General features: G+C 64.7%; 108 protein-coding genes, 2 tRNA genes and 1 pseudogene (2 of these 111 only partly in view). 66 read left to right on the top strand and 45 right to left on the bottom strand.

Features of this window, described 5'->3' with window-relative positions:
* Positions 1-588, top strand: partial view of an SIS domain-containing protein gene (locus BHE75_RS13055; protein ID WP_070934140.1) — the 3' portion only. The gene continues 444 nt to the left of window position 1, outside the view; only the last 588 of its 1032 coding nucleotides appear in the window; its start codon lies beyond the left edge, outside the window; it ends in the stop codon at positions 586-588.
* The gene (gene nagA, locus BHE75_RS13050; protein WP_070934139.1) at positions 588-1730 is read left to right on the top strand and encodes an N-acetylglucosamine-6-phosphate deacetylase; all 1143 of its coding nucleotides are present in this window, start codon (positions 588-590) and stop codon (positions 1728-1730) included. Before BHE75_RS13055 ends, nagA begins: the two co-directional genes overlap by 1 nt.
* A gap of 38 nt (positions 1731-1768) precedes the next feature.
* On the opposite strand, the gene BHE75_RS13045 is transcribed toward nagA, so the two are convergent.
* Both BHE75_RS13045 and BHE75_RS13040 read right to left on the bottom strand, forming a co-directional pair.
* On the bottom strand, positions 1769-2287 hold the full coding sequence (locus BHE75_RS13045) for a VOC family protein (RefSeq protein ID WP_070934138.1): 519 nt from the start codon (positions 2285-2287) through the stop codon (positions 1769-1771).
* Positions 2284-3777, bottom strand: coding sequence for an FAD-binding protein (locus BHE75_RS13040; protein WP_070934137.1), 1494 nt, complete (start codon positions 3775-3777; stop codon positions 2284-2286). Before BHE75_RS13040 ends, BHE75_RS13045 begins: the two co-directional genes overlap by 4 nt.
* Before the next feature lie 85 nt (positions 3778-3862).
* On the opposite strand from BHE75_RS13040, the gene BHE75_RS13035 reads away from it, so the two are divergent.
* The 9 genes from BHE75_RS13035 to BHE75_RS12995 all read left to right on the top strand — a co-directional run bounded on the left by BHE75_RS13035 (position 3863) and on the right by BHE75_RS12995 (position 12659).
* On the top strand, positions 3863-4492 hold the full coding sequence (locus tag BHE75_RS13035) for a TetR/AcrR family transcriptional regulator (RefSeq protein ID WP_070934136.1): 630 nt from the start codon (positions 3863-3865) through the stop codon (positions 4490-4492).
* Positions 4493-4555: 63 nt separating this feature from the next.
* Complete coding sequence (locus BHE75_RS13030) at positions 4556-5149, top strand: LemA family protein (protein WP_070934135.1); 594 nt, start codon at positions 4556-4558, stop codon at positions 5147-5149.
* Positions 5146-5943 (top strand): TPM domain-containing protein, encoded by a 798-nt coding sequence (locus BHE75_RS24100; RefSeq protein ID WP_139181721.1) that lies wholly within the window; start codon positions 5146-5148, stop codon positions 5941-5943. Before BHE75_RS13030 ends, BHE75_RS24100 begins: the two co-directional genes overlap by 4 nt.
* Entirely contained in the window at positions 5943-6617 is a 675-nt protein-coding gene (locus BHE75_RS13020) for a TPM domain-containing protein (RefSeq protein WP_084653205.1), read from the top strand. The genes BHE75_RS24100 and BHE75_RS13020 overlap by 1 nt, the downstream gene beginning before the upstream one ends.
* Before the next feature lie 106 nt (positions 6618-6723).
* Positions 6724-8019 carry a cytochrome c gene (locus BHE75_RS13015; RefSeq protein ID WP_015457213.1) on the top strand — a complete coding sequence of 432 codons (1296 nt, stop codon included), beginning with the start codon at positions 6724-6726 and terminating at the stop codon, positions 8017-8019.
* 5 nt (positions 8020-8024) lie between these two features.
* The gene (locus BHE75_RS13010; protein ID WP_015457212.1) at positions 8025-8516 is read left to right on the top strand and encodes a (2Fe-2S)-binding protein; all 492 of its coding nucleotides are present in this window, start codon (positions 8025-8027) and stop codon (positions 8514-8516) included.
* Positions 8513-10849 carry a xanthine dehydrogenase family protein molybdopterin-binding subunit gene (locus tag BHE75_RS13005; protein ID WP_070934133.1) on the top strand — a complete coding sequence of 779 codons (2337 nt, stop codon included), beginning with the start codon at positions 8513-8515 and terminating at the stop codon, positions 10847-10849. The genes BHE75_RS13010 and BHE75_RS13005 overlap by 4 nt, the downstream gene beginning before the upstream one ends.
* Before the next feature lie 221 nt (positions 10850-11070).
* Positions 11071-12222 (top strand): epoxide hydrolase family protein, encoded by a 1152-nt coding sequence (locus BHE75_RS13000; protein WP_070935854.1) that lies wholly within the window; start codon positions 11071-11073, stop codon positions 12220-12222.
* 32 nt (positions 12223-12254) lie between these two features.
* Complete coding sequence (locus BHE75_RS12995) at positions 12255-12659, top strand: RidA family protein (protein ID WP_015457209.1); 405 nt, start codon at positions 12255-12257, stop codon at positions 12657-12659.
* A gap of 34 nt (positions 12660-12693) precedes the next feature.
* Here BHE75_RS12995 and pncB read toward each other — a convergent pair whose 3' ends face one another.
* Complete coding sequence (pncB, locus tag BHE75_RS12990; RefSeq protein ID WP_070934132.1) at positions 12694-13998, bottom strand: nicotinate phosphoribosyltransferase; 1305 nt, start codon at positions 13996-13998, stop codon at positions 12694-12696.
* Between the two features lie 76 nt (positions 13999-14074).
* On the opposite strand from pncB, the gene BHE75_RS12985 reads away from it, so the two are divergent.
* Complete coding sequence (locus tag BHE75_RS12985) at positions 14075-15010, top strand: aldo/keto reductase (RefSeq protein ID WP_070934131.1); 936 nt, start codon at positions 14075-14077, stop codon at positions 15008-15010.
* 7 nt (positions 15011-15017) lie between these two features.
* Entirely contained in the window at positions 15018-16628 is a 1611-nt protein-coding gene (locus BHE75_RS12980; RefSeq protein WP_070934130.1) for a GMC family oxidoreductase, read from the top strand.
* On the opposite strand, the gene BHE75_RS12975 is transcribed toward BHE75_RS12980, so the two are convergent.
* On the bottom strand, positions 16561-17973 hold the full coding sequence (locus BHE75_RS12975; protein WP_254684445.1) for a methyl-accepting chemotaxis protein: 1413 nt from the start codon (positions 17971-17973) through the stop codon (positions 16561-16563). The genes BHE75_RS12980 and BHE75_RS12975 overlap by 68 nt on opposite strands.
* Before the next feature lie 371 nt (positions 17974-18344).
* On the opposite strand from BHE75_RS12975, the gene BHE75_RS12970 reads away from it, so the two are divergent.
* Positions 18345-18429: transfer RNA gene (locus tag BHE75_RS12970), tRNA-Leu, on the top strand.
* Between the two features lie 106 nt (positions 18430-18535).
* The gene (locus BHE75_RS12965; RefSeq protein WP_070934129.1) at positions 18536-19612 is read left to right on the top strand and encodes an NAD(P)-dependent alcohol dehydrogenase; all 1077 of its coding nucleotides are present in this window, start codon (positions 18536-18538) and stop codon (positions 19610-19612) included.
* Between the two features lie 20 nt (positions 19613-19632).
* Here the strand turns inward: BHE75_RS12965 and BHE75_RS12960 are convergent, their stop codons facing one another.
* Positions 19633-20067, bottom strand: coding sequence for a hotdog fold thioesterase (locus tag BHE75_RS12960; protein WP_015457203.1), 435 nt, complete (start codon positions 20065-20067; stop codon positions 19633-19635).
* Positions 20068-20109: 42 nt separating this feature from the next.
* Between BHE75_RS12960 and BHE75_RS24095 the strand changes: the two genes are divergently transcribed.
* The 4 genes from BHE75_RS24095 (at position 20110) to BHE75_RS12945 (ending at position 22247) form a co-directional block, all read left to right on the top strand.
* Positions 20110-20373 carry a hypothetical protein gene (locus BHE75_RS24095; RefSeq protein WP_139181720.1) on the top strand — a complete coding sequence of 88 codons (264 nt, stop codon included), beginning with the start codon at positions 20110-20112 and terminating at the stop codon, positions 20371-20373.
* Positions 20374-20381: 8 nt separating this feature from the next.
* Positions 20382-21239: a hypothetical protein gene (locus BHE75_RS12955; protein ID WP_070934128.1), complete on the top strand. Its 858-nt coding sequence runs from the start codon at positions 20382-20384 to the stop codon at positions 21237-21239.
* Between the two features lie 83 nt (positions 21240-21322).
* Positions 21323-21928 (top strand): VOC family protein, encoded by a 606-nt coding sequence (locus BHE75_RS12950; protein WP_070934127.1) that lies wholly within the window; start codon positions 21323-21325, stop codon positions 21926-21928.
* A gap of 1 nt (position 21929) precedes the next feature.
* On the top strand, positions 21930-22247 hold the full coding sequence (locus BHE75_RS12945; protein ID WP_070934126.1) for a putative quinol monooxygenase: 318 nt from the start codon (positions 21930-21932) through the stop codon (positions 22245-22247).
* A gap of 22 nt (positions 22248-22269) precedes the next feature.
* On the opposite strand, the gene BHE75_RS12940 is transcribed toward BHE75_RS12945, so the two are convergent.
* Positions 22270-23190 (bottom strand): LysR family transcriptional regulator, encoded by a 921-nt coding sequence (locus tag BHE75_RS12940; protein ID WP_070934125.1) that lies wholly within the window; start codon positions 23188-23190, stop codon positions 22270-22272.
* Positions 23191-23284: 94 nt separating this feature from the next.
* Here BHE75_RS12940 and BHE75_RS12935 point away from each other — a divergent pair, with 94 nt between their 5' ends.
* The 4 genes from BHE75_RS12935 to fghA are packed head-to-tail and all read left to right on the top strand — an operon-like array spanning position 23285 to position 25976.
* Positions 23285-24394: an S-(hydroxymethyl)glutathione dehydrogenase/class III alcohol dehydrogenase gene (locus BHE75_RS12935; protein WP_070934124.1), complete on the top strand. Its 1110-nt coding sequence runs from the start codon at positions 23285-23287 to the stop codon at positions 24392-24394.
* Positions 24394-24711, top strand: coding sequence for a ferredoxin (locus tag BHE75_RS12930; RefSeq protein WP_070934123.1), 318 nt, complete (start codon positions 24394-24396; stop codon positions 24709-24711). The genes BHE75_RS12935 and BHE75_RS12930 overlap by 1 nt, the downstream gene beginning before the upstream one ends.
* 22 nt (positions 24712-24733) lie before the next feature.
* On the top strand, positions 24734-25117 hold the full coding sequence (locus BHE75_RS12925; protein ID WP_070934122.1) for a VOC family protein: 384 nt from the start codon (positions 24734-24736) through the stop codon (positions 25115-25117).
* A 16-nt stretch (positions 25118-25133) separates the two neighbouring features.
* Complete coding sequence (gene fghA / locus BHE75_RS12920) at positions 25134-25976, top strand: S-formylglutathione hydrolase (RefSeq protein ID WP_070934121.1); 843 nt, start codon at positions 25134-25136, stop codon at positions 25974-25976.
* Positions 25977-26078: 102 nt separating this feature from the next.
* Here the strand turns inward: fghA and BHE75_RS12915 are convergent, their stop codons facing one another.
* The 3 genes from BHE75_RS12915 to BHE75_RS12905 all read right to left on the bottom strand — a co-directional run bounded on the left by BHE75_RS12915 (position 26079) and on the right by BHE75_RS12905 (position 29024).
* Complete coding sequence (locus BHE75_RS12915; protein WP_070934120.1) at positions 26079-27044, bottom strand: Gfo/Idh/MocA family protein; 966 nt, start codon at positions 27042-27044, stop codon at positions 26079-26081.
* 41 nt (positions 27045-27085) lie between these two features.
* Complete coding sequence (locus tag BHE75_RS12910) at positions 27086-27823, bottom strand: FadR/GntR family transcriptional regulator (RefSeq protein WP_070935852.1); 738 nt, start codon at positions 27821-27823, stop codon at positions 27086-27088.
* Positions 27824-27983: 160 nt separating this feature from the next.
* Positions 27984-29024 (bottom strand): family 43 glycosylhydrolase, encoded by a 1041-nt coding sequence (locus tag BHE75_RS12905; RefSeq protein WP_084653201.1) that lies wholly within the window; start codon positions 29022-29024, stop codon positions 27984-27986.
* A 212-nt stretch (positions 29025-29236) separates the two neighbouring features.
* Between BHE75_RS12905 and BHE75_RS12900 the strand changes: the two genes are divergently transcribed.
* From BHE75_RS12900 to BHE75_RS12885, 4 genes are read left to right on the top strand one after another with little or no spacing between them, the layout of a single operon-like run.
* A complete protein-coding gene (locus BHE75_RS12900) occupies positions 29237-30841 on the top strand; it encodes a sodium:solute symporter family transporter (RefSeq protein WP_070934119.1) in 1605 nt (534 codons plus the stop codon).
* On the top strand, positions 30814-31710 hold the full coding sequence (locus tag BHE75_RS12895) for a 2-dehydro-3-deoxygalactonokinase (RefSeq protein WP_191225194.1): 897 nt from the start codon (positions 30814-30816) through the stop codon (positions 31708-31710). The genes BHE75_RS12900 and BHE75_RS12895 overlap by 28 nt, the downstream gene beginning before the upstream one ends.
* Positions 31707-32342 (top strand): 2-dehydro-3-deoxy-6-phosphogalactonate aldolase, encoded by a 636-nt coding sequence (locus tag BHE75_RS12890; RefSeq protein ID WP_070934118.1) that lies wholly within the window; start codon positions 31707-31709, stop codon positions 32340-32342. Before BHE75_RS12895 ends, BHE75_RS12890 begins: the two co-directional genes overlap by 4 nt.
* Complete coding sequence (locus BHE75_RS12885) at positions 32339-33367, top strand: glycoside hydrolase family 43 protein (protein WP_070934117.1); 1029 nt, start codon at positions 32339-32341, stop codon at positions 33365-33367. The genes BHE75_RS12890 and BHE75_RS12885 overlap by 4 nt, the downstream gene beginning before the upstream one ends.
* 274 nt (positions 33368-33641) lie before the next feature.
* Here the strand turns inward: BHE75_RS12885 and BHE75_RS12880 are convergent, their stop codons facing one another.
* The 4 genes from BHE75_RS12880 to BHE75_RS12865 are packed head-to-tail and all read right to left on the bottom strand — an operon-like array spanning position 33642 to position 38543.
* Positions 33642-34790, bottom strand: a complete 1149-nt coding sequence (locus BHE75_RS12880; protein WP_438830591.1) for a cellulase family glycosylhydrolase — start codon at positions 34788-34790, stop codon at positions 33642-33644.
* A 14-nt stretch (positions 34791-34804) separates the two neighbouring features.
* Positions 34805-35932 (bottom strand): aldose epimerase family protein, encoded by a 1128-nt coding sequence (locus BHE75_RS12875; RefSeq protein ID WP_070934116.1) that lies wholly within the window; start codon positions 35930-35932, stop codon positions 34805-34807.
* A gap of 29 nt (positions 35933-35961) precedes the next feature.
* On the bottom strand, positions 35962-36813 hold the full coding sequence (locus BHE75_RS12870; RefSeq protein ID WP_070934115.1) for an SMP-30/gluconolactonase/LRE family protein: 852 nt from the start codon (positions 36811-36813) through the stop codon (positions 35962-35964).
* Positions 36813-38543, bottom strand: a complete 1731-nt coding sequence (locus BHE75_RS12865; protein ID WP_254684551.1) for an IlvD/Edd family dehydratase — start codon at positions 38541-38543, stop codon at positions 36813-36815. Before BHE75_RS12865 ends, BHE75_RS12870 begins: the two co-directional genes overlap by 1 nt.
* A 287-nt stretch (positions 38544-38830) precedes the next feature.
* On the opposite strand from BHE75_RS12865, the gene BHE75_RS12860 reads away from it, so the two are divergent.
* The 8 genes from BHE75_RS12860 (at position 38831) to BHE75_RS12820 (ending at position 53509) form a co-directional block, all read left to right on the top strand.
* Positions 38831-41542: a TonB-dependent receptor gene (locus BHE75_RS12860; RefSeq protein ID WP_070934114.1), complete on the top strand. Its 2712-nt coding sequence runs from the start codon at positions 38831-38833 to the stop codon at positions 41540-41542.
* A gap of 562 nt (positions 41543-42104) precedes the next feature.
* Complete coding sequence (locus tag BHE75_RS25300) at positions 42105-42656, top strand: Wadjet anti-phage system protein JetD domain-containing protein (RefSeq protein ID WP_139181719.1); 552 nt, start codon at positions 42105-42107, stop codon at positions 42654-42656.
* Between the two features lie 395 nt (positions 42657-43051).
* Complete coding sequence (locus tag BHE75_RS12845) at positions 43052-43567, top strand: RNA polymerase sigma factor (protein ID WP_070934111.1); 516 nt, start codon at positions 43052-43054, stop codon at positions 43565-43567.
* Positions 43545-44489, top strand: a complete 945-nt coding sequence (locus BHE75_RS12840) for a FecR family protein (protein ID WP_139181718.1) — start codon at positions 43545-43547, stop codon at positions 44487-44489. Before BHE75_RS12845 ends, BHE75_RS12840 begins: the two co-directional genes overlap by 23 nt.
* 122 nt (positions 44490-44611) lie before the next feature.
* Positions 44612-47806, top strand: a complete 3195-nt coding sequence (locus BHE75_RS12835) for a TonB-dependent receptor (protein WP_139181717.1) — start codon at positions 44612-44614, stop codon at positions 47804-47806.
* Positions 47807-47930: 124 nt separating this feature from the next.
* The gene (locus BHE75_RS12830) at positions 47931-50924 is read left to right on the top strand and encodes a TonB-dependent receptor domain-containing protein (RefSeq protein ID WP_070934108.1); all 2994 of its coding nucleotides are present in this window, start codon (positions 47931-47933) and stop codon (positions 50922-50924) included.
* A gap of 84 nt (positions 50925-51008) precedes the next feature.
* Positions 51009-51884 carry a glycerophosphodiester phosphodiesterase gene (locus BHE75_RS12825; protein WP_084653197.1) on the top strand — a complete coding sequence of 292 codons (876 nt, stop codon included), beginning with the start codon at positions 51009-51011 and terminating at the stop codon, positions 51882-51884.
* A 29-nt stretch (positions 51885-51913) separates the two neighbouring features.
* Positions 51914-53509, top strand: coding sequence for an alkaline phosphatase D family protein (locus tag BHE75_RS12820; RefSeq protein ID WP_217494724.1), 1596 nt, complete (start codon positions 51914-51916; stop codon positions 53507-53509).
* Positions 53510-53730: 221 nt separating this feature from the next.
* Here BHE75_RS12820 and BHE75_RS12815 read toward each other — a convergent pair whose 3' ends face one another.
* Positions 53731-54495, bottom strand: a complete 765-nt coding sequence (locus tag BHE75_RS12815) for an alpha/beta fold hydrolase (protein ID WP_084653195.1) — start codon at positions 54493-54495, stop codon at positions 53731-53733.
* Between the two features lie 86 nt (positions 54496-54581).
* Here BHE75_RS12815 and BHE75_RS12810 point away from each other — a divergent pair, with 86 nt between their 5' ends.
* Positions 54582-55610: a cupin domain-containing protein gene (locus BHE75_RS12810; protein WP_084653501.1), complete on the top strand. Its 1029-nt coding sequence runs from the start codon at positions 54582-54584 to the stop codon at positions 55608-55610.
* A 136-nt stretch (positions 55611-55746) separates the two neighbouring features.
* Here BHE75_RS12810 and hisD (BHE75_RS12805) read toward each other — a convergent pair whose 3' ends face one another.
* The gene (hisD, locus tag BHE75_RS12805; RefSeq protein ID WP_070934104.1) at positions 55747-57048 is read right to left on the bottom strand and encodes a histidinol dehydrogenase; all 1302 of its coding nucleotides are present in this window, start codon (positions 57046-57048) and stop codon (positions 55747-55749) included.
* 136 nt (positions 57049-57184) lie between these two features.
* Between hisD (BHE75_RS12805) and BHE75_RS12800 the strand changes: the two genes are divergently transcribed.
* The 3 genes from BHE75_RS12800 to BHE75_RS12790 all read left to right on the top strand — a co-directional run bounded on the left by BHE75_RS12800 (position 57185) and on the right by BHE75_RS12790 (position 62205).
* Positions 57185-58228, top strand: coding sequence for a LacI family DNA-binding transcriptional regulator (locus tag BHE75_RS12800; protein WP_191225191.1), 1044 nt, complete (start codon positions 57185-57187; stop codon positions 58226-58228).
* Positions 58229-58506: 278 nt separating this feature from the next.
* Positions 58507-60831, top strand: coding sequence for a TonB-dependent receptor (locus tag BHE75_RS12795; protein ID WP_191225190.1), 2325 nt, complete (start codon positions 58507-58509; stop codon positions 60829-60831).
* A gap of 33 nt (positions 60832-60864) precedes the next feature.
* Positions 60865-62205, top strand: a complete 1341-nt coding sequence (locus BHE75_RS12790; RefSeq protein ID WP_070934102.1) for an MFS transporter — start codon at positions 60865-60867, stop codon at positions 62203-62205.
* 56 nt (positions 62206-62261) lie between these two features.
* Here BHE75_RS12790 and BHE75_RS12785 read toward each other — a convergent pair whose 3' ends face one another.
* The 5 genes from BHE75_RS12785 to BHE75_RS12765 all read right to left on the bottom strand — a co-directional run bounded on the left by BHE75_RS12785 (position 62262) and on the right by BHE75_RS12765 (position 67356).
* Positions 62262-63155: an EamA family transporter gene (locus BHE75_RS12785; RefSeq protein WP_070934101.1), complete on the bottom strand. Its 894-nt coding sequence runs from the start codon at positions 63153-63155 to the stop codon at positions 62262-62264.
* Positions 63152-63907, bottom strand: a complete 756-nt coding sequence (locus BHE75_RS12780) for an HpcH/HpaI aldolase family protein (RefSeq protein ID WP_070934100.1) — start codon at positions 63905-63907, stop codon at positions 63152-63154. The genes BHE75_RS12785 and BHE75_RS12780 overlap by 4 nt, the downstream gene beginning before the upstream one ends.
* The gene (locus tag BHE75_RS12775; RefSeq protein WP_070934099.1) at positions 63904-64680 is read right to left on the bottom strand and encodes an SDR family NAD(P)-dependent oxidoreductase; all 777 of its coding nucleotides are present in this window, start codon (positions 64678-64680) and stop codon (positions 63904-63906) included. Before BHE75_RS12775 ends, BHE75_RS12780 begins: the two co-directional genes overlap by 4 nt.
* Before the next feature lies 1 nt (position 64681).
* Positions 64682-66019, bottom strand: a complete 1338-nt coding sequence (gene hisD, locus BHE75_RS12770) for a histidinol dehydrogenase (protein WP_070934098.1) — start codon at positions 66017-66019, stop codon at positions 64682-64684.
* A gap of 176 nt (positions 66020-66195) precedes the next feature.
* Positions 66196-67356, bottom strand: a complete 1161-nt coding sequence (locus BHE75_RS12765) for an ester cyclase (RefSeq protein ID WP_070934097.1) — start codon at positions 67354-67356, stop codon at positions 66196-66198.
* Between the two features lie 327 nt (positions 67357-67683).
* Here BHE75_RS12765 and BHE75_RS12760 point away from each other — a divergent pair, with 327 nt between their 5' ends.
* Both BHE75_RS12760 and BHE75_RS12755 read left to right on the top strand, forming a co-directional pair.
* Positions 67684-68016, top strand: a complete 333-nt coding sequence (locus BHE75_RS12760; RefSeq protein WP_070934096.1) for an ArsR/SmtB family transcription factor — start codon at positions 67684-67686, stop codon at positions 68014-68016.
* 3 nt (positions 68017-68019) lie between these two features.
* Complete coding sequence (locus BHE75_RS12755) at positions 68020-68499, top strand: SRPBCC family protein (protein ID WP_070934095.1); 480 nt, start codon at positions 68020-68022, stop codon at positions 68497-68499.
* Between the two features lie 123 nt (positions 68500-68622).
* Here BHE75_RS12755 and BHE75_RS23310 read toward each other — a convergent pair whose 3' ends face one another.
* Positions 68623-68853: a hypothetical protein gene (locus BHE75_RS23310; protein WP_084653181.1), complete on the bottom strand. Its 231-nt coding sequence runs from the start codon at positions 68851-68853 to the stop codon at positions 68623-68625.
* Here BHE75_RS23310 and BHE75_RS24515 point away from each other — a divergent pair.
* Positions 68852-69382, top strand: coding sequence for a hypothetical protein (locus BHE75_RS24515; RefSeq protein WP_084653180.1), 531 nt, complete (start codon positions 68852-68854; stop codon positions 69380-69382). The genes BHE75_RS23310 and BHE75_RS24515 overlap by 2 nt on opposite strands.
* A 149-nt stretch (positions 69383-69531) precedes the next feature.
* Positions 69532-70509 carry an AraC family transcriptional regulator gene (locus BHE75_RS12745; protein WP_070934093.1) on the top strand — a complete coding sequence of 326 codons (978 nt, stop codon included), beginning with the start codon at positions 69532-69534 and terminating at the stop codon, positions 70507-70509.
* Positions 70510-70546: 37 nt separating this feature from the next.
* Here BHE75_RS12745 and BHE75_RS12740 read toward each other — a convergent pair whose 3' ends face one another.
* From BHE75_RS12740 to BHE75_RS12700, 9 genes are all read right to left on the bottom strand, one after another.
* Positions 70547-71371, bottom strand: coding sequence for an outer membrane beta-barrel protein (locus BHE75_RS12740; RefSeq protein ID WP_070934092.1), 825 nt, complete (start codon positions 71369-71371; stop codon positions 70547-70549).
* A gap of 50 nt (positions 71372-71421) precedes the next feature.
* Positions 71422-72270 carry a hypothetical protein gene (locus BHE75_RS12735; protein ID WP_070934091.1) on the bottom strand — a complete coding sequence of 283 codons (849 nt, stop codon included), beginning with the start codon at positions 72268-72270 and terminating at the stop codon, positions 71422-71424.
* Between the two features lie 58 nt (positions 72271-72328).
* Positions 72329-73114, bottom strand: a complete 786-nt coding sequence (locus BHE75_RS12730) for a hypothetical protein (protein ID WP_070934090.1) — start codon at positions 73112-73114, stop codon at positions 72329-72331.
* Positions 73111-73551 (bottom strand): DUF1622 domain-containing protein, encoded by a 441-nt coding sequence (locus tag BHE75_RS12725; RefSeq protein ID WP_070934089.1) that lies wholly within the window; start codon positions 73549-73551, stop codon positions 73111-73113. The genes BHE75_RS12730 and BHE75_RS12725 overlap by 4 nt, the downstream gene beginning before the upstream one ends.
* Positions 73548-74477 carry a formylglycine-generating enzyme family protein gene (locus tag BHE75_RS12720; protein WP_139181840.1) on the bottom strand — a complete coding sequence of 310 codons (930 nt, stop codon included), beginning with the start codon at positions 74475-74477 and terminating at the stop codon, positions 73548-73550. Before BHE75_RS12720 ends, BHE75_RS12725 begins: the two co-directional genes overlap by 4 nt.
* Before the next feature lie 29 nt (positions 74478-74506).
* On the bottom strand, positions 74507-75367 hold the full coding sequence (locus BHE75_RS12715) for a hypothetical protein (protein ID WP_070935838.1): 861 nt from the start codon (positions 75365-75367) through the stop codon (positions 74507-74509).
* A gap of 97 nt (positions 75368-75464) precedes the next feature.
* Entirely contained in the window at positions 75465-77033 is a 1569-nt protein-coding gene (locus tag BHE75_RS12710) for an arylsulfatase (RefSeq protein WP_070934087.1), read from the bottom strand.
* Positions 77034-77098: 65 nt separating this feature from the next.
* Positions 77099-77467: a YidH family protein gene (locus BHE75_RS12705; protein ID WP_211314349.1), complete on the bottom strand. Its 369-nt coding sequence runs from the start codon at positions 77465-77467 to the stop codon at positions 77099-77101.
* A gap of 828 nt (positions 77468-78295) precedes the next feature.
* Positions 78296-78880 carry a TetR/AcrR family transcriptional regulator gene (locus BHE75_RS12700; RefSeq protein WP_070934085.1) on the bottom strand — a complete coding sequence of 195 codons (585 nt, stop codon included), beginning with the start codon at positions 78878-78880 and terminating at the stop codon, positions 78296-78298.
* A gap of 50 nt (positions 78881-78930) precedes the next feature.
* Here BHE75_RS12700 and BHE75_RS12695 point away from each other — a divergent pair, with 50 nt between their 5' ends.
* The 4 genes from BHE75_RS12695 (at position 78931) to BHE75_RS12680 (ending at position 81735) form a co-directional block, all read left to right on the top strand.
* Positions 78931-79776 (top strand): oxidoreductase, encoded by an 846-nt coding sequence (locus BHE75_RS12695; RefSeq protein WP_070934084.1) that lies wholly within the window; start codon positions 78931-78933, stop codon positions 79774-79776.
* 208 nt (positions 79777-79984) lie between these two features.
* The gene (locus tag BHE75_RS12690) at positions 79985-80488 is read left to right on the top strand and encodes a sigma-70 family RNA polymerase sigma factor (protein ID WP_070935836.1); all 504 of its coding nucleotides are present in this window, start codon (positions 79985-79987) and stop codon (positions 80486-80488) included.
* Complete coding sequence (locus BHE75_RS12685; protein WP_070934083.1) at positions 80478-81119, top strand: NrsF family protein; 642 nt, start codon at positions 80478-80480, stop codon at positions 81117-81119. Before BHE75_RS12690 ends, BHE75_RS12685 begins: the two co-directional genes overlap by 11 nt.
* A 118-nt stretch (positions 81120-81237) precedes the next feature.
* A complete protein-coding gene (locus tag BHE75_RS12680; protein WP_070934082.1) occupies positions 81238-81735 on the top strand; it encodes a hypothetical protein in 498 nt (165 codons plus the stop codon).
* Positions 81736-81950: 215 nt separating this feature from the next.
* Here BHE75_RS12680 and BHE75_RS12675 read toward each other — a convergent pair whose 3' ends face one another.
* The 3 genes from BHE75_RS12675 to BHE75_RS12665 form a co-directional block, all read right to left on the bottom strand.
* Positions 81951-82349, bottom strand: a complete 399-nt coding sequence (locus BHE75_RS12675) for a hypothetical protein (RefSeq protein ID WP_070934081.1) — start codon at positions 82347-82349, stop codon at positions 81951-81953.
* Between the two features lie 545 nt (positions 82350-82894).
* The gene (locus BHE75_RS12670; RefSeq protein ID WP_084653172.1) at positions 82895-84001 is read right to left on the bottom strand and encodes a redoxin domain-containing protein; all 1107 of its coding nucleotides are present in this window, start codon (positions 83999-84001) and stop codon (positions 82895-82897) included.
* A 134-nt stretch (positions 84002-84135) separates the two neighbouring features.
* Entirely contained in the window at positions 84136-84801 is a 666-nt protein-coding gene (locus tag BHE75_RS12665) for a TetR/AcrR family transcriptional regulator (RefSeq protein ID WP_070934079.1), read from the bottom strand.
* Between the two features lie 112 nt (positions 84802-84913).
* Between BHE75_RS12665 and BHE75_RS12660 the strand changes: the two genes are divergently transcribed.
* Complete coding sequence (locus BHE75_RS12660; protein WP_070934078.1) at positions 84914-86503, top strand: ABC-F family ATP-binding cassette domain-containing protein; 1590 nt, start codon at positions 84914-84916, stop codon at positions 86501-86503.
* Positions 86504-86536: 33 nt separating this feature from the next.
* Here the strand turns inward: BHE75_RS12660 and BHE75_RS12655 are convergent, their stop codons facing one another.
* Positions 86537-89161 carry an ATP-binding protein gene (locus BHE75_RS12655; protein ID WP_070934077.1) on the bottom strand — a complete coding sequence of 875 codons (2625 nt, stop codon included), beginning with the start codon at positions 89159-89161 and terminating at the stop codon, positions 86537-86539.
* 222 nt (positions 89162-89383) lie between these two features.
* On the opposite strand from BHE75_RS12655, the gene BHE75_RS12650 reads away from it, so the two are divergent.
* The 11 genes from BHE75_RS12650 to BHE75_RS12605 all read left to right on the top strand — a co-directional run bounded on the left by BHE75_RS12650 (position 89384) and on the right by BHE75_RS12605 (position 99032).
* Positions 89384-90583, top strand: a complete 1200-nt coding sequence (locus BHE75_RS12650) for an epoxide hydrolase family protein (protein ID WP_254684442.1) — start codon at positions 89384-89386, stop codon at positions 90581-90583.
* A gap of 32 nt (positions 90584-90615) precedes the next feature.
* Positions 90616-91029 carry an organic hydroperoxide resistance protein gene (locus BHE75_RS12645; RefSeq protein WP_070935832.1) on the top strand — a complete coding sequence of 138 codons (414 nt, stop codon included), beginning with the start codon at positions 90616-90618 and terminating at the stop codon, positions 91027-91029.
* A gap of 23 nt (positions 91030-91052) precedes the next feature.
* Positions 91053-91832, top strand: a complete 780-nt coding sequence (locus BHE75_RS12640) for an alpha/beta fold hydrolase (protein WP_070934076.1) — start codon at positions 91053-91055, stop codon at positions 91830-91832.
* Positions 91833-91872: 40 nt separating this feature from the next.
* The gene (locus tag BHE75_RS12635) at positions 91873-92736 is read left to right on the top strand and encodes an SDR family NAD(P)-dependent oxidoreductase (protein ID WP_070934075.1); all 864 of its coding nucleotides are present in this window, start codon (positions 91873-91875) and stop codon (positions 92734-92736) included.
* A 45-nt stretch (positions 92737-92781) separates the two neighbouring features.
* Positions 92782-93858: an alpha/beta fold hydrolase gene (locus tag BHE75_RS12630; RefSeq protein WP_070934074.1), complete on the top strand. Its 1077-nt coding sequence runs from the start codon at positions 92782-92784 to the stop codon at positions 93856-93858.
* A gap of 20 nt (positions 93859-93878) precedes the next feature.
* Positions 93879-94385, top strand: a complete 507-nt coding sequence (locus BHE75_RS12625; protein WP_070934073.1) for a cytochrome P460 family protein — start codon at positions 93879-93881, stop codon at positions 94383-94385.
* A gap of 459 nt (positions 94386-94844) precedes the next feature.
* Positions 94845-95168 carry a LysR family transcriptional regulator gene (locus BHE75_RS24510; RefSeq protein ID WP_084653168.1) on the top strand — a complete coding sequence of 108 codons (324 nt, stop codon included), beginning with the start codon at positions 94845-94847 and terminating at the stop codon, positions 95166-95168.
* Positions 95075-95755, top strand: a complete 681-nt coding sequence (locus BHE75_RS24505) for a LysR family transcriptional regulator substrate-binding protein (protein ID WP_254684550.1) — start codon at positions 95075-95077, stop codon at positions 95753-95755. The genes BHE75_RS24510 and BHE75_RS24505 overlap by 94 nt, the downstream gene beginning before the upstream one ends.
* 119 nt (positions 95756-95874) lie before the next feature.
* Positions 95875-97035: an NAD-dependent formate dehydrogenase gene (locus BHE75_RS12615; protein ID WP_070934072.1), complete on the top strand. Its 1161-nt coding sequence runs from the start codon at positions 95875-95877 to the stop codon at positions 97033-97035.
* A gap of 106 nt (positions 97036-97141) precedes the next feature.
* Entirely contained in the window at positions 97142-98230 is a 1089-nt protein-coding gene (locus BHE75_RS12610) for a Dyp-type peroxidase (RefSeq protein WP_084653499.1), read from the top strand.
* On the top strand, positions 98223-99032 hold the full coding sequence (locus tag BHE75_RS12605; RefSeq protein WP_070934070.1) for a family 1 encapsulin nanocompartment shell protein: 810 nt from the start codon (positions 98223-98225) through the stop codon (positions 99030-99032). Before BHE75_RS12610 ends, BHE75_RS12605 begins: the two co-directional genes overlap by 8 nt.
* A gap of 37 nt (positions 99033-99069) precedes the next feature.
* Here the strand turns inward: BHE75_RS12605 and BHE75_RS24085 are convergent.
* The 5 genes and pseudogenes from BHE75_RS24085 to BHE75_RS12585 all read right to left on the bottom strand — a co-directional run.
* A pseudogene (locus tag BHE75_RS24085) lies at positions 99070-99299 on the bottom strand (nucleotidyltransferase); the annotation flags it as partial.
* Between the two features lie 150 nt (positions 99300-99449).
* Positions 99450-99525: transfer RNA gene (locus tag BHE75_RS12600), tRNA-Ala, on the bottom strand.
* 127 nt (positions 99526-99652) lie between these two features.
* Complete coding sequence (locus BHE75_RS12595; protein WP_070934069.1) at positions 99653-100441, bottom strand: LysR family transcriptional regulator; 789 nt, start codon at positions 100439-100441, stop codon at positions 99653-99655.
* A complete protein-coding gene (gene apaG / locus BHE75_RS12590) occupies positions 100438-100842 on the bottom strand; it encodes a Co2+/Mg2+ efflux protein ApaG (RefSeq protein ID WP_015457191.1) in 405 nt (134 codons plus the stop codon). Before apaG ends, BHE75_RS12595 begins: the two co-directional genes overlap by 4 nt.
* Positions 100842-102050, bottom strand: coding sequence for a trans-sulfuration enzyme family protein (locus tag BHE75_RS12585; protein ID WP_070934068.1), 1209 nt, complete (start codon positions 102048-102050; stop codon positions 100842-100844). The genes apaG and BHE75_RS12585 overlap by 1 nt, the downstream gene beginning before the upstream one ends.
* Positions 102051-102157: 107 nt before the next feature.
* Here BHE75_RS12585 and BHE75_RS12580 point away from each other — a divergent pair, with 107 nt between their 5' ends.
* Positions 102158-102700: a glutathione peroxidase gene (locus tag BHE75_RS12580; RefSeq protein ID WP_015457189.1), complete on the top strand. Its 543-nt coding sequence runs from the start codon at positions 102158-102160 to the stop codon at positions 102698-102700.
* Positions 102701-102727: 27 nt separating this feature from the next.
* On the opposite strand, the gene leuB is transcribed toward BHE75_RS12580, so the two are convergent.
* The 3 genes from leuB to BHE75_RS12565 form a co-directional block, all read right to left on the bottom strand.
* A complete protein-coding gene (gene leuB, locus BHE75_RS12575) occupies positions 102728-103771 on the bottom strand; it encodes a 3-isopropylmalate dehydrogenase (protein ID WP_070934067.1) in 1044 nt (347 codons plus the stop codon).
* A gap of 78 nt (positions 103772-103849) precedes the next feature.
* Complete coding sequence (locus tag BHE75_RS12570; protein ID WP_015457187.1) at positions 103850-104197, bottom strand: GntR family transcriptional regulator; 348 nt, start codon at positions 104195-104197, stop codon at positions 103850-103852.
* 33 nt (positions 104198-104230) lie between these two features.
* Positions 104231-104818 (bottom strand): nitroreductase family protein, encoded by a 588-nt coding sequence (locus tag BHE75_RS12565; RefSeq protein WP_070934066.1) that lies wholly within the window; start codon positions 104816-104818, stop codon positions 104231-104233.
* 125 nt (positions 104819-104943) lie between these two features.
* Between BHE75_RS12565 and BHE75_RS12560 the strand changes: the two genes are divergently transcribed.
* The 6 genes from BHE75_RS12560 to BHE75_RS12535 all read left to right on the top strand — a co-directional run bounded on the left by BHE75_RS12560 (position 104944) and on the right by BHE75_RS12535 (position 111786).
* Positions 104944-106734: a peptide MFS transporter gene (locus tag BHE75_RS12560; protein WP_070935830.1), complete on the top strand. Its 1791-nt coding sequence runs from the start codon at positions 104944-104946 to the stop codon at positions 106732-106734.
* A 19-nt stretch (positions 106735-106753) separates the two neighbouring features.
* Positions 106754-108130: an amidohydrolase gene (locus BHE75_RS12555; protein WP_041864760.1), complete on the top strand. Its 1377-nt coding sequence runs from the start codon at positions 106754-106756 to the stop codon at positions 108128-108130.
* A 53-nt stretch (positions 108131-108183) separates the two neighbouring features.
* Positions 108184-109419 (top strand): amidohydrolase family protein, encoded by a 1236-nt coding sequence (locus BHE75_RS12550; RefSeq protein WP_438830624.1) that lies wholly within the window; start codon positions 108184-108186, stop codon positions 109417-109419.
* A 273-nt stretch (positions 109420-109692) separates the two neighbouring features.
* The gene (locus BHE75_RS12545) at positions 109693-109899 is read left to right on the top strand and encodes a hypothetical protein (RefSeq protein ID WP_254684441.1); all 207 of its coding nucleotides are present in this window, start codon (positions 109693-109695) and stop codon (positions 109897-109899) included.
* Positions 109880-111070, top strand: coding sequence for a YcaO-like family protein (locus BHE75_RS12540; protein ID WP_254684440.1), 1191 nt, complete (start codon positions 109880-109882; stop codon positions 111068-111070). Before BHE75_RS12545 ends, BHE75_RS12540 begins: the two co-directional genes overlap by 20 nt.
* Before the next feature lie 44 nt (positions 111071-111114).
* Positions 111115-111786, top strand: coding sequence for a TfuA domain-containing protein (locus tag BHE75_RS12535; protein WP_254684439.1), 672 nt, complete (start codon positions 111115-111117; stop codon positions 111784-111786).
* Here BHE75_RS12535 and BHE75_RS12530 read toward each other — a convergent pair.
* From BHE75_RS12530 to BHE75_RS12520, 3 genes are all read right to left on the bottom strand, one after another.
* Complete coding sequence (locus BHE75_RS12530) at positions 111754-113805, bottom strand: trifolitoxin synthesis, TfuA (protein ID WP_070935828.1); 2052 nt, start codon at positions 113803-113805, stop codon at positions 111754-111756. The genes BHE75_RS12535 and BHE75_RS12530 overlap by 33 nt on opposite strands.
* Before the next feature lie 261 nt (positions 113806-114066).
* The gene (locus BHE75_RS12525) at positions 114067-115200 is read right to left on the bottom strand and encodes a serine hydrolase (protein ID WP_070934063.1); all 1134 of its coding nucleotides are present in this window, start codon (positions 115198-115200) and stop codon (positions 114067-114069) included.
* A gap of 56 nt (positions 115201-115256) precedes the next feature.
* Positions 115257-115343: the end of a lipopolysaccharide biosynthesis protein gene (locus BHE75_RS12520; RefSeq protein ID WP_070934062.1), read on the bottom strand. The gene runs 1254 nt beyond the window's last position; the window shows 87 of its 1341 coding nt (coding positions 1255-1341); the start codon falls outside the window, past its right edge; its stop codon occupies positions 115257-115259.

Below are 115343 nucleotides of genomic sequence, written 5' to 3'. Positions count from 1 at the left end.
AGCGTCGCCGCCACTAAATCCTACATCGCGACGCTGGCCGCGATCGCCGATCTGGTTCGGGCCTGGACCGGCGACGCCGGCCTGGCCGCGGCGCTCGACACGCTGCCCGATCTGCTGCGCCGGGCCTGGGCGTGCGACTGGTCCCCGCTGGTCGATGCGCTGGCCGATGCGCGCGGCCTGTTCGTCGTCGGCCGGGGCATCGGCCTTGCCGTCGCGCAGGAAGCCGCGCTGAAATTCAAGGAGACCTGCGGCATCCAGGCCGAAGCCTTCAGCGCCGCCGAGCTGAAGCATGGGCCGATGGCGCTGGTCGGCCCCGGTTTCCCGCTAATCGTGTTCCGCCAGTCGGACGAAACCGGCCCCGGCGTCGATGCACTGGCGGCCGAGATGGCGGCGCGGGGCGGCCCGGTGTTCATCGCCGGCGGCGAGGCGGCGGGCGCCACGCCCCTGCCTTCGATCGAGGGCGATGCCGCGATCGAGTCGCTGCTCCATATCCAGTCCTTCTACCGCGCCGCCAACGCCCTGTCGGTCCGTCGCGGCTTCGATCCCGACAAGCCGCCCCACCTCGCCAAGGTGACGGAGACACTGTGATGACGGTCGCGCTTGTCAACGGCCGCATCCTGATCGATTCCGCCTTCGTCGGGGGGCAGGCCGTGCTGGTCGAGGCCGGGCGCATCGCCGCGATCGTCGCCGAGGGCGATGTGCCCGACGATGTGGAACGGCACGATCTTGCCGGCCAGCGGCTGGCGCCCGGCTATATCGACCTTCAGGTCAATGGCGGCGGCGGCGTGCTGTTCAACGACATGCCGACCGTGGAGGGCATCGCCGCGATCGGCGCGGCGCACCGCCGCTACGGCACCACCGGTTTCCTGCCGACGCTGATCAGCGACGATCTTTCGGTGGTCCGCGCCGGTGTCGCGGCGGTGGAGGCGGCGATCGCGGCCGGCGTGCCGGGCGTGCTGGGCATCCATATCGAAGGGCCGTTCCTGAACGTCGCCCGCAAGGGCATCCACAACCCGGCGAAGATCCGCGCGCTGGACGAGGACGGCATTGCTGCCGTCACCGGCCTTCGCCACGGGCGGACGCTGGTGACGCTGGCGCCCGAAAAGACCACGCCCGCCATCGTCCGCCGGCTGGTGGAAGCGGGCGTCGTGGTCGCGGCCGGGCATACCGCCGGCACCTACCGCCAGATCCGCGACGCGCTGGATCAGGGCATGTCCGGCTTCACCCACCTGTTCAACGCGATGTCGCCGCTTACCTCGCGTGAGCCGGGGGCGGTGGGCGCGGCGCTGGAGGACGAGGCGGCATGGTGCGGCCTGATCGTCGACGGCCGCCATGTCGATCCGGTGACGATGCGCCTCGCGCTGCGCTGCAAGCCGGCCGATCGGTTCGCGCTGGTGACGGATGCGATGCCGACTGTGGGCATGGCGGAAAAGAGCTTCGTGCTGCAGGGACACCGCATCACCGTGGTCGACGGCGTGTGCGTGAACGAGGACGGCACGCTGGCCGGATCGGACCTCGACATGGCGCGCGCCGTGCGCAACGCGGTGGCGATGTTGGATATCGGCGCGGAAACCGCGATCGGCATGGCTTCTGACACGCCGGCCCGCTTCCTGGGCGTCGCCGCGGATCGCGGGCGGATCGCTCCCGGTCTCGCCGCCGATTTCGTGCTGCTGGACGATGCGCTGAACGTCGCCGGCACATGGATTGCCGGCGCGTTCGAGGCGGCCTGAGGCGGTAATCCGGCCCGCCGGATCGCTCCGGCGGCCCTTTAGCCGATGGTGGTGATGGGGTTGCTGCCGTCCCACGCCCTCGCGGCGGCGGCACCGGCGACGATCATCTCGCGCATGCCCTGGCCCTGGATGAATTCGTAGAGCACGCCCGTTTCGCCTTCGGGTTCGAGATAGGCGACATTGGTGGCGGGATTGCTCGCCTCGAACACGGTGCTGAGCCCGTTGGCGGATGCGCGGGCGACGGCATCGTCCAGATCGTCCACCACCCAGGCGATATGGTGGATGCCGAGGATCGGGGTGCCATCGGCATTGCGATAGGGCGAGGGCGTGGCGTTGGTGGCCTGGATAAGCTCGATCTGGATATCGCCCTGATAGGACAAGGCGACATCCATGGTGACGATGCCTTCCACCCCGCGATAGCGGCCCTGAAGGCTGACATTGCGGAACACCGTCCACGGGCCGACGCCGAGCTGGGCGATCCAGCGGGCGATGCCGCGATCGAGATCGTCGACGAGATAGCCGATCTGGTCGATCGGGCCGAACAGGGCCTTGGTCATGCAGTCGCCTTTCGTGCGGGAAGGCGGGCGGCATGCGCGCCGGCGCGCCGCCCGAAGAAGGATGCTTCGCCCAGGCAGGTGCCGGAGGCATAGCCGTTGCTGTCCTGCGCGATGTTCGACGCGCAGGCGCCGGCCGCGTAGAGGCCGGGGAGGGGCGTGCCCGCTGCATCCAGCACCTCGCCATCAGCGGACACCCGCAGCCCGCCCAGCGTGAAGCCGGTATAGACGGCGCGGCCGAACGACAGGTCGAAGGCGGCATAGGGGGCTTCGTCGAGCGGCTTCAGCCATTTCGGATGCTTGTGGAAATCTGGGTCCGCACCGTCGGCGGCGTGCCGGTTATATTCAGCCATGGTGGCCTGCAGCGATCCTTCGGGCAGGGCCAGCCCGGCCTCCATCTCCGCCACGGTGGCGAAGCCGTCGATGAGGCGCTGGTTGGTGAGCGAGGCGAAATGCGGATAGCCGAAGATCGCCGCATCGACAATGAGATAGACGATGCCGTCCGGCTGGCGGGCGGAGAAGATGCCCGAGCGGCTGTGATAGGAATCCTCGGCCACGAAGCGCTGGCCGTCGCGGTTGACGAGTATGCCCTTCAGCAGGTTTTCCGGCGGATAGAAGGGTGAGGTGAGGAAGGCTTCGTCCATGTGGATGGGGGTGCCGCCGGCCGCGGCCCCCAGCCGGATCGCCAGCCCATCGTCATGCGGGCTGCCCTGCACATAAGCGGACGCCAGTATCGGCACATGCCGCGCCACCATATCGGGGTTCTGGCCGAAGCCGCCGCCGGCCAGCACCACGCCATGGCGGGCGCGGACATGCACCGGCTCGCCAAAGCGGCGGGCCTGGACGCCGACGATGCGATCGCCTTCGCGGATCAGGCCTTCCACCTTGCAATCGGCCATCACCGTGGCGCCGGCAGCTTCGGCGCGTTCGGAAAGGATGCGGAGCGCCAGCGCGCCGCCGCCTTCCTCGCCCTCGAAGGCGACCTTGTGGCCGCGCGGCGCGGGCTTCGCCATGTCGCGATAGGGCCAGACCTGCTCGTTGCCCGTCCAGATCAGGCATTCGCGGCCGGGCTGGACGACGTTCTTCTGGGGATAATAGCTGCGATCAAAGGGAACGCCCTGCGCCTCCAGCCAATCGAAATGGGCGACGCTGCCTTCGCTGTAGAGGCGGATCTTCTCCCGATCGGGATCGAGGGCGACGGCCTCCAGATAACGGGCCATTTCCACCGGATCGTCATCGAAGCCGCAGGCCTGCTGCACGGGCGTGCCGCCGCCGAGATAGAAATGCCCGGCCGCGGCGGACGTGCTGCCGGTGCAGCCGCTGGTGCGTTCGACGATGACGACTGAGGCGCCGGCGGCGCGGGCTTCCAGCGCGGCGCAGGCGCCGGCCATGCCGAATCCCATGATTACCACATCGGCCGTGGCCGACCAGTCGGATACGGTGGCGGCATCGATCAGAAGGGGCGGGTGATCGCCCTGCCGGCTGGTGCTCATTTCGTGCCTTCCCCTCTCGCCCGGATCTGGATGAATTATGGTGGACTGCTAGTATAGTCAAATTCAAGAGCCATGAAGGAGCGGTATGGACGGAGCGATCGAGGGCGCGAGGCGGCGAGGGCGGCCGGCGGGGCGGACGGCGGCGGGGGAGGCGCAGCGCCGGCGGACGCGGGCGGCGATCCTTGCGGGGGCGGGCGAGGTGTTCGCGGCCGCGCCTTATGTGCATGCGACGATCGACGACATCATCCGCGCGGCGGGCGTGAGCCGGGCGACCTTCTACACCCATTTCGAATCGAAGCTGGCGCTGGCGATCGCCATCTATGACGGGATCGCGGGTGACTGGCTGGCGCTGTTCGACGCGCTGGCGGATGCGCGGACGGCGGGCGGGCTGCGGGCGTGGCTGGACCGGCTGGCCGCGCTCTATGCCGATCATGGCTATGTGACGCCGCTGGTGGCGCAGCTCCGCCTGTTCGAGCCGAGCTTCCGCGAAAGGCTGCTGCGCGATCGGGATCGGATCATCGACAGGCTCGCCCGCGCCGGCCTGGCGGGCTTCGCGGCGGCGGAGGGGGACATGCGCGAACGGGCGCGGGCGCACCTGCTGCTCCGCCGGCTGGACGAGGTGTGCGCCGATCTTGCCACGGGCGAGGCGCTGGCGGGAATCCATGCGGAGCTGATGGTGGAGGAGCTGGAGGCGTTCATCGCGGGCCGGGCATGAGCGGATATCGGCAAGCCGCCGATCATCATGTATAGCGGGCGCTGCTTTGGGGAGAGACCGACCATGAAATTTCGCCGCACCACCCTTGCCGCGCTGGCGCCGATCGCCATCCTTTCGCTGTCCTCCTGCGGGATCAACGCCATCCCCACCGACGAGGAAGCCGCCAAGGCGCGCTGGGCCGACGTGCAGAACGAATATCAGCGCCGGGCCGATCTGATCCCCAACCTGGTGGCAACGGTGAAGGGCTATGCCGCGCAGGAAAAGGACGTGCTGACCCAGGTGACGGAGGCGCGCGCCAAGGCGACGTCGATCAACATCACCACCGACGACCTTTCCAACCCGGAGCGGCTGAAGCAGTTCGGCGACGCGCAGAACCAGCTTACCCAGGCGCTGGGGCAGCTCCGCACCGTGGTGGAAGCCTATCCCGAGTTGAAATCGAACGAGAATTTCCTGGCGCTGCAATCGCAGATCGAGGGCACGGAAAACCGCATCGGCATCGCGCGGCGCGATTATAACGCGGCGGTGCAGGCCTATAACACCCGCATCCGCACCTTCCCCGACGTGGTGGGCGCCAAGGTGATCTACGGATCGAAGCCGATGGCGACCTTCGAGGCGACGACGCCCGGATCGGACAAGGCGCCGACGGTATCCTTTTGACACGCCTGATCGCCCTGCTGTGGCTGCTGCTGGCCGCCACGGCGGCGGGCGCGCAGACCTTCCCGCCGCTGAGCGGACGGGTGGTGGACGCCGCGAACATCCTGTCGCCCGAGCAGGAAAGCGCGCTGACCGCGAAGCTGGCCGCGCTGGAACAGGGCAGCGGCCGGCAGTTCGTGGTGGCGACGGTGCCGGGCCTGCAGGGCTATACGATCGAGGATTACGGCTATCGGCTGGGGCGGAGCTGGGGGATCGGCACCGGCAAGCTGAATGACGGCCTGATCCTGCTGGTGGCGCCGAACGAGCGCAAGGTGCGGATCGAGGCGGGATATGGCCTGACCCCGATCGTGACCGACGCGCTTTCGGGCATCATCATCCGCCGCGCGATATTGCCGCGTTTCCGCGACGGCGACATGGCGGGCGGTATCGATGCCGGCGCCGATGCGCTGATCGACCTGATAAAGCTGCCCGATGCCGAGGCGGCCGCCCGCGCGCAGGAGATCGTGAAGACCGAAGCGGCGAAGGAAAGGCAGTTCGACCCGGCCGTGCTGATCCCGATCGTCATCATCGGCGGGATGATGCTGATGACGCTGCGATCGCGGCGGCGCGGCGGCGTCTATCGCCGGGGCGGCGGGCCGATCATCCTGTGGGGGCCGGGCATGGGCGGCTGGGGCGACGACGATGACGACCGCTGGGGCGGCGGCGGTGGCTGGGGAGGCGGCGGCTGGGGTGGCGGCGGCGGATTTTCCGGCGGCGGCGGCTCCTTCGGCGGCGGCGGGGCTTCGGGAAGCTGGTGATGATGCATCTGGATGCCGAGGATCATCGGCGGGTGAACGCCGCCATCGTCGCGGCGGAGGAACGCACCGACGGCGAGGTGATCGCGATCGTGGCGCGCCGGTCGGACGCCTATCATGATGCGGCGCTGCAATGGTCGCTGCTGGTGATGCTGCTGTGCTTCGCCGCCGTCGCCGCCTTCCCGCAGGCGTTTATCGGGCTGCTGGAAGCGATCACGGGCAGCTGGCACGCCGAATGGACGGTGCGCGAGCTGCTGACCATCCTGCTGGCGGTGCTGACGGCGATCTTCCTGGCGGCGCGGCTGGCGCTGAACTGGATGCCGCTCAGGCTGGCGCTGGTGCCGCGTTCCACCAGGATGCGCCGCGTTCGCCGCCGGGCGGTGACGCTGTTCAAGGTAGGGGCGGAGCGGCGCACGGCATCGCGCACGGGCGTGCTGCTATATCTTTCGCTGGACGAGCATCAGGCGGAGATCGTTTCCGATCGCGCGATCCATGCCAGCATCCCCGCCGAAGCCTGGGGCGCGGCGATGGCGCTGCTGGTGGATGCGGTGCGCGACGGCCGACCGGGCGACGGCATGGTCGAAGCAATCGGCGCGATCGGGGACCTTCTGGCCCAGCATTTCCCCTTTACCGGGCAGGACCCGAACGAGCTGCCCGATCATATCATCCATGTATAAGAGCCCGCAAAACTTCTTCTGGACGTAATGGAATAGCCGGCGGAAACTATCGACATATCGACTCGGGCGGCTTGGGAGGCGGGCTGTTCATGATCTGGGGCGTGCATTGCTGAAGCGCATCCTGATCGGGATCGCCGCCGTGCTGGCCGTGGGGCTGGTGGGTTTCGGCATATTCGCCTGGCGATCCGCTATCGCCCCGATCCAGCCGCCGCCGGCATCGGCCTTCGCCCCCGAACTGGTCGCGCGCGGGGAGATACTGGCCAGCGCCGGCTATTGCGCCACCTGCCACACCGCCAAGGGCGGGCAGGCCTATGCCGGCGGCTATCCGATGGAAACGCCGTTCGGCACGATATATTCCACCAACATCACGCCGGACCCGGAGACCGGGATCGGCGCATGGCCCGAGGCGGCGTTCCGCCGGGCGATGCACGAAGGCGTGGCGCGGGACGGATCGCACCTGTTCCCGGCTTTTCCCTTCGACCATTTCACCAAGCTGAGCGATGCGGACATATCCGCGCTCTACGCCTTCTTCATGACCCGCAAGCCCGTGGTGGCGCCGGCGCGGGACAATGGCGTGCCGTTCCCGCTCAACATCCGGGCATTGCAGGCGGGCTGGAAGCTGCTTTTCTTCAAGCCCGGCCGGTTCCAGCCGCAGGCGGCGAAGAGCGCGGAATGGAACCGGGGCGCCTATCTGGCCGAAGGGCTGAGCCATTGCGGCGCCTGCCATACGCCGCGCAACATGCTGGGCGCGGAAAGGCGCCCGCTGGTCTATGCCGGCGCCCTTATCGACAATTGGGTGGCGCCGCCGCTGAATGCCGGCAATCCATCGCCCGTGCCCTGGGACCGGGACGAGCTGATCGCCTATCTGCAGAGCGGTGTCAGCCATTATCACGGCACGGCGGTGGGGCCGATGGCGCCGGTGGTGCGGGGGCTGCAACGGCTGCCGGGCAGCGACATCAACGCGCTGGCCGTCTATTTCTCCGATCGCGACGGTATCGAGCAGCGCCAGGGGATAGCGGCGCCCGCCGTGCAGCAGGCGCTGGCGACGAGCAGCGTGGGCAGCGGGCTCACTTACGATCCGGCGGCCCGGCTCTACACGGCGGCCTGCGCGTCCTGCCATTATAACGGCGCCGACGCGGTCAATCCGCTGCGGCCGGAACTGGCGCTGAACAGCGCGGTCAGCCTCGGCGACCCGACCAACCTGATCCAGGTGATCCTGCACGGCGTGGGCGCGGATGACGGCGTGCCCGGCGTGGTGATGCCGGCCTTTTCGCGGTTCAGCGACGCGGACATCGCGCGGATCGCCGCCTATCTGCGCGCGACCCGGACGAGGAAGGGGCCGTGGCTGGACCTGGAACGCAAGGTTGCCCAGGTGCGCGCGCACGGGCCGGGGCAGGAGTAGACGGCATGACCACCCGCTTCACCATCAACGGCCGCGCGGTTTCGGTGGATGCCGACGAGGATAGCGCCCTGCTGTGGGCGATCCGCGACGATATCGGGCTGACGGGCACCAAGTTCGGCTGCGGCATCGGCATGTGCGGGGCGTGCACCGTCCATGTCGGCGGGCGGGCGACGCGATCCTGCATCACCCCGCTCGCGGCGGTGGAAGGCGCGGACATCACCACGATCGAGGGGCTGGACCCGGCCGGCGCGCATCCGGTGCAGAAGGCCTGGCGGGCGCTGCAGGTGCCGCAATGCGGATATTGCCAGCCGGGCCAGATCATGCAGGTGGCGGCGATGCTGAAGGATTTCCCCGCGCCCACCGATGCCGACATCGATGCGGTGATGGCCGGCAGCCTGTGCCGCTGCATGACCTATGTGCGCATCCGCGCCGCGATAAAGGAAGCCGCCGCGACGATGACGAAGGGGACTGCGAAGGCGAAGGGAGCGGCGGCATGAGCCGGCCGATCGCGGCGTCGGCCAAAGCCGGCGGGGCCGGGCCGGCGGCGCTGCTTTCGCGGCGCAACTTCCTGGCGCTTTCGGCCGGCGCGGGGATCAGCTTCGGCTTTGCCCGTATCGTCGATGCGGCGATGGACCCGGCCGTGCCCGGCGGGGTGCCCGCCGCGCCCCATGGCGGGCTGATCGAGCCCAATCTGTGGTTCGGGATCGACCATGACGGCATCGTCACCGTCAACATCATCCGCGCGGAGATGGGCCAGCATGTCGGCACCGCGCTGGCCCGCATCCTGGCCGACGAGCTGGAGGCGGACTGGAGCAAGGTGCGCATCGTCCATGTCGATACCGACCCCAAATGGGGGTTGATGGTGACGGGGGGAAGCTGGTCCGTCTGGCAGACCTTCCCGCTGTTCAGCCGGGCTGGGGCGGCGGGGCGGATCGCGCTGATCGAGGGCGGCGCGCGGCTGCTGGGCGTGGCGCCATCGGCCTGCGCGGCGCGCAACGGCGCGGTGGTGGCGGNCGGGCGCAGCATCGGCTTCGGCGAGATCGCCCGGCGCGGCGGGCTGACCCGCACCTTCACGCCCGAGGAGCTGGAGAAGCTGCCGATCAAGCCGGTGAAGGACCGGCGGCTGATCGGCCGGCCGACCGAGGCGGTGGACATCGCCGCCAAGATCGACGGCACCGCGCGCTACGGCATCGATGCGCGCGTGCCCAACATGGTCCATGCGCGCCCGCTGCTGCCGCCGACGCGCAACGGATCGAAGGTGGTTTCGATCGACGACGGCGATGCGCGCAAGGTGAAGGGATATATCCGCAGCATCGCGCTGGACGACCCGTCCGATACCGTGCCGGGATGGGTGATGGTGATCGCCGAGACGTTCCAGGCGGCGCTGAAGGCATCGCGCCATGTGAAGGTGCGGTGGACGCCGGGGCCGGGACATGACGTTTCCGAAAAGCAGATACAGGACCGCGGGGCGGAGCTGGCGGCGAGCGCCGAGGGCGGCGTGGACCTGAACGTCGCCGACGACGACAGCACGCCCGAATTCGACTGGGCGGCGGCAACCACGCTGGAGCGGATCTACACGACGGCGACGGTGCTGCACTTCCAGCTCGAACCCGTGAACGCGCTGGCGTTCGAGAAGGACGGGATGTTCGAAATCCATACCGGCAACCAGTGGCAGTCGCTGATCCTGCCGACGCTGGCCAAGGCGCTGGACCGGCCCGAGGCATCGATCGTGATGCGGACCTACATGCTGGGCGGCGGGTTCGGCCGGCGGCTGAACGGCGATTATGCGGTGCCGGCGGCGCTGGCGGCCAAGGCGCTGGGCCGGCCGGTGAAGATGGTGCTCACCCGCGAGGACGACGTGCGTTTCGATTCGGTGCGGTCGCCATCGGTGCAGCGGCTGCGCATGGCCTTCGACGGCAGCGGTCAGATCCAGGCGATGGAGCATCATGCCTGCGCCGGCTGGCCGACGCAGGTGATGGCGGGCGCGCTGCTGGCCAAGGGACTGCGCGGCGGCCAATATGATCCCTTCGCGATCGCCGGGGCGGACCATTGGTATGATGTCGGCCGCCAGCGGGTGCGGGCCATTCCCAACGATCTCGCCAACAGCAGCTTCCGGCCGGGATGGCTGCGATCGGTGGGGCCGGGCTGGACCAACTGGGCGCTGGAAAGCTTCATGGACGAGGCGGCGTTGCAGGCGCGCGTCGATCCGGTCGCCTTCCGGCTGAAGCTGCTGACCGGCAAGGGCCGCAACGCGGGCACGGCGCCCAGTTCCGTCGGCGGGGCGCTGCGGCAGGCGGNGGTGGTGCGCCGGGCGGCCGCGCGGGCCGGGTGGGGGCAGCCGCTCCCGCCCGACACCGGGCTGGGCCTTGCCACCAGCTTCGGCCAGGAACGCGACATGCCGACCTGGGTGGCCTGCGCCGCGCGGGTGCGGGTGGAGCGGGCCAAGGGCAAGGTGATAGTGGAGAAGCTGACGATCGTGACCGACGCCGGCACCATCGTGGACCCGGACGGCGCGCTGGCGCAGACGCAGGGGGCGGCGCTCTGGGGCCTCAGCATGGCACTGCACGAGGGCACCGAGTTCGTGAACGGCGAGGTGCGCGACCTCAACCTCGACACCTATATGCCGCTGCGCATCGGCGACGTGCCGGCGATGGACATCAGCTTCGTCGACAGCGCCGAGGCGCCGGTGGGGCTGGGTGAGCCGGCGACGACGGTGGTGGCGCCGGCGATCGGCAACGCCATCTTCCGCGCGGTGGGGGTGCGGCTGCGCCACATCCCGATCACGCCCGAGGCCGTGCGCGAGGGGCTGGCGATCGCGGCCAGGAGCTGAAACCGGCCTCCGCCAGTTCGTGCGGCATCATCAAAGCATGGCCCGGATCGTGGCTTGCCTGGAAAAGGCGGGGGCATAACCTTCGGGCGCAGGGAAGCCGTGCCTGAGGCCGCTCCGGTTCCGATCGAACCGGGACAGCCTTGGCAAAGCCCCTGTTCAACGCGATTTCCGGGCCGGCGGATGTTCCGCCTGCCCCGAAACCGGTCCTGCGGGGTGCCTTGATGAGCGTGACGCCTTTCACCATCGCCGTGCCGCAGGAAAGGCTGGACTGGANCAACCGCCGGTTGCGCGACGCGCACTGGCCGACGCCGGCCAGCGGCGATCCCTGGGCGTTCGGGACGAGCATCGGGGAGATGCGGTCGCTGGTGGATTATTGGCTGGAAAGCTACGACTGGCGCGCGCGGGAGGCGGCGCTCAATCGCTTTCCGCATTTCCGGGCGCATATCGACCTGGGCGACGCGGCCTATGACGTCCACTTCATCCATGTGCGGGGCAAGGGGCCGAACCCGACGCCGGTGATCATCACCCATGGCTGGCCGGGATCGTTCGTCGAATTCATGGAGGTGATCGAGCCGCTGACCGATCCGGCGCGCTTCGGCGGCGATCCGGCGGATGCGGTGACGGTGGTGATCCCATCGCTGATCGGATACGGATTTTCCGGCAAGCCCGATCGGCCGATCGGCCCGCGCACCATCGCCCGCGCCTTCGACAAGCTGATGCGCGAGGAACTGGGCCATGACGGCTATATCGCGCAGGGCGGGGACTGGGGATCCTCGGTTTCCGGCTGGCTGGGTTATGAAGGGCAGGGCTGCCGCGCCGTGCACCTGAACTTCACCTTCGGCTGGACCGACCCGGCGGCCATTCCCGAAACGCCCGAGGAGATCGAGGCGGCGCAACGGCTGCAGGCGATATGGCGGGGCGAGGGCGGATATATGGCGATCCAGTCCACCAAGCCGGTGACGCTGGACCATGCGATGGCCGATAGCCCGCTGGGCGTGGCGGCGTGGATATTGGAGAAGTTCCACACCTGGTCCGACCTGGTCGATGGCGATCTCTGGTCCGTCTATGCGCGCGACCGGATCATCGACAACATCATGATCTATCTGGTGACGGACACGTTCGGCACCGCATCCTGGCTTTATCGCGGCGTGTTCGACGAGCCGGTGCCGGCCGGCGCGCGCGTGACAAAGCCCGTCGCCATCGCCAATTTCCCGGGCGAGCTGGGCCAGTTTCCGCGCAGCACGGTGGAGAAAAGCTACAACGTCGTCCGCTGGACGGATGCGCCCCGCGGCGGCCATTTCGCGGCGATGGAGCAGCCGGCGCTGTTCGTGGACGACCTGCGCGCCTTCGTGCGCGAGCAGCGCGGCGCCTGACGATCCCTGCCTTCCAACGATCGGAGCCAAGCATGAGCGTTCAGCACATCAACCCGGACAGCCTGTTCAGGCTGGACGGCTTTGCCCAGATTTCCGTGCCGCCGGCGGGCAAGCGGCTGGCCTTCATCGCCGGGCAGACGGCGCTGGACAAGGATTTCAGGCTGAATGCCGATGGCTTCCACGATCAGGTGGTGGCGGCCTTCGGCAATGTCGTCCACGCGCTCGACGCGCTGGGCGCGGGCACGGCGGATATCGTGAGCATGACCTTCTACATCGTCGGGCTGACGGATGCGAAGTTCCAGGATTTCGTGAAGGCGATGAACGTGGCGCTGGACGGCGGGCCGTTCCCGGCCAACGCATCCTCCGTGATCGGCGTCGAGCGGCTGGCGCTGGCGGGATTGCAGATCGAAATGTCCACCGTGGTCGCCATCGACTGAACCCATGACAGCCGGATCGCCGCCCTTTCCACGATCAGACGGTGACGGCGGCCTCGGTGCGTCCGGCATCGCCGAAGATGCGGAGGTAGCGCGCGATCTCGGCCGGATCGCCGGTGGCCTTGGCCGGATTGTCCGACAGCTTCACCGCCGGCCGACCATCGGCATCCACCACCTTGCAGACCAGCGAGATCGGATCGAGCCCGGTGGTGGGGAAGGGCGCGCAGCCGCGGAAATCGTTGGTGAGGTTGGTGCCCCAGCCGAAGCTGAGCCGGACGCAGCCGTGGAAATGGCGATAGGTGGCCTCGATCGAATCCACATCCATGCCGTCGGAGAAGATCAGCAGCTTTTCGCGCGGATCGCGGCCCTTTTCCCGCCACCAGCGGATGATCTGCTCGCCGGCCTCGATCGGCGGCAGGCTATCGGGCCGGAAGCCGGTCCAGTCGGCCAGCCAGTCCGGCGCGCCGCGCAGGAAGGCGGCTGTGCCGAAGGCGTCGGGCAGCGCGATCAGCAGATTGCCGCCATAAAGATCGCGCCAGTCCCGAAGCACGCGATAGGGCGCGGCGGCGATGCCGGCGTCGGTGCCGGCCAGCGCCGCGAGCACCATCGGCAGCTCGTGCGCGTTGGTGCCGATCGCCTCCAGATCATTGTCCATGGCCATGAGCACGTTGGAGGTGCCGATCAGCCGATCGCCCAGCCCTTCCTTCAGCGCCTCGACGCACCAGCGCTGCCACAGGAAGCCGTGGCGCCGGCGGGTGCCGAAATCGGAAATGGCGAGATCGGGCAGCGCGGCCAGCCTTTCCACCTTGCCCCACAATTTGGCCTTGGCGCGGGCGTAGAGCACGTCGAGCGCGAAGCGGCCGCGATCCTTGAGCGCCGCGCGGGAGCGGAGTTCGTTGACGATGGCGAGCGCCGGGATTTCCCACATGCTGGTGTGCGTCCACGGGCCGGCGAAGCGCAGCTCATACTGCCCGTCCGCCTTGCGCAGATCATATTCGGGGAGCCGGAATTCGGCGAGCCAGGCGATGAAATCCGGGCTGAACATCTGGGTGCGGCCGTAGAAACTGTTGCCGGCGAGCCAGATCAGTTCCTTGGCGGTGAAACGGATGCCGCGCGCATGATCGAGCTGGGCGCGAAGCTCCCCCTCGTCGATCACGTCGGCCAGGCGCACCGCCGTGCTGCGGTTGATGAGCGCGAAGGTGGCCCGCACGTCCGGATAGAGGCGCCGGATCATCTGCAGCATCAGGAGCTTGTAGAAATCGGTATCGAGCAGGCTGCGGACGATGGGATCGAGCCGCCACCCATGGTTGTAGGTGCGGGTGGCGATATCGGTGATGGCCATGGCCGATCCTATGGCCGGGCCGCCCACGGGATCAAGACGCCGGCGCGATGCCGGCGGCGGGAGAAGGAGAAAGGCATTGGAACTGCGCAATCTGGGCAAGACCGGCATCAAGGTTTCGATCGTGGGGCTGGGCTGCAACAATTTCGGCTGGAAGGCGGACCTGGAAGGATCGCGATCGATCATCGACGCGGCGCTGGCCAACGGCATCAACTTCCTCGACACGTCCGACAGCTACGGCCCGTCCGAGGACTTCATCGGCGAGGTGCTGGGCGCGCGGCGCAAGGATATCGTGCTGGCGACCAAGTTCGGATCGCCGCTGGATGAGGAAGGCAAGAAGAAGGGCGCTTCGCGGGCCTATATCGCCCAGGCGGTGGAATCGAGCCTGAAGCGGCTGAAGACCGACTGGATCGACCTTTACCAGCTTCACTTCCCCGATCCCGAGACGCCGATCGAGGAGACGCTGCGCGCGCTGGACGATCTGGTGCGGCAGGGCAAGGTGCGGGCGATCGGCTGTTCCAACCTGACCGGCGCGATGCTGCGCGAGGCGATGACGGTCGCGGCCGACAACGGGCTGACCCCGTTCGCCACCACCCAGAACGAATATAATCTGCTGTTCCGCGGCATGGAGGCGGAGCTGGGCGACCTGATCGTCGAGCATGGGCTGGGCGTGCTGCCTTATTTCCCGCTGGCGAACGGCGTGCTGACCGGCAAATACAAGCCCGGCCAGCCGGCCCCGGCTGGCGCGCGGCTGGCGGACGCGCCGGCCTTCTTCGATCCCTATAAGGACCCGGCGAAATGGGAGCTGGCGGCGCGGCTGGAAGCGTTCGCGGTGGAGCGCGGGCATAGCCTGATCGAGCTTGCCTTTTCCTGGCTGGCGGCACAGCCGGGCGTGGCCAGCATCATCGCGGGCGCCAGCCGGCCGGAGCAGGCGGCGCAGAATGCGGGCGCGGCCGGCTGGAAGCTTTCGGCCACGGAGCTGGCCGAGATCGACTGGATGACGGCGGCCGCCTGATCGCCCGGTGCAGGCCTATGACTATGTGATCGTCGGCGGCGGTTCGGCGGGCTGCGTGCTCGCCAACCGCCTGTCCACCGATCCCGGCATCAGCGTGCTGCTGATCGAGGCGGGCGGGCGCGACCGGAGCCCGCTGATCCGCGCGCCGGGCGGGCTGCTGCCGATCATGATGCGGGGGCTCTACGTATGGCGATACATGTCCGTGCCGCAGCGGCACCTAGACGATCGCAGCCTCTATCTGCCGCGCGGGCGGGTGCTGGGGGGCGGATCGTCGATCAACGGCATGGTCTATTGCCGGGGAACGCCGGCCGATTATGACGGCTGGGCGGCGGCCGGCAATCCGGGCTGGGGCTTTGCCGACGTGCTGCCCTATTTCCGGCGGGCCGAAAGCTACGAACCCGGCGTCGACGACTATCATGGCGGGGACGGGCCGATCCGGGTGAGCCGGCCGGAGGTGAAGCATCCGCTGGCGCGCGCCTTCGTGGCGGCCGGCGTGGAGGCGGGGCATCGCTACAATCCCGACAGCAACGGGGCCTTCCGCGACGGCTTCGGTCCCACCGACGTGACGGCCGGGGGAGGGCGGCGATCGAGCAGCTCGGCCGCCTATCTGGACCCCGCGCGCGGGCGGCGGAACCTGACGATCGTCACCGGCGCGCAGGCGACGCGGTTGCTGTTCGACGATCGGCGCGCAACGGGCGTGGCCTATGTGCGCAAGGGCGCGCCTTGCGAGGCAAGGGCGGTGCGCGAGGTGATATTGAGCGCAGGCGCGATCAATTCGCCGCAACTGCTGATGCTATCCGGCATCGGCCCGGCGGCGCACCTGCGCGGGCATGGCGTGGAGGTGCTGCACGACCTGCCGGGCGTGGGCGCGAACCTGCAGGATCATCTGGCGGTGGCGGTGAAGCATCGCTGCCCGCAGCCCATATCGATGTTCAAATATTTCAGCCCATTATCGGGCGCGATGGCGCTGGGGCGATATATGCTGTTCCGGCGGGGGCCGCTGGCCGATCCGGGGATGGAGGCGGTGGCCTTCGTCCGTTCCGATCCGGCGCTGGCGGAACCCGACATCAAGTTCCATTTCGTCATGGCGCTTTATGCCAATAATGGGCGCGACCTGACGCCGGAGCATGGCTTTGCCGCGCATATCAACGTGGTGCGGCCGGAAAGCCGGGGGACGGTGCGGCTCGCCTCGACCGATCCGATGGCGCCGCCGTCGATCGACCAGAATTATCTGGCGGACCTGCGCGACCGGGCGGTGATGCGCCACGGCATCCGCATCGCCCGCGAGATATTCGCCCAGCCGGCCTTCGATCCCTATCGCGGTGCGGAGCTGGCGCCGGGGCCGGGCATCGCGGACGACGAGGCGCTCGACGCCTTCATCCGCGCGCATGCCGAGGCGGATTATCATTCGGTCGGCACCTGCCGGATGGGTGTGGACGGCAATGCGGTGGTGGACCCGGAATTGCGGGTCCATGGGGTCGGGGGGCTGCGGGTGGTGGACGCATCGGTGATGCCGCGCATCATCGGCGGCAACACCAACATGCCCGTCATCATGATCGCCGAGAAAGCGGCGGACATGATCCTGGGCCGGCGCCCGCGCATCCTGGAGGCGGCGTAGGATGGAGGCCCACGCCGCCCCTCAGGCTTCGGGCCGCCTTCAGCGCCGGCCGCAGGGCCGCGACCCGACCGGGATCGTCGCCGCCGATGCGGAACTGGCCGGCCTGATCGGCCAGGCTGCCGACCTCGCCCATCAGGTTGCGCGCGGCGGCGGAGGTCTGCTCCACCATCGCGGCATTTTGCTGGGTGGCGCGGTCCATGGTCGAGATGGCGGCGGTGATCTGTGCGATCGCGCTAGATTGCGCGCGATTTTCGTCGGCGATCCGCTCCAGCAGCGCATGCACCTCGTCGACATTGGTGGAAATGCCGTCGAGCGCGGCATCGACCTTCTGCACCGTGGCCACGGCCGTCACAATATCGGTCTGGGTGACGGTTAGCTGGTCGCGGGCGCGTTTGGCCTCCTCCTCGGCGCGCATGGCGAGTGCGCTGACCAGATCGGCGACGACGGCGAAGCCGCGGCCCGCCTCCCCGGCGCGGCCGGCCTCGACCGCCGCGTTCATGGCGAGAACGCGGGTCTGGAAGGCGATCTTGTCCAGCCCCTCGATCACGCTGTCGATGCCCTTGGCGCTTTCGCTCACCCGGCCCATGGCCTCGACCGCGTCCTCGGCGAGCGCACGGCCGTTGGAGACGACCTCGAGCGCGCCGTTGGCGCGTTCGACCGTGCCGTTCGCGGCCTCCGCCGTCGCGCGGAGCCGTTCGTCCATCTCGGTGATGGAGGCGGATGTCTGCTCCAGGCTGGCGGCGTTGCTTTCCGTGCGGCGGGCGAGGTCTTCCGATGCGTGCGCGATCTCGCTGCTGCCGGTGCGGATGGTGGCGGCGCTGGCCGTGACCGATCCGATGAGCTGGCGGAGCGAGCCGAGCGCGGCGTTGAAATTGGCGCGCAGCTCCGCATAGCTTTCCGGATAATCCTCGCGAATCTCGGCGGTAAGGTCGCCCCCGGCAAGGCGCTGGAGATTGGCGGTCATGCCGCGCACGATCTCCGCATTGCGCTGGGCTTCCTGGTTGAGCGCGATCTGCTGCCGGGCATTGTCGCGGAAGGCGAACATCGCCTTGGTCATCCGGCCCACGCAATCGCGATATTCGGTGAAGGCGATCGGGCTTTCGAGATCGCCGGTCGCCAGCGCCTCCATGCGCACGACGGTGGCGACATAGGGGGTGGAGATCGCGCGGCGGAACCACGCGCCCAGAAGGATGGCGACAACAAGAACGGCGCTGCCGACGGCAAGTGCCGTCGTGCCGCGGAAAAGCAGTGCCGCCATCGGCTGGATGGCGACGAGAAAGGACATCGTTCCGAACGCAATAAGCAACTTCAACCGGATCGGTGCGTCAGCAGTGAACCAGTTCATCCCACATTTCCTTCTCTGGTCGTTACGGACGACGCACAGGAAATCTGGCCGGACGATTAGATGGAATATTCGAACAAACTGAAATCGATACGCAATTTCCTCAATCGCCTCAGCCGCCTATAACGGTCCGTCGGACCCATTATAGAAGGGAGGCCGCGCACCGCGTGTTACGGCGCATAATTGTTTCCCGAGGGATGGGGGCAAATACGGCAGCCGATCCGGTGAGGATAAGGAAAGGCCCGGGCCAAGGTGGCATTATAAGGCCACCATTTCTTCGCTTTTTCTTTTGGCGGGCAAGATGCGCGCGATGCGCATGAAGGCGCTGGACGAGCCGCCGAGATTTTGCCATTCGGACCCCGGCCAATGCCTGTGCGGGCGTGGTGAAACTGGTAGACGCGCCGGACTCAAAATCCGGTTCCGAAAGGAGTGTCGGTTCGAGCCCGACCGCCCGCACCATCCCGTTTCCGGGGAATATTTCCGGCAAGGCCTTTCCGGGGATCGATAATCGCCATGGCGAGTTTACCGGCTGGCGCCGCCGGGGCGTCCAGCGGGAGGCGGTGGCATGGCGCAATCGATGAAGGCCGCGATTTTCGTCGAGCCGGGACGGATCATCCTCGGCGAGAAGCCGATACCGGATGTGGGGCCGCTGGATGCNCTGATCCGCATCACCACCACCACCATCTGCGGCACCGACATCCATATATTGAAGGGCGAATATAAGGTCGCGCCGGGGCTGACGATCGGCCACGAGCCGGTGGGCATCATCGAGAAGCTGGGATCGGCGGTGCAGGGCTATAGCGAGGGGCAGCGGGTGATCGCGGGCGCCATCACGCCGAGCGGCCATTCCAACGCTTCCTTGTCGGGCTGCGGCGCGCAGTGCGGAGGCCCCGGCGGGCATGGCTGGAAGGCGGCCGGAGGCTGGCGGTTCGGCAACACCATCGACGGCGCGCAGGCGGAATATCTGCTGGTGCCCGATGCGATGGCCAATCTTGCCCCGGTGCCCGACGGGCTGACCGACGAGCAGGTGCTGATGTGCCCGGACATCATGTCCACCGGCTTCAGCGGCGCGGAATCGGGCAAGGTGAAGATCGGCGACATGGTGGCGGTGTTCGCCCAGGGACCGATCGGCCTCTGCGCCACGGCCGGCGCGCGGCTGATGGGGGCGAGCCTGATAATCGCGGTGGAATCGATCCCCGCCCGCGCGGAGATCGCGCGGGCCATGGGGGCGGATCATGTGGTGGATTTCACCAAGGTCGATCCGGTATCCGAGATATTGAAGCTGACCGGCGGGCGCGGCGTGGACGTTTCGATCGAGGCGCTGGGCACGCAGACCACGTTCGAGGCGGGGCTGCGCGTGCTGCGGCCGGGCGGCACGCTATCGTCCCTGGGCGTCTATTCGGAGGATCTGCGCATCCCCGTGGATGCCTTTGCGGCGGGGCTGGGCGACAACAAGATCATCACCACGCTCTGCCCCGGCGGCAAGGAACGGATGCGCCGGCTGATCGACACGATCGGGTCGGGCCGGGTGAATACCGAGCCGCTCGTCACCCACCATTTCTCCCTCGACGATATCGAGACCGCCTACGACCTGTTCGCGCACCAGCGCGACGGCGTGCTGAAGGTCGCGATCAAGCCCTGAGAGGGGGGCAGGGCGCCGCCTTATGCCCTGGCGAGGGGAATGACCGCGAGGGTGATGCGCGACAGGCAGACGAGGCGTTCCTCGGCATCGGTGATGCGGATCGTCCAGATCTGGGTGGTGCGGCCGATCGATTCGGCGGTTGCGACCGCATGGACGAAGCCGTCCTTCACCGGGCGGATATGGTTGGCGTTGATTTCCATGCCGACCACGGCGGTGGTGGCGGGATCGACGGTGAGCACGCCCGCGACCGAGCCGAGCGTTTCGGCCAGCGCCACTGATGCGCCGCCGTGCAGCCGGCCATAAGGCTGGCGGGTGCGCTCATCCACCGGCATGCGGGCCTTGATCCAGTTGTCGCCGATATCGGTGAACTCGATGCCGAGATGGCCGGCCATGTTGTTCGTGCCCAAGGCGGTGAGCGCCTGGAGATCGATGCTTTCGTTATGCCAGATTGCCAAGGTGCGTGCCCTTCACAGGTGCGGGATTGGCTGGAGACCGGGATGCGCCGGATCGCGATGAAACGCGCCGGCCTGAGCCGTCATGATCCGGTTCCGGAAAGGTCGGGTCTGGTGGAGCTGAGGGGAATCGAACCCCTGACCTCTGCAGTGCGGTTGTGCCATCTGAGCCTTAAAAATGGCATTTTTCCGCCATTTCTCGATTTTTTGTCAAGCAAAATTTGCCAATTTTTTAATCAAATTGCGCGATTTGCGATATCAGTGCGGCAGTTCTCTCACGTTGGATCCGCGCGTGAACATGCGGGCTGAAGGCCAGGGTGCTCACGGTCGAAGTTGTCCATGGGCTTTATATGGAAGCGATGTGGCGCGGCGATCGGAAAACCCTCAAGCCACGAACATGTCTGAAAGGGCGCGCGCCGGAAACGCTGTTGGACAGCTATGAGGCGGAACGTCGCCCGATTGCGCAGCGCAATACCGACCAGAGCGTTAGGAACCTGGTGAAAATGGGCGAAATCGACGCGGCCCTGGGCTTCGAGACGCTTGCCCCGATTGCCGGAAATGCAGCTGAAGGGCCGATCGTCTCCTTTGATATCGGTACATTGGCAATCGATGGCGACACTCCCGGCGCTGTCCTCCGCAGGAAAGCGGTGCAGGACGCCATTGATAATCAGGCGGAGCATTTCGCGCAGGGTGCGGGCATCGATCTCGGCTCGTCTTATGCCGCCGGCATCGTGGTGCCCGATGGTTCCCCACCTCCGTCATCCGCGCCATGCGAATATCTGCCGGATGCACACCCCGGTGCCCGCCTGCCATTCAGTTCGGCGGATGGCCGGTTTGCGGAGTCCACGCTGGGGCTGGTCGATCCTTCAGGCATAACACTTTTTGCGCGGGATGCCCGCTGGAACGCAGCGGCAAACGCGGCCGCCGGCGAAGCCGAAGTGGCGGTCAAGGTCGTTCTGTTCGACGGCCCTTACCATAACCTGGGACCAGGCGCCGCCGAACTGTTGGGAATTACGGAAACCGGTGCGATTGCAGTGCGACCCGATGGCCATGTGCTGTGGCGCCTGTCCGAATGGCGGGCCGATGCGATCGAGCGACTGGTAGCCGCGCTTTCCCTGATCAACCGGGGTGCGGATGCCAGGGAAGCGCCGGTCGACCTGACGGCCTGCGCATGACACCGCCGGTCCGTTTCGAGCCATCAGACCACGGGAATTGCGATCGGGTCCGCTTGCGCGGGCAACAGGATGAGAGGGTATATATGACCGCACCGCCACCGGGCAGGCCAGCCGCCAACCTCATGTTCAGCCATATGGGGCTCAGCGTCACCCATATCGAGCCGATGGAGGACTTCTACACCCAGGTCCTGGGCTTCACAGTCACGGATCGCGGTGAGGTCGGTGGCATGCAATTGGTCTTCCTGTCCCGTAGCCCCCTGGACCATCACCAGATCGTTCTGGCGACGGGCCGGCCGGAACGGATGCCAGCTAACACGGCCAACCCCCAATTCGGCCCCAGCATCAACCAGATTTCCTTCAAGATGGGATCGATCGCGGATCTGCGTGACATGCATGATCGACTGGTGGAAGCCGGCAGCTTCGGCCTGTTTCCGGCCAATCATGGCATCGCGTGGAGCATCTATGCGCATGATCCGGAGGGCAACAACCTGGAATTCTTCGTCGATTCCGACTGGTACTTCCCTCAACCCTTTCTGATCCCGCTCGATTTCTCGAAGACCGACGAGGAAATCCGCGCGCAGACCGAAGCCCTGTGCAAGGCGCAGGAAGGCTTTGAACCCTATAGCGAATGGCGGCGCAGAATTGCGCTACGCATGACGCCCTTCATCACACCCGCGGAGGTAAACTGACATGTGGATGCGGTCCGCCTTCTGGATCGGCACGCCCAAGCCGGGCCAAGAAGCCAGCTTTCGCAACGCGATTGACGGCGACCTTGTGCCTGGATTGAAAGCCCTGCCTGGGGTGTTGGATTCCTGGGCGTTATGGCCTGAACGCAATGAACCGCTGGCTCCCCGGATCGCCTGCCAGATCCTGGTGAAATTCGAGAGTGAAGAAGCGGTCGACCGGATGCTTGCCTCGCCCGAACGCGCTGAATTGCGGAAGCGGGTGGTTCCCATCGTCGCCATGTTCGACGGCGAATTCTGCCATATCGATTTCTCTGTAGGCTGATCCTGACTGGAAACCCAATTGATCAGCTGGCGCCAGTAAGTATGCGGGATTTTGAACCAGGGACAGCTGTTGCTGCGGACAATTCGGCATGAAGCATGTCGATGAAATGCCGGACTCTGGATTGGAGATGTACGCGATGCGGATAGACCGCCCAGACGGGCTCTTCGGGTACTGCGTCGGCTTGCAGGAGAGGAACGAGCGCCCCGGTTGAGACATGCTCGCGCACATAGAAATCGGGCAACTGGCAGATGCCCATACCGGCGACTGCCGCGTCGCATACCGCAAAGCCGCTATTGCAGCGCCAGCGGCCGGTGGGGCGGAATTCCACCATCCTGCCCTTCACCAGGAAATGCCAGAATTCCGCCGTCCCCGGAATGCAGGCATGTCCGTTCAGATCGCTTACCGTCTGGGGTGCTCCATGGCGTTCGAGATAGTCGGGGGACGCGCAGACATGGAGCTGCCTTGTGGCAATGCGCGTGCCGATCAATCGTGAGTCCGCCAGGTGTCCGGTCCGGATGGCGAGATCATAATTCTCTGCGATCAGGTCGAGGATGCGATTGTTCAGGTCCAGCTCGGCGCTGACATAGGGGTGCAGTTCGACGAAGCGACGCAGCAGAGGTGCGATATAGAGCTCGCCGAATGCAATCGAGCAGGTGATGCGCAACGTCCCTTGCGGGGGTCCCTCACCATCGATCGCAGCAAGCGCATCCTCGCGGTCTGCGATCATGCGACGGCAACGCTCGGCAAAGGCGTGTGCCGTGTCGGTGGGCGTTACGGTTCGCGTCGTGCGGAGAAAAAGTCGCACGCGCAGGCGATCTTCCAGCTGCGATACAGCGCGGCTGATATGGGATGGCGAGACCCGCAGGCCATCGGCTGCGGCGGAAAAGCTGCCGCGATCATAGACAGCGAGAAACTCCTCGATGCCGTCCCAGCTCGACCTCATGATTATACCTAATCTGCAATAATGATTTGTCAAAATGGCGATTTACGGGGCGTTTTGGCAAGGTCAAAATTCGCGCCTTATTCGGGAGCTGGGAATGAAGACACGCGCCGCGGTAGCGTTTGAGGCGAAGAAGCCACTGGAAATCGTGGAGCTGGACCTTGAGGGTCCGAAGGCAGGCGAGGTGCTGGTGGAGATCATGGCGACCGGCATCTGCCACACCGATGCCTATACGCTGGACGGGCTGGACAGCGAGGGGCTGTTCCCGAGCGTGCTGGGCCACGAAGGCGCTGGCATCGTCCGCGAGGTGGGCGCGGGCGTNACCTCGGTGAAGCCCGGCGATCATGTGATCCCGCTCTACACGCCCGAATGCCGCCAGTGCAAAAGCTGCCTGTCGGGCAAGACCAACCTGTGCACCGCGATCCGCGCGACNCAGGGCAAGGGGCTGATGCCGGACGGCACNACCCGCTTCAGCTACAAGGGCCAGCCGATCTTCCATTATATGGGCTGCTCGACCTTCTCGAACTTCACCGTCCTGCCCGAGATCGCGGTGGCCAAGATCCGCGAGGACGCGCCCTTCGACAAGAGCTGCTATATCGGCTGCGGGGTGACGACGGGCGTCGGCGCGGTGGTGAAGACGGCGAAGGTGGAGCCCGGNGCCAACGTGATCGTCTTCGGCCTGGGCGGNATCGGCCTCAACGTGATCCAGGGCGCGAAGATGGTGGGCGCGGACAAGATCGTCGGCGTCGACATCAACGACGGCAAGGAGGAATGGGGCCGCCGCTTCGGCATGACCCACTTCGTCAATCCGGCGAAGGTGGAGGGCGATCTGGTGGCGCACCTCGTCGCGCTCACCGATGGCGGCGCGGACTACACCTTCGACTGCACCGGCAACACCCAGGTGATGCGCACCGCGCTGGAGGCCTGCCATCGCGGCTGGGGCGAATCGATCATCATCGGCGTGGCGGAGGCCGGCAAGGAGATCGGCACGCGGCCCTTCCAGCTCGTNACCGGCCGCGTCTGGAAGGGATCGGCCTTCGGCGGCGCCAGGGGCCGCACCGACGTGCCGAAGATCGTCGACTGGTACATGAACGGCAAGATCGAGATCGACCCCATGATCACCCACGTCCTCTCGCTCGACGAGATCAACAAGGGCTTCGACCTCATGCACACCGGCGAGAGCATCCGGTCCGTCGTGGTCTACTGATGGCCCGGCTGCTCGTAACCACCCGAACCGGCGAATTTCGGGAGATCGAGGGTGCGTCAGGCATGTCCGTGATGGAAATCCTGCGGGGCGCGGGCTTTGACGAACTGCTGGCGCTCTGCGGTGGCTGCTGTTCGTGCGCGACCTGCCATGTCCAGGCAGAGCATGTGGACGAGAGCGGGCTTGGTGCGATGTCGTCGGACGAAGATGACCTTCTAGACAGCTCCGACCACAGGACAATCCGTTCGCGCCTGTCGTGCCAGATAATGTTCGGCGACCATCTCGACGGCCTGCGGGTCACCATTGCGCCGGAAGACTGACTTCAACCCCGAGGAACCTATCATGACTTCATTCACACACGTCACCGTTGGGACGAACGATCTCGAAGCTTCGCGAGCTTTTTATGACAAGGTGCTGGATACGCTTGGCTGGTCGCGCGTCGCCGATCTTGGCGACAACGGTTCGATCTGGGGCGAAGGCAAGCCAAGCTTTTTCGCACTGAAGCCGGCCAATGGCGAGGCGGCGAGCGTGGGCAATGGCGTGACCGTGAGCTTCGAGGCGCCAAGCCGGGCGGCAGTAAAGGCATTTCATGAGGCCGCGCTCGCGCTGGGCGGGCCGGACGAAGGAGCGGTGGGACCGCGCGACTGGGCGCCCAACGCCTTTGCCGCCTACACGCGCGATCCGGACGGCAACAAACTGGCCGTCTACAGCTTTACCGCAGAATAGGGCGATCGGCGTGACGATGATGCTCGAAACTGTTGCGCAGAACCGTAGTTTTGGCGGCACGCAGGGTGTCTATCGACACGCTTCGGAGACGACCGGAACCGAGATGACCTTCTCGGTTTTCGTGCCTGACCATCGCAAGGGAACCGGGCTTCCGGTCGTCTGGTATCTTTCCGGCCTTACATGCACGCACGCCAATGTCACCGAGAAGGGCGAGTATCGCCGTGCGTGCGCTGAACTGGGCCTGATATTCGTTGCGCCCGATACCTCGCCGCGTGGCGAAGGCGTCCCGGATGATAGGGTAGGGGCATATGATTTCGGACTGGGCGCGGGCTTCTACGTGGACGCGACAGAGGCCCCCTTTTCGGCCAATTATCGCATGTGGTCCTATCTTACGCGGGAACTTCCCGAGGTCGTTCTGGGCCATTTTCCCGTGAACCCGGAACGCCAGTCGATCATGGGACACTCGATGGGCGGTCATGGTGCGCTGACGATCGCGCTGTCCAATTCTGAGACCTACCGGTCGGTCAGCGCTTTCTCCCCGATCGTTGCTCCAAGCCGGGTGCCCTGGGGGCGCAAGGCGCTGGCTGGCTATCTTGGCGACGATGAGACGGTCTGGCGCGCACATGATGCGGTAGCGCTCATCGAGGATGGGGCAAGGGTGGCGGAAATCCTTGTCGACCAGGGGGACGCCGACCAGTTTCTGACCGAACAGCTCAGGCCCAGCCTGCTCGCCGAGGCCTGCGCCAATGCCCGTATTCCCCTAAGTCTGCGGCTACAGCCTGGCTACGATCACAGCTATTATTTCATCTCCACCTTCATGGCGGACCATCTCCATTGGCATTCCAGGCGCCTGCTGTGACCAGCCATCACACCCGGCATTCGGATCGGCCTCGCGTCGAGGCGATCCCTTTGCAAATCTCCCAACGCGCTACTTCCAGAATATCGGTCTGGCACCGAACGCCTAGAATATAAACGGATCGGTAACGCGTCGTTCGGCGATCAGGAATGCGTCGGCGACGAGCTGGAGAGGGCGCATGTCGACGTCTATCTCGCGCCGGGCGATCAGGTTCGCAAAGCGTTCGTAGAGGCGGGGATATTCCTGATCGTCGGCCGGCCGTTCGGCTTCTCCGGGCAATTGCAGCAGGGCGCCGCCCATGCCGAGGCGCAGCGTGCCCGCGTCGGTGTCGACCTCGATCGACCAGTCCTGGGGGCCGGTCTGCAGGAAGTCGAATTCCCCGCGGACTTCTGCCAGGCCGCAACGCATGGTCAGCGTCGCGGCGATCGGTGACGCCCGTCCCTGCGGCACGTCCATGGTCGCGCTTTCGACGACGAGTTGATGCGGGAGAATCTCCGAGGCGATCGAGAGCGCGTTGATGCCGGGATCGAAAACGCCGAAGCCGCCCGGGCCGAGGATCCATTCCTGGCCGGGGTGCCAGCGGCGGATATCCTCACGCCAATGGATGCGGACCGCCTCTACGCGTTTGTCGAGCAGCCAGGCGCGCGCCGGCGCCACGCCCGCTGCCTCGCGCGAGTGCCAGGTGGCGAACAGCGTGACGCCGGCCGTCCGCGCCGCGCCCACCAGCGCTTCGACCTGCGAGAGCGTGACGGCCGGCGGCTTCTCCAGCATGACGTGCAGACCCGCCTCGATGGCGGTCAGCGCCAACGCGTGGCGGCCGGCGGGGGGTGTGCACAGCGAGATGGCATCCAGCCGGGCGACGGCGATCATGTCTGCGATATGAGCGTAGGCGTCGACGCCCTCGACCTGCCCATGTCGGCTGGCGGTGGCGGCGAGCCTGAAACCCGCGTTCGCGGCAATGGCGGGAAGATGCTGATCCACGGCGATCTTGCCGATGCCGACGAGACCCAATCTGACAGGCTGCACGCTCGATCCTTCAAGATATGTATATGTCAGGGCATGCCGGCGCATCGTCGGCCGGACCGGGCGAGGCGATCACCCGCGCGCATCGATCAGCGAAAAGCGGGATCGCGATCTTCGATCAGAACGAGCACGTCGCCGATGATGGTTCGCATCGCCAACCGCGCGGCTGCCGGATCGCGCGCGGCGATGGCATCGCGCACCTTGGCGTGCTCGGCGACGTCGGCCGTGCGCCCCTTGATGCGATTGGTGAAGCGGATCGACGTGCGCAGCGCCGTTCCGACCACGTCTTTGAGCTGGATGTAGAACGGATTCTTCGATGCGCGCAGGACTGCCACATGAAATGCGATGTCCGATTCCAGGGGATCGTCCAGCCCATGTTCGGCCGCCCTCATGCGCTCGAGGCCTTCGTCGATCCGCTTGATGTCATTCTCGTCGGCGACGCTGGCGGCGATGCTTGCCGCCTCGGGCTCGACCGCGACACGCAGCTCGTTGAACTGGCGCAGAAGGCCGACGGAGAGCTGGCGCTCGAGCATCCAGCGCAGCACATCCGTGTCGAACAGATTCCATGAGGAGGTGGGCTGCACCGTGGTGCCCTGGCGCGGTCGGGCGCTGAGCAGCCCCTTGGCGGTCAGCATCTTCACCGCCTCGCGCGTGACGGATCGGCTGACGCCATGCTGCTTGGCAAGCTCGGCTTCCGTGGGAAAGGCCTCATTCTCGTAATGCCCGGTGACGACCGCACGGCCGATGCTGTCGAGGAGCCCGTAGGTAAGGTTCCGTCCCAGCTGCGTTATGGGTTCGTCGACGACGAGATGCGAATTCGGTGTCACCAACCTGTTCCTGTCCTTCCTATCGCGGGCCAAGTCTGGACGCCCCATTACATCCAGACAAGGCCCGTTCATATGATAAGTCGATTCATCTTATAATTAAGATTAGGTCGGTCGAACCGGATCGGTATCCACCGCCCCCCAAAGCGGCGTTCCCGTCTAATCAGCGTGGGTTTGGAAAGGCTTTTACCAGCGCGTCATATTGCCTGCGGCTGATCTCTATCATCGATCCGTGGCGCAGCCCTGCCGGCATTTCGTAGCGGTTCCAGGCGGGAACGCCGGAGTTGCCGGATACCTGGAACCAGGGGCCGGACAGGCGCGGCGCTTTTGAAAGGCCGTAGCTGGTGCCGGCATATTGTTCGTAATACATCAGCCAGTCCTCCCCGCCTGGCGCGCGGATCACGGTCGGCGCCTCGCGGAAGTTGGGGCTGATCGGCGGGCCGGGCGGCGGGTAGGGGCCCAGGAGATCCTTGGCGCAGGAGATCCGCACGGTCTTGCCGGTGGTCCAGTTGTAGCTGGGATAGCGTTCGTCCTTGATCACCGCGCAATAGGCGCTGCCATCGGCCTCGGGCTGGATGAAGGTGTCGATCGTCGCCATATCCCAGTCGAACAGGCGGCGCGGCGCCTCATCGAAGCGCTTGAGATCGGGCGAGAGGACGTAGAGCGTGCGCTGGCTGGCCCAATAGCGTTCCGGATCTTCGGGAACGCCGGGCACCGTGGCGGTGTGCCAGGTCAGCAGGAAGCGGTTTGACGGCTTGTCGAAGAACAGCTTGGGCGCGCCGATGCGCTGCAGCGCATGGGGCAGGCCGGGAATGTCCGTCAGGTCGGGCCGATAGGTGCCGTAGGGTTTCCAGGAGATGAGGTCGTCGGACACCCAGAAACGGATGTAGGGGTCCTCATCGCTGTTGTTGCCCACCAGGTAATAGCGTCCGTCGCCGCCGCGGGCGATCGAGGGGTGACCGTGATAATCCTCCGATACCGGCCGTCCGCTGTTGATCTGTTCCCAGTGCAGGCCGTCGCGGCTAACCGAGTAATAGAGCACCCCGTAGCGCTCCTTGGTCATGTGCGCGAAGAGGTAGGCCTTGTCCGGATGGACATAGGGCATTTCCGGTGCGCCCGGCACGGCCTCTGCGCGAGGCGCTGTCGATTGTGCACGGGCCGCCGACGTTATCGCGGGCGATATCGTGGCCAGCGCCGTCGTCATGATGGTGATAGCCAAAATGCTGTGGCCGATGCGCCGTTTCACCTGTCCGTCTCCCTTTCTTGTGCGCCTTGAGAAACCGTCGATCGTCGCCAATGTCAAGATTGATATTATAAATGTGTTCATGTGCCGCTAAGGGTGTGACCGGGCTGATTCGCAATCGGCTTGCGCAAGGGCGCCGCAGCAAGAGCGCTTCCAGGTTCAGGTGAGGCAGGATGGGACTGGCGACGATCGACATCACCGTGGTCGTGATCTACGCGATCGGCATATTCGGCCTCGCGCAATGGGTCAGCCGCGACAAGGCTGGGGCGGGGCCGAAAAACTCCACCGACTATTTCCTTGCATCGAAGAACCTGCCTTGGTGGGCGATAGGTGCGTCCCTGATCGCGGCGAACATCTCGGCCGAGCAGATCGTCGGAATGTCGGGATCGGGTTATGCGATCGGCCTTGCCATCGCTTCGTACGAATGGATGGCCGCGGCGACGCTGCTGATCGTCGGCAAGTTCTTCCTGCCGATCTTCCTGCGCAACGAAATATACACGATGCCGCAGTTCCTCGAACGGCGCTACGGTTCCGGCATCCGCACGCTGATGGCGGTGTTCTGGCTGGTGCTCTACATCTTCGTGAACCTCACCAGCATCATCTGGCTGGGATCGGTCGCGGTGACCAAGGTCGCGGGCGTGAACCAGGATGTCGCCCTCGTCGGACTTGGCGTATTCGCGCTTCTCTATCAGCTGCGGGGCGGCCTAAAAGCCGTGGCGCTGACCGACATCGTGCAGGTCACGCTGCTGGTGCTGGGCGGGCTGGTGATCGCGATCCTCACGCTGGGTCAGATCGGCGCGCAGGGTGGGGGAGGCGGTGGCATCGCCGCGGGGTTTGCGCACCTCCTGGAACGCGCACCCGATCACTTCCACATGATCCTGAAAAAGGGCGATCCGCACTATATGGATCTGCCGGGCCTCTCGGTGCTGATCGGCGGCATGTGGATCGCCAACCTGAGCTACTGGGGCTTCAACCAGTATATCATCCAGCGGGCGCTTGCCGCCAAATCGATCGACGAGGCGCAGCGCGGCATGCTGTTTGCGGCGGTGCTCAAGCTGATCATGCCGATCATCATCGTGCTGCCCGGCATAGCTGCGGTCGTGCTGGCGCCCGAGCTCGGCAAACCGGACGAGGCTTACCCCACGATGATGCGCCTGCTGCCGCCTGGGCTGCTCGGCCTGGTCTTCGCGGCGCTGGTGGCGGCGATCATCGCGTCCACCGCCTCGAAGATCAACTCGATCGCGACGATCTTCACCTTGGACGTCTGGGCCAAATTCCGCAGGCGTGAAGCCGCCGCCATCGCTGGAAACGAGGCGCACGAACGCAGGCTGGTGCTGGTCGGCCGCATCGCTGCCATCGTCGCGATCGTCATCGCCATCCTTACCGCCCGCCCCCTGGTGGGTTCGAGCGAGCAGGCCTTCCAGTTCATTCAGGAATTCACCGGCTTCTTCACGCCGGGTATCACGGTGATCTTCCTGCTAGGCCTGTTCTGGCGCCGCGCCAACGAACCTGGCGCGATCAGCGCGGCGGTGGCTTCCGTGGCGCTGTCGTGGGGTTTCAAGGTGTGGGCGCCGGCCGTTCCTTTCATGGACCGCATGGGCCTGGTGTTCCTTGCCGCCCTCGCGCTTGCGATCATCGTTTCGCTCGTTACGCCTGCGCGCCGGGATAAGGATACGATCTCGACCGGGGATGTGCGCTATACCACTTCGACAGGCTTCAATGCAGGAGCAATCGCCGTGATCCTGGTCCTGTGCGTCCTCTACGCGGTATTCTGGTGAGCGGCGCGGCATTCATCGCGGTCGATTGGGGCACTACCAATCGCCGCACCTACCTGATCGAGGGTGCCGACGTCGTTGCCACGGAGCGGGATGAGATGGGCATCCTCTCGATCCCGGCCGGTGGCTTCCCGAAAGCCGTGGCGGCGCTGCGCGCGCGCCATGGCGGGCTGCCCATGCTGCTGGCAGGCATGGTCGGATCGAACCGGGGGTGGCACGATGCGGGCTACGTCCCGGCGCCTGCCGCACTGCCGGATCTCGCCGCTCATCTGGTCTCGCCGCTGGACGGCATTGCCATCGTGCCCGGCGTATGCCGCGATGTGGGCCGGCGCCAGGACGTGATGCGCGGAGAGGAGGTGCAGCTTCTCGGCGCTATCGAGGCCGGGCTGGCGCCTGCCGATGCCTTGCTGTGCCAGCCGGGCACGCACGCCAAGTGGGCGACCATGGAAGGCGGGACTCTCGCCGATTTCACAACCGCGATGACCGGCGAGATGTTCGCGCTGCTCAAGGCCCATGCCTTGATCGGCGGTGAGATGGCCGGCGAAGTCGACGCCGACGATGCCTTTTGCGAAGGGGTGGCGGCCTGCGCCGACGAGGATTTGCTGGCCGCGCTGTTCGGTGTGCGTGCCGCCTCCATCCTGGGCCGGCGCGCGCCGGGCACGGCGGCGGCCTATGTCAGCGGCCTGCTGATCGGGTCCGATTGCCGTGCGCGGATCACCCAGCCCGGACAACGTGTCCACCTGCTCGCCAACGGCCTTCTCGCGCGGCTCTATAGTGCCGCCATCGCCATCGCCGGGGGCGAGGCCGTCCTCGTCGACAGCCATGCCGCTTTCGTCGCCGGTATCACCCGCATCTGGGACATCAAGTCATGACCGATCTTTCCACCGCCCTCGCGCATCTCCCCCTCGTCGCCATCTTGCGCGGCATCCGTCCGGAAGAGGTGGAGGCCGCAGGCGACATACTTGTCGAAGCCGGCTTCCGCCTGATCGAGGTGCCGCTCAATTCGCCTGACCCGTTGGCAAGCATCGAAAAGCTGGCGCGCCGCATCGGAGAGACGGCGATCGTTGGCGCCGGCACGGTGCTGACCAGCGCGCAGGTCGGGCAGGTGCAGGATGCGGGCGGCGCGATGATCGTCTCGCCCAACGTCGATCTTGCCGTGATCGCCGAGAGCGCTCGGCGCGGCATGGTGTCGTTGCCGGGCTACTTCACGCCCAGCGAGGCTTTCGCCGCTCTGGCCGCGGGGGCGAGCGGCCTCAAGCTATTCCCGGCAGAGGCGGCCAGCCCGGCTGTCGTCAAGGCGCAACGGGCGGTGCTGCCCAAGCAGGTGCCGCTCCTGGTGGTGGGCGGGGTTACCCCGCTCAACATGGAACCATGGCGGCAGGCGGGCGCGGACGGCTTCGGCCTCGGTTCGGCGTTATACCGCGTCGGTGCGACCGCGCAGGAGATCGCGGCCAACGCGCGCGCCTTCGTGCAGCGATGGACGGAAATGGAGGGCCGGGCATGATCCGCGCATTTACTCCCGCGGCGCTTGCCTGCGTCCTGGCGCTCGGCGGCTGCACGGCGAATATATCGAGGACGCCGACGCCCGCGGCCACGCTGACCAATCCGCTCCTGCCGAGTGGACCCGATCCCTGGATCGTTCATCAAGGCGGCGCCTTTTATTTCCTCGGGACCAAGGGCGATCATATCGCTATCCGCCGGACCGACGATCTCTCGAAGCTGGCCGATGCGCCCGAGCATGTGATCTGGACGCCACCGGCGACCGGACCCAACGCCATCTCGATCTGGGCACCCGAACTGCACCGCATCGATGGGAAGTGGTATGTCTACTATACCGCTGCCGAAGCGGGTCATGACGACGATGCGCATCGCGGCATCTTCGTGCTGGAAAATGCCGCTGCGGATCCGCTCGCAGGCCATTGGATCGACCGGGGCCGCGTCAACACGGCGAAAACCGGGATCGATGGAACGGTGTTCGAACATGGCGGCAAGCTCTATTTTGTCTACTCGGCCTATGATGGGCCTGACAGCGTGCTGGCCATCGCACCCATGACCAATCCCTGGACGCTGGGCCCTGGCGAGACGATCATCGCACGCCCGGACCTTGCTTTCGAACGCCAGGGCGGGCGCCAGATACTGGAAGGCCCCGAATTTCTTGTGGGGCCGAAGGGAGACCTGTTTCTCGCTTATTCCGCAAGCGCCTGCTGGTCGGACGACTATGCGCTGGGGCTGCTTCATGCCAGGCCCGGGCGCGATCCGATGGACCCGGCGAGCTGGGAGAAGTCGGCGCGGCCGGTGCTCGCCAAGGCGCCGCAGAACAACGTCTATGCGACGGGGCACAACGGTTTCTTCACCACAGATGGCGGTGGGCAGACCTGGATCGTCTATCACGCCAATGACGGCGCCGATCGCAAATGCACGGCTGCGCGCTCGCCGCGCGTGCAGCGAATGGAATGGACGGCGGAGGGCATGCCGGTATTCCCAATTCCCGCCCGTGCGGGCGAGCCGGTCCCCGCACCCCGGCCCTGATACGGGCAAGGCATCGCGGACTGTCAGGCCCGGTCGGGGAGGGAGGGTTTTCGTTGCGCCATCCTTGCGCGGGCAGGGACCTGCCCGCGCGGATCAGGTGGACCCGATAACGATGGCTTGCCGGCGGCAACGCCTGAGCGTCGCCTTCAACGGTGCGGGCTTGGCATAGCTCCCGGCCCCGACCGGTCCGACAGAGAAGACGCGCGGTTCGGCGAGTGCCGGGGCGACAGGCTTGCGCTTCTCCGTGTCGGCCCGGCCCGGGGCCCGTCCAGCATTACTTCGCAGCACCCTTCCTTGCGGCCGGGACGACGCCCTTGGGCGCATCGGCCAGGCTGCGGATCAGATCGACCTCGGCCTGGCGATAGGGAGTGCCATCGTTCCGGAACACTTCGTGGAACCAGATCGTCGGTTCATCCTGGGTATAGGGTTTCTTCCAGGAATCCCAAGGCAGGCGGGTCTGCGTCTCGCCATCGACAAAGCCCCAGTTGAACATCGCCACATTCTCGCGCTTGCCGATCGGCAGGGAGCCATCGAACGTCGAGCCATTGCCCCGCGCCATATATTCGGTGCACAGGATCGGGCGGTCGTAGACCTTGAGCTGGTTGACCCGCCCCTGGAACGTCTCGGGCCAGTTATAATCATGGAACGAGATCACGTCCGACTGCGTGAGCTGCAGCCTTTCCATCGGCGTGAGCTTGGCGTCGCTCGACCAGTCGTCATGCTGCCACACGCCCGAGGTGAGCGGCTGGGTGGGATCGGCGTCGCGGGCCCAGTCGTACGCCTTGGCGAGCAGGGCGCGCACCAAAGGTTCCTTGCCATCCTGGCCCTTATACTGGTCGGCGCCGTTGTCAGGTTCGTTCCAGAGATCCCAGCCGAGCACGCGCGCATCCTGGGCGAAGGCGCCGATCACACCCTGCACATAGGCCTTGAGACGCGGTTCCTGCGACGGATCGCGCAGCGCCGGAAGGCCGGGGCCCTGCACCCAGCCCGAATTGTGGACGCCAGGGATCGGCGGATGTTGCGGGCCGGGAACGGGGACGGGATCCCAGCAGCTGTCGAACAGGACGAACAGCGGCTTTATCTTGTGCCGGGCGGCGATAGTCAGGAACTCGTCGATGCGCTTCTTGAAGCCTTCGGGATCCTGCTGCCAGAGCAGGTCGTGCAGGAACACGCGCATGGTGTTCATGCCGATGCCCTCGGCGAGGCCCAATTCATAGTCGATGCGCTTGGGGTCCCAGGTTTCGGCTTGCCACATCTCCAACTGGTTGATCGCATTGGCGGGGGTATAGTTGGCGCCGACGAGCCATGGTTGCTTGGCGTACCAGGCCTTGGCCTGGGCGGGCGTCCATTGCGGGCGCGCTTCGGCCGGCATGGCGATCAGTGCCGTGGCGGAGGCCAGCAGGCAGGCTGCGAGAGCTTTCACAGATTATCCCCTTCTTATTCTGCGATGAAGAACTTGTAGGTCATGACATTCCGGTAGGTGTGGCCCGGATCGAGGCGAACCGACGGGAATTGCGGCTGATTGGGGCTGTCCGGGAAAAGCTGCGGCTCGAAGACCAGCGAATCCCCCTGGCGGTAGATATGCCCGGCCTTGCCGACGATCGTGCCGTCCATGAAATTGCCCGAGTAGAATTGCAGCCCCGGTTGGTTCGACCACAGTTCGAAGCCACGGCCTGACATCGGCTCACTGACGCGCGCCATCAGATGCTGGTCCGTGGAGACCGCATCGCCGATGACCCAATTATGGTCGTAGCCCCGCCCGTAACGGATCTGCTCGTCTCGTCCGTCGCGCACGCGCACACCCACGGCGGTGGGCTGGCGGAAGTCGAACACGGTGCCCGCCACGCTGCGATGCTCACCCGAAGGAATCGAGGTTGCATCGGTGGGCGTGTAACGTTCTGCCGGGATGGTCAGGAGGTGATCCATGGCGCTGAGGCCGGGACCGGCGAGGTTCCAATAGGCGTGGTTCGAGATGTTCACCACGGTAGGCTTGTCGGTGGTGGCCGTGTAGGCGATCGTCAGCTGGTTGCGCTCGTCGAGCGTATAGGTCGCATCGGTGGTCAGGGTGCCGGGATAGCCCTGGTCGCCGTCCGGGCTGATGTAGCGCATGGTGACGCTAGCCTGCTTGCTATCGGCCTTCACGGCACGGATGGCCCACAGGACCTTGTCGAACCCCCTGGTTCCGCCATGCAGCGAGTTCGGGCCGTTATTGACGGGAACCGCATAGTCCTTGCCGTCGAACGTGAACTTGCCGTTGGCGATGCGGTTGGCGACACGACCCACGGTGGCGCCGAAATACTGGCCGTCCCTGACATAGCCGTCGAGACTGTCATAGCCGACGGCCACATCGGTGGCTTTGCCGTCGCGGCCGGGCAGCATGACCGACTGGATCGAGGCCCCGAGCGTCATCACCCGCACTGAAACGCCCTTACCATTGGTCAGCGTTACCGCCTCGACCGCCCGACCATCGGGCAACTGGCCGAAGGTTTCGCGACGGGCCTCGGCGGCGAGCGCGGAAGTAGAAACCGTGCCCAGCAGGGCGGCAGCGGCCATGATCCTCAGCATCGTCTCTCCATTCGTATCTTGTTCTGATTCTAGTCTTCGTAGGGGAAGGGGGGCAGGCCGCGGCATCCGGGGTCGACTTCGAACAGCGCCCCGCCATGCTCCTCGTCCACGCCATCGGCGGCGCTGGTGACGTAGAGCCGGTCGAGGTCCGCGCCGCCGAAGGTGCAATTGCTGATCTGGCTGGCAGGAAGCTCTATGCGCCGCACGGGCCGGCCCTCGGGGCTGAAGCGGGTCACGCATCCCGCCCCCCAGCAGGCCACCCAGAGATGACCCTCGGCATCGAACGCCATGCCGTCGGGTGAGCCCCAGCCGTTTTCGAACGTGACGAATGGCTCGCGGGGACCCAGCACGCCGTCGTGCAATTCGTGGCGGAAGATCACGCCCATCGCGCTGTCGGTGTGCAGCAGGAAGCGGCCGGTGGGATCGATCGCCGGGCCGTTGGGGATGGTGAAGGGCTCTGGCGCGGCGCGGCTGATGCCTCCTTTCGAAAAACGGTAGAATGAGCCCGTCGGCGCATCGCACGCATAGGGCATCGTGCCCAACCATAGCTGCCCCTGCGGATCGGCGGCCGCATCGTTGACGCGGTTGGTTGCCGGTTCGCCCGGGATATCAGCCAAGGTCTCGCAGATGAATGGATCGAACGAGACTTGAGCGATCGAGCGGCCAATGCCGGCAACGAAGCCTCCCTTGGCCCGGCCGATGATCCAGCCGACCACATCGCCCACTTCCCAGCTTTCGACCTGGCCGGTTGCAGGCCGGAAGCGGTTGATCCGCCGGCCCAGGATATCCGTCCACAACAGCGCGCCGTCGCGCACCGACCAGAACAGTCCTTCGCCCAGCACATCCACGCGATCGCGAGGGACGACGCGCACCGCAGCCATCAATGGCTGTCTCTCGGCAGGCCTCGCGTCTGGGCGATGCGCTGATATTTCTCGGAGCCTTCAAGGATGGCGCCGGTCGCGAACTGGCCGACGAGGCTGCGCTGGATTTCCTGCCAGGGCGTCTGCGATTCGGGCGTGATGCCGCGCTCGATCTCGGTCAGTTGCTGGCGACGCGCGGCGATCTCCGCGTCGTCGACGAGCATGTCGGCACTGCGCGCGCGCAAGTCGATGCGCACGCGATCGCCCGTGCGCAGCAGCGCCAGCCCCCCGCCTACCGCCGCCTCCGGCGAGGCGTTGAGGATCGACGGGCTACCCGAAGTCCCGGACTGGCGCCCGTCGCCGATGCACGGCAGCGCGTGGATGCCGGCCCGGATGAGCGCCGTGGGCGGACGCATGTTCACCACTTCCGCGCCGCCGGGATAGCCTACCGGGCCGGCGCCGCGAATGACGAGAATGGTGTTCTCGTCGATACCAAGCTCTGGCTCGTCGATGCGGCGGTGATAGTCCTCCGGGCCGTCGAAGACGACGACGCGGCCCTCGAATACGTCCGGGCGCTCCGGGTCCGAAAGATAGCGGCTCCGGAATTCCTCGGAGATGACCGAGAGCTTCATCACCGCGCCTTCGAACAGGTTGCCGCTGAGCACGGTAAGGCCGGCGGCATGCTTGAGCGGCCGGGCGAAGGGGCGGATGACGTCTTCGTCCAGGATCCTGGCGTCCGCAAGGTTCGCGGAGACGGTGCGGCCGTTGGCGGTAAGCGCCTCGCCGTCGATCAGGCCGGCGGCGTGCAGTTCGGCCATGACCGCCGGGACCCCGCCCGCACGATAATAATCCTCGCCGAGATATTCCCCCGCAGGCTGCAGGTTGACCAGTAGCGGCACGTCGGCACCGTGCCTTTCCCAGTCGTCGAGCGTGAGCTCGACACCGATATGACGCGCGATGGCGTTGAGATGGATCGGCGCATTGGTCGATCCGCCGATCGCCGAATTCACCCGGATGGCATTGAGGAATGCCGAGCGGGTGAGGATGTCCGAGGGCTTTCGGTCGGCCCTGACCATCTCGACGATGGTGCGACCGGTCTCCCAGGCGCACTCTTGGCGATCGCGATAAGGTGCGGGGATCGCCGCCGAGCCGGGCAGCGACATGCCCAGCGCCTCGGCGAGCGAGTTCATCGTCGTCGCCGTGCCCATCGTGTTGCAATATCCGGTGGACGGGGAGCCCGAGGCGACGAGCTTGAGGAAGCCGGCATAATCCAGCTCGCCCTTGGCCAGCATTTCGCGCGCCTTCCATACGATGGTGCCCGCGCCGGTGCGCTTGCCCTCGTGCCAGCCGTTGAGCATGGGGCCGACCGAAAGGGCGATGGCCGGGATATTCACGGTAGCCGCGGCCATCAGGGCGGATGGCGTGGTCTTGTCGCATCCGATCGTCAGCACGACCCCATCGAGCGGATAGCCGTAGAGCAGCTCGACAAGGCTGATATAGGCAAGATTGCGGTCCAGCCCCGCCGTGGGCCGCTTGCCGGTTTCCTGCAGCGGATGGCTGGGGAACTCGATGGGAATGCCGCCTGCGTCGCGGATGCCCGCCTTGATGCGTTCGGCGAGCACCAGGTGATGACGGTTGCAGGGCACCAGGTCGCTGCCGGACTGCGCGATGCCGATGATCGGGCGGTTCGACTGCATCTCCTCGATCGACAGGCCGTAGTTGAGATAGCGCTCGAGATAGAGCGCCGTCATGTCCGGATTGTGCGGATCGTCGAACCAGGCACGGGAGCGCAGCGTCAGCGCGCTGCCGGTGGTGCCATTGTCAGCGGAATGAATGCTCGCCTCCCTCGATCTCGGCCGATTCGCCGCGCCATGTGCCGCAGATGCCACGGCCGAAGCGTTGAGCAATGCTGCTATCATCGGCCTTTTTTGCGATCAACTTATTTATCCGACAAATATGGCTTGTCGGACTAAAATAGCGGGGCTACGAGCACGGACAAGGTCCTCGCAAAGGGACCGGCTTTCCAGGAGGGAGGACCATGAACCATATCGCTACGCTTATCCTGTCGTCTTCGGCGCTCGCGCTTGCCGCAGCCGCGCCGGCTCATGCGCAGGATGCCGCGCCGCTGCCGGCCGATGCCAACGACATCATCGTCACCGGCCAGCGCGCCAGCCTCGAGGCGGCGCGCAACGTGAAGCGCAATTCCGACCTCGTCGTCGATTCGATCGTTGCCGAGGATATCGGCAAGCTGCCCGACACTTCCGTTGCGTCCGCGCTGCAACGCATCGCTGGCGTGCAGGTTCAGAACGGCTTCAACAACGAGATCCAGAACCCGATCATCCGCGGCATCGGCGACATCCTGACGACGCTCGATGGGCGCGAGATCTTCACCGGGGTGGGCCGCGGTTTCTCGTTCCAGGATCTGCCGGCCGAGGCGATCGGCGGTATCGACGTCTACAAGTCCAACTCGGCCAACCTGATCGAAGGCGGCGTCGCCGGCGTCATCGACATGAAGCTGCAGAAACCCTTCAATTTCAGCAAGGGCCTGACCGTCGCGGCGAACGGCCGCGTCTATCATGGCGACGTTTCGGACAAGACCAGCTATACGGGCGGCGTGCTCGTCTCCAACCGCTGGGATGCGGGCGATGGCGAGATGGGGCTGCTGGTCGACGTATCGTACGGCCGCAATAATTTCAGTCGCCCGGTATCGTTCAACTGCGATCCGCGTTCGGCTAACCATGGCCCGCCGGGAGCGACCGATATGGTGCTGCCTACGTGCGTGGGTGGCACCACGGACACGGGACATAATACCCGCCCGCAGGTCAATGCTGCATTCCAGTGGGAAATCACGCCGGAATTGCAGGTCTACGTGGATGGCCTCTACACGGGTTATCGGTCGAAGTTCGCGACCAACTTCATTTTCGCCGACCTTTTCGCGGGCAACAGCATAACCAACGCCGTAGCCGGAAGCGACTGCTTCTCCGCACATGTTAACGGCGCGGGCTTCAACGGCAGTTCCACCGATCCGGTCGAGAATCTTTGTCTTGGACAGTCGGCCACCTTCAACGGCGTCGATGAACTCACCAGCACGCAGGCGAAGAAGCAGCGGACCGACCAATATGTTCTCGGCGGCGGCGTCAAATGGGATACCGACACCGCCCACCTCGTATTCGATGCCAGCTATATTCAGTCGAAGAACAGCAATCGCACCATCATCGTTGACGTTGCCAAGCATAACGGCACGGTGAACGTAATCGTGGATGACAATGGCCACGGAACCACCGTGATGGAGGGCGACCCCCTCAGCAATCCGGATGGCTTCGTCTTCGCCAACACGCTGTTCCAGGACCTCAACAAATCCAATAGCCGGCAATATGCGTTCAAGCTGGATTCGACTTTCGACATCGACAGTGACGTCCTGCGTGAATTCCAGGCTGGCGTGCGCTACTCCGACCGCAAAGGTTCGTTCCGCGCGGTCGCAGGCGGCCCCCCGTTCCCGGGGCCGGATCGTGGAACCCTGGTCTCATCGGTTGGGCTGCCGTCGGACTTCATGGTGCGCTCGCCGGACTCGATCCCGTACATCAACAACGGGTCGCACTGGTACACGCCCAATGCCGACTATCTGCTCAACAACACAGACGAGCTGCGGGCGCTCTACGGCGCGCCGGCGGGCGACCCTGCCTGGGATCCGACGCGCAATTACGACGCCTCGGAAAAGACCTGGGCGGCATATGTCCAGGGCAAGTACCAGATCGATCTGGGCGATACGGCATTGATCGATGGCCTGGTCGGCGTGCGCGTCGTGAGCACCAGGCGCACCCTCGACGGCACCTCGCGTGTGATCGGCGGCGCTCCGGACGGCGGCGACCTGTTCGTTCCGGTGAGCCGGGACACGAGTGACGTCTACGCCCTGCCGAACGCCAGCATCCGCTTCCGCGCCACGCCGCAACTGCAGTTCCGCGCCAACTATGCCAAGACCATGGCGCGTCCGACGTTCGGCGATCTCAATCCGGGCCTGTCGCTTGCGGCTCCCGGCGGCAACCCGAACGTCACCCTGGCTGGCTCGGGCGGCAATCCGGACCTCAAGGCGCAGCTTTCCGACAATTTCGATGTGACCGCGGAATATTATTTCGGCCGTTCGAGCTATGTGTCGATCGCGGGCTATTACCGCAAGCTGAAGGACCGCGTGGCGTCCTCGACCTCGATCCAGACCATCGACGGCTACAGGTACGAGATCACCCAGCCGCGTAACGTTGGCTCCTCGAAGCTGAAGGGCGTCGAAGTGGCGGGCCAGATGTTCTTCGACTTCCTGCCGGAGGGCTTCGATGGCCTCGGCGCGATGGGCACCTTCACCCTTGCCGACAGCAAGGTCACGACACCGGGCGATCTGTTGGAAGGGGAACGGCTGCTCGGGGTGTCCAAATATAATTACACCGCTGGCGCGCTCTACGAGAAGTACGGTGTCACCGCGCGCGTGGTCTATACTTGGCGCTCCGGCTATAACGAGACGCTGTTCGGCGCCGGCACCTTGGCGGGACCGGACACGACGAGCCAGTTCAACAAGGTGAAATCCAATGGGCGCCTTGATTTCTCCATCGGCTACGACGTAACGCCGAACATCACTGTAACGGTGGATGGCGTCAACGTGACTGGTGGGAAATATTACAGCTATTTCGATAATCCTGCATTCCCCCACGACATTCGTATCGATGACAAGTTCTACGGTGCGAGCATCCGCGTAAAATATTGATGCAATGGTACTGGGAGGGGAGGCGAGGGCTCGTGCCTTCCCTCCCATCGCGGTATCAATAAGGCGTCCTGTTCATGGCCTCTCCGTTCGGAGGGCATCAAATCAGAGGTTCAGCGGCTCAAAGAAAGCCGGTTTTCTGCGATTTTCTGCCGCGAGGGCCGACGGATATGCGGACTCTGGCGGAACTGCTAACCGATGCAGCGCAGGCGGGTGCCATCCAACTTGGCTGGGGCTCCGCACCTGATCGAGCGCCTGATCCTGGCGGACGCCGGGCGCCTTTATGCCTTCATTGGCAGGACTCCGAGGGCCCAGATGCTGACAACCGCCCCTGTACGGAGACGGCGCGGGCGCTGGCGGGGAAGGCCGCCGCCGCCTCGTCTCGCTGGGCGTTGAGATATTGCGGGCGCCATTCCGCTCGTGCGCGCGGCGGACGCCGCATTCTGCGAACTCCCGGCCGACATTCTCTTGTGCACCAGGTCGGCGCGTCTTCTCGGTGGCAGCAAGGCGCTTGAGCGTGCGCTGCCGACGCTCATCGCCTATCTGCGGCAGACTGGAATCGTCGATGCCGAATGGTCCAGGGAAAAGATTCTGGAACAGCTCGGCCTGGGCAATATGCCCTCCCGGTGTTGGTGGCTGGGCCGGTGCTTGTCGAAGGAGCCGATGTTGCGGCCTGGCCCTATGTGGGCGTGCCGCCGGAGCTCGTCCCCGGCGTTCGCCCCGCTGCTCCGATTCGTTCAATCCTCACGGTCGAGAATCTGGAGAGCTTCAATCGGCAGTGCGGTTCTGCCGGGGGCCTGGTGATGTGGTTGTCTACTCCGGCGGCTTCCCGTCGTCGGCAGTGCTCACCCTCCTGCGGATAATGCTTATGGCTACTGGAGTTCCGTTCCACCGCTGGGGAGACGTCGATCCAGTTGCCGTAAGGATCGGGCGCCATCTTGAGACCCCGCTTGGCGGGCGCGTCATACCCCACCTCATGCAAGCTGATCTGGCCCAGAGCATGGGGACGGCACCGGAGGGTCAGCAACTGGTCCCGGAACTGCCCGGGGAATCCGCGTTCGTCGAACTCGCCGAATATCTGCGCGTGGAACAGGCAGGGAAGGGCGGCGCAAGATAATCTGCTCGCCCACGGTCCGCAGGTTTTCGATGTCGCTTACCCTGTACGGTTCGCACCCCTCGGTTCCGCCATTTCAAAACCTGGTTCGCAGGGCTTTTCTATGCCCAGGTGGTGTGCTTGGCCGCTAAGGCAATCACTTTGGTATCGCACCGATATTGCAGATGGGCACTCATATGCTCGCCTGTCCGGCGCCAATATTCCCCCCCACGCCGGCGATGTATCCCGGAGGAGTTCCGGTAGCAGGTAGCGGTAGTTCCTGTCAGCGTCCTCCCTCCAGCCTTTGGGTCCTCTAGATCAAGCATTGTGGTGCGCTACTCCCCACCGGTGGCAATGCGGACCTTTCAATTCTGCGGCGCAACTGAGCTGTCACATTGGGGGCCTAGGCCCCGATTCCGATGCGACTCGACAATTCCGACTGGGGCGGCCACCGCGTTGATTTGTTGCGCTATCTTGGGCGACGGGTGGACGATGCCGCGCTTCGCGAGGATATCGTTCAGGAGGCGATCGTCCGGCTGCTGGTCTATGAAGCCAAGCCCGGTATCGTCATCTCCAATGTCACGGGGTTGCTGCGTCGCATATCCCTCGATCTGACCCGCGATCATTTTCGCCGCATCGGGCGCAATCGAGTTGTCGAGCTGTCGGACGATCTTCCTTGCCAGCAGTCGGGCATTCAGGAGCGGCTGGAACAGCGGCAGCTCGTCGCGATCATCATCGATGTCGTGAAGGCCATGCCCAGGCTGCGGCGCGAGGTGTTCTTCCGTCGCCGCGTCGAGGAGCAATCGGCCAAGGAAGTGGCCCAGGCACTTGGAATTTCGCCTGGCGCGGTGGACGCGCATATTGCCCGGGCCGTGCTGGATCTGCATCTGGCTATTGAAAAGATCGAGAAGCGTGGCGGACCTGTCAGAGGATAGCACGATCGAATGGGAGGCGGCCCAATGGGTCGCCTGTCGGATGGGGGGCGAAGCGTTCGACGAGGCGGGCTTCGATGCATGGCTCGCGGGTGATGCACGTCGCAAGCCGCTGTTCGATACGATGTGGCGGCGCGTCATGGGGGCGGACATGGACGTGGCGCTGGGCGCCTATCGCCAGCGCAGGCGGGCCCGACATGTTGCGCTGGCGAGCGCCGCCGGCCTGCTGCTCGCCTGCACGGGTGGTTACGCGGCCTGGCCGTCGGTCGAGCTATTCCTGGCCCAGCCGCGGCATTATGCGTCCGCGGAAGGGGGCATTCGCGAAGTCGTGCTCGAAGACGGGACGCGCCTGACCCTGGCCGGCGGCGCCGATATCCGCGTCCGCTACACGGGCTACGACCGCGTTGTCGAGCTGACTCAGGGCACGGTTTTCGCCGATGTTGCGCATGACGCACGCCGCCCCTTCCGCATAGACGCAGGCAAGGCCCGGATCACCGATCTCGGCACGCGTTTCGAAGTATCGAGCAACCCCGTTGCCGTCCGCGTGACCGTCGAGTCCGGGGCTGTGCGGCTGGGGGCAAATAGCTGGTTCGGCGACCGGATGGACCTTTCCGCCGATCAGGTCGCCATCCTGACCGGGAGCGAGCTAAGTCGTATCGCCAATGTGGGCGCGGGCGGGGTGGCCCGCTGGCGGCATGAATGGGTGGAGTATCGCGATGTGCCTTTGTCACAGGTGGTCTACGATCTGGAGGGCGTGTCGCCGCTCCGAATCCGGATCGCGGACGAAAAGCTCGCGAACCGCAGGGTGAGCGGTCGCGTCCGCCTCACCGATCCGGTGAGGCAGATCGACAATCTGTCCGTGATCCACGACTTCACCATCACCCGGCACGACGGCGCGATCTTCCTGTCGAGCGGCAAGCCGTAACCCTAAGTCGGGCAGGTCCTGCAGCGATGCAACAAGGGTGACACGAATAGCGCCTTCTGGGAGCGCGATGGCAGCGGCCCACGCGCTGCCCCGTTCCTGTGCAGCAAACGGAGGATTGCCGGGTGCCCCTGTCGCATGGCCTGCGTGGCGCGAGCTTCGCCATATTGGGCGTTGCCCTCTGCTCGCTGTCCGCTCCCGCGCAGGCCGGCCTGACGCTTCCGGCCGCCAGCCTCTCCGATTCGCTGACCGCCTTGTCCCGGGCCGCGAGTGTCGAAATCCTCGCCGACCCGGCGCTGCTGCGCGGGAAAAGAGCGCCGGCCGTTCGCGCCGCGCCAACGGCTGAGGGTGCGTTGGATGAGCTGCTTCGCGGATCGGGGCTGCGCTACTTGAAGCGCGGAGGCACCTTCCTGATAGTCCGCAGCGCCCGTCCGCCACAACGCACCGCCGCCGTCACGCCACGAATTGCTTCGCCGTCCAACAGGTCTGGCCCATCGACTCCTCCTGCGGAACCCGGCGTGGCCGCCGATGCCAGCATCGTCGTCACCGGCACGCATATAGCCCGGCCCGAGCTGCATTCGGCGATGCCGATCAGCGTGATCCGCATGGACGATGCCCGGAATTACGCGCGGGATACCATCTATGACGTGCTGCTGCTCGATCCGGCGATCGGGCCGGGCCTGGGCGAGTCCAATTCGCAGGGGCAGGAATATGATGTGGGCGTGGCCAACATCAATTTGCGCGGCATGGGTAATAATCGCTCACTGGTGCTGGTCGATGGGCAGCGCTGGGTATCGGGCGGGGCGCGGATTTCCGCGGTCGACCTGAACACAATCCCGAGCGCGATGATCGACCGGATCGAAGTCGTGACGGGCGGCGCCGCGGCGATCTATGGTGCCGATGCGGTGACCGGCGCCGTCAACGTCATCATGAAGAAGTCGATGGCCGGCGTGCAGCTTTCCGCCACCGATGGGATTTCAAGCCGGGGCGATGCCCGCCAGTCCAACCTTTCGCTGGCCACCGGCTTCAGGTTCGGCGGCGGGCGCGGACGCTTCGTGTTCGGCGGCGACTATGGCCGCAAGGCGCCGCTACGCTGGGCCGAGCGCTATGACCGGCGCCAGACCTATTACGCCAATCCTGCGAACACCGGCCCGCACGATGGCATTCCCGACATGGTGCTGGCCCACAATTACGGTTCCTTCTATCGCAGCGCCGTCCCGAGCTTCTATGTCGGCAATCAATGGTATCAGTATCGCCAGGGAAGCGTCGTCCCGGTCGACTATGACGTTCCGGTGACGCCCGGCGAGACGGGGACGGGCGATGGCGGCCCCGTGACCACCGGTTTCGAAAATCACCTGCTGCGCAACGCTTCGGAACGCGGATCGCTTTATGCCCATCTCGCTTATGAGCTGAGCCCGGCCGTCAGTTGGAGCGCGACGTTCAGTTATGCGCACAGCTACGCGCGCGCGGTGCCGGAATGGCCCGAGGTCCGCACCGACGGCCGCCCGGCGAACTGGTGGGGCGGCACCACCGGAGAAATCGCGACGCTCGCCAACCCCTGGCTGCCGGACCCGATCCGCCAGTTCATGCTTGCGCGCGGGATCACCGCGCTTCCCCTCGATCGGACCTATTTCAACCTGCCCCAGGCCTATGAGATCCATCGCCGTAACAACATCTCGTTCGGCACCGAACTGGCCGGCCCGCTGGCAGGCGGGCTGAACTGGATGGCGTTTGTGCGTTACGGCGAAGTGACCGATCGCATCGAGACCACCAATATGGTCGGCAAAGCGGAATGGCTTCGGGCGCGTGACACAATTGTCGATCCCGCGACCGGGCAGATCGTCTGCGCAGACCCCGCGGCACGGGCGAGCGGCTGCGTCCCGCTCAACTTCTTTAGCACCGAACCGTACAGCCCGGCGCTCCTCGCCTATATCGAGAGGAGCCGGTACGAGCGGAACGAGAATTCGCTGCTGAACGCCGGCGGCACGCTCAGCGGGAACATCCTTCGCCTGCCGCATGGCGACGTTTCGATCGCGGCGGGCGTCGAGTGGCGGCGCGAGACGCTGCATACGCGCGACGATCCGGACACGGAAAAGCTTGCCGACATCATCATCTCGCCCGGCTCCGACTATGCGTTTCACCCCGCGCTCGATGCCGTGCGCGACACGATCGAACTCTATGGTGAAGTCGAGGTGCCGCTGCTGCGCGATCTTCCCTTCGCGCGCCGGCTGGAGATCGAGGGCGCCTACCGCCTCTCCAGCTATAGCGACAATCCGGACACTCATACCTGGAAGGCGGGTGGCAGCTGGGAACCGATCGCCGGATTCACCCTGCGCGGCGTGTTCTCGCATTCGATCCGCGTGCCCAATTTCGGCGAGCTTTTCTCGCCGCTCAGCCAGGCCATCTATGGGCATATCAACGATCCCTGCCAGGCTGGCGCCATCCTGCAGAATGCGAACCGGATCGTGAATTGCGCGGCGCTGCTGCCCGGCCTGAGCCTGCCGCTGCCCAATCCGAACCTCAACGCACCGGTGATCTACAGCGGCGGCAATCCGGAACTGACGCCGGAGACGTCGAACAGCTTTACGCTGGGTGCGGTGTTTCAGCCGAAGCTCGTGACGGGCTTCGACATGACCGTGGATTATTGGAACATCCGGATCGACGACATCATCACGTCGCTATCCTACACTACAATCCTCAACAGCTGCGTCGATTCCCCGGGTGGCCCGAACCCGGTCTATTGCCAGTTCGTCCAGCGCAACGCCGACGGCACAGTCAACTTTATCCATGCCCAATATGCCAATCTGGCCGGCCAGCATGCCCGCGGCATCGATTTCGGCGCGAATTATCGGGCGCCGTTCGGCAAAGGGCTGCTGCGGGCGGGATTCCGCGGCACCTATCTGCTCGAGCAGACGACGATCACGCAGCGGGGCAGCCCGGGCGTCGACTATGCAGGCCAGTGGAATTATCCGCGTGTCAGGGCGACGCTGACGGCCAGCTACTCGTTGGGGAAGGTCACGCTCGGGCTGAACAGCCGCTTCATCAGCGGCAGCGCCTATAGCATCGCCGATGCCTCGGAGGAGACGCGCGATCCCCGCCATGTGCCGGCCTATCTCTACAACGATCTGATGGTGCAGGTCCGTCCGGTCGAAAAATTCAGTCTCACCATCGGCGTGAAGAATATCAGCAACGCCGATATCTTCGCACCGCTGCGCGATACGGCGCCGGGCCCGCATGGTTCGGGTGGCGTCGCGACGGGGGCCGCTTATTATGATCCCGTCGGTCGTTATTTCTTCACCAGGGTCGATTTGCGCTTCTGATCGCTGCAAGAAAATAGTCGCAGTTATGTAACGGAAATGAAAAAAGAAACTTTGTAAGATTTTCGAAGCAGCGGCGGCTTTCCCTTTGACCGTTTCAGTTCGTCAAAGGGGATTGCAGGTGTCCATGTTCCGTGACCCGCTTCATGCGGGCGTAGCCAGTTTCGCGCTCGCCTTGGGGATGCTCGCCAGCGGCGCAGCCCATGCCCAGACCAGCACGACACCAGCTTCCACCGACCGGGCCGGTCCGCAGGGTGCCGCCCGCGACGGCGCCGGTGCGGCCAGCGACATTATCGTCACCGGCACGCATATCGCCCGCCCTGAGCTCCAATCGACGATGCCGATCCGCGTGATCACCACCGAGGACGCCAGGAATTTTGGCCGCAACACCGTCTATGACACGCTGTTGCTCAATCCCGCGGTTGGCCCCGGTCTGGGTGAGATGAACTCGCTTGGCCAGGAATATGACCAGGGTGTCGCCAACATCAACTTGCGCCAGATGGGCGCGAACCGTTCATTGGTGGTCGTGGACGGGCATCGCTGGGTATCGGGTGGCGCGCGGACCTCGGCCGTTGACCTCAATACGATTCCGACGGCGCTGATCGACCGCATTGAAACGGTGACGGGTGGTGCTGCGGCGATTTACGGTGCCGACGCGGTGACCGGCGCCGTCAACATCATCATGAAGAAGAAAATGAGCGGCCTGAACCTTACCGCGACCAGCGGTATCTCAGGTGAAGGCGATGCCCGGCAGTCCGATTTTTCCGTGGCCACCGGCTTCGACTTCGGCGGCGGACGCGGCCATTTCGTCATTGGCGGCAATTATAGCGACACGGCGCCGCTGGCGACCCTCGATCGCACGACCAAACGCTATGTCTATCAGGTTAATCCCAGGAACACCGGCCCGAATGACGGTATCCCCGACAATTACCTGATCGACTACCATCAGTTCTACCGTTCCCATTTCCCCACCTTCTGCATCATCGGTACGGCCGGCATGTGCGGCAACCAGAATGGGCAATGGTATCAGCTGATCAACAATCAGGTCGTCGCCATTCCCAAGAGCAGCTACAACGTGGTTTCGAACGGCGACACCGGCGTTCAGGATGGCGGCCCGGACAGCGCCTTCGGCATTTACGACTCTATTCTGCTTCGCGGGAAATCAGCCCGGGCCTCGGCTTATTCGAACCTTTCCTACGAGCTGACCCCTGCGATCACCTGGAATGCCGTCTTTGGCTATGCTCACAGCTACAGCCGCGGCAATGCGGAGTGGCCCCAATATCGCGATGATGCGCGTGCGACCAACTGGTGGGGCAAGAATGGGGTTGGCACGACGGGTGAGATCGCGCGGCTAACCGACCCCTATCTGCCCGACACGTTGCGCGATTTCATGGTTTCCAACAACCTGACGCAAATCTCGTTCGACCGTCATTATACGAATATTCCCACTCCCTGGGAAATCCACAAGCGCAATGCCATCACGACAGGTACCGACATCGGCGGCGACCTGACTGGCAAGCTCAATTGGCAGGCCTTCGTCCGCTATGGGCAGGTGGTCGACAACATCACCACCAGGAATGCAGTCGGTCGCGACGAGTGGCTCAACGCGCGTGACACGATCCTCCTGGACGGTCAGGTCGTCTGCCGCGATCCCGCCGCGCGCGCCGCGGGCTGCGCTCCGTTCAATTACTATACCACCGACGCACCGAGCCAGGCCTGGATCGATTATGCCGAGAAGGAGCGGTATGAGCGCACCAAGAACACGATGATCAATGCCGGCGCCAATATCGACGGCAGCCTGTTCAGCCTGCCATATGGCGATGTTTCCATCGCCGCAGGCTTCGAATGGCGGCGTGAGACGCTGCGCACGCGGGACGATCCCGACACGGCGAAGCTTGCCGATATCGTCTGGTCGCCGGGAATGGACATGGCGTTGCATCCCGCGCTCGAGCATCGCCGCGACACGACGGAGTTTTATGGCGAGGCCGTGATCCCGCTTCTTCGCGACCTGCCGTTCGCCCGGCGGCTGGAAATCGAAGGCGCCGTGCGCTGGTCGCACTATAGCGACAATCCGAACGGCACCACCTGGAAGGCCGGAGGCAGTTGGGAGCCCGTGACCGGCCTGACCTTGCGCGGCACCTACTCGCATTCGATCCGCGTGCCCAATTTCGGCGAACTCTTCTCGCCGATCAGCATGGTGACGCTCGGCCATATCAGCGATCCGTGCCAGGCTGGGCTCATCACGCAGGACGATGACCGGGCGGCCAATTGCGCCGCTACCGTCCCCAACTGGACCGGGCCGCTGCCAAACCCCAACCTCAATCAGCCCCGGGTCTTCAGCGGCGGTAATCCGGATCTGACGCCGGAAACCTCCAACTCCTTCACCGTGGGCGTCGTGCTTCAGCCGCGTTTCCTGCGCGGGTTCGATCTGACGGTCGACTATTGGGACATCAAGATCGACAATGTCGTCACCTCGCTGGCCTACACGACGCTGATGAACAGCTGCGTGAACGCCAGCGGCGGCCCGGACCAGGCTTATTGCCAATTCGTTCACCGAGACCCGGTCACGGGCGAGGTGGATTATGTGCAAGCGCAATATGCGAACCTGGCCGGGCAACGTGCGCGCGGCATCGATATCGGGGCGAACTACCGCGTCCCGATCGGTGCGGGAGAGATGCGGCTGGGCTTCAGCGGCACCTATCTGCTCGAACAGACGACCATCTCGCAGGTGGGCAGCGCGGGCACGGACAATTCGGGCGCCTGGAATTATCCGCGCTTCAAGGGCACGCTGATCACCAGCTATTCGCTCGGGAAGTTCACGCTCGGAGTGAACACGCGGATGATCAGCGCGGCCAAATACAGCGCCACCGCCCAATCGGACGAGACGTACGAGATTCCGCGTATTCCGGCCTATTTCATGAATGACATCACGCTGAATATCCGGGCGACGGATAAGTACATGTTCAGCTTTGGCGTGAAGAACGTCAGCGATAAGCGTCCGCCGTTCTTCCTGCAGGACACCCCGACCACGCCGCATCAGACGGTGGGAAACAATACTGGCAACGCATATTACGACGCGATCGGCCGCTATTTCTTCGTCAAGGTCGATGCGAGCTTCTGACGCAAATCTGTGACAATCGGACCATATGACCGGCTCCGTTCCGTTCCGTTCAGGAGCGGAGCCGTGTCGCCCCGGGAGTATTCCATGCACATAGATGCTCTGATGCGATCCCTCGCCGCATTGCTGGCCGTCGGCGGCGCGCTCGCCATTTCGCCTGCGTCCGCGCAGAACCGGCCCTTTGTCGTCGCTCATCGCGGCGGGGCTCTGCTCCTGCCCGAAAATACCCTCCCGGCCTTCGACAATGCGCTGCGGCTCGGCGTCGATATGCTTGAGTTCGACATGGTCATGACTGCCGATAACCAGCTCGTCATCACCCACGATACGAGCGTGAACCCCAGCTTCTGCACGGCCAACGGCGTCGCGCCCGGGCCGGTCCGCGCGATGAAGCTTGCGGACGTGCTGAAGTTCGATTGCGGATCCACGCACCGCGCCATCTATCCCACCCAGAAGCCCGTGCCCGGCACGCCCATGCCGACGGCCGACGCCTTCCTCGCCCGCTATGCCAAGGCGAACGTGATGTTCTTCGGGGAGACGAAGATGCCCAAGCCCGGCGAAGGGAGCGTCGATCCGGTGGCTTTTGCGAAGAAGGTGGACGCGCTGGTCCGCAAATATGGGCTCGAGGGGCGTTATATCCTCCAGTCGTTCGATTGGCGGACGATCGATGCGATGCATGAGGTCAACCCGCGCATCCGCACCTGCCTGCTCGGGGTGTGGCGCGAGAAGGCAGATTATCTGGAACTCGCCCGCGCGCACCATGCGACCTGCCTATTGCTGCGCCTGCAGGATGCGGACGCGGCGGAGGTCAAGCGGTTGCGTGCGGCCGGCGTGCAGGTTTTCTCCGATGTCGTTGATGATGAGGCGGGCTGGCGCGCCTATCTCGCGCGCGGCGACGACGCGATATTTACCAACGATCCGGCCGGTCTCACCGCCTTCCTGCACCGAACCGCTTCCGCGCGCTGACACGTGCCGGGAAATGACAGGGGGTTGCCATGCTGAAACTGATCGTGCCGAAACCGGCCACGCTGAAACTGGATCGTCGCCAGCTGATCAAGGCGGGCGGAAGTTTTGCCCTGATCGCGGGGATTTCCCGATCGCCCTTGCTCGCCGCGCCGCTGGGCGCCAATCCCTTCGCGCTCGGCGTCGCTGCGGGCGATCCTTGGCCTGACGGCTTCGTCATCTGGACCCGGCTCGCCCCACGCCCGCTCGACGAGCATGGCGGCATGCCCGCCGCGCATGTGCCGGTCCGGTGGGAGGTTGCCGAGGATCAGGGCTTTGCGCGGGTGGTCCGCAAGGGCGAGGCGACGGCGCTGCCGGAACTGGCGCATTCGGTCCATGTGGAGGTCGATGGACTGCTACCCCACCGCCGCTACTGGTATCGCTTCGCCACTGCGGGGTCGGACCTGAGCCCGGTCGGAACCGCCCGCACCGCACCCTTGGCAGGCGCCCTGGTCGACCGGCTGCGGATCGGCGTCGGCGGATGCCAGCATTACGAGATGGGCTATTATGACGCCTGGAAGCATCTCGCCGCCGAGCCCGACCTCGACCTGATCTTCCACTATGGCGACTATATTTACGAGGACGCCGCCATGCCGCTTGGGCCGCAGGGCAAGCGCAACAATATTCGCCAGCATGCCGGCGACGAGATCTACAGCATCGACGACTATCGCCGCCGCTATGCCCAGTATAAGAGCGACCCGGATCTTCAGGCCGACCACGCCGCCTGCGCCTTCGCCGCGTCGTTCGACGATCACGAGATCGACAATAATTGGGCGAGCGACTTCGATCAGGACGGCACGGATCCGGCGATCTTCGCGCTGCGCCGCTACGCCGCGCTTCAGGCCTGGTATGAGCATATGCCCGTGCGCAAGGCCCAGTTTCCGATCGCGGGCGGGCTGACCGCCTATCGCCGGCTCGACTTTGGGCGGCTGATGCGGATGCATGTGCTCGACACGCGCTCCTATCGCTCGGATCAGCCGTGCGGCGACAATGGTGGCAAAAGCGCGTGCCCGCCCGAGGCGCATATGCAGCCCGATATGCTCGGCAAGGCGCAGGAAGCCTGGCTGGACGACGGGCTCGGCAACGATGCGGCCTGGAACCTTCTGGCGCAGCAGGTCATCGTGATGCCGATCGACCTGCGCCCTGCCGATGCCGAGGAGCCGAGGCACGGCACCGACCTCTGGGATGGCTATCGGCCGGCGCGCGAGCGGCTGATCGCCTCCATCCGCAGGCACGGGCTCAGCAACGTCGTCATCGCAACGGGCGATCACCACAAGCATATGGCAGGGGCCGTGCCGGCGGACGACGACAGGCTGGACGGTGAAAAGGTCGCCGTCGAGTTTCTGTCGACCTCGATCACCTCTGGTGGAAATGGCGTTGGGACGGCGGGGCTGGAGCACATCGTCCGGAACAATCCCCAGATTGATCTCTACGCCGATCAGCGGGGATACCAGCTTTTCGAGATCACGCCGAAGCTATGGAAAACCGACATCAAGGTGCTCGATCGGGTCGATCGTACCGGCGGCAAGCTCAGCACCCTCGCCAGCTACACCGTTGAGCCCGGTCGTCCCGCGCTCCATCGATCCTGAGCCGGAGTTCGCGGGTTGCGTGCTGTGGCCGGGGATGCCGGAAGTCCGCCCGTCGATGAGCTGTTCCTCAAAGCCGCGAATTCGGAAGCGGGCAGCATGGTGAGGACGGGCGGGGCGATATCGTCCGTGATCAGCGAGGTGAGCTTCATCGGCGATATCGCCAGCATTGAGGCGCCAGGCTGTCCGTTCACGCGGTTCTGACTCGGAGAACCCCGTCGAGCTTAAGCGGATACTCTGTCCACCCGCTCCAGCCAGGATGAAATATGTGCGGCCACGGCTTCCGGCTGCTCGAGCGTCACGAAATGTCCGGCATCAGGAAGAAGCGCCAATTGAGCATCGGGCAGACGATGGGCCATCTCGCGCTGCATTTCCGGCGTACATAGCGCGTCCTCGCATCCGCCCAACACCAGGCTGGGCATCGTCATCCTCGCGATCCGGTCGCGGCTGTCGATCCGCGAGAGACCGATCTCCGTCTGGTTGAGCAGCAATTGCCGGCCGCCGTCGCGGGCCATGGCTGCGATCAGGTGCTGGAGGGCCGCGTCCTGCCGACGGCCCTCGCTGACGTAGCGTGGCCACATGATCTTTCGGATATAGTGATCGAGGTTCTCGCTGCCGGAAATGGCCTCACGGCGCCGCTCGGCATGGAATTCCGGCGCCACGGGCCGCGCGTTGCTGCCGATCAGGGCGAGACCGGCCACGCGCCCGGGCTCGGTCGCCGCGATTTCCAGCGAGACAATGCCTCCGAGTGAAAATCCCAGAAGTGCGAAGCGGGGAGGGGCATCGGCGAGAATGCGCCGCGCCGCTTCATGCACGTCGCTCACGTCGGTCAGCGGGGCGATGCTGACGGAACGCTCGGGCAGCAATGCCAGGACTGGAGTGAAAACCCGCTCGTCACAAAGCGTGCCTGGCACGAGCAACAGCGGCAGCCGCTCCGTGTCATTATCGGATCCCGTCAGTTTCCCGCCATTCATCTCGTAAATTCCCATCCATCTTGCGTGCTTCAACTAAATACCCTAGCTGCTATGCATTCGGATGCAATATGCGCTGGCCAGCGCGGATCGGAGTTTTGAGCGTGACCCTTTGGACCCAGGAAGCCATGAACGCGAGGCTGGTGCGCTATGCTGATCTGATACCGTGCCGCACGGCCTTCATCGATACGAAGACACCGGGCTCTACTGAGAAAGAGAATTTTACGATCATTGGCGCGGGCGTTTCGGAAAGCGCCGACCAGCACGTCCATATTACCGAAAAGCACGGGTTCAACATCGGTGCGGCGCGCCAGCCATTCGGTTGCGTCAATTCGCAGCACAGCCATGACACGGCCGAAGTCTTTATGGTTCATTCGGGCCGCTGGCGCCTGCTTTTCGGGCCGAATTGCGAGGATGGTTCGCTGGAGATAGGGCCGGGCGACGTTTGTTCCGTGCCGATCCACATGTTCCGCGGCTTCGAGAAGGTCGACGACGGCGTGGGCATGCTGTTCACCGTGCTGGGTGAGGACGATCCGGGCAAGGTGACCTGGGCGCCCGCCGTTTTCGAAGCGGCCGCGGGCCACGGCCTGAAGCTCGCCAAGGGGGGCATGCTGATCGATACGTCGGACGGGGACTATCAGCTCAAGCAGGTCGAGCTTGAGGAGGTGATCGATCCGGAAACGGTTGCCAAGCTCAAGACGCCGCCGCTGGACAAGCTGCTGGAATGCGTCGCGACCTATGAACGGGTCCGGGCGAATCCCAATCCGCGCTCGCCCCTGGCGGCCGAGGGCGTGGAGGAAGCAGCGATCATCACGCCCAGGCCGACCCGCGACGGATTCGAGCCGGGGCCGATTTCCGGCTGGTGGCCGCATGGCTGCAACCTGCGCCTCCTCACGCTGCAAACAGGTGCCTACGTGCCCATGCACAGCCGGCAGGAAGCCGAAGTCCTGATCCTCCAGGAAGGCACGCTCGAAGTAAGCTGGGCCGACGGTGCAATCGTCATGGGGGCGGGGGATACGCTGACCGTGCCGGTCGGCCTTCCGCACGCCTTCCGCAACACCGCATCGGTGCCGGCGATCGCCTTCGTCGCGCGTGGCACCGAAGATCCCGCACCGCCTGTTTTTCTGGGGTAATGCGCCGGTTCGAGCCCGGATGTGAGATGGCGCCCGAGCGCGGTCTGAAACGAGCCGTGCTTCAACGATTGCCATGAAAAAAAGGGCGCCGGATTAACCGGCGCCCTTTCCTTTTGTCACCTGTGGTTGCGACCCGTCAGGCTGACGCTTTCAGACGATCGAAGCGGATGGCCGCGGCTTTCTGATGGCCTTCCAGGCCTTCGCTGCCGCTCTGCCGGATGGCGGGCGGGGCGACGGCGCGGATCGCGGCTTCCTCGAGCCACTGATAAGTTGCGATCTTCACGTAGGAGCCGACCCAGAGGCCGCCGGTATATTTACCCGCGCCCATCGTCGGGAGCGTGTGGTTCGTACCGACATTCTTGTCGGAATAGACCACGCTGGCGTTCTCGCCGATGAACAGTGAGCCGTAGTTGCGCAGCTTCTTGGCGAAAGCGTGGGGATCGGCAGTGTGCACCTGCAGATGCTCGGCCGCGACGTAATCGGAATAGGCGATCATCGCGGCTTCGTCTTCGCAGAGGACCACTTCGCCATAATTGGCCCAGCTTTCCGCCGCGACCTTGGCCGTGGCGAGTGTCTGGAGCTGACGATCGACTTCGGCCACCGTCGCCTGGGCGAGAGCGCGATCGGTGGTGATCAGGCCGACACGCGTGCGCACGTCGTGTTCGGCCTGGCCCAGCAGGTCGGTGGCGATCAGCTCGGGGTTGCCGGTTGCATCGGCAACGATGAAGATCTCGGACGGACCGGCGAGCTGGTCGATGCCGACCGGGCCGAATACCTGGCGCTTGGCCTCGTTCACGAAAGCGTTGCCCGGACCCATGATCTTGTCGACCTGCGGCACGGACTCGGTGCCATATGCCATCGCCGCGATGGCTTGCGCGCCACCGATCAGGAAGATGCGGTCGGCACCCGACAGGTGGCAGCCAGCGACCATCGCCTTGTGCGCATTGGGCGGCAGGCAGGCGACGACTTCGTCGCAGCCCGCGACCTTGCCGGGTACGATCGTCATGATCGGCGCCGACAACAGCGGGAAGCGCCCGCCCGGCACATAGGCGCCGACGCGCTGGATCGGGATCACCCGATGGCCCAGGTGGAGACCGGGCATCGGCTCGACTTCCAGCGGCAGGATCGTGGAAAGCTGGGCCTCGGCGAAGCGACGCACGTTCTCGATGGCGAATTCGGTATCCGCGCGGGTCTGCGGATCGAGCATATCAAGGGCCTGTTGCCGTTCGGCCGGCGTCACCTCGAACTGCTCGAGGTCCGAATTGTCGAACTTGCTCGCATATTCGCGCACGGCGGCATCGCCGCGCTCGCGCACGTCCTTGAGCACGCCGGCGACGAGGCCGGCGACCTTGCTGTTGTCGGCGTGCTGGTCCTGGACGGGGCTCTTAATATATTCGAGCTTGCCTTCGAGAGCGCGAGGCGCGGGGACGCGGGTCATATGAGAATCCTTCAACTGACATGCCGCAGGAGCGGATTCGCTTCCTTTAGTGCATTCGAATGCATATGTCATTCCAATCCGACTGCCACCATGCTGTTTTGCAATTTTTCAGCGAAGTGTAGGAAGGATGGGACAAGTGCTTGACGAGGACGCGATGGACCAGCCTGTAAAACCGACCACGCTTGCGCGCCGGGCGACGTCCTATGACGTAGCGCGAAAGGCCGGGGTGTCGCAGTCGGCAGTCTCGCGCTGTTTCGCGCCGGGCGGCAGCATCGCCCCGGCCACGCGCAAGCGGATCGAGAAAGTCGCCGCCGAACTCGGCTATCGTCCCAACGCCCTGGCGCAGGGGTTGATCTCGGGGCGGACCAACATGGTGGCCGTGCTGATTTCCAGCCTCACGAACCTCTATTATCCCGAAGTGCTTGAAGAGCTGACACGCCGTCTGACCGAGCGGGACACCCGCGTCCTGCTCTTTTCGCTGCGCGCGGAGGGGGAGGTGGATGAAGTTCTCGATCAGGTCTGGCGGCACAGCCTGGATGGGGTCATCTCGGCTGCCCGGCTGTCCGACGCGCAAATCCAGCTTTTCGAGGACCACCGTGTGCCACTGGTGCTCTATAACCGTGTTCCCGCGAAGGCGCGGGCCGCGAGCGTATGCTGCGATTCCGCCGCTGGAGAGGTCGAGCTTGTGGAGCGGCTGCTGGCGGCAGGGCATCGCGATTTCGGCATCATCGCCGGTCCCGAAGATTCCTATGTCGGCGAGGAGCGGCGCCGGGCAGCGCTCGATCGGCTGGCGGCGGCCGGTTTCAACGACGTGCCGGTCGTGCGCGGCGACTTCAGCTATAGCGGGGGCAGGGAAGGCCTGCGCCAGTTGATGGCGGGGGGGATCAGCCTCAACGCGGTGATTTGCGGCAACGATCAGATGGCGATTGGCGCGATCGATTGCGCGCGCGAGGCGTTCAAGCTGAAGATTCCGGATGATCTGTCCATCGTCGGCTTCGACGGTACTGCGCCCGCCAGCTGGTCGAGCTATCGGGTCACCTCGATCCGCCAGCCCGTGCGGCGCATGACCGAGGCTGCGGTTTCGATGCTCATTGAACGCATCGAGAATGAAAACACGTCGGCCGAACGTCGCCTCTTCGCCGGCGAATTCGTGCGCGGAGCCTCCGCGCGACTCGCATGACGCAGGGGCGCATTCGGAAGCAAAATTCTCGCGGATAGACCGGCTTCTCCAGGTGGGGCCTGTGGCATCACGTCTGTCCGGCGCCTTTCCTTCGCGCCGTGGAAATAATATTTATCTATGTATATTAGTGAGTTAGGCCATATGACGGCAAGCGCAGCAGCGTCCAATTCATGATGCATTCGAATGCATTTTGTCATGGACGCGTCACAAGCGAATTGGTAGCGTGTGCTCCTACGGAACAGGTCGATAGGGCCGGCCGTCAGGGGAAAGGGTTTTGCATGACCAATCGTTTCTGGTTAGGTGGCGTTTCGGCACTGGCCATGACTCTCTGTGCTTCTGCGGCCATGGCCCAGGATGCCGCAGGAACGGCGCCTCAAAGTGCGGACGCATCCTCAGACAGCCTTATCGGTGATATCGTCGTCACGGCCCAGCGCCGCAGTGAGCGCCTGCAGGATGTGCCGCTCTCTGTGACGGCGGTCAGCGGTGCCGATCTCACGCGCAGCCGCGTCAACGATGCCAGCCGCCTCCAGCTCTTGTCGCCGGGCCTGACTTGGGGGCAGCAGGGTGCCGATTCCTTCCCGGCGATCCGGGGCGTGCGCACGCAGCTCGTCAGCGCACAGAGCGACCCGGTGATCGGCTTCTATCTCGACGGAGTCTATCAGAGCCGCACGCAGCAGCAGTCCATTCCACTGTTTGATATCGCCCGGGTCGAGGTGCAGCGCGGCCCGCAAGGCACGCTCTATGGCCGCAATACCTTTGGCGGCAATATCTCGGTCGTTACCCAGTTGCCGACCAAGGACTTCGAAGCCGGCTTCAACGCAGCGGCCGGAAACTACAACCTGCGCCAGTTCGATGCCTTCGTGAACCTGCCCGTGAGCGACACGCTGCAATTGCGCGTCGCCGGCTATCACAGTGAGCATGACGGCTATGTCCGCTCGACTACCAACCCCGACGTCCGTTTCAACGACGAGGATCAGTCGGCGCTGCGCGCGAGCCTGCTCTATACGCCAACGGAGGGGCTCGAGGTCCAGGTCCATGCCGGCTACTGGGAACGCAACGACGCCGGCGGCGGCGCTTACGGTTATAAGACCGTGGGTACGCTGATCGATCCGGCGACGGGTATGCGCTCGATCAACGGCGTGCCCTATGCGGTGAACCCGTCGGTGACCAACGGCTCGGTCTTCGTCAACGGCGTCGACATTGGCGTGCCGGTGACAGGCGACGAGTATCACGTCCAGTGGGACTATCAGCCGACCGAATATCTGCGTGAGAAATATGTCAACGGCCAGATCGGCTATGACTTTGGCAGCGTCGCCATAAAGTCGATCACGGGATACACGAAATTCCGCTCGCGCCGCAGCGGTGACCTCGACCAGTCGTCGATCGTCTTCCCCGCGGCCGGCGTGACAGCCGCCTTCGCCGGTTCGGGCATCCAGCAGCCAGACACCGACGTGAAGACTTTTAGCCAGGAACTGCAGCTCTCTTCCACCGACAAGGGGTCTCCGCTGCAGTGGATCGTCGGCGGATATTACTTCCACGACATGGTCGATGAGCTCTACAGCCAGGTCTACACCGCACCCACGGCGACCGCACTCAGCACGCGTTCTCGTACGGAGATCGATACCAAGGCCTATGCGCTTTACGGGCAGGCAACTTATTCGATCATTCCCGACACGCTTCGTCTGACCGCCGGCATCCGCTACTCGGACGAGACCAAGGACTATGTGATCACCAACTTCACCGCGCCTGCGGGCACGTTCAACTTCGACACCCAGACCGCGGCGCGCGGCGCTGGGCAGGCGAAGTTCAACAAGGTGACCTGGCGCGCAGGTGTCGAGTTCAACGCGACGCGCGACAACATGCTCTACGCATCGGTTTCGACCGGCTTCGAATCCGGCGGCATCAACAACAATTCAAACAACGCGCTGATCCCGCCGAGCTATGCGCCGCAGACGGTGACGGCCTATGAGCTCGGTTCGAAGAACAAGTTCGCCGATGGCCGGATAATCCTGAACGCCAGCCTGTTTTATAATAAATATAAAGACTTGCAGATAACGATTCTCGATCCTCTGACCAACCTGTCATATTATTCGAGCGCGGGGGCGGCGCGCAGCTACGGCGCTGAGTTCGAGCTGAAGACCCTGCCGGTCGACGGCCTGCATGTCGACCTGACGGCGGCGCTGCTCAATGCCAAGTTCACCAAATATGTCCGACCGAACCCGTTCGGCGACACCGCAACCGTCGACCTGGCGGGCAACCGCGTGCCGACCTCGCCCACGCTGAAAACCACGGCCAGCATCTCCTATGATGCAGATCTGGGCGATCACGGCATGATCTCGCCGCGCGTCGACCTGCTCTATTCGACCAAATATTATTCCACCGACTACAACACCGTGCTCGATCTGCAGAAGTCCTATGCCACGGTCGATGCCAGCCTGCGTTACACGCCGGAATCGGGTAGCTTCTACGTCGAAGGGTTCGTCAACAACCTGACCGACAAGGCGGTGATCTATTCGGCGACGCTGGGTGGCAACGCGCGTATCCAGGAATCCTTCAGCCCGCCCCGCGTCTGGGGTGTGCGCCTGGGCGCGAGCTTCCGCTAAGTCCATGGATCGGGGCGCGTGAAAGGACCTGAGATGAAGCCTGTCCCGCCGGCCCACCCCGATCCCGAGGATGCTATCGAAGAGGCGCTCGCCATCGGGACCGATGGCGGCGCGCTGATCGTGACCGATGCCGCCCCCCCACTCATCGTGGCATCGGATGAAGGCAACTATCCCCCGCTCGCGCGCGGGATAGTTGCCTTCGCTTTTCTGATGGTTGCGGAATTCTTCTATAGCTGGGCGTGGAATTCGGTCGACGTGCTGCGGCCCTATATTCGCGAGAGTCTGGGCCTGACGCTGACCGAAGCCGGCTCCGGCTATTCAGCCCAGGGCGCGGGCGCCCTGATCGGCGCCGTCGTCATGGGGCAACTCGCTGACCGGTTCGGGCGCCGCAAGATGCTGGCCGTGGTCATGATCGGCTACGGCCTGGCGTTGATTGCCGGCACTTTCGTCACAAGCTATGCGGCCTATCTTGCCGATCGCTTCCTGCTCGGCCTGTTCATGGGCGGTATTTTCCCGATCGTCGTCGGTATCTATGTCGGCCTGTTCGCGAGCAACGTGCGGGGACGGCTGGCCAGCCTGATCAATGCGATCTTCGGCTGCGCGGTTACCCTGCTGGGCGTGACCAGCGGCTGGGTCGGCGGCGATTGGAAATGGCTGCTGTGGATGGGCGGTGTCCCGCCAGTCCTGCTCGCCGGTTTCGCTTTCGTGCTCATCCCCAACACGGCAGACGCCCGGGCGGACGCTGCAGCCGGCAAGGCACGCGCGCCCGTGCTCGACCTGTTCTCTCGCGACATGCGTGTTCAGACACTGGCGCTCGCTGCGCTGATGGGCCTCAACTTTTTCGGCTACCAGGCATTCAGCGGCTGGCTGACGACCTATCTGCGCGACGTTCGCCACCTGAGCCCGGCGACGCTGGGCGATCTCGTCGCCTGGCAATTCGCCGCGAACATCATCGGAGGTTTCTTCTGGGGCTGGACCGGCGACACTTTCGGCCGCCGCTTCAATGCGCTGGGCTTCATCGGCGCGGCGCTCGCCATCCTCATCTACCTCAATGTCGGCACGAATGTCGTTTTGCTCGGATCGGTCGGTGCGGCCTATGGTTTCATGCTGTCGTCGAGCGTCGTCTGGGGGCCATGGCTGACCGAACTCTATCCGCCACACCTCAAATCGACGGCGGCGTCGATCTTCAACTGGGGCCGGATCGTCAGCTTCTTCGCGCCGTTGGTCACGGGCTCGCTGGCCAGCAGCTTCGGCCTCGGCGCGACGATGGGGCTCGCCAGCGTGACTTTCGTCATTGCCGGGCTGATCTGGCTCGCTTTGCCCGAAACGCATGCCAGTCCGCTGCTGCCCGGGCGCCGGCTAAAGGCGCGCTGAGCCCAACAAGGTCATCCCTGCGAGCGCGGGTGTTTGGCTTGCTCACCGCGACGTAATCAGACTTGCGGCGGGACTGCGTCTTCCAGCGCATGGTTGCGCGATATTCCGACCGAGGCTGCGATCAGCGCGGCGATGGCCAGGCACTGCAGCAGGCTTAGCCGTTCACCGAGGATCGCCAGGGCGGCCAGCGCGCCGATCGCAGGCTCGAGGCTGACGACCACGCCGAAGACATGGCGTGGCAGGCGCTTGAGCGCGATCATCTCCAGCGAGAAGGGAATGGCGCTCGCCAGCACCGCGACGACGAGGCCGCCGGCGAGGATTTGCGGCTCGATCAGGCGCGCGCCGGTTGAGGCGACGCCGACGGGAACGGCGATCAGGGCCGCGACACAGGTGCCCAGACAAACGACCTGGCCCGCGGGCAGAATCTCGCTCGCGCGCTTGCCGGCGACGATGTAGAGCGCCCAGGCCAGTGCCGCACCGAGGACGAAGGCCAGTCCGACGGGATCCAGCGCAGCATGACTCGATCCGGAAATCGCACCGGGAAGAGTCAAGCTGGCGACGCCGAGGGCGGCGCAGGCGATCCACAGATAATCCGCCCGTCGCACCGAAAACATAAGCGCGATGCTCAGCGGCCCCAGAAACTCGATCGCGATGGCGATGCCCAGCGGCAGGGTGCGCAAGGCCATGTAGAAACAAAGGTTCATGGCCGCGATCGTCATGCCGTAAGGCACTACGGCCACCCAGCCAACGCGCCCGATCTGCCAGCGCCACGGTCGGAAAAGCGCGATCAGCAGCAGCGCTGAGAGTCCCAGGCGCAACGCATTGGTGCCGCTGGCACCTGCCAGCGGGAACAGCGCCTTGGCGAAGGAATTGCCGATACAGACCGACGCCATCGCGGCGATCAACGGGACGAGACCGCCGAGCAGGCCCAGTCCCCGGCTTTCGTTCACCTCTTGACCTGCGCGACCAGCGCGGCCGCGCCCGCCAGCATGAAGCTATGATCCGATCCCAGCAGGAACAGGGTGGCGCCCTTGTCGATCCAGGTGGGAACGTCGTCGAGTCGAGCCAAGAACATGCCGGTCCTCCGGCCGTGACGCCGGCCGGCGGCGCAGACCTTCTCGACCGCGGCGATCACCTGCGGATCATCCTGGCTCGCCGCGCCGTAGGCGACGGTCAGGTCGACGCGGCCGACGAACAGCGCATCGACTCCCTCGACGGCGGCGATCTCCTCGATCGCGTCGATGGCTTCGGGGTCTTCGATCTGGAGCACGACCGTAGTGCGCGCGGCGCTGTCGGCAAGATGGGCGGCCATCGGCTTCGTCGTATAGGCGGCGGCGCGCGCGGAGCCCGCATAGCCGCGCCCGCCGGCGCCATAGTGGCTGAGCCGCACCGCCGTGCACGCTTCCTCGGCCGATCGCACGTGCGGGATGACGACGCCCGTTGCGCCGCAATCGAGGGCATTGAGGATATGCTCGGGCGCGGCCGAGGGAACACGCACCAGCACGTCCATTCCCGCCGCGCGCGCGGCCATGATGCAGGCGTCGATCGCCGGCCGGTCGAACGGCGCGTGCTCGGCATCGAGGCACAGGCAGTCGAGCGCGCTGAGCCCCAGAACCTCGACGACGATCGGGGAGGGGGTCTTCACGAACGTGCCGACCAGCATTTCGCCCGCCGCAAGCCGTTGCTTGAGGTTGCCGCTCATTCCGCCGTCCATCCTCCATCCACGACCAGCGAGGTCCCCGTCATCAGGCTGGAGGCGTCCGATGCCAGGAAAACCGCGGCGCCCATCAGATCTTCCACCCTGCCGATCCGGCCCAGCTTGATCTTGTCGAGCACGCTCGCCTTGAACGCCGTATCCTCGAAGAACGGCCTGGTCATCGGCGTCTCGATGAAGGTCGGAGCGATCGTGTTGGAACGGATGCCGTATGGCGCGAGGTCTAGCGCGAAGCTCTTGCTCATGCCCTCCAGCGCCCATTTCGATGCGCAATAGAGCGACCGGTTGGGTCCGCCGACATGGCCCATCTGGCTGCCGATGTGGATCAGGCTGCCGCCCTCGATCCGCGCGGCCAACATCTGCCGGACGCAGGCCTGGGCAACGAAGAAGGCGCTCTTGACGTTGAGGTCCAGCACCGCGTCGTAATCGGCCTCGCTGACGTTGATCATCGGCTTGGGACGGTTGGTCCCCGCATTGTTGACCAGGACGTGGAAGGCCGGGCGCTCGTCGAAGAAGCGCGTTACGGCATCGAGGTCTGAGACGTCGAGCGCCGCTGCTTCCGCCTGGCCGCCCGATCGCCCAATGGCCTCGGCCACGGACGCGATCTCGTGGCCCGAACGCGCGGCCAGGGTCACGGCGGCGCCGGCCTCGGCGAAAGCCGCGGCCATGGCCGCGCCGATCCCCCGACCTGCGCCCGTCACCAGGACCCGCCGCCCGTCGAGACGAAAGCTGGGCGTTCGCGGCAATGCGGCGGCGGTCATGTCAGGCGTCGGCGACGGTGAGCTCGGAGGGAGCGGCCGTACCAGCATAGGGCACTTCGCGATGGCCGAAGCGGCGCACGCGGATGTTGGCCTGCTCGCCGTGGCCGGCAAAGCCTTCGAGCCCGCAGAGACGGCTGCAATATTCGCCGATCAGCGCCGAGGCTTCGTCGGTCAGCACCTTCTGATAGGTGCAGGTCTTGATGAACTTGCCGACCCAGAGCCCGCCCGTATAGCGTGCGGCTTTCTTGGTGGGGAGGGTGTGGTTGGTGCCGATCACTTTGTCGCCGAACGACACATTGGTCCGCGCACCGAGGAACAGCGCGCCATAGTTGCTCATATTCTTGAGAAAATAGTCGGGATCGGCGGTCATCACCTGGACATGCTCGCTGGCGATCTCGTCGGCGATGCGCACCATTTCGGCGTCGTCCTCGGCGACGATCACCTCGCCGTAGGTTTCCCACGCCTTGCGCGCAATGTCGGCCGTGGGCAGGATATCGAGCAGCTTTTCGATCCACGCGATCGTCTCGCGCGCCAGCTTTTCCGACGTCGTCAGCAGGATCGCCGGGCTGTCAGGACCGTGCTCGGCCTGGCCGAGCAGATCGGTGGCCGCCAGCTCGCCGTCGCAGCCGATCTCGTCGGCGATGACCAGCGTTTCGGTCGGCCCCGCGAACAGGTCGATGCCGACACGGCCGAAGAGCTGTCGCTTGGCTTCGGCTACGAAAGCGTTGCCCGGACCGACGAGGATATCGACCGGCGCTATCGACTGGGTGCCGAGGCCCATTGCCGCGACTGCCTGGATACCGCCGAGGCAGTAGATCTCGTCAGCGCCAGCCAATGCCTGCGCCGCGACGATCGCCGGCGCTGGCTTGCCGCCGAAGGGCGGGGCACAGGTCACGACCCGCGGCACACCCGCCACCTTAGCGGTGATCACCGACATATGTGCCGAGGCGAGCAGCGGATACTTGCCGCCGGGTACGTAGCACCCTGCGGCATTCAGAGGCAGGTTCTTGTGTCCCAGGATCACGCCGGGCAGGGTCTCGACCTCGACGTCGGTCATGCTGGCGCGCTGGATCCGGGCGAAGTTGCGCACCTGGGTCTGGGCGAACTCGATGTCCTTCAGGTCTTGCGGCGAAAGGGTGTCGATGCAGGCCTGGATTTCCGCCGGGGTCAGGCGATAGGAATCACGATCCCACTTGTCGAACCTGATCGAAAGCTCGCGCACGGCATCGTCGCCGCGCTTCTCGATATCCGCGAGGATGCCTTCGACCGTGTCGCGCACCTGGCGATTATTCTCAGCTTTCGCTTCTGCGGTCGCTCCACGCTTCAGATAGATAGCCATCGGATCCTCTAAATGCATTCGAATGCAAAACCGCTAGATGAGATCTGGTCGAAAGGCAAGGCGCTTCCTGGGGAGGGGGAGGGCGTTGACGACCAGATGAACGACGGGTGCGGGATGCATCGGGTGACGCAAGGATGGCAGCGGATGGTTGCTGCGATCCTTGCGTCGGAATCGGCTCAAATTTCGGCGTCGGCGGCCTTCTGCATGTCGGCAAGCTTGAGCTGCACCAGCATCGAAAGCTCGTCGTACACCACCCATTCGTCGACGATTTTGCCGTCGATGACGTGGTAGTGCGTGACGCCCATGACGAAGAGGTGATGGCCGGTCGGTGCGCCCAATGAGCCATAGCCCATGTGATGCCCGTCCATCGTCCAGCGCACCGCATATTTGACGCCGCCTTCCTCGCTTTCGACCGAGCAGATATGCTGCGGAACATAAGCGCAGTCGGGGATCAGCGCGACCAGCTTGATCGTCTGGTGGAGAACCGCGGCGATGCCATAGAGCTCGCGCATCAGCGGCCCGTGCCACTGGCAGGTCGGCGCATAGATCTCGTGGATGCGGCCGAACATCCGCTTGTTGAAGATGTGGTGGAGATCACGCAGAAGCTGGGCTTCGCCCTCATTGTGCGCGATCGACACATCGGCCTCGGTTTCGGGCGGATACTGGCCAAGCAGCCGGCGATTCTCCGCCAGGTCGATTACTTTCTCGCCGGTCTCGAATTTCCTGCGTGCGATGTCGGTGGCATAGGAATGCGGGTCGATGCCGAGCTGGATCAGCGGCCCCATATTGTCGCGGACGATCCACTCTTTATAGATCTTGTTCTCCAAGATCATGCAGTCGGCCACGGTGCGCGTCATGAAGCTGCGGCCCGTGGGCTTGCCGTACATGCCATATTCGGTGTGCCGGCCGCCGCCGTTGGTCATGTGGCTCGTGTAGAAGCCGTCGACATCGTTGCCGTTCCAGATCACCTGGATCGCGCGCCCGCGCCGGTCGGGGAATTCGGCAAGGCGTTGGATCGTGTCGCGAATATGGGTCTCGCGATCGTACATCGTGCCCAGCGTCGTGTAGGCAACGCAGTTGTGCGTGTAATGGGTATAGATCAGGCCGACGTCGCGCTCGTCCCAGATCTTGTGCGTGCAGCGGACGATGTAGTCGACGATGTCGGTGTAGCAATCATCGAAGCCGCGCATGCTCTGGACGCGCGGACGGCCTTCGGGAACGAGTTGTTGGAAATCCCGGCGCTCCACCTGCAATACGGCCCGCGCGTCATCGTTTGCACGCGCAATCTTGGTGCCCACGCTCGTTGTTTTTGGCGCCTTGCCCTCATCCTCGCTCATAAATGCTCCTGTGGTCTGTTAGATGCTCGGTATAGTCCGCGAAGGTTGATACCGCCTGCCACGAATTGTCCGGGCAAGGTGCGATTTGCTGCTTCGCGTTGCCTGCTTGTCCATCCGGAATTTGCACATATGAAAGCCCCGGGACCCCGGTTTTTGCGTGGCAGCCAGCAGAGCTTGTGCAACAAGATGCATTCGAATGCAATTGCCAATCTGATGACTGTCTTCCCGCCGTTGGCGGCGCGTTCGTCACGCTGCGCGACAGCCTGATACTAAGGCGATGACCTTATTATCCTTGACGTGCTGACAGCGGGCCGGTTACTTAGGCATATGCCTTACCATTCGGCGCCTCTCGACCTCACTTTTCATGCCCTCAGCGATCCCACGCGGCGAGCGGTGGTGTCGCGGCTTGCAGAGGGCGAGGCGCCCGTCACCGCCCTGGCCGAACCGTTCGATATGGCGCTTCCCTCCTTCGCACAGCATCTCAGGGTGCTGGAAGAATGCGGGCTGATCGCCAGCGAAAAACGCGGGCGCAGTCGCTGGTGCAGACTGGTGCAGGCGCGCTTCGCCGAAGCGGCGGACTGGATGGAAAAGGAGCGCCGGCTGGCTGCCGAGCGGTTGGACCGGCTGGAACTCTATTTGGATAAGGCGGGAGAGGAATAAGATATGGCGAACCTTTTGGAAACCTGGTCGCTCGATCGCGAAATCGTGCTGGTCAAGCTCCTCGATCACCCGCGCGATAAGGTCTTTGCCGCTTGGACGAACCCCAAGGCGCTAGCCGAATGGTATGGCCCGAGTGGGCTCAGCATCGAAAGCCACGAGGCCGACATCCGTGAGGGCGGGACCTGGCGGTTCGACATGGTGGGCATATTCGAGGGTAAGGAACAGCGCTTTCCGAACCTCATGCGCTTCCTGGAGATTGTGCCAAACGAACGGATCGTGATGGACTATGGCACCCCCGACCCCGACGATCCCGAGCGTTTTCGAATGACGGTGACCTTCGATGAGCAGGCCGACGGCAAAACGGTGCTAACCATGCGTCAGCTCCACCCCAGTCGTGAGCGGCGTCAGGTCGTCATCGGTTTCGGCGCGGTGGGATATGGATTGCAGACGCTGGACGGCCTCGCGGCTTGGCTCGACGCCTAGCCACCATGACGTGCCGAGTGTCGCAACCGAACGGTTGTGACGCCCCGCACCGGCGGCTTTCGACCATTCCAGTTCTGAAAACTGCCCGGCAGGAAAGTCGGGGCTGCCATACCCAACTATCCCTCATCCGGCGGCAACGATTGGATGGGCCGACCTTATCGTATCGATAAGATCTTCCACCACAGCGTTTTCACCGGCAGAGCCCGATGGCGCCACCGACCAGTTGCAGTGCGGGTGCGTACCCAAACTGTACACACGGACCGGCCCGACCACGAGCCGCCATCGCCGCCGGCTGCCGCCGGCATTGCGGGTGAGCGTTGCGACGATGAGGTTCTGCAATTCGCTGCTGGTCATGATCGTCAGGTCTGTCGCGCTAAATGCCGGACTTCGCAATGGCGCTATGGTGGCTATGCAGTCGCAGGTGCGCGCAAAGATCCAGGTCAGCGCCGGCAGGCGGCTCATGGCTGAAAGAACAGTGCTCGGCCGTCGGCAGATGCTGGAGGAGGTTTTCAAGGGCGTGGGCGCGATGCTGAATGTTGTGCTGGAAACGAACGCGATCCGCGCTCTGCTCGTCGAATATCGGAGCGGGTGGCCAAGGTTCTCTGTGTTCTCTATCCCGACCCGGTCGATGGCTACCCGCCGAAATATGCGCGGGATCCCCACCATAGATATTTGCCGGCGTAGTGCTTCTTGCTTCCTTGCCTCCCGACTCATTCCGACTTCTGGAATTCTTGCACTGCTGCTTGACTTCGAAAGCTGTCGCGCGATGAAGAAACTCATGGCAGAGCAGGGGCTCATCCCCACCAATGTTGGTGCTCAAGCTCGACGGCTGGACGTGTGCCGCGGGCCGACCATTGAGGCTATGGCGCCTGCCAGGATGTAATAATTCTGAAAAGATAGGTCTGTTGCTCAGTCAGGGGCGGCATGTAACCATGAATTTTGGTCGGATGTCCCAATTTCGTTGGGAGGTGGATCGAAAGAAGGTAATTACCCGGCAGGAATCGTTGCGTCTGCTTGGGCAGGAGATTGGAGATGGAGGCATCGGCTCTGCTTCGGAACTATCCCGCGATCCGCACGAATGCTCCCGAGGAATTGCAGGACTGGCTGCGGCCGATTTTTTCTGTCCGATCGATCGACATGCCCGAGGGCGGAAAGGCATTCCAGAGCGTCCTCAACCATTGTGAACTGCCTTCCATCGCCCTGACCTACGCTCGCTACGGATCGCCTTTGCAGGCCCAGCTTTCCCAGAACGACTATTTCGTCCAGGGCTTCCCGATCTCCGGATCGGGCGAGGTCCGCTGGAACAGGCACAGCCTGCTGGTCGAGGAACTGGGTGGCGGTATTGCTGGCGGCCCCGGCTCCGAAGGCATGTTCGTTTACGGCCCAACCTTCGCCCACCTCATTCTGAAGATGTCGCCTGCCGTTCTTGCGCGGAAGCTTTCCGCCATGATCGGCAAGCCTGTGGACCCTCCGCTGCAATTGACCGGCCGGCCGAACGCCAATTCGCGGTTTGCGGCGGCGCAGCTTCGGCTGCTGCGCTTTCTGGTGGGCGAACTCGATCGCGACGAAGATATGCTGCCGGCCAATGTGATTGCGGAGACCGAGCAGGCGGTGATCGTCGCTTATCTGATGGCCAACGAGCATAATTACAGCAAATGGCTGGAAGGGACGCCGCGTGCCGCTGCGCCCTGGCAGGTGCGCCGCGCGGTCGATTATATCGAGCAGAACTGGGATCAGTCCATCACCGTAGAAGCGCTGGCAGAGGCTGCGGAAACCACCGCAAGGAGCCTGTTCTATCTCTTCCACCGCACCCACGGCATTTCGCCAATGGCCTATGTCGGCAGGGTGAGGCTGCGATATGCGCGCGCGATGCTAAGCAACCCGACACCGGAGATGAACGTGACCTCGGTGGGTTTCAGCTGCGGCTTCTCCAATCTCGGCCATTTCGCCCGGAAATATTATCAGGCGTTCGGCGAGCATCCCTCCGATACGCTGAAGAGCTACCGGTGATCCCGGGAAGCCCCGGGAGGACGAGCCCTGGCGCAACTTAAAAGCCGAACTGGAGAAAGACGGCCGGCCCCTTGAACTTGTAAGAGACCCTTCCGGTCCAGCGCTGCTTTTCCACATCGACGCGATAATCGACATAGCGATAGGTCGCGCCGATCCCGACATTCTTCAGCGCGCGATAGCTGATCGATGCCTGGGTATTGATGAGGCGGCCGTCATAGTCGTCGATTTTCAGTGAGAGATAATCGATCCGTCCATTGAGGGTGAGCCGGGGCGCAACCTCGAACGCGGTGAAGAGCCCGAGTGTGGGGAGGGGGGCGAGGAAATCATGCCTGCGCCCCTCGACGTTCGCGGACTGGTCGCCGATGCTGGTTTCGCCATCCAGCCTGACCTTGAACCTGGTCGCGTGCAGGCCGAGCGCGGCGCCCAGTTCGAAATTCTCTTTTCGTATGAAGGCATAGCCGAGCGTCAGCCGATAAACGTCGGTGCTGAATTTCGTCGAGACCCTGGCCGACGCAGGATAGGTAATGTCGTCGAAGACGATATCGCGGCTGATGACGTTCGATCCTTTGCGGCTGAGCGAATAATATTCGCCGCCGATCGAGAAATTGCTTCCCAATCGGACGCCGGCGAACACGGCTGGCAGCGTTTCATGCTTGTCCAGGGCGAGATCGGATTCCAGGTCGATCGACGTGCCCTGGGCACCCGATCGCGTCGAAGACAGGCGGACCGAGGTATCCACCCGCGGCCAATAGGCCGACGTCTCGATCCAGAAATGGTCCTGAAGCGCTTGCGCCGCCGCAGGGGCTGTTGCGAAGGTGCTTCCCGCCAGGCTGGCGGCTATCAGGCTTATCCGCGTGAACATGGTCTTTCTCCACCTGGGCACCGATATGATCGATGGATGTGGCCCCGCAGTCATGGAGCCTCGTCTGCGGGTCGGCTGAAGCGATCGAACAGCGCCGGCGGTTGAGCCCGCATCGTCTGGCGCAGCGCGATCATCGGTTCTTGGGATTCATTGATGCCGCCTGCGTTGGGCCGGTTGACGTCCATGATCAGCAGGACCGACAGCGAAAAGAGGAACAGGAGAAAGGCAGCCGATATCCGCCCGTTCCGGCCGACGAGGACATAGCCAAGCACGCCTGCGCTGATCAGCATGTAGATTAGCAGGACGAGGAAGACCTCCATCGGCACACGCGCATAGCGCGCGGCCTTGCGGGCGGCATCCATGTCGATCAAGGCGTTCATGCTATCCAGGAAGGCGCTTGAAAAATCGTAGGATCGGATCGTCGGATAGGCCGCGACGGTCGCAGTCCAGAGGTCGGCAAGCATGCGGTCATTAGCGCCGAGCCGCGGCTGGATATCCTTGCCGTGGGCCTTGGCTAGCGCGATCCGGTTATCCGTATAGTCGACCAGCATCCGGCTGATGCGCGCGCGGTGAGGCTCCTCCAGCAGTTGCGCGCGCAGATAGGTCGTGCCGATCGCATTCGCTTCCACCAGCACGCGCTCGCGCCGGGTTTCGTAACGGTCGATCGCGAGTGAAAAGGTGAAGCCGGTGAGCAGGGCGAGCAGACCCAGCACTGCCGATACGATATAGCCTTCATGCCCATCGCCACCGGCCGCCGTTTCCACGGTGGCCGTGCTATCCCGGCGGCGGCGAAGCCGCCAGCCGGCCAGCGCGGCCGCGAACAAGGTGAGCAGCAGCAAGGGCCCGAGCGCCCAGAGCGGAATCCGTTCCAGCCATGTGGCCAATGATGACGCGTCCATTGCCCTGCTTCCCTTTGCTGTCTCCGTTTCCGTTCCGATCGCAGCGGCGGCGCTTCATTCAGAAGTTCAGCGAGACGCCCAAGGTTGGCCCCTGCTGGACGATGTCGAAGCGAAAGCCGTCCCTGTCGTAATCGACGCCCAGCGCGCGATAGCCTGCGACCGCCGACGCCGTGCGGCTGATCCGAAGGCCGAGCGTTGCGCCGGCATCCCAATCGATATTCGCGCCGCCGCCGCCGATGAGGCCCCATCCGCTCAGATAGAGGCTGTCGCTGAGCCAATAGCGACCGCGCAATCCGCCCATCGCATCGACCCAGGTGGCGTTGTCATTGCCGCTCCTGCCGTTTAGCAGGCCGCCCTCCAGCCCGATCTTCACATCCGCGTTCCAGATCTTCGGGCCCAGCACGAAATCCAGGATATGGCGGTCGCCATGGGCCAGCGAATAGCCTCCGCCGACGAAGCCGGCGAAGGTGGACGATTTCACGCGTGCCGTTTCGGCAAGCGCGCCTCTCGGCGTTCCGTAGGCCAGGGAAATCTTTGTGAACATCATGTCGGCGACAATGCTGTAGCGGCCCTTGCGCGCTTCGCCGGTCGCCATTGCTGCGAAGTCGAGATTGTCGAGCACCTTCCCGAAATCCGGGCTGATATGGACAGGTGGCAGGCCGAATTGGGCGACATCGCCGGAAAGGCCCGCCGCCCATAGATAGGGTGTGATCGCGAAGCTCCACCCGCTGCCCTCGCGTTCCGCCGGGGGCGGCGCGGATGGGGGCGCATCCTGGGCCGCGACATGTGGCGCCATGCCGGCCAGAACTGCCAACGCGAAAAAGGTGGCATATGCCTGTTTCATGGCCTGTCCCCGTTCGATGAGGGCGTGCGAAGCTCGGGAGATGTCGTCGGATCCGCGCCGGGGCGCGGCGATTTTCCGGAATCGAGGGCGCGGCGTTCCTCGATTTCCCGGATCTCGCGTTGATCGCGTTCCAGAAAGACGTTGAGGAAAGTGCGGATGACGGCGATCGCGCCGAGCCGGCCGACATCGTCCCAGCTCGGCGCCGTGGAAGTTTCGATGATGTCGGCGGCAAGCTGAAAGGTCAGTCCCGCGATCAGCCAGCGCGCCTGCCGCATCCAGATGAGGCGGACGGCATGCCCGTTCTTCCGCCCCGAAAGCATCGCCGGGACGCCCCGGACGAACGCCTCCGCCGTGCCGATGGTGATGACGATAAGCGCCGCAAGCTCGATCAGCGGAACGACCAGCGCGGTCAGCTCGATCAACCATTCCTCTATCATGGCATCGCCTCCGCTTTCGGAGCCGGGCGCTTGATGCAGCGGAACCCTAGATGCGAGATGGCCGTGTCGATCGGCTGGGCCATGCGGGCCGCTGGCCGGTAGCGCCGGCAGTAATTGGGCGCGCAGAGATGCGATCCGCCCTTGGTGACGCGCCGCGGAATCCGCATGCCTGGCGCGTTCGGATCGAAACTTTCCTCGGCCGCGCCGCCACGTGGATTGGCGACGGTGCAGCAGCTCCGATGGCGGGTGCCATGGTCGCCATACCAGTCGGCCGTCCATTGCCAGACGTTGCCGGCCATGTCGTACAGGCCGTAGCCGTTGGGCGGAAATGCCCGCACGGGCGACGTATATTCGAAGCCGTCCTCCCGCGTGTTGCGATAGGGGAATTCGCCCTGCCAGGTATTGGCCATATATTTTCCGTTGGGGGTCAGATCGTCGCCCCAGACGAATTCCCTGCCGTCCAACCCGCCGCGCGCGGCGAATTCCCATTCCGCCTCGGTCGGCAACGCCTTGCAGGCCCAATGCGCATAGGCAGCCACGTCCTCCAAGGCGACATGCACGACGGGATGATCCATCAGCCCCCGGATCGAGCTTGCGGGTCCGCGCGGGTGACGCCAGTCCGCGCCGGCCACATAGTGCCACCAGTTATAATGGTTGCTCATGTCGACCGGGGCGCTGGGTTTGCGGAACAGGATCGAGGATGCCGCCAGCAGCTCGGGCCGCGCGCCTGGATAGTCGGCGGGGTCCGCCGGCCTTTCGGCCAGCGTGATATAGCCGGTGGCCTTCACGAAATGCGCGAAGTCGCGATTGGTGACGGTGGTGGCATCCATCCAGAAGCCGTCCACGCTCACGCGATGTGCGGGGGCTTCTTCCGGATAGTGATGGTCGGAACCCATCAGGAATGTCCCTCCCGGTATCCAGACCATGCCGGGCGGCGATGGCGATGCTGGCGTGCTCATGCCGGTGTCTCCCCGGAAGCGACGTGCCGGCGGCGGACATAGGGAAGGGACACGAGCGCGCTGATGACGAGATGGTAGAACACCACCGCCAGCACGGCCTTCTCGTGCGGGAAGTTCGCGGTGGCGATCGCAATCGCCACGCCGGGGTGGCGGGTGCCCGTGGCCAGTGCCAGGACGGTGCGATTCCCGTTGTCGGGACCGCCCAGAAGATGGCCCGCGACCAGGCCTATGAGCGTGAAGGCGATCAGGCCCAACAGCACGCCATCGCCGACCATGGCCCAGATCGCGGGTCCAGCCTCGAACAGCAGCGGCAGCGCGGCCACGACCAGCAATATCATCGCCGCCCGGGACATGGCAGGGGCGATCCGCGCCGCCGCATCCGGCAGCAGGGTGCGGATGCCGATGCCAATCCCCAGCGGGATAATGACGGAAACAAGCATGACGGTGGCGACACGGCTGGCGGAAATGTCCACCGCAACCCCCAGCAACCGCCCGATCAGCGTGACGGCCAGCGGCGTCAGCACCACGGCCGCCACCGATGCCGTCGCCAGCAGGCCCACGGCATAAGCGCCGGACCCGCCCGCCTTGATCTGCTTGGCCGGCAGGATGGGGGGCACCGGGGACATGGCAAGCACGATCAGGGCGATCTTCACCGCCGGCGCCGGATCAATCAGGAAAGACAGCAGGATGGCGGCTGCTATCATGACGACGCTCATCGACACGATCGATCGCAGCAGCAGCGTCGGACGGCGGAGCAGATAGATCGCATCGCCCCTGCCGGCCCGAAGCCCCAGCGCGAGGACCATGAAGAAGATGCTGATGTTGATCAGCAGCGGGATGATGTGTGTGAGCGCCATGGTGGATCGCTCCATTTTGGGCGGGAGGGGACGGGCGGCGCCGGAACGCCGCCCGTGGCCCTTGCCGCAGCCGCGCGAACGGCCGATCGCGACAGGATCAGTTGTTCGTCGTCCGGCTGGTTTCGAGCCGGCTCATCGCGCCTTCCAGCGCCTTGTGCAGGCTCAGCGTGTCTGCGCCCTGGCGCGGGGGATAGGCCTGCAGGCTCTTGAGATGGGCGGCGATAAAGGGTGTGGCCGCATTCGGCGCCCATAGCTTGGAGGCGAAGAACTTCCTGCCGATATATCCCCATTCGTGGGATTCCGGGTCCATCTTCTCCAGAGGATCCATGAGTAGGTTGAACAGATAGGGCACGCTTGGATAATATTTTTCGTTGAACCAGCTGCCTTCCTTCTTCACGCCGATGTGCATTTTCCAGCCATCGACGCGGACGGCCATCAGATCCGTCTCGTCATAATAGAAGAATTCGCGGCGAGCCGATTTGGGTGACTTCCCGGTCCAGTGATCCAGATTGTTATAGCCGTCGAGTTGAACCTTATAGGTCGTACCGTTCATCTCATAACCATCCAGAAGATCGCTCTTCAGATTGGGAAGGCCCGCGGCCGCCGCGAGCGTGACGTATAGATCCTCGTGGGACTGGACGCCGTTGGACGATGAATGTGGCGCAATCCGCGCCGGCCACCGAACGACGCAGGGCACGCGCAGGCCGCCTTCCCAACTCGTCCCCTTCTCGCCGCGGAACGGAGCATAGCCGCCATCAGGCCAGAACATCATCTCATTGCCGTTGTCGGTGGTGTAGACGACGATCGTATTTTCATCGACGTCCAGTTCGCGCAGCTTGTTCAGCAACGCACCGATCTGCTCGTCATGTTCCAGCATCTTGGCCCGCACAAGATCTTCCTCGGCCCGGCCTTCGTCGACGGCCTTCTGGATATATTTCTTGGGCGAATGCGACCAGATGTGGATGGCCGTGGTGTTGAACCAGCAGAAGAAGGGCTTGTCGCCCTTGCCGTAGCGGTCGAGGAAGTCGAGCGTCTTGTCCAGCACCTCGCCGTCGAACGTTTCCATGCGTTCGCGGGTCAGCATGCCGGTATTCTCGATGCGCTGCTTGCCGACGCGGCCGAAGATGGGATCCTCGGTCGGATCGTCCTCGTCCGTGGCCCAGGCATGCAGCACGCCGCGGGGACCATATTTCTTCAGATAATCCGCATTCTTCTGGCCCGGATAGTCGAGCTGCTCGGGCTCCTCCTCCGCGTTCAGGTGATAGAGGTTGCCGAACCATTCATCGAAGCCATGGACCGTGGGCAGGAATTCGTTGCGGTCGCCCAGATGGTTCTTGCCGAACTGCCCCGTCACATAGCCCTGCGACTTCAGCACCTCGGCCAGTGTGGGATCTTCCTTCTGGATGCCGCGAGGCGATCCCGGAATGCCGATCGTCGTCATGCCCGTGCGCACCGGCACCTGCCCGGTGATGAAGGCCGCGCGGCCGGCGGTGCAGCTTGCCTGGCCGTAATGATCGGTGAAAAGGATGCCTTCCTCGGCGATCCGATCGATATTGGGCGTTCGCCCCATCATGCCATGAGTATAGGCGCCCACATTCCACATGCCGATGTCGTCGCCGAATATCACCAGTATATTCGGCCTGCCGGAATTGCTTTTCGAGGCCATAACATCCTCCTGATAATAAACATTGATGGAAGAATGATTATGTTATGTGGCGACGTGTATTGTGTTCAATTGAACGGCATTATCTTGAAAAGCATGCTTGCGATCGTCCATACGCCCAGTATCAGCAGCAGGATCGCGGTTATGAGCGTGAGTGAAGGCGGAAAGCCGCTTTTGCCATGAATCAGCTGTTCTTCGGCCATGAGGCGCCGTTCGCGGCGCAGCTCGATCATGAACCGGACGTGGTAGACGATGCCGAACGTCAGCATCATGATGCCAAAGGCGACGAGCGTGGTGCCGAACGTCCGTTCAGGTGCGGCGCTGGGCAGCAGATTCTGGTCCTTCAGCTTCTGGGCGAGCTGGTGGATCGTGAAGCCGAAGGAGATCAGCGACAATGACGTGCGGATCACCGACATCAAGGTGCGATCCGCGCTCATGCGGGTTCGCTGGAAGGACATGCCCGTCCGCCGGGCCGATAGTTCGGTCGAAATATCGTCAGATATCATTTGCATACCAAGCCTCCGGCTGCGGCAGTCGCAGTCGACCCGAATTTATCTGCCTGGGATGGGGTCATTCCTTGACCCGTTGGCATGCAATCTATCGCCCTTGTTCGGGCGCGCGCTACTCAGGAACAGGAAGCGCCTGGCCGGATTCTACAAAAAAAGTGCCGGTGGCAGGCCGTGAGCGCGGGGGCGTCTCGAACCTGACCTCGCCCTAGGCGATCGCCGCGCCCGGTTAAGGAGACTCATTTGATCCACTCGGCTGCAACGGCAGCGAGAGCGAACGTGGCAAGGTAGTTGGAGACATAGCGATCGCATCGAGTGCATCGAAAGCTTATCGGAGCTCGGCAGCCTCGATGGATGGAACGGCTGGTTCACCACCGATGTCGCGCGTGCCCGCTATGCTGCAGCGGCAAGGGTGGGTTCGCTTGATAGATCCTCTGCCGGCACTCGGCGGGAGGCGATCCTTGCAATGGCAAGCACTGAACTTGTGTCCCGTATCGCACCACCTGGCTCCGTCATGGAATCGATTGAGGAGGATCTTTCCGAATATCCGGATCAAGAGAGTTTCGCGCCCACGACCGAAGGCGAAATGGCAAATGGGCAGATGGCGACGAATGATTATTCAGCAGTCCGCTTTCAGGAGGCTCTCGCCCCTGGGCCGGTTCGCTGGCATTCATCGACCGTAGGGCGTTGTATATTTCTTCATATTATCAATAATTTGCTCAGATCCTCAGCCTGTTCGGCGGAGCCCCGGTTCGATCGCTAACGCTTCGCCGCAATCAGCAGGCGGCTCGCCATCTCGCGCGCATTGGCGCGAAGGTCTTGGTCGGATAATTCACCCGCTGTCCAGAACGACAGTACACCGCGAAAGGCGAAGGCGAGTTGGGCTGGCAAGCGTGCCAAAGCCTCTTCACTCAGTCCTTCGCCAGCGGCCAACGCCCGCGTCCACAGGGCCGTCGAGTGCGCCAGAACCTTTCCGTTGGAACCGGCAGTGCCGATCCAACTCATGACGGCGCGATTAACCTCCGGCTCCTCAAGCATCACTTCGGTGGCGATGCTGACCGCCAGAAGCACCCGGTCGGCGACGTTCGAATGTGGAGGAGCGTCGGCGAAGCGCTGGGCCATCGCATCGATCCGCCGTGCCGAAAGCGCGTGCATGACCGCAGCCTTGCTGCCGAACTGGTTGAAGGGGGTGGCGAAACTCACTCCCGCCCCGGCCGCGAGGTCGCGCATCGAAAAATCAGCTTTTCCGTTCCCGAGCAGCCGCTCCGCCGCGTCAAGCACGCGTTGGCGAAGCGGCTCTCCGCGAACATCCGTTGAGCCAGCATGTGTCTTGCTTCGCGCCATATCGTTATCTATATCATGATATAAATGTTGTCATCAATCGGAGATGGATCATGTCGGCTTCGACCTCCAGAACTTTCCTCATCACTGGCGTCAATTCGGGCCTTGGCAAGGCCTTCGCGCAAGAGGCGCTTGATGCTGGGCACCGGGTGATCGGCACGGTACGAAGGGATGCTGACGCCCAGGCCTTTGCGGCGTTCGCGCCCGGTCGCGCCTATCCGCTCATCCTGGACGTAACCGATTTTCGCGCCATTCCGGCTGCAGTCGCCGACGCAGAGCGAAGCGCCGGTCCCGTCGACGTGCTGGTGAACAACGCCGGCTACGGTCATGAGGGCGTATTGGAGGAATCCAGCCTGGATGATCTCCAGCGTCAGTTCGCGACCAACGTGTTCGGGCCTGTCGCGATGATCAAGGCGGTCCTGCCCGGCATGCGTGACCGGCGCCGCGGCCATATCGTCAACGTCACCTCCATGGGGGGCTTCATCACAATGCCCGGCATCAGCTTCTACTGCGGCAGCAAGTTCGCGCTGGAGGGAATCTCCGAAGCGCTGGGCAAGGAGCTCCTGGGGTTCGGTATCCGGGTCACGGCACTCGCCCCTGGACAGTTTCGCACCGACTGGGCGGGTCGTTCGATGGATCGCACGCCGCGCAGCATCGCTGATTATGATGCCATCATGGATCCGATCCGAACCGGTCGGCAGGCGAAGAGCGGCAACCAGCCGGGCGATCCTGCAAAGGCCGCGCAGGCGCTCCTTGCCCTCGTCGATGCGGAAGAGCCGCCGGTGCGCCTGTTCCTGGGCGAAGGCGCTTTGGATCTGGTCGAGACGAAGCTGGGCTCGATGAGGGCAGAAATCGACTTGTGGAGCGCGTTGTCTCGCTCCACCAGCTTTTCCTCCTGAGGCTGCAGGTCGCTTCGAGGAGGTAAGGAGCGTCAGTCGCAAAAATCGACTGCACATGTCCTGGAGCGGTGACCGGCTGAGCATTGCGATCGAATAAGAGATCATGCGTGCCAATCTCCTCTCGAGATTCATCTCCCGGCCATCGGATGCGAAGCGACGCGATGGCGATTTGCCGTCGCACGCTGCGCCTGACGCGTGGACGGGGTTGATGATCGCCGCCCAGAACGGACACAGAGGCGCCTATCATCGGCTGCTGAGCGAGATATCCGATTGGCTGGACCGCTATTTCAGCCGTCGGTTGCCGCCTGGTGAGGTCGATGATGCCGTGCAGGAAACGTTGCTCGCGGTCCATCGGCGCCGTCACACCTTTGATCCGCGATATCCCTTCGGAGCTTGGCTGGCGGCCATCGCCAAGCATAAATGGATAGATCAGCTGCGCAGATTAGGCCGCAACCCGACCGAGCAACTGTCCGACGATCTATCGGTCGCCGACCATGAGAGGGCGGTTACGAGCGCATCGGTTCTCGCCAGCCTGCTCGAAGAACTGCGTCCCGCGCAGGCGCAGGCCATCCTGCTGGTCAAGGTGCAAGGCTACAGCATCGAGGACGCTTCCCGGGAGACGGGCCTGTCCGCATCAGCCGTGAAGATGAACATTCACCGCGGTCTCTCCCGCCTGACTGCCCTCATCGAGAAGACCGAAGATGTCGAATAACGCCCTCATTCACAATCTGACCGCAGATCTCACGCCAGTGAGACTGCGCAGCCCATGGCGCGAAGCGTCCTTGTTGCTGGCCCTTGGTGCCCTCGAACTGGCCCTGTTGCTGGAATTGGGCATGATGCGCCACGACATGGCGCAGGTGATCGGCTCTCCTTACATGCTCTGGAAAATGGGCAGCCTGGCGATCCTCGCGGGCATCGCTAGCAGTGTGGTCATACGATCCTTTTCGCCGCTGGCCTCGCCGCGTCGGGGATTGATCTTCATGCTCTCTCTTGCGGGATTGGCCATGATCGGGGGCGCCTTCGTGGCCTCGCCCGCCGACAGCGACCTGTCACTGCTCGATCGCGTTTCACCCGCTCACGGCATGCTGTGCGCGGTATCGATCGCCATGCTGGCTCTGCCCATGCTGGCGATGCTGGCGATCCAGATGCGTCGCGCGGCGCCGACCCATCCCGCAGGCAGCGCGATTGCTGCCGGTCTTGCGGCGGCGACATGCGGCGCTCTGATCTTCGCCTTTTGCTGTCCGATGAACGACCCGCTCTATATCGTCATCTGGTATTCCGCAGGATGCGCCGCTGTCACTTCAATGGCGCGATGGCTGCTGCCCCAGCGCTTTCGCTTGTAGCTTTCGTAAACTCTTGCCTGGCGCCGCGGTACCGACCGGGCTTCTTCAGACCAAAGCGCCGAGTTCCCGGGTGTGGGACACGTGCGCTCCCCATATTCAGCTTTGAAAGGAACGCGTGATGTTTGGCATCTCACCGATTGGTTGGATACATATGCTGGGCAGTCTCCCGGCCATTCCCCTGGCGCTCTATATGTTCGCGCGGCATGGTCGGATCGTGCCCCGGTCGACTCCCGGCATATGCTATTTGGTTTCCATGCTGATCGGCGCCTTGACCGTGTTCCTCGTTGCGCATCAGCCGGTCAGCGATGCAATCGGCGGCGCCGTGATCCTGTTGCTCTTCGTCGGCTATGGCATTGGCCGCTTTCCTGCGCCGGGGCGCTTGGCGAAATATATCGAGACGATCAGTCTGAGCCTGACAGCGTTTCTGCTGATGGTGCCGACCGTCAGCGAGGTTCTGCGACGCGTTCCGGACGGCCATCCCTTCGTCACCGACCCCAAATCGCCGCTTCTCCTCGGATCTCTGGCGGCCCTGTTCGTGGCGCTCATTGTCGGTGTGGCCGCCCAGATCATCTACCTGCGCGGACAGGGCAAAGCGACTGCACCGGACGCTATCTAGGGCATAACCATGACTTTGCTCCTGCAGTTGTTTCGGCCAACTTTGTGGACATTGGAGTGCTTTTCCGGCTCCCGATTGCTGTCGTCCGTTCAGCTAGGGAACGAAGACTGGTCTCGGGAGGCGTGCAGGGACGTCAGCTTTGTTGGGGCAAGCGGTCCGGCCGCTTCAGGGGCGGGTTTTGCCGTTTCGGACCTGGACTCGCGTGACGACAGCAGTCACGCCGCCCTTTGAGCTATCTCCTTTAATTGCGCGAGATTTCTCAACCGTTGGCCTTCCGTAAGGCCCGGCGAATGACCCGTATCCCATAGCGCGATGAGATCGCTGCCGCTCACGTGCTTTTGCAGGAAAGGCAGAACGCCGGAGACGAGCAAGTGGGCAATCTCACCTTCGACATCGCTGAGAGGCGAATGCTGTGAAATCGCCCACCAATGGTCGTCCGGGGTGGCGAGAAACGCGCCGACTCGTTCCCCAAGGCGTGCGCCCCAGACCGTTTCCCTATTTATATCTCGATCAACATCCCAGCGGCGCAATGGCTCTACCGAAATCGCGCCGAGATTGATCGTAAACTTGATCGAATGCGCGCTGCTGTCCTTGCTCCTCGGGAGATCGATCAACGGCTCATCGAGAAGTAAACGCTGCTCCGCTTTTGGTGGCATCGCAGACGGGCAGGGGCTCCCAGTGCACGGCTTGGGCCGTGGCTATTTCGTTGGTCGAATTCTTGGCGATCAGGGAGAAGGGATCGTGCCCGTCTCGTCGGTGATACTCGCTTCGAAATCCAGCGAGCCATAATCCGTGTCAAACACGGTCTTCAATCGACTGTCAGTAGTCACTCCCAAGGCCAGGGTGGAAGCCCGGTGACTTCGAACTCATCTCCTGATGGGAATGCGATCATCAGCGAGGCGTCAGCGGTTGTCGCCGCGTTCGCCGTCATAGCCGCCGTTCGATGTGCTTGGAGAGCTCCCCAAAAGCAGACACCCCGTTCATTGCGCCGTGGATCGCTTTCTCGTCGGAACGAGGAGCCGCTCAGGTTAGATTTCGGTACGCGCAGCAACGATCAGGACGTCATCGATATCGATGACGAGATACTTGACAGCGTTCTCGATCTTGCTGTGGCCCAGCAAGATTTGAACCGCCCACAAATTGCCGGTGACCTTGCAGATCACCCGAATGTGAAGACATATGCGCGCACGCCACCTTGATGAAATTCAACGCGAACGGTCCGGTCGACCACCTGGTCCGGCTGTCGAACGAGCTGGTAAAGACGATCCTCCTGCAACTCGCCCCAGCCCGACTCATCCACGTCGCTGCCGTGATTGGCACCGGGGGGCGCACCATCGATCGTGACACGAAACCGGACTGGGCGCCGATCGGCGGCACCGCCGAGCACCAGATGTAAATCGCGTGCATGGAATCTGAACGTGATCGCGCCGCCGGCTCCGCCGAGAGCAGCGAATTCCGGGCCAACGGTCCAGCGCCCCGCGAGAGCCCATTGGTTGAGGGATAGGTCGCGCGGAGTTGTATAGGTCGTTTCGACATTTTTCACGAGCCCGCCAGGAGACGCGAACTTCACCGCCTTCTTGAAACCGACATAGGCTTCGGGCGATCGCAGATCGCTCCAGGCGGCTTCGGCCTCTATTCCGGTGCCTTTGATCGGAGAAATGGGAACGTCCGATGGATCGTGCCCTGTCTCGGCCAGGAGCTTTCGGATCAGTTGTTCGGCATCGGCGTAATTGCCTTCACCCAGCCGGTAACCCCGGATACGTCCTTTCGCATCAATGAAGTAAAAACCAGGCCAGCCTTCGTTACCGAATTCGCGCCAGAGCGCATAATGATTGTCCTGCAGATTCGGATAGCGGACGTCCAATTGCGCGCTTGCGAGGCGTACTTTCGCGGCATCCTTTTCGAAGTCGAATTCAGGGGTATGGATGCCGACGACCACCAGCCCCTTGTCACCATATCTGTCGCTCCATGCGCGCAGATAGGGTAGCGCGCGCAGCGAATTGATACACGAATAGGTCCAGAAATTCACCAGTACGACCTTGCCGCGAAGGGCCTGCACGCCACCGGGCACGGGCGTCAGCCAGGATGACGAGCGGTGCAGGAGATCCAGGGGGGAGGCCGTCATGCCTGCCGGGGCAGCCGCGCTCATACTGTTCGCAGACTGGCAGGGCACCAGGCTTAAAGCGTCATCGAAGCAGAGCAGGGTGGTCGTGCCCGCCGCCAGAATGGCGGCGACAAAGAAGCCAGTCGAACGGAATTTACGCATAGCAGTCACTCGCATTGCCGTCGAAGCTGACGAACTGAGCGCATTGTGTATAGAGACGCGATCGCGGCTGGGTTGTTAGCAACTGCTATGTTCTGTGATGCCCCGACAGTGGCAGGGAGCTCGTTCAGTCGCGCCTATTGGGATGGAATGGTAAAGGGCGGTCCATCGGCGCGGCCGCAAGCACGAAGGAAGATCATCCATCGCGCCTGGAATATCCGATCGGGTTCGGCGGCATTGTTCGTCTCGTCGGCGCGCAGGCGGACACGATTGTTCGCCCCTTCGAGAAGGTCGACGAGGATTTCGCAGATCACACCCGGATCGCCCGGCAAAACGAGTCCCGCAGCCTGGGCCGAGGCGATCGCGCCGACCAACGACTCCAAAGCCATCCTTGACCATGCAGCGAGCCGGTGTCGAAGCGCCGGGGAAAAGGCTGCCTCTGCGCTGACCGACAGATAGAAGGCCGCATAGTCGCGCGACGAGCCGATCTCGAAATAACGCAGGGCCGTTTGCCGGACAGCCTCAAGAGGGTCCGCGACCCCCATGGCGGCCGATGTCAGGGCCGCCTTGAACCGGCGGATGTCGCGTTCGACCACGGCCTCCAGCAGCGCACCCTTGTTGGGATAGCGGCGATAGATCGTGTGCTTGGATATGCCGAGTTCGAGAGCGATCTCATCCACAGACGTTGCGGCAACCCCTTTCCGGCAAAAGGTCGAGCGGGCGCCGTCGAGCAGAAGATCATCGAGCTGCGCCGCCCGTTCCCGGGTTGGACGTCCTCCAGCCTTGCGCGTGCTTAATCCCATTCTCGGTTCCGTTTTTGCTGGTCAAAACGGCACGACAAGGTTGCGTTTTGATCGGCCATTCAATATCAGCACAATAGAGTGCTGTTTCTGGGTTTCAACGGATTTCCTCTCGATGTCATCCATCACCGTATCGAGGCTCGCTTGGTCGACGCCAGACGGCCGCCGGATCTTTTCCGATCTCGACCTCGGCTTCCGCCGAGAGCGCGCTGGTCTTGTCGGGCGCAATGGCGTGGGCAAGACTACGCTGTTGCATATTCTTGCCGGACGGCTTCAACCGCAGGCGGGCACGATCTCCATCACCGGCACGCTTGGCGTGCTCAGGCAGAGCGTTCAGGTCGGCCCGCAAGAGACGGTGGCTGATCTGTTCGGTGTAGCGGGGGCGCTGGCGATTCTGCGCCGTGCCGAGGCCGGGGAAGCCGGCATCGACGAACTGGCGGAAGCCGACTGGATGCTTGATGAGCGCATCGCCACCGCGCTTGCGAAAGTGGGCCTTACAGCACGGGCCGATACGCTTCTTGCCGAACTCTCCGGTGGCCAGCGGACGCGCGCCGGCCTGGCTGCCGCGATCTTCGCTGAACCGGATTTCCTGCTGCTCGACGAGCCCACCAACAATCTTGATCGTGCCGGCCGCGACGCCGTGATCGGCTTCCTTGCCGACTGGAAGTCGGGTGCGATCGTCATCAGCCATGACCGCGCACTTCTGGAGCGCATGGATGCAATCGTCGAGATGACGTCTCTTGGCATCACTCGCTATGGCGGTAACTGGAGCCTGTACCGGGAGCGCAAGGTGGTCGAGCTTGAGGCCGCGCAGCACGACCTGGCGTTTGCGGAGAAAAGGATCGCGGAGGTCAATCGCAAGACGCAGCTCGCCGTCGCACGGAAAGATCGCCGGGACGCTAGTGGCGCGAGGAAAGGCGCTCGCGGCGATATGCCGCGTATTCTGGCGGGTGCCCGGAAGAACGCTGCCGAGGCGAGCCGCGGAGATGACGCTCGGCTTGCCGAGCGTCAGAAGGAGCAAGCTCGGGCGGCAGCCGCGGCGGCGCGGGAGAGAATCGAAACCCTGCAGCAACTGTTGCTCGTGCTGCCGCCGACTCGGCTCGCGGCGAGCCGCACGGTTCTGACGCTGGACAAGGTCATGGCCGGCTACGAGACCGGCCACCCGATCCTGCGCGACCTGTCCTTCGCCATGGTCGGACCGGAACGCGTCGCGCTCGTTGGGCCGAACGGATCGGGCAAGACGACCCTCGTCAAGCTGATCGCGGGCAAGATGCAGCCTACCGGCGGAAGTGTTTCGGTTGGTGTGGATTTTGCGCTGCTCGATCAGCACGTGAGCATCCTCGATCGCGAATGGTCGATCCTCGACAATTTCATGCGGCTGAATCCCGATTCCAGCGAACATGCATGCCGCTCCGCGCTGGCAGGTTTCCTGTTCCGGGCAGACGAGGCGCTGCAGAAGGTCGGCGCACTAAGCGGAGGCCAGATGTTACGCGCCGGTCTGGCCTGTGTGCTGGGCGGACCGCGTGCGCCATCGCTGCTCATCCTGGATGAGCCCACCAATCACCTGGATATCGACTCGGTTCAGGCGATCGAGGTCGGACTCGCGGCCTATGATGGGGCGCTTCTCGTCGTCAGCCACGATGAGGCGTTCCTGACCAATATCGGCATCAGCCGGCGGCTGGAACTGTTCGGAGAAGCGTCCTAGTCTGAGAAGACGCTTTCTCGACAGGACAGGGCGTTACTCCGGCGTCGCTGAAAGGCGGGCCTTCACGCGCGCCAGTTCCGGCTCGTAGCAGGTGTCGCCATTCGTCTTAACCTGCGCGATCGTGTCGTCGAGCAGGGCGCGGGCTTCAGCGAGGCGTCCCGATCCCGCAAATGCCTCGACCAGCGCGATGTTGAACGGGGTGTCGAGCATCCCGTAAGGCGCCAAGCGAAGCTCGCCGATGCCGTCCTGAAGGCGATCGATGCTGCCACTGGCATCACCCCGGCGGATGGCGAGTTCGGCAGCGAAGCTATGGGCCACGGCGAGATAAGGCGTCAGGGAATTCGCCTCGGCGAGTAAGGCGAGCGAGCCGATATATTCCTCCGCGCTCTCGAAATCGCCGGCCCATAGGAAGATCGTGGTCGCCCAGATCAGGGCGATGCATGATGTCACCGCATGATCGGCGTCGGCGGCATCCTTGATGGTCTGCCGTGCGCGTCCCAGCGCCTGGGTCCGATGGCCTTGCAGCCATAAAGTCCGCGCCAGCACCGCGCCCGCGAGAGTACGGCATTCGAAACCGATATACACCGTGGTCGTCCGCTGCGCGCGGGGCGTGCTGTGCAGCGCGGCCTCCAGTTCGGCGCGAGCTTCGTCCAGCGCTCCACCAAAATGCAGCGCCATGCCAAGGAGGGATCGGGCGATGGTCATGGCGACGGGGTCTTCGAGCGTGCGGGCGATGGTGGCGCATCGCCTTGCATGGTGCAGCGCGGTCTTGAAGTCGCCCGTCCGTATATAGAAGAGTTGTAGCGGGCCCCGCACCTGCAATTCCTCCAAGCGGTCGCCCGCTGCTTCGGCGATGGCAAGGCTCCGGTGCAGCGCCACGCGCGCCATGTCCTGGCCACCGCGGGTGAACATGACCGCCACGCCGATCGCGGCCTGGAAATGCATCTCCACGCGCCCTCCGCGTCCGGTCTCGTCCAGCTCGAGCAGCGCGCGCTCCGACCAGCGATGGCATTCCGACAGGAGCGACATGGCGAGGAATACCGGCGCCGCGGCGGCGGCAAGGTCGATCCCGATCCGTACATCGCCATCGTCGCCGAAACACCATTCCAGAGCGGCACGGACGTTGTTTAGCGCTGCGAAATGGCCGGCACGTTCGGTACCGTCCGACAGGATGCGTGCCGCCGCGTCGGTCTGGTCAAGCCAGCCGCGGTAATAGATGGCGTGTCGCGAAGCCAGTTCGACCTTTTCGGCAGCGCCCTCGGTGATCTCGAGCGCATAGGCGCGTGTCGTGTCCAGGAGCCGATAGCGCATCATCGCCCCGGCAGGCCGGGTCGCGACCATCGACTTCGCGACGAGGCTGTCCACTGCACCGAACACAGCCGCCTGATCGACAGTGTCGTTCGTCACCACCGCCAGCGCGGCCTCGATCGTGAAATCGCCAACGAAGATCGCCAGCCGTCGGAGCACCGTTCGTTCCAGTTCGGAGAGAAGCCCGTAGCTCCATTCCAGGGTCGCGAGCAGGGTCTTCTGGCGCGGCGGCGCGCTGCGTGGCCCGGCCCAGGACAGGGCCAGATTCTGATCGAGATGGGTCGCGATCTGCTGCAGCCCGTAGGCCCCGACCCGCCTGGCCGCCAGTTCGATAGCCAGGGGTACGCCGCCCAGATTGCGGCAGATGCTGGTCACGACTGCCGCATCCGCATCACCGAGATCCAGCCCGGTCCCGCTCGCCGCCACACGCTCGATGAATAGCCGGGTCGCGGAGAAGCTATGGACGGCGGCCGCCATCGCCTCGGCATCGCCCGGCGGGCAGGCCAGCGGGACCAGCCTGTGAATACGCTCGCCGTTGACCTCGAGCGCTTCGCGGCTCGTTGCGAGAATGTGGACTTGCGGCGCCGCTGCGAAGACCTGCGCCGCAAGGGCGGCCACGGCATCGATCAGATGCTCGCATGTATCGAGGATCAGCAGGATCCGTTTGTTCCTGAGATAGGCGATCAGTCCGGGTGTCGGGTCCTCGGACTGGATGGACAGGCCGAGCATCGAGGCCACGGCGGTTGCTACCAGATCGGGATCGCTCAGCATGCCGAGGTCGACGAACAACACTGCACCGGCAAAGCTGTCGGCCAGCGCATGCCCCACCTCCACGGCGACGGTGGTCTTGCCGATTCCGCCGCCGCCGACGATAGTGACGAACCGATGCGCCGGCAGTTGCTGCGACAGGGCCGCGACATCGTCCTCGCGGCCGACGATACCGATCGGGCGGTTCGGCATATTGGCATGCGCCCAGCGCGTCAGGGTCGGCGCGCGCTGCTCGCTGCGGCCTTCCACGCGTGAGACCGGTGCCACGAAACAATAACCGCGGCCGGTCAGCGTGGTGATGTAGCGAGCGCCGTCGATGCCATCGCCAAGTACGCGGCGCAGGTTCGCCATGTGGAACCGCAAGCTGCCTTCTTCGACGATCATGTCGGGCCAGACATGGGCCAGAAGATCCCGCTTGCTGACAACTTCGTTAGGCTGGGATGCCAGCCTGATCAGAATATCGAGCGCGCGCGCTCCGAGCTCCACGGGGGTGCCTTCCCTGGTGAGAAGCCGTTCGCTGGCTGCCAGGCTGAAAGGGCCAAAGGACAGGACGTCGCTGGTCTGCGCCGAGAAGTCGGTCATCGGATTTCGATCCGCTTTTCCATTTCAGCCAGCGTGCTCATGGCTGCTGGCAATACATGACAATCCATAACGGGCGCTTCCTTCGGGCTCCCGCTAGATGCTGCGTCACCAACCGCTTTTCCGCACAGGAGAATGGTGATGCCGACAGCATCTGTATCAGATCTATCCACGACCCGGCGCCGGTTTCTCATCTCCTCGGCCGCAGCCGGAGCGGTTGGCCTCATGCCTGCGGCATTGCAGGCCCAGACCGATAGCGGATCGGTCCGCCCCTTCAGGATCAACATCCCCGACCAGGCGATCACCGATCTGCGGCGGCGCCTCTCCTCTGCTCGCTGGCCGGCCAGGGAGACGGTGGCTGACGACTCGCAGGGCGTGCCGCTTGGCAGGTTGCAGCCGCTCGTCCGCTACTGGGCGACGGGCTACGATTGGCGGAAGATCGAGGCGAAGCTGAACGCCTTTCCCATGTTCATGACCGAGATCGACGGGCTCGACGTGCATTTCATCCATGTCCGCTCCCGCCACGAGAATGCGCTGCCGATGATCATGACGCATGGCTGGCCCGGCTCGATCCTCGAGTTCGTGAAGGTCATCGGCCCGCTCACCGATCCAACCGCGCATGGCGGCAAGGCCGAGGATGCCTTCCATCTGGTCGTGCCCTCGATCCCCGGCTTCGGATTTTCCGGCAAGCCGACGGCGACGGGATGGGGCTCGGACCATATCGGTCGCGCCTGGGCGACGCTGATGCAGCGGCTCGGCTATGAGCGCTACGTCTCGCAGGGCGGCGATTGCGGCTCGGTCATCTCCCAGCGGATGGCGCTGCAGAAGGTGCCGGGACTGCTCGGCATCCACCTCAACATGCCCGGCACCGTGCCGCCCGAGATCGCCTCGATCCTGACCGCTGAGGGACCGGCGCCGGCCGGACTATCCGTCAAGGAGAAGGCCGCGTTCGATGCGCTCGACACATTCTACAAGAACAGCGCGGGCTATGCGGAGATGATGGTCACGCGGCCGCAGACCATCGGCTATTCGCTGGTGGATTCGCCCATCGGCCTTGCCGCCTGGATGTACGACAAGTTCGCGACCTGGACCTATAGCGGGGGCGACCCCGAACGGGTGTTGACCCGGGACGAGATGCTCGACGACATCTCGCTCTACTGGTTCACCGAAACTGGAACCTCAGCGGCCCAAATCTACTGGGAAGATCATTCGAACAACTTCAACGCCGTGAATATCCCGAAGCTGCCTGTCGCCGTGACCGTCTTCCCGGGCGAAATCTACCGCGCGCCTCGGAGCTGGGCCGAGCGCTGCTATGGCAACCTCATCTATTTCAACGAGGCGGGCAATGGCGGCCACTTCGCCTCCTGGGAGCAGCCGGCGATCTTCACCGATGAAGTGCGTGCCGCATTCCGGCCGCTGCGCTGACCGCACACCAGCTTTCATGAAGGAGCATGATCATGAGTGAGATCAAGACCCTCTATACCGCCAAGGTCCACACCACTGGCGGCCGCGAAGGCGCGGCACGCAGCAGCGACGGCCGATTGGACGTCAAACTCTCCACGCCCGGCGCTCCGGGTATCGGCACCAATCCGGAGCAGCTGTTCGCCGCCGGCTGGTCCGCCTGCTTCGAGGGTGCGATGGGAATCGCCGCCAAGGGGATGGGAATCGCTCTTCCGGCCGATCTGGCGATCGACGCCGAGATCGATTTGAACAGGGGTGAAGGCGGCTATTCGCTTGGTGCGCGCCTCAATGTCCGCTTGCCGGGAATCGACCCCGAAACCGCGCGGGCGATCGTGGATGCCGCGCATCTGACCTGTCCATATTCCAGGGCCACGCGCGGCAATATCGACGTCGCGATCAGCCTAGTCTGATCATCCGCAGGAGAACCTGTCCCATGAACAAGCTCATCGCGGGTATTGCCGTCGCAGCGGCCGCCCTGCTCGGCAGCCGGCAAGCCTTCGCGCAGCCGGCCAAGCCTACCATCGTCCTGGTTCACGGCGCGTTCGCGGATTCGTCGAGTTGGAACGGCGTTATCGAGATATTGGAGAAGGACGGCTATCCCGTCATTGCCGCCGCCGACCCCTTGCGCGGCGTCCGGAGCGATGCCGATTATATCTCCAGCATCCTGTCCAGCATTGCCTCTCCCATCGTTCTGGTCGGCCACTCCTATGGCGGTTCGGTCATCAGCCTCGCCGCCAGTGGCCATGCGAACGTCAAGGCGCTGGTCTATGTGAGCGCCTTCGCGCCAGATGCGGGAGAAACCGCAGCCGGGTTGTCCGGCAAGTTCCCCGGCAGCACGCTCGGGTCAGCGCTTGCCCCGCCAGTGATGCTGCCGGGCGACGGGGCCGACCTTTATGTGCAGCGCGACAGGTTCCACGAGCAGTTCGCGGCAGACGTCCCGGCAGCCCAGGCGAGGCTGATGGCGGCGGAGCAGCGCCCGATCGCGCAGGCCGCTCTCAACGAAGCGTCGGGCGAACCGGCATGGCGGACCATACCCTGCTGGTTTGTCTATGGCGATGCGGACAGGAACATTCCCCCGCAGGCCCTCGCCTTCATGGCCCAGCGCGCGCGCTCCAGGCACACCGTCGTGGTCAAGGGCGCATCGCATGTCGTGATGGTGTCGCATCCCGCTCCGGTCGCGGCGCTCATCGAGCGGGCGGCAACAGCGCAATGACTGCCGATGGAGCGGTCGCATTCCCTGAAAGGATACAATCATGTCGAAGATCTGGCTCATCACCGGCAGCGCCCGCGGGCTTGGCCGTTTCATCGCCGAGGCCGCGCTCGCGGCGGGAGATCATGTCGTCGCAACGGCGCGCGACCCCGCCCGCCTGGCCGACTTGCAGGCTCAGCATGGCGACCAGCTGCGGACCTTCGCGCTTGATGTGACTGACGTGGCGGCCGCCGAGGCCGCGGTCGACTTCGCGGTCGAGAGCTTCGGCCGTCTCGATATTCTGGTGAACAATGCCGGCTTCGGACAGGTCGCGCCCTTCGAGCAGACATCCGAGGCAGACTTCCGCGCCCAGATCGACACGAACTTCTATGGTGTGGTCAATCTTACCCGCGCGGCCCTGCCGGGAATGCGCTGGCATCGCGCCGGCCACATCATCAACATTTCCTCCGTTGGAGCCCGTGTGAGCACGGCGGGTCTCGCCGCCTATCAGGCCGCCAAATGGGCTGTCGCCGGCTTCACCGAGGTGCTGGCGAAGGAAGTCGCGCCTTTCGGCGTAAACGCGATTTCGGTCGAGCCAGGTGGCATGCGAACCGACTGGGCTGCAATCGCAAGCGGCGGAGCGCAGGAGATTCTCCCCGATTATGCGGAAAGCGTCGGTGCACGGCTCGCCTCACACAAGACACTGGTGGGAAATGAGGTCGGTGATCCGGTCAGGATAGCCGATGTCATCGTAGCGCTCACACGCCGCGACAGGCTGCCAGCGCACCTCGTGCTTGGCAGCGATGCGCTCCATGCCATCAGGGAGGCCGAAAAGATAAGGCAGGCAGACGCGAAGGAATGGGCCTCGGTGAGTGCCTCCACGGACTTCCTGAATAGCACTGCCTCCTTCCTTGGCGCGCACGCATAGGACGGCGACAACAAGAGAAGCCCGCATTGCGAACAGGAGATTCCCATGACCAGCAAGACCAGAGCAACGATGGGCTCCCATCCAGATCGTAGGAACTTTCTGGAGATCGCGGTGGCATCGATCGCTGCTAGCCCGTTTGTCCTGGCCAGCCGCGCGGAAGCGCAGGCGGGACAGGCCGGGACGGTGCAGGCAGTCGCTGCCCGGCCGGGATCGGGGTCGGGCGCATCACTGGGGCCGCTCAGGCAGATCGACGCCGGTGCCCTCAATGTGGGCTATGTCGACAGCGGGCCGACCGATGGCCCTGCCGTCATCCTTCTGCATGGCTGGCCCTATGATATCCATGCTTTCGCAGAAGTGATCCCGCTGCTGGCATCGGCCGGTTGCCGCGTGATTGTCCCGCATTTGCGAGGTTATGGCACGACGCGTTTCCTTTCGACCGAGGCGGTACGCAACGGCCAGCAGGCGGTGGTCGCGGTCGATATCATCGCCCTGATGGATGCCCTCGGCATCGAAACGGCAATCCTTGCCGGCTTCGACTGGGGCGCGCGGACGGCCAATGTGATCGCAGCGCTCTGGCCGGAACGCTGCAAGGCGATGGTCTCGGTGAGCGGCTATCTGATCGGCAGCCAGGCCGCCAATCGCGCGCCTTTGCCTCCGGCCGCCGAACTGCAATGGTGGTATCAATTCTATTTCGCCACCGAACGCGGCCGGCTCGGCTATGAAGCGAACCGGAATGATTTCGCCAAGCTCATCTGGAAGATTGCGTCGCCAAAGTGGAGCTTTGATGATGCCACGTTCGAGCGATCCGCTCAGGCATTTGCGAACCCTGACCATGTGGCTATCGTTATCCATAACTATCGCTGGCGGCTGGGCTTGGCGACGGGAGAGCCAGTTTATGATGCGCTCGAAGCCCGGCTCGCCGCAGCCCCGGCGATCTCCGTGCCGACGATCACGCTCGAGGGCGACGCGAACGGCGCACCTCATCCGGACCCCACCGCTTATCGAAACAAGTTCACCGGCCGATACGAACACCGGCTGATACCGGGCGGCATCGGCCACAATCTGCCCCAGGAAGCGCCGCGGGCGTTCGCGCTTGCCGTCATCGATGTTGATCGGCTCTGAGGACAGGACGGAGACAACCGATGAGGACGGTTCACATCCTGCCGCTCGTGGGAGCGCTGTTCCTCCCCCTTACCATGGCATCACGCGCGCAAGGGGAGGGCGACGCGAGATCCGTTTCGCCGATTTACGGCGTTTCGCTCCCCGAGGGGTATCGCCAATGGGAATTGATCGCGCCCGCCCTGGAAGGGGAGCCGCTGAATGAGCTTCGCGCCATCGTCGGGAACAGGACGGCGATCGACGCCTATCGCAGCGGCACCCTGCCGTTCCCGGATGGGACAGTTCTGGTCAAACTTGCCTGGAAGCGCACGCCCTCCCAGGAATTCGAGCCGGCCGCCATTCCAGGCGCCGCCACGACCGTGCAGGTCATGGTCAAGGATTCCAGGCGGTACGCAGCGACCGGGGGCTGGGGCTTTGGCCGGTTCATCGGCGGGAAGCCGGTGGACGAAGTCCAGCATCGAACCTGCTTCGCTTGTCACGAAGCCCGCGTGAAGGGACATGACTTCGTGTTCACGAGGTTTGCCCCGTGACCAGTGTCTTTGTCACTGTGCGGGCCAACCGACCGTAAGATCAGGCGCGGGGGCCGTTGTCACATAAGCGAACGGCCGCTTCCAGTCCTGGCGAAGGGGAGGCAAACGGCCAAAATGGGCGCATTCTTGCCGGGCCGCTCGATGGGGAACGAATGACCGATTCTGGTGCGAGCAGACACTCTTGGCGAGACTGCATTCGCCGCCGCGAAGGTTTGCTGTTCCTATCTTATCGCCCGAAAGCGGCGGTGCCTGAGACTTGCCGTCAGTCCCGATCAGCCGTCGCGGGAGCAGTCAATTCAGATTGGCTGAATCAGCGGTCGGGTCCTTTTGCCGCCGCATCTTTCGCCACCCCGCAAGCAATTTAATAGGTCCTGAACCTAGGCTACAATAGCCTTGGGAGTTGGTTCTCGCGGCATTGAGCTATACGCCTGCTGCCAACGGCTGCCCTGGGTGTTCTGAATGTTCATACGCCAGCTCAACTATCTGATCGCCCTGGACAAGCATCGGCATTTCGGCCGCGCAGCGGAAAGCTGCCATGTCTCGCAGCCGGCCTTGTCGAACGGGATCAGGGAACTGGAACGCGAGCTCGGCATCACGATCATCAAGCGCAACCGCACCTTCGAGGGGATAACGCCAGAAGGCGAGCGGGTTATCCTGTGGGTCCGTCAAATGCTGGCCTCGCTGGAGGGATTGAGGCAGGAAGCCGATCTGGTGCGAAGCGTGCCACAAGGCATCTGTCGATTGGTGGTATTCCGACCGCAATTCATGCCGCCACGCTGCTGAGCGCGGAATATCGGGAAATCCTCCCGCAGCTCACCCTTAAGGTTATGTCGCTCAGCACGCCGGAGATTCTTCAGCGGCTGAAGTCTCAGGACCTCCACCTGGGGATGCTTTACGACCGATCGTTGGCCGGCGACGACTATGACGTGATGCCGCTATTCTCGGAGCGCTACGTCCTCGTCGCCAGCGAACAGACCTCGCTGCCGCACGAATTGAGCTGGGCCGACGTCACCGACCTGCCGCTCTGCCTGCTGAGCCGTGACATGCAGAACCGGCAGATGCTGGAAGAGATTTTCAAGGACGTTGGCGCGATGCCGAAGGTTGTGCTGGAGACGAACGCGATCCGCGCTCTGCTCGTCGAATGCCGGAGCGGGCGAGCGTTCAGCGTCATGCCGCTCAGCGTCTTGTCGACCCATGCCGAAGGCGGCGGGCTTCGGATTCACCACATCACGCCCGGACATACGGAGGATGTTTGCCTCGTCCGCCTGCGCCGCGAGAACCAGCCCGTGCTGTCGCAGGCGGCGTGGCGGATCGCGAGCAATCTCGACCTGGAGGCAATGCTCAACGGAGCCTTGGCCGATCCGGCTTGATAATCTCCGGTTATCACGAGGTTTGGTCAAACGATTGGACCCTCCGGGGGCTCCGGTCCAGCTTTCCTTGACGGCGGCGCGAGCAAATCGCCGGGCCAGCCATTCAAGGAGGCATTCCAATGGCCAAGGTTCTCTGTGTTCTCTATCCCGACCCGGTCGATGGCTACCCGCCGAAATATGCGCGGGACGACATCCCCACCATCACCGGCTACGCCAACGGCCAGACCGCGCCGACGCCGAAGGGGCCGCTCGGGTTCAAGCCCGGCGACCTAGTCGGCTGCGTCTCGGGCGAACTCGGTCTGCGCGCGTATCTGGAAAAGAACGGCCATGAGCTGATTGTAACCAGCGACAAGGACGGTCCGGATTCAGAGTTCGAGAAGCACCTTCCCGACGCCGAGATCGTGATTTCCCAGCCCTTCTGGCCCGCTTATCTGACCGCGGAGCGGATCGCCAAGGCGAAGAAGCTGAAGCTGGTCGTCACGGCCGGCATCGGCTCCGACCACACCGATCTGGAGGCGGCGGCGCGGGCGCACATAACCGTCGCCGAAGTCACCGGGTCCAACAGCATCAGCGTCGCCGAGCATGTGGTGATGATGATCCTGTCGCTGGTTCGGAACTATCTGCCATCGCACAAGATCGCCGTCGAAGGCGGCTGGAACATCGCCGATTGCGTGGAGCGCAGCTATGACGTCGAGGGGATGCACTTCGGCACGATCGCGGCGGGCCGGATCGGCCTTGCCGTGCTGCGCCGGCTCAAGCCCTTCGGGCTTCATCTCCATTACACCGATCCGCATCGTCTTGCTCCCGAGGTCGAAAAGGAGCTGGACCTGACCTTCCATCCGGATGCGGAGTCGCTGGTGAAGGCGGTCGATATCGTCAACCTCCAGATGCCGCTCTATCCCTCGACCGAGCATTTCTTCAACGAAGCGATGTTGGCGAAGATGAAGCGCGGTGCCTACCTCATCAACACCGCGCGCGGAAAGCTGGTCGAGCGCGACGCCATCGTGCGGGCACTAGAATCGGGCCATCTCGCCGGGTATGCGGGAGACGTCTGGTTCCCGCAGCCGGCCCCGGCTGATCATCCCTGGCGGACGATGCCATGGAACGGCATGACGCCGCACATCTCGGGCACATCGCTTTCAGCGCAGGCGCGCTATGCGGCCGGCACGCTGGAAATCCTGGAGAGCTGGTTCGACGGCACGCCGATCCGCGACGAATATCTGATCGTAGATAGCGGGGTGCTCGCCGGCACCGGAGCCACATCCTACAAGCTGACTTAAGGATAGCCTTGGACATGAGTCGGCGCGCCCTCCTTCGGGCGACCGGCCATGTCTCGTCTGCCGTGCCATACGGATGGTCGTTGATCCGGCTGCCAAGGAGTCGAGCGTGCCCTCTACTGTCTCTCAAGATGTTACCGCCCGTTCCCAGGCTGTCGATGCGCGGCTCACCCGCGCCGCCATCTTTCTGGTCGTCGCCATGGGCGCGGGGGACAAGCCAGAGGCGGCGGTGCGTGGCCTTTGCGCCATTCTATCGTCGCTGGTGCGCGGTGTTGGGTTCCGGGCGGCGGACGGCGGGCTCTCCTGCATCATGGGCATCGGCTCCGACGCATGGGACCGGCTGTTCGGAGCCCCAAGGCCCAGGGAACTGCATCCCTTCCGCGAAATCCGCGGCGTGCACCATGCGCCGTCCACCCCAGGCGACCTGCTGTTCCACATCCGCGCCGCGCGCATGGACCTGTGCTTCGAGATGGCGGCCCAGATCATGAAGCGGCTCGCCGGCCTCGCGTCGGTGACGGACGAGGTGCATGGCTTCCGCTATTTCGACGATCGCGACCTGCTGGGATTTGTCGACGGGACGGAGAATCCCGTCGAGCAGGCGGCGATCGACGCCACCGTCATTGGCCTGGAGGATGATCCGATCTTCGCCGGCGGCAGCTATGTAATCGTCCAGAAATACCTTCACGACATCGCCAAGTGGAACGCGATTCCCGTCGAGCAGCAGGAGAAGATCGTCGGGCGCGAGAAGCTGTCGGACGTCGAGCTGGACGAGGCGGCCAAGCCGAGCTTTGCGCACAACGTGCTGACGAACATCGAAGAGAATGGCGAGCAGCTGCAGATCCTGCGCGACAATATGCCGTTCGGCGATGTCGGCAAGGGCGAGTTCGGGACATATTTCATCGGTTATGCCCGCTCGCCTGCGCGGATCGAGCGGATGCTCGACAATATGTTCATTGGCCTGCCGCCGGGCAATTACGATCGCCTGCTTGACGTCAGCCGGGCGGTGACCGGCTCGCTCTATTTCGTGCCGTCGGCCGACTTTCTGGACGCGGTAACACCAGAACCGCCCACGGCCGACGGCAAGGATAGCGGTGGCGATGAGGCGATACCCGAAGCGCCCGCGCTGCCGGCACCTCAGCTAGCATCGAACGGATCGCTCCGCATTGGATCACTCAAAGACGAGGCAGGACATGAATAACCTCCATCGCGAACTCGCCCCGATCTCCGACCCCGCCTGGGAGCAAATCGACCAGGAGGCCACCCGTACCCTCAAGCGCTATCTTGCAGCGCGCCGGGTCGTGGACGTGCCGGATCCGAAGGGGACCACGCTCGCTGCCATAGGCACGGGCCATACCAAACCGATCGAAGCGCCGGCCGATGGTGTCGAGGCAGTGCGGCGCACCACCAATGCCGTCGTTGAGCTGCGCGTGCCGTTTACGCTCACCCGCGCGGCGATCGACGACGTGGAGCGCGGTTCCGAGGATTCCGACTGGGCACCGCTGAAGGAGGCCGCGCGCAAGATCGCTTATGCCGAAAATCGTGCGGTTTTCGACGGCTATGCCGGCGCCGATATCGGCGGCATCCGTCCGGGCGCCAGCAACGAGGCGGTGACGCTTCCCTTGGACGTCTCGGGCTATCCCGCCGTCGTTGCCCAGGCGGTCGACCGGCTGCGCCTCGCCGGCGTGGAAGGGCCCTATCGGCTCGTGCTGGGCGACGACCCGTTCACCGCGGTCAGCGGCGGCAGCGAGGAAGGCTACCCGGTGCTGCAGCATATCCGGCGCCTCGTGGAGGGGGAGATCATCTGGGCGCCCGGCATCGCGGGCGGCCTGGTACTGACCACGCGGGGCGGAGATTTCGAGCTGGACCTTGGGCAGGATCTGTCCATCGGCTATCTCAGCCATACGGACAAGATGGTCGAGCTATATCTGCAGGAGAGCTTCACCTTCCGGCTGCTGACCACCGAAGCTGCCGTGGCGCTTGAGGTTTCGCAACGCGAATAACTGCTGGCCCGCTGACTTAGGGGGAGGCCGCGACGGCCTTGTAGTTGACGATGATCAGTCGGTCGAAATCCGATCGATAGCCCTTCGCAATATGCGGTTCATCGACCCAGCCCCTGCATGGCTGCCATAAAGGATGATCTTGGGGACACGGGCGAGCTTACGCTCGCCAGCATGGCGACATCGTTGCCCCCCTTCAAACAGGATTGCGATCACGCGTTCCAGTTCGCGCTGCTTCGCTGCCGGACGGTGATCGAGGTCGGTTCGCACGCCTAATCTGCTTCGCGCCATTGTAGCCGGAAGCCAAAAGGCGTTTGCGATACCAGTGCAATACCAGCAGCTCGTTTTGGATGGGATTTTGGGCCTGCTTAAGGGCCTCGGCGAATCACTTTTTCAAAGTGATATCAGCGTCTTCGGGTCTGGTGGAGCTGAGGGGAATCGAACCCCTGACCTCTGCAGTGCGATTGCAGCGCTCTCCCATCTGAGCTACAGCCCCTCGCCCGAGGCGGTCCCTTTAGCGGCAGCTTTCCGGGGATGCAACGCCCATCGCGTCGAATTTTTCAAAGATTTCTTTCATTCCGCGGATGCCCTGGCGAACGGCCCACGGCGGGGCCGCGCGCGGATCAGTCCAGCAGGGCGGAAACCAGCGCCTTCACCTTCTTCTGCCGCCATTGCGGGAGCGGCGCGAGCAGCCAGTAGGACGGGCCTTCGGGCCGGTTGGCATAGGATTTCACGCGGCCGGTGGCGATGTCCGCCTCCGCCAGCAAGGCGGGCACGCAGGCTCGGCCGAAGCCCGACGCGGCGGCATCGATGGCGAGGCCGGCATCCGCCACGGTGAGCGGGGCGATGGCCACGTCGCTGGCTGGGCAGCCGGGCCAGCCGATCAGCGCCTCGTTGCCGCCGTCCACGCCGACGGTGACGAAGCCGGGCGCGGGGAGGGGGGCGCCCTCATGCTCGCCGGCATTGCCGACGAAGCGAATCGCCAGATCGAGATTGGCCTGGGTGAAATCCAGCTCCTCGTCCGCCGCGATCAGCACGAAGCGCAGTTCGGGATCGGTGCGGCCGTACGCGGCGAGGCGCGCGCTCAGCCATTTGGCGGTGAGATCGCGCGGGGCGGCGATCGTCAGCGTCTTGGAGGATTGGCCCGCCTGCATGGCGCGCACCGCCTCCTCGAACTGGAGGAAGCCCGCACGCAGCGCATCGAGGCCGGCGGCGCCTTCCGGCGTCAGTTCCAGCCCCTTGGCGGTGCGGCGGAACAGCACCACGCCCAGCGTATCTTCCAGCGCGCGGATCTGCTGGCCCACGGCCGCCGGCGTCACCGCCAGCTCGTCCGCCGCGCGGGTGAAGGAAAGGTGGCGGGCGGCCGCATCCAGCACGCGCAGGCCGTTCAGGGGAAGGTGGGTCCGCTTCATCCCGTCACCGCCGGGCCGATGAGCTGGAAGCGGGGAATACGCACGTCGAAGCTTGATCCATCCTCGCCCACCATATGATAGCTGCCCTCCATGGTCCCGGTCGGCGTGTGGAGCGGGCAGCCCGATACATAATCATAGCTGCATCCGGGCTCGATCACCGGCTGCTCGCCCACCACGCCTTCGCCCTGCACCTCATGCCTGCCGCCGCGCCCGTCCGATATCGTCCAGTGGCGGTGGAGTAGCTGGACGGCGAAAGGACCGTCATTCTCGATGCGGATATGATAGGTCCAGAACCAGCGGCCCTTGGACGGTTCCGACTGCTCGGGCAGGAAGCTGACGGAGACGCGGACCATCACGTCCCGCGTTGCCGCGCTATAGGGAAAGAGCGCGGCGAACGGCATCAGAGGCCCACCGCCTTAAGCGCGCGATCGAAATCCTCGATCACATCCTCGGGATCTTCCAGCCCGATATTCAGGCGGAGCATGCCTTCCTCCACGCCCATTTCCGCGCGGACGGCTTCCGAAAGGCCGCTGTGGGTGGTGGAGGCCGGATGCGTCATCAGCGAGCGCGAATCGCCGATATTGTTGGAGATATCGACCAGCTCCAGCGCATCGAGCAGCGCGTGGGCCTGCGCGCGTCCGCCATCGAGGTAGAGCGACAATATCGTGCCGCCGGCCGACATCTGCTTCATCGCAAGATCGTGCTGCGGATGGCTGGCAAGCCCCGGATAGAGCAAGCGGGGCACGCGCTTTTCGAGGAATTGGGCGACCTTCAGCGCATTCTCGCTCTGGCGGCGGATGCGGAGGTCGAGCGTTTCCAGGCCCTTCAGCACCACCCAGGCGTTGAAGGCCGAAAGGGTGGGGCCGGTGTTGCGGGTGAAGGAAAGCAGGGTGTTCTCGATGAAATCGGCCGTGCCGCAGACCGCGCCGGCGAGCACCCGGCCCTGGCCGTCCATCATCTTGGTGGCGGAATAAGCGACCACGTCCGCGCCATAATCCATCGGCCGCTGGAGGAGCGGCGTGGCGAAGGCATTGTCCACCACGGTGAGGATGCCGGCGTCCTTGGCGATGCGGCACACGGCTTCCAGATCGACCACGTCCAGCGTGGGATTGGCCGGCGTCTCGAAGAAGAAGAGCTTGGTGTTCGGCAGGATGGCGGCGCGCCAGGCGTCGTTGTCCCGCGCGTCGATGATCGTCGCGGTGATGCCGAAGCGGGGCAGCAGCGTATCGGTAAGCCAACGGCAGGAGCCGAAGGCGGCGCGGCCGGCGACGATATGGTCGCCCTGGCTAAGCTGGCAGAGCAGGGCCGCCGTCATCGCGGCCATGCCGCTCGCCATCGTCCGGCAGGCTTCCGCGCCTTCCAGCAGAGCGATGCGCTGTTCCAGCATCTCCACCGTCGGGTTCTGCAGGCGCGAATAGGTCATGCCCTGCTGATCGCCGGCGAAGCGGGCGGCGGCATCGCCTGCGCAATCATAAGCGTAGCCCGACGTGAGGAACAAAGCCTCGCTCGTCTCGCCATAATTGGAGCGCGCCGTGCCGCCGCGAACGGCCTGGGTGGCGGGGCGCCAGCGCGAGGTGATGGAACGATCCTGTCCGGTGAGCTTCTTCATGGGGATCGCTTTGCAGCGGCGGGGCAAGCCGCGTCAATCCGCCAGCGCGCCCTTGCGTATGCCAAGGGGCAGAATATGGTGCCGCCCGACCAGAGGAGATGGATGAAATGGCTGCAATTCGGGATATTCCGCTGAAGGCGATCGACGGCGGCGATGCGACGCTGGGTGATCATGCCGGCAAGGTGCTGCTGGCGGTGAACGTGGCCTCGCAATGCGGGCTGACGCCGCAATATGCCGCGCTGGAGGCGGTGTTCGAGAAATATGGCGACCGGGGCTTCGCGGTGCTGGGCTTTCCGGCAAACGATTTCGGCGCGCAGGAGCCGGGGACGGACGACGAGATCGCGTCTTTCTGCGAGACCAATTTCGGTGTGACCTTCCCGATGTTCTCCAAGATCGCGGTAAACGGCGCCGATCGCCACCCGCTTTATGCCGCGCTGATCGCGGCGAAGCCCGAGGCGCAGGGCGGCGACGGGATGGAGGCGAAGCTGGAAGGTTACGGCTTCAAGCGCGCCAACCCCAGCGACATCCTGTGGAATTTCGAGAAGTTCCTGATCGGCCGCGACGGCAATGTCGTGGCGCGCTTCGCGCCGGACGTGGCGCCCGACAGCCCCGAGATTGTCGAGGCGGTCGAGCGCGAACTGGCGAAGTAGGGGCGGGCGCCCGATTCGGGGCGCGCCTCAGAGCGCCGCGAGCACCGCATCCCCCATTTCGGCGGTGGATATCCTGCCGCCGAGATCGGGGGAGCGGGCGCCGGCCGCGAGCGCGGCGGCGACGGCGGCCTCGATCCGGTCGGCCTCCGCCGCCTTGCCGAGCGAATAGCGCAGCATCATCGCCGCCGAAAGGATGGTGGCAAGCGGATTGGCCTTGCCCTGGCCGGCGATATCGGGCGCGGAGCCGTGGATCGGCTCGTAAAGGCCCTGGTTGCGGCTGTTGAGCGTGGCGGAGGGCAGCATGCCGATCGAGCCCGCGCACATCGATGCCTGATCGGACAGGATGTCGCCGAACAGGTTGCCGGTGACGATCACGTCGAACTGGCCCGGATCGCGCACCAGCTGCATGGCGGCATTGTCCACATACATGTGGTTGAGCGTCACATCGGGATAGTCGCGCGAAACCTCGATCACGACATCGCGCCAGAGCTGCGAGGTCTCGAGCACGTTCGCCTTGTCGACCGAGCAGAGGCGGCCCCGGCGCGCGCGCGCGGTTTCGAAGCCGACGCGGGCGATGCGGGCGACTTCCGCCTCGTTATAGGACATGATGTCATAGCCTTCGCGCAGGCCATCGGCGGTGGTGCGCATGCCCTTTTCGCCGAAATAGACGTCGCCGTTGGTTTCGCGGACGATGACGAGATCGATGCGTGCCGCCACTTCCGGCCGGAGCGCCGAGGCATCGGCCAGTTCCGGGAACAGCCGGGCGGGGCGGAGATTGGCGAACAGGCCCAGTTCCTTGCGCAGGCCGAGGATCGCCTGTTCGGGGCGGAGATGGCGTTCCAGTGCATCGCAATCGGGATCGCCGACCGCGCCGAACAGGATGGCGTCCGCGCGGCGGGCGAGATCGAGCGTCTCGGGGGGGAGGGGGTGGCCCACCGCCTTGTAGGCCGCGCCGCCGACGAGGCCGCGTTCGAAGGAAAGGGCATCGCCCGTCACGGCATCGAGCACGCGGACGGCCTGTTCGATGACTTCCGGGCCGATACCGTCGCCGGGCAGCAAAGCGATGAGCATGAACCAATCCCCTAAATGTCAGTCGGGGGAGCCCATGCCGTCTGCGGGGCCGTTACGGAAGCCCGAATATCGGAAAATTCAGCCGGCGACCCGATCGAGCAGGTCGGCCGGATCGAGATCCAGCCGGCGGATGCGTTCGGCGATGCGGGGCCATTCCTCGCTGAGGAAGGTTTCGCGTTCGGCCTTGAGCAGGCGGCGCGTGGCGCCTTCGGCCACGAACATGCCCACCCCACGCCGGACGGTGACGAGCCCGTCTTCCTGGAAGCTCTGATACGCCTTCGCCACGGTGAGCGGGTTGGCGCCATGTTCGGCCGCGAAGGCGCGCACCGAGGGCAGCGGATCGCCATCGGCATAGGTGCCGTCGAGGATGGCGGCCGCGATATGATCGCGCAGGCGGAGATAGACGGGACGGGCTTCCTGAGTCATCGGCGTAATGCTGTAATAATACAGCACGGCGCGTCAAGCGAAGTCTGGTTCCCACGACGAAACGACCGCTTCATAGGCCGGACGGGGCCGTTCCTCGAGCGGGCGGGAAGGCGATCCCAGGAAGATGAAGCCGGCGATGCGTTCGTCCGCGCCGCCGAAGGCGTTGCGCACCATATCCGAATAAGCGGGCCAGCCGGTCAGCCACCCGCCGACGAAGCCCAGCGCATGGGCGGCGGTGAGCAGGTTCATGCAGGCGGCGCCTGCCGACAATTCCTGTTCCCAGAGCGGGATGTGGCTGGCGTGCGCGGGCCTGGCCATCGCGACCACCAGCGCAGGCGCCTGATGGGCGAACTGATCGATCGATTCCAGTTCCAGCCGGCCGGCATCGGGCTTGCCTTCCAGATAGGCGCGGCGGAGCAGCGCGTGGAAGGCATCGCGCTTTTCCGCCGGGACGACCACGAAGCGCCAGGGCGCGAGCTTGCCGTGATCGGGCGTTCGCGTGGCGATCTCCAATATCTGGCGAAGCTCGCCGGCATCGGGGCCGGGCGCGACCATGTCGCGCGGCTTGCCGGAGCGGCGGGAGGCGAGAAGGGCGATGGCGGAGGAGGGATCGTTGAACATGGCGCGATGGGTATCAGCGCCGACGCCGCGCAACAATCTTCTTCACACGGGAAATATCGGCGCTAGTCTGCCGGCCAATCCGGCCGGGGTTCGGCACCCGGCATATCATATCGAAAGTGATCCTGATGGTCCAACCCGCAGCCGATGCGAGCCCGGAAACCGGCGCCGCATCCGCCCGACGAACCGATGGCCCCACATGGTTCGGCCACCCGCGCCAGCTCGCGCGGCTCTTCACCACCGAGATGTGGGAGCGATTCGGCTTCTACGGCATGCGGGCGCTGCTGACGCTCTACCTCGCCGAACATTTCCTGTTCAACGACAGCACGACGACCGGCCTTTATGGCGGGTTCACCGCCCTGGTCTATCTGACCCCGCTGGTGGGCGGCCTGATCGCCGACCGTTATCTGGGATCGAAGCGATCGGTGAAGTTCGGCGCGATCCTGATGGCGCTCGGCTATTTCACGCTCTGCTTCGGCGGCGAAACCGCCAAGCCCTATGCGGTGATCGACGGGCAGCGTTACGAGGTGCAGGTCGACAAATCGACCGCCGCCAAGCAGCAATATGTGATCGACGGCGACACGCGCCTGGCGATCAAGGGCAATGAGGACGGCACGGTATCGCTGCTCGCGGCCGACGGATCGGTCGCCCGCACGGTGCAGAAGGGCGGCTTCGAGGCCGGGGGCGACCGCAGCACCTTCTTCACCATGGTGATGCTGATCGCGCTCAGCATGATCACGGTGGGCAACGGCTTCTTCAAGCCGAACATCTCCACCATCGTCGGCACGCTCTACGAACCCGGCGACCGCCGCCGCGACGCCGGCTTCACCATATTCTACATGGGCATCAACCTGGGGTCGCTCTTCTCGCAGCTCCTCTGCCCGTGGCTTTCGGTGGCTGTCGGCTGGTGGGCGGGCTTCGGCCTCGCGGCGCTGGGCATGCTCTTCTCCTGGTCGCTGATCCAGTTCGACGGCGGCAAGCTGGACGGTTATGGCGAGCCGCCGGTACGGACCGGCCCGGACCGTTCCTGGCTGATCTACATCCTGTCGATCGTCGCGATCCCGCTCGTCTGGTTCCTGTTCGTGAACCTGATGAACTCGCCCGCGCCCAAGTCCGGCGAGGGCATGCTGGGCTATCTGCTGGCGCTGCCGCTGATGGGCAAGCTGCTGTTCGGAACCTTCCTCGTCGCCGTGCCGGTGATCCTGGCATGGTCCTACAAGGTCGGCAGCAAGGTGGAATTCCAGATGATGCTCGCGGCCTGCGTGCTCATCATCTTCAACGTCGTGTTCTGGACGCTGTTCGAACAGGCGGGTTCCTCGCTCACGCTCTTCGCCAACCGCAATACCAATCTTTCGGTGTTCGGCCTGTTCGAGATGACGGCGGGGCAGACCCAGTTCTTCAACGCCTTCTTCATCGTCGCGCTGGCGCCCTTCTTCTCGATCATGTGGACGGCGCTCGCCAAACGCGGGCTGGAGCCTTCGATCCCGGTGAAGTTCGGCGTGGCGCTGGCCGGCGTGGGGCTGGGCTTCCTCGCGCTCGTCTGGGGATCGCATTATGCGGGCGCGGACTTCAAGGTCGGGCTCTGGTGGCTGGCGCTGCTCTACCTGATCCACTCGATGGCGGAACTGTGCATCTCGCCGGTGGGGCTGAGCATGATCACCAAGCTTTCCATCGCCCGCATCGTCGGCCTGATGATGGGGCTGTGGTTCCTTTCCATCTCCGTCGCGCAATATGTGGCCGGCATGGTCGCCCAGGTCGCCAGCGTCGAGACGGTGGGCGGGCAGGTGACCAACCTGAAGGTCAGCCTGGATACTTATGTGAACGTGTTCTGGACGATCGGCCTGGTTTCGATCGGGATCGGTATCGTGCTGATTCTCATCTCTCCCCTCATCAAGAAGTGGATGCACGGTGTTCAATAGGAAATTCGCCATCGCGTTGATGGCGGGAATTGCGGTGGCCGCTGGTTCGGCCGCCGAAGGCAAGCGGAAGCCGGCATCGCAGGATGCGCCGCGGGCGATGCCTTCCAGCGATCCCTTCCCATCGACCTACCATGCCTATCCCGGCGTGCCGACGCTGGTGACGAATGTCACCATCTATGACGGCGAGGGTGGCCGGATCGAGAACGGACAGGTGCTGTTCGCCGACGGCAAGGTGGTGGCCATCGGCCAGACGGTGGATGCGCCGCAGGGTGCCACCGTGATCGACGGCACAGGCAAGTGGGTGACGCCGGGCGTGATCGACGTCCACAGCCATCTGGGCGATTATCCGAGCCCGGCGGTGCAGGCGCATTCCGACGGCAATGAGGTGACTTCGCCGGTGACGCCGCAGGTGTGGGCGGAACATAGCGTGTGGCCGCAGGACCCGGGCTTCAGCCGGGCGCTCACCAATGGCGGCGTCACCACGCTGCAGATCCTGCCCGGATCGGCCAACCTGTTCGGCGGCCGATCGGTGACGCTGAAGAACGTCTATGCCCGCACCATGCAGGGCATGAAGTTCCCCGGCGCGCCTTACGGCCTGAAGATGGCCTGCGGTGAGAACCCCAAGCGCGTCTATGGCGGCCGCAGCCAGGCGCCGGGCACGCGGATGGGCAATATCGCGGTCGATCGCCAGACCTGGGCGAAGGCCGAGGAATATCGCCGCAAGTGGGACAAATATGAAAAGGACGGCGGCGAGCCGCCCGCCCGCGATCTGGGGCTGGACACGCTGGCCGATGTGCTGCGCGGCAAGATACTGGTCCACAACCACTGCTATCGCGCGGACGAGATGGCCAACGTGATCGATATGTCGAAGGAATTCGGCTATAAGGTAACGGCGTTCCACCATGCCGTGGAAGCCTACAAGATCGCCGATCTGCTGAAGGCCAACGGCATCTGCGCGGCGATGTGGGCCGACTGGTGGGGCTTCAAGATGGAAGCCTATGACGCGGTGAAGGAGAATTTGCCTCTCGTCCACAATGCGGGCGCCTGCGCGATCGTCCATTCCGACGACGAGAACGGCATCCAGCGGCTGAACCAGGAAACCGCCAAGGCGCTGGCCGCCGGCCGCCGCATGGGCATCGACATTCCCGACGAGGTGGCCTGGACCTGGCTTGCCATCAACGCCGCCAAGGCCCTGGGCATCGACGACCGCACGGGCAGCCTGAAGCCGGGCAAGATGGCCGACGTGGTGTTGTGGAACGGCAATCCGCTGAGCGTCTACACCCGGCCCGAAAAGGTCTGGATCGACGGGGCGCTGATGTATGACGCGCTCGATCCGAAGCGCCGGCCTGTATCCGATTTCGAGCTGGGCCAGCCCGGCGAAGGAGATGTGAAGTGAAGGCGGTCCTGCTCGCCGCGGCGGCGCTGATCGCCGCTCCGTTCGCCCCCGCCATGGCCGAGACCGTGGCGATCACCAATGCCAGGCTCGCCATCGGCGACGGTTCCGCCCCCGTGGACGGCGGCACCGTGGTGATGCGCGACGGCCGCATCGCCGCCGCCGGCCGTGGCGTGGCCGTGCCCGCCGGCGCGCGCGTGATCGACGCCGAGGGCAAANGGGTGACGCCGGGCCTCGTCGCCGGGTTCAGCCGGCTCGGCATCGTCGAGGTGGATGGCGTGCGCCAGACCAACGACGCATCCGCCGGCAAGTCNCCGTTCAACGCCGCGCTGGACGTGGCGCCGGCCGTGAACCCGCGCACCAGCGCGATCACGCTCAACCGGGCCGAAGGCGTGACCCGCGCGGNGGTGGCGCCGGAAAGCGACGGATCGATCTTCGCCGGCCAGGGCGCGGTGATCGATCTGGGCGCGGATATGAGCCCCATCACCAAGGCCAGGGCGTTCCAGTTCGTCGAGTTCGGCGAGGAAGGCGCATCGCAGGCGGGCGGCAGCCGGCCGGCGACCTATGCCGCCTTCCGCAACGCGCTGGCCGAGGCGCGGGATCAGGCCGCCGGCAGGCGCGGCGACGATGCGCTGCTGACCCGGCCGGACGCGGCGGCGCTGGTGCCCGTGGTCAACGGGCAGGTGCCGCTTCTCGCCCATGTCGAGCGGGGCAGCGACATATTGCAGGCGCTGGAGCTGAAGAAGGAATTCCCGGCGCTCAAGCTGGTGCTGGTCGGCGCGACCGAGGCGTGGACGGTGGCGGCGCAGGTGAAGGCGGCGGGCGTGCCGGTCATCGCCTCGGCGCTGGCGGACTTGCCGGCTTCGTTCGAATCGCTGGCGGCCACCCAGTCCAACATCGGGCGGCTGCGCAACGCCGGCGTCACCGTCGGCATCGGCATGATCAACGACAATGATGCCCGCCAGGCCCGGCAGGTGAAGCAATATGCCGGCAATCTGGTGGCGCTGGGCAAGATACCGGGGGCGGCCGGGCTCGATTGGGGCGCGGCGCTTGCCACCATCACCTCGCTGCCGGCCGAGGCGATCGGCATGGGCGGCGAGATCGGATCGCTGCGCCCCGGCCGGCGCGCCGACGTGGTGATCTGGGACGGCGATCCGCTGGAGCTTTCCACGGCCGTCCTTTCGGTATGGATCGACGGCGTGGAGCAGCCGCTCCGCACCCGGCAGGACAAGCTGCGCGACCGTTATCGCGCGGCGAACGACGGGGCGCTGCCCAAGGCCTACGAACGCTGACCAAGGCCGGCCGGCGGCGCGGGGGTGCCGCCGGCCGAAGCCGGCCAGTGCGGCGCTCGCCGCCAAATCGATCCAGGCATCATCCGATATGGATCAAAGGATCGTCATTTAACGGACGTATTGCTGATTTAAGCGATCCTTAACGCTGGCAGTCCATCTTAAGTTCTGTTAGCCAATGGCCTGGTTAAGACGAGGGGGTTTACTATGCCGACAGCTTTGGATTCATCCGCCGCACGCTATGCGATCCGGGTCACGGACCCATCCAATCCGAACGTGACCATCGGTTACGTGTTCGCGGCTGAGGAATCGTTCGTCGCGGCGCCGGGGGGCGACCAGATCGCGCAGGATGCGATCGCCGAACTGGAAGCGACCTTCACCACCGGCCCGACCCTTACCGCGGTGCGCCTGCCCGCCGGCAGCCACGAAACGCTGCGCGGCCTGGCGGACCCGGGCAGCGCGGGTGGCGGCAACCACAACTGATCCGGTGCGGCGGGTCCGCACCGTTCCCGCCCAGCATTATCGGAAGGCCGCGCCGGCAGAGATGCTGGCGCGGCTTCGTCCGTTGGCGGCGGCGGCAGGGATCACCCGATTGGCCGATCTGACCGGGCTCGACCGAATCGGGTTGCCGGTGTTCCAGGCGGTGCGGCCGATGGCGCGTTCGCTGGCCGTATCGATGGGCAAGGGCGCTCATCCGGCTATCGCGCGTATCTCGGCGCTGGTGGAATCGATCGAGCTTCACCGCGCCGAAACCATCGAAGGCGACGGCAATTTCCGGTCCGCGCGGGCGCACGAGGCGGCCTTGTGGGAGCGTGTGCCGATGGCGCCGGGCCAGCCCGGCCTCTTCGACTGCGATCGCCCGCGCGAATGGCTGGCGGGGCATGATCTGGTCGGCGGGGGCGGCATGGCGGTGCCGCTGGAAATGGTTTCCATGGATCTGGTGCGCGATGTGGCGCCCGATATCCGGCAGAGCAGCAACGGCCTGGCATCCGGCGCCGATCGGGACGAGGCGATCGTGGCGGCGCTGCTGGAATTGCTGGAGCGCGAAGGGCGCGCGCGCTGGCTGGAGCGGCCGCATGCCGCCAAGCGCGCCACCCGCATCGCCCTTGGCGCCATTCCCGATCGCCGAATCCGCGCGGCGCTGGCCCGAGTCGCGCGTGCCGGCCTGCGCCTGATGGCGTGGGACATCGGCGAGGGGATCGGTGTGCCGGCTTATTATTGCGCGCTGGTGGAGATGGACCGGGCGGCGACCCTCGTCCTGCCGCCGGGCGCCGGGTCCGCCTGCCACCCTGACCCCGCCGCGGCGCTGATGGCGGCCATCGGCGAGGCGGCGCAGGCCCGGATCATGTTCATCGCCGGCGCGCGCGACGATCTGGAGGATGAGGATTATCGCGATCCGGCCGGAAAGCGGCTGGGGATCGCCAAGGAGACGCTCGCGTTCGAGCCCGATGGCGCGCGGCCCTTTCCCGCCGGTCCGCCCTGGGTGGCGGGCGACGCGGTGGAACTGCGCGATCGGCTGACGGAGCGTTGCCGGAATGCGGGGGCGGATGCGATCGTCTGCGTCGACCTGGGCGGTGGGGCGAGCGGCCTTGCCACCGTGAAGCTGCTGGCGCCGGGCTTCGGCGATCATGAACGGCCGTCGGCCTTCGCATGAGGGATGCGATCCTTTTTGCCGGGCCGAGCCTGTGGGGGAGCGGCATGCCGATTCCCCCCGGAATCGCGCTGCGCCCGCCGGCGGCCTGCGGCGATATCGTGCGGGCGCTGGCCGAGCGGCCCCGCGCGATCGGGCTGGTGGACGGCATTTTCGAAACGCGGCCGAGCGTGTGGCACAAGGAGATATTGGCGGCGCTGGCGGAAGGCGTGCCGGTGCTGGGCGCGGCGAGCCTGGGGGCGGTCCGCGCGGCGGAGCTTCATTCCTGCGGCATGATCGGCGTGGGCGCGATATTCCGCGCCTATCGATCCGGGCTGATCGAGCGCGACGATGCGGTGATGGTGAGCCACGCGCCGCCCGCTCTGGCGCATCGCCCGCTGACGGTGGCGCTGGTGGATATCGGCGCCTGCACGCGGAACTGGCCGGATGCCGACAGGCGGCTGGTGCTGCGGATCGCCGATCGCCTGAACTTCCGCGATCGCAATTGGGATCGGCTGGCGGCGCTGTTCCGGGAACGCGCCGGGCGGGAGATGCCGGCGCCGGACCGGGCGATCAGCCGCAAGCGGCGCGATGCGGAGCGGCTGGTAAGCAGGCTGGCGCAAGGCGTGGATCGCCCCGTCGCCTGCCCCCCGCCGCCCGAGACGCCATGGTTCCGCCGCCTGCGCCAGCCGACGGGCGAAGCCGCCCTAGGCCGATACGCAGAGGCCGGCCGCGCGTAGGCCGCGTTCCAGCATGTCGCGATGCCCCGCCTCGTGCAGCGGCAGGAAGACATGGATGCCGGCGACGATATCGGCATCGGTGAGCGGTATCGGATTATGCCAGAGCGGGGCGAAGGCCTTGCGCAGGATATCCGCTTCCTCGCGGGCGCGGTCCATCCGGCCGGCGAGTGCCAAATTGGCGCAGCGCACGGCCTGGTAATGGATGGCGGGATCGCGCGAAATCTCGAACTGGGCCTCGGCCTCGTCATGCTCGCCGCGCAGCATCGCCAGCACGGCCACGTCGGAGAAATATTCGTCCGGCGGGAAGGGGTTGAGCTCGAACGCGCGCTTGATGAGCTCGCCCGCGCGATCGAGCAGGCCGAGGTGGCAGAGGCCGAAACCGGCTTCGTTCAGGCCATCGGCGTGATAGGGGCCGATCTCCACCGAATTTTCGAAGCGGCGCACCGCCTGCGTGATGTCGCCGCGCCGGAGATAGCACCAGCCGAGCCGCGAATGGACATGGCCGTTGGCAGGATCGAGCGCGGCGGCGCGCAGGCTGAGCTCGAAGGCGCGGGCGCGCAGCGGCGCGGGATCGTGCCCGGCCAGCCGCAGCATGAAATCGGTATTGTATATGCGGGCGAGATGAAGGTGGGCGTTGACGATCGAGGGGTCCTCCTCGATCACCTTCTCGAACAGCTCCGCCGCCTCGCGCACCTCGGCCAGCGTGGAGGAAGAGAGCAGCCGCGCACGGGCGCCGAAATAGAGCGAGCTGGAAGCCGGCGTCGCGCCGGTGGTGGTATCGAGCGCCTGGCCGATATCGCGCACCACGACCGGCAGGATGGCGCCGGCGATCCTGGCGACCAGCTCGTCCACCACGCTGCCGAGCGTGGCGGCCTGCACCGTGATCTGGCGGCTCCAGACGAGCACGCCGCGATCGAGCGCGGTCAGGCGGAGGTTGACGCGGAAGCCGCCATCCTGCGCGCGCGCCGTGCCGCCCAAGGCATAGCTGGCGATCGAGCTGCCGCACACGGCGGCGAGCCGTTCCGGGGTCGGGTCCGCGATCGACAGCACGCGCAGGTCGCGGAAGCCGCCGAGCGCGGTCTGCAGATCATCGTGCATGATCTGGGCGACCATCGCCGCGTCGTCGCCCTCGCCGATGGTGACGAAGGGCGAGAGCACGATGATCGGCGGCTCGTGGCGTTCGGTGATGTGAGGCACGCTGTCCGGCGCGATCGTCGGCGCGGCGATCGGGGCGGGTGGTGGCGTCGCGGCGGCGGGCGCAACCGGGGCGACCGAGATCAGCCGGCGGAAGAGCTGCTGCGTCTCCGCCGATGGCTGGGCGTCGTAATCGCGCTTCAGGGCGCCCTGGAACTGGCGATAGCGGCGATGGACGGCGGCGTGATCGCCAGCCTGATGATCGAGCGAGAGGCCGAGGCGGACAATCGCCTCGTCCCCGCCATCCACCTGCTGCAGCGCGCTGAGGATGGAGCGGCGATGGCCGAGGCTTTCGGGGTCGGACGCGGCGCCGACGACCGCCAGCACCTCCACCACCAGGCGGTTGCGCTGGCGTTCGCGCTCGACGAACAGCCAGTCGTCGAAGGCGGGATCGAGCCCTTCCAGATCGGCCAGGATCGTCCGGTCGATATCCGTGAGTGCGGCGGCCAGCCCCGCGAAATCCTGCGCTGCGGCATAGGCCGTAATGCGATCGGCATCGGTTTCGAACAGGGTCGGCGCGAGACGTATCTCGCGCCGCGAGATCAGGAGCGCATCGGCATAAGGCAGGCGGCGCAGCTCCGCGAGCGTCTGCCGCAGGCTGGCCCTGGCCTGGGTTTCGCCGCGCTCGCTCCACAGCAGGCCGATCAGCCGTTCGCGGCTGACGAGCTGTTCGGGCGAGGTGGCGAGGATGGCCAGCAGCGCGCGCGCCTTGCGGCTGGAAGGCGTCAGCGAGTCCGTAACGATCCCCGCATCCCTTTGAGAGATGCGGAAATCCCCGTGCAGGCGCACGACGAATCGGGGAGGGGTGAGCGAAGTCGGTTTCACGTTATTTTCACGATAGACCAACGTTTGCCCTCACGGCCATGCCCTAGAAAAATTTTTGTCGGCGGCGCTGCGCCGCGAAAGAGTTTCGAAGGGCAGGTTTCCTCCCTTCCAGGGTTTCTCGAGGCGACCCGGGTCCGGCTATACCCCAGCGGTGAGGCCGGACTATTCCTGCGGCCCGGAACTTCGGTTCCGGGCCGTCTTTCGTTCGGCATCGTGAATATCCTCGGCGCGGGCTGCGGCGCGCCTGCTATCGCATCGCAGTTATTGCGCTGCGATGGTGGGCGCCGATCCCAGCCAGCTATGGCTTGCCACCACGGCGCGGACGACATCGGCCATCAGCCGCTGGCGCACGGGGATGGGCTGGCGGGTGCTAGCGATCATGACGGCCACGGCATAGCTGCGGCCGTCGGGCGCGGTGATGACGCCGACATCGTTATAGCCGGTGGCCAGCCCGCCCAGCTCCTGGCCCGTGCCGGTCTTGTGCGCCAGCGTCCAGCCCGGCGCGAGGCCGGCGCGCAGCCGCTGCGGGCCGGTGCGGCTGTCGCCCATCGTCGTCAGCAGCAGGCGGGTTGAGGCGGGCGAGAGCAGCTCGCCGCGCTTGAGCCGGGCCAGCGCACCCGCGATCGCTTCCGCCGTGGCGCCGTCCATGGGGTCGGCGAGGTAACGGTCCATCGCCGCCTGCCGCCGGGCATAGGGCAAGGCGGCGCGGGCCACCTGGAAGCCGTTGCCCTGCGCATATTCCGGCCGCCATTCGAGACCGGCGATCCCGCTTTGCAGCAGGGTTTCGCCGGGGCCGAAGGCGATGCGGCCCAGGCCCTTGCGCAGGATCATGCCCCGCACCGCGTCCGGCCCGCCGACCCGGCGCAGCAGCATGTCGTTGCAGGTATTGTCGCTCTGGGTGAGGGCGATGCGCATCAGCGCGCCATAAGTGGTGGCGAAGCCGTTGGCGCCCATCATCGCGCGGACCGGCTGGTGGAACACGGTCAGGTTGTCGCGCCGGACGGTGACGGGTTCCGACAGGCTGATCGTGCCGCGATCGACGGCGTCCAGCACCGCCATCGATACCCAGAGCTTGCTGACGCTCTGCTGCGGCATCGGCCGCTGGGCGTTGTAGCTGACTGCCCAGCCGGTGGAGACATCGCGCACCGCGATACCGACGCTGCCGGAGAAGCTTTGCCCCAGCGTGGCGATGCGGGCTTCGAGCCCGGCCGGGGGGCGGGGAACGACAGGCGCGGGCAACGGCGCGGTGCGGGGCTGCGGCGGGCCGACCGGCGTCTGCGAGATCCTGGCCGGCGCGGGCGCCGGGGCCGGGGCTACGCAGGCGCTGGCGATCACGGCCAGGAACAACGGCGCCATCAGGCGCGGCCGTGCGTTCGATACCCCTGTTTCACGCATGATTTTCGAGCCTCCCTCCCGATCGGCGCCATTATGCGCCGCCTGCGCTTGCGAGACTATTGTCCCCGGATTCCCGGCGACTCGGCCGGTCCCATATTACGCTCAGGCCGCCGATGGCGCAGCAATGTGCGCCACATCAGGAT

The organism is Edaphosphingomonas haloaromaticamans (assembly GCF_001853345.1).
GTDB classification, from domain to species: Bacteria; Pseudomonadota; Alphaproteobacteria; order Sphingomonadales; family Sphingomonadaceae; genus Sphingomonas_E; species Sphingomonas_E fennica.
Note: the sequence above shows the minus strand (reverse complement) of the source record. Positions and strands in the feature narration are given on the sequence as shown.

Bases quoted from the DNA above. Each gene is read 5' to 3' on its own strand.
- BHE75_RS12870 (WP_070934115.1), bottom strand. From the start codon at position 36,813: ATGGCTGCGGTGCGCGTCGTCCCTCGCGATCGCGTGGATGTGCTGGGC.
- BHE75_RS12640 (WP_070934076.1), top strand. From the start codon at position 91,053: ATGAACAAGCTCATCGCGGGTATTGCCGTCGCAGCGGCCGCCCTGCTC.
- BHE75_RS12795 (WP_191225190.1), top strand. From the start codon at position 58,507: ATGACCAATCGTTTCTGGTTAGGTGGCGTTTCGGCACTGGCCATGACT.
- BHE75_RS12875 (WP_070934116.1), bottom strand. From the start codon at position 35,932: ATGCTGAGGATCATGGCCGCTGCCGCCCTGCTGGGCACGGTTTCTACT.
- BHE75_RS12525 (WP_070934063.1), bottom strand. From the start codon at position 115,200: ATGCGTGAAACAGGGGTATCGAACGCACGGCCGCGCCTGATGGCGCCG.
- BHE75_RS12925 (WP_070934122.1), top strand. From the start codon at position 24,734: ATGACTTCATTCACACACGTCACCGTTGGGACGAACGATCTCGAAGCT.
- BHE75_RS12995 (WP_015457209.1), top strand. From the start codon at position 12,255: ATGAGCGTTCAGCACATCAACCCGGACAGCCTGTTCAGGCTGGACGGC.
- BHE75_RS12615 (WP_070934072.1), top strand. From the start codon at position 95,875: ATGGCCAAGGTTCTCTGTGTTCTCTATCCCGACCCGGTCGATGGCTAC.
- BHE75_RS12570 (WP_015457187.1), bottom strand. From the start codon at position 104,197: ATGACTCAGGAAGCCCGTCCCGTCTATCTCCGCCTGCGCGATCATATC.
- BHE75_RS12945 (WP_070934126.1), top strand. From the start codon at position 21,930: ATGTGGATGCGGTCCGCCTTCTGGATCGGCACGCCCAAGCCGGGCCAA.
- BHE75_RS12730 (WP_070934090.1), bottom strand. From the start codon at position 73,114: ATGAAACAGGCATATGCCACCTTTTTCGCGTTGGCAGTTCTGGCCGGC.
- BHE75_RS12930 (WP_070934123.1), top strand. From the start codon at position 24,394: ATGGCCCGGCTGCTCGTAACCACCCGAACCGGCGAATTTCGGGAGATC.
- BHE75_RS12775 (WP_070934099.1), bottom strand. From the start codon at position 64,680: ATGACCGCCGCCGCATTGCCGCGAACGCCCAGCTTTCGTCTCGACGGG.
- BHE75_RS12595 (WP_070934069.1), bottom strand. From the start codon at position 100,441: ATGAAGCGGACCCACCTTCCCCTGAACGGCCTGCGCGTGCTGGATGCG.
- BHE75_RS12710 (WP_070934087.1), bottom strand. From the start codon at position 77,033: ATGGCCTCGAAAAGCAATTCCGGCAGGCCGAATATACTGGTGATATTC.
- BHE75_RS12585 (WP_070934068.1), bottom strand. From the start codon at position 102,050: ATGAAGAAGCTCACCGGACAGGATCGTTCCATCACCTCGCGCTGGCGC.
- BHE75_RS12650 (WP_254684442.1), top strand. From the start codon at position 89,384: ATGCCTGCGGCATTGCAGGCCCAGACCGATAGCGGATCGGTCCGCCCC.
- BHE75_RS12915 (WP_070934120.1), bottom strand. From the start codon at position 27,044: ATGCGCCGGCATGCCCTGACATATACATATCTTGAAGGATCGAGCGTG.
- BHE75_RS12625 (WP_070934073.1), top strand. From the start codon at position 93,879: ATGAGGACGGTTCACATCCTGCCGCTCGTGGGAGCGCTGTTCCTCCCC.
- pncB (WP_070934132.1), bottom strand. From the start codon at position 13,998: ATGGCCATCACCGATATCGCCACCCGCACCTACAACCATGGGTGGCGG.
- BHE75_RS12890 (WP_070934118.1), top strand. From the start codon at position 31,707: ATGACCGATCTTTCCACCGCCCTCGCGCATCTCCCCCTCGTCGCCATC.
- BHE75_RS12685 (WP_070934083.1), top strand. From the start codon at position 80,478: ATGTCGAATAACGCCCTCATTCACAATCTGACCGCAGATCTCACGCCA.
- BHE75_RS12630 (WP_070934074.1), top strand. From the start codon at position 92,782: ATGACCAGCAAGACCAGAGCAACGATGGGCTCCCATCCAGATCGTAGG.
- BHE75_RS12645 (WP_070935832.1), top strand. From the start codon at position 90,616: ATGAGTGAGATCAAGACCCTCTATACCGCCAAGGTCCACACCACTGGC.
- BHE75_RS12660 (WP_070934078.1), top strand. From the start codon at position 84,914: ATGTCATCCATCACCGTATCGAGGCTCGCTTGGTCGACGCCAGACGGC.
- BHE75_RS24510 (WP_084653168.1), top strand. From the start codon at position 94,845: ATGTTCATACGCCAGCTCAACTATCTGATCGCCCTGGACAAGCATCGG.
- BHE75_RS12900 (WP_070934119.1), top strand. From the start codon at position 29,237: ATGGGACTGGCGACGATCGACATCACCGTGGTCGTGATCTACGCGATC.
- hisD (WP_070934098.1), bottom strand. From the start codon at position 66,019: ATGGCTATCTATCTGAAGCGTGGAGCGACCGCAGAAGCGAAAGCTGAG.
- BHE75_RS12535 (WP_254684439.1), top strand. From the start codon at position 111,115: ATGCCGATTCCCCCCGGAATCGCGCTGCGCCCGCCGGCGGCCTGCGGC.
- leuB (WP_070934067.1), bottom strand. From the start codon at position 103,771: ATGCTCATCGCTTTGCTGCCCGGCGACGGTATCGGCCCGGAAGTCATC.
- BHE75_RS12820 (WP_217494724.1), top strand. From the start codon at position 51,914: ATGCTGAAACTGATCGTGCCGAAACCGGCCACGCTGAAACTGGATCGT.
- BHE75_RS12580 (WP_015457189.1), top strand. From the start codon at position 102,158: ATGGCTGCAATTCGGGATATTCCGCTGAAGGCGATCGACGGCGGCGAT.
- BHE75_RS24515 (WP_084653180.1), top strand. From the start codon at position 68,852: ATGATCGTCAGGTCTGTCGCGCTAAATGCCGGACTTCGCAATGGCGCT.
- BHE75_RS12780 (WP_070934100.1), bottom strand. From the start codon at position 63,907: ATGAGCGGCAACCTCAAGCAACGGCTTGCGGCGGGCGAAATGCTGGTC.
- BHE75_RS12605 (WP_070934070.1), top strand. From the start codon at position 98,223: ATGAATAACCTCCATCGCGAACTCGCCCCGATCTCCGACCCCGCCTGG.
- BHE75_RS13020 (WP_084653205.1), top strand. From the start codon at position 5,943: ATGATGCATCTGGATGCCGAGGATCATCGGCGGGTGAACGCCGCCATC.
- BHE75_RS12715 (WP_070935838.1), bottom strand. From the start codon at position 75,367: ATGGCGCTCACACACATCATCCCGCTGCTGATCAACATCAGCATCTTC.
- BHE75_RS12905 (WP_084653201.1), bottom strand. From the start codon at position 29,024: ATGACGACGGCGCTGGCCACGATATCGCCCGCGATAACGTCGGCGGCC.
- BHE75_RS12700 (WP_070934085.1), bottom strand. From the start codon at position 78,880: ATGGCGCGAAGCAAGACACATGCTGGCTCAACGGATGTTCGCGGAGAG.
- BHE75_RS12690 (WP_070935836.1), top strand. From the start codon at position 79,985: ATGATCGCCGCCCAGAACGGACACAGAGGCGCCTATCATCGGCTGCTG.
- BHE75_RS12725 (WP_070934089.1), bottom strand. From the start codon at position 73,551: ATGATAGAGGAATGGTTGATCGAGCTGACCGCGCTGGTCGTTCCGCTG.
- BHE75_RS12565 (WP_070934066.1), bottom strand. From the start codon at position 104,818: ATGTTCAACGATCCCTCCTCCGCCATCGCCCTTCTCGCCTCCCGCCGC.
- BHE75_RS13010 (WP_015457212.1), top strand. From the start codon at position 8,025: ATGACCACCCGCTTCACCATCAACGGCCGCGCGGTTTCGGTGGATGCC.
- hisD (WP_070934104.1), bottom strand. From the start codon at position 57,048: ATGACCCGCGTCCCCGCGCCTCGCGCTCTCGAAGGCAAGCTCGAATAT.
- BHE75_RS12940 (WP_070934125.1), bottom strand. From the start codon at position 23,190: ATGAGGTCGAGCTGGGACGGCATCGAGGAGTTTCTCGCTGTCTATGAT.
- BHE75_RS12720 (WP_139181840.1), bottom strand. From the start codon at position 74,477: ATGGTCTGGATACCGGGAGGGACATTCCTGATGGGTTCCGACCATCAC.
- BHE75_RS12695 (WP_070934084.1), top strand. From the start codon at position 78,931: ATGTCGGCTTCGACCTCCAGAACTTTCCTCATCACTGGCGTCAATTCG.
- BHE75_RS12975 (WP_254684445.1), bottom strand. From the start codon at position 17,973: ATGAACTGGTTCACTGCTGACGCACCGATCCGGTTGAAGTTGCTTATT.
- BHE75_RS12865 (WP_254684551.1), bottom strand. From the start codon at position 38,543: ATGACGGCGCTCTATCTCGAGCGCTATCTCAACTACGGCCTGTCGATC.
- BHE75_RS12950 (WP_070934127.1), top strand. From the start codon at position 21,323: ATGACCGCACCGCCACCGGGCAGGCCAGCCGCCAACCTCATGTTCAGC.
- BHE75_RS13035 (WP_070934136.1), top strand. From the start codon at position 3,863: ATGGACGGAGCGATCGAGGGCGCGAGGCGGCGAGGGCGGCCGGCGGGG.
- BHE75_RS12635 (WP_070934075.1), top strand. From the start codon at position 91,873: ATGTCGAAGATCTGGCTCATCACCGGCAGCGCCCGCGGGCTTGGCCGT.
- BHE75_RS12680 (WP_070934082.1), top strand. From the start codon at position 81,238: ATGTTTGGCATCTCACCGATTGGTTGGATACATATGCTGGGCAGTCTC.
- BHE75_RS12790 (WP_070934102.1), top strand. From the start codon at position 60,865: ATGAAGCCTGTCCCGCCGGCCCACCCCGATCCCGAGGATGCTATCGAA.
- BHE75_RS12885 (WP_070934117.1), top strand. From the start codon at position 32,339: ATGATCCGCGCATTTACTCCCGCGGCGCTTGCCTGCGTCCTGGCGCTC.
- BHE75_RS12830 (WP_070934108.1), top strand. From the start codon at position 47,931: ATGTTCCGTGACCCGCTTCATGCGGGCGTAGCCAGTTTCGCGCTCGCC.
- BHE75_RS13030 (WP_070934135.1), top strand. From the start codon at position 4,556: ATGAAATTTCGCCGCACCACCCTTGCCGCGCTGGCGCCGATCGCCATC.
- BHE75_RS25300 (WP_139181719.1), top strand. From the start codon at position 42,105: ATGCCGAATGGTCCAGGGAAAAGATTCTGGAACAGCTCGGCCTGGGCA.
- BHE75_RS12555 (WP_041864760.1), top strand. From the start codon at position 106,754: ATGGCGGGAATTGCGGTGGCCGCTGGTTCGGCCGCCGAAGGCAAGCGG.
- BHE75_RS24095 (WP_139181720.1), top strand. From the start codon at position 20,110: ATGCGCCGGATCGCGATGAAACGCGCCGGCCTGAGCCGTCATGATCCG.
- BHE75_RS12560 (WP_070935830.1), top strand. From the start codon at position 104,944: ATGGTCCAACCCGCAGCCGATGCGAGCCCGGAAACCGGCGCCGCATCC.
- BHE75_RS12765 (WP_070934097.1), bottom strand. From the start codon at position 67,356: ATGAGCGAGGATGAGGGCAAGGCGCCAAAAACAACGAGCGTGGGCACC.
- BHE75_RS12740 (WP_070934092.1), bottom strand. From the start codon at position 71,371: ATGTTCACGCGGATAAGCCTGATAGCCGCCAGCCTGGCGGGAAGCACC.
- BHE75_RS12845 (WP_070934111.1), top strand. From the start codon at position 43,052: ATGCGACTCGACAATTCCGACTGGGGCGGCCACCGCGTTGATTTGTTG.
- BHE75_RS12860 (WP_070934114.1), top strand. From the start codon at position 38,831: ATGAACCATATCGCTACGCTTATCCTGTCGTCTTCGGCGCTCGCGCTT.
- BHE75_RS12705 (WP_211314349.1), bottom strand. From the start codon at position 77,467: ATGAGCGCGGATCGCACCTTGATGTCGGTGATCCGCACGTCATTGTCG.
- BHE75_RS12760 (WP_070934096.1), top strand. From the start codon at position 67,684: ATGCCTTACCATTCGGCGCCTCTCGACCTCACTTTTCATGCCCTCAGC.
- BHE75_RS12670 (WP_084653172.1), bottom strand. From the start codon at position 84,001: ATGCGTAAATTCCGTTCGACTGGCTTCTTTGTCGCCGCCATTCTGGCG.
- BHE75_RS12735 (WP_070934091.1), bottom strand. From the start codon at position 72,270: ATGGACGCGTCATCATTGGCCACATGGCTGGAACGGATTCCGCTCTGG.
- fghA (WP_070934121.1), top strand. From the start codon at position 25,134: ATGATGCTCGAAACTGTTGCGCAGAACCGTAGTTTTGGCGGCACGCAG.
- BHE75_RS12655 (WP_070934077.1), bottom strand. From the start codon at position 89,161: ATGACCGACTTCTCGGCGCAGACCAGCGACGTCCTGTCCTTTGGCCCT.
- BHE75_RS12825 (WP_084653197.1), top strand. From the start codon at position 51,009: ATGCACATAGATGCTCTGATGCGATCCCTCGCCGCATTGCTGGCCGTC.
- BHE75_RS13045 (WP_070934138.1), bottom strand. From the start codon at position 2,287: ATGACCAAGGCCCTGTTCGGCCCGATCGACCAGATCGGCTATCTCGTC.
- BHE75_RS13040 (WP_070934137.1), bottom strand. From the start codon at position 3,777: ATGAGCACCAGCCGGCAGGGCGATCACCCGCCCCTTCTGATCGATGCC.
- BHE75_RS12745 (WP_070934093.1), top strand. From the start codon at position 69,532: ATGGAGGCATCGGCTCTGCTTCGGAACTATCCCGCGATCCGCACGAAT.
- BHE75_RS12755 (WP_070934095.1), top strand. From the start codon at position 68,020: ATGGCGAACCTTTTGGAAACCTGGTCGCTCGATCGCGAAATCGTGCTG.
- BHE75_RS12665 (WP_070934079.1), bottom strand. From the start codon at position 84,801: ATGGGATTAAGCACGCGCAAGGCTGGAGGACGTCCAACCCGGGAACGG.
- BHE75_RS23310 (WP_084653181.1), bottom strand. From the start codon at position 68,853: ATGACCAGCAGCGAATTGCAGAACCTCATCGTCGCAACGCTCACCCGC.
- apaG (WP_015457191.1), bottom strand. From the start codon at position 100,842: ATGCCGTTCGCCGCGCTCTTTCCCTATAGCGCGGCAACGCGGGACGTG.
- nagA (WP_070934139.1), top strand. From the start codon at position 588: ATGACGGTCGCGCTTGTCAACGGCCGCATCCTGATCGATTCCGCCTTC.
- BHE75_RS12815 (WP_084653195.1), bottom strand. From the start codon at position 54,495: ATGGGAATTTACGAGATGAATGGCGGGAAACTGACGGGATCCGATAAT.